A 115,343-nucleotide genomic window follows, 5' to 3' on the forward strand; every position below is an offset into this window, starting at 1 on the left:
TTCTCTAAACGTTCCGGCACCTTTTGATCACCTGCCTTTCATAAGATAGTCCATTATGCTATACAGGCAATCAGCAGGAATGTCCAGAACTTTTTTCGCTAATCCATCAAAAATCCATTAACAAACCGGTAATGCTCCCATACCCGTTGTCAGGCAGAGATCTTCAAAGGATGAGGACTTTAAACAAGGTCCGAAATCTACAAAGCCCTGCGGATTATCCAAAGAGACATTTTGACGTAGCGTCACGAAACGGCTGCCGCCGTCGGTATAAAAGGTGTTGCCCCCTGCAAGCGGTCGTTTGCCTGTCGCCACATTCCAGGCGATCAACTGGCCGTTTTCCATGGATGTCCCTTGAAAGCCCGTGGTATAAACGGCGCCGCCGTCCCATAACTTTTCTAAAAAGTATTGGATCTTGTTGTGGACGATCTTGTTCCCCTGTGCCGCCGAGGGCGTGCCGATGTAACCCCACTCGTAGGGTGTTGCGTGGGGCAGTCCTGCAAAGCCACCCGGATCGAGCAGGCCCCAACCCCAGCCGATGGCAATTCCGGCCCATGGGACATGGCTGATCTCATTGTGTTCGACAAGGCTACGGGTGGTAAAACCGATGAAAATCCCGGGGGCGTCGTAGAACTCCTGGCCTGAATATTCGATGAGGTTATTGGCGAGGCGATTGTCGCTCGTCAGCTGGGAGGGATGTTCAGGATGATGATCTTCCGCTGCAATACCGCCGATCTGAATGGCCGCTGCGGAAATATCACTGAAGAGGTTGTTCACGATCTCGTTATTTTGGCTGCCGGTTCCGAAGCTCAGTGCGATGGCGCCCATATGCGCAAACGAATTGCCTTCAATTGTAATGTTCTGCGCATAAACAAAACTCAAATTACCCGGGATGCCCACGGCTTTGGGATCGTGTCCAATCGTGTTGGCCTTATGGTCGGACCCCACCAAGTGAAAACCACTCTGATCGAGGGCGTAGCCATCGGAGCTGTTCGGCGCAAACCAAGTGGCATACATGAAGCTCAGGCCCCTAAAGCGTATGAAGCTCACAGTCTGTGAAACATCGCCGCTGGCATCCACTAATTTCTCAAGAACAGGCAGCTCCACGTCCGCGCTGTTCATATCTTCTCCGTCGTGGGGGATGTAATAAACGGTTTGTGTGCCCGGGTCAAGATACCACTCACCCGCTTCATCCATAAACTCATAGGCATTTTCCCACCAGCTGAGGAGATGAAAATTCCAGGGATAGGGGAACACATTGGCATTATTCCAGCAAGGATTCCCCATGATCACTTCACTATCGTCCCTGATCTCAGCAATGGGGCAACGCATCATTTTCCATTGTGTCACGGTTACGGCTTCGACGGCGGCTGGGTTGTTCCAGGTCGGCGGGATCTGCGGATCGACACCAAAAGTATACTCGTAAGTGTATCCTGAGGAATTGGGTGTGTAATAATTGGGATAGTCCGGTGTGCGAGCTCGAGTGGCGCGCTGACCATTGACATATAGTTGTCGCGGCATGGTTCCGGTATTCACTTGCGCTCGCCAGATGTTGAAACCGGCGTCGTGCAGAGTCCAGCCGCTAACTTTTAGAGCACCCGAGATCACGACGATTTCTCCTGGAGCGGCCTGATAAACCACCTCCGCATCGGGAGCGCCGGAGTCTCCGCCATTTAAAACCAGCGGGCTGCCGAGTCGATAAGTGCCTCCTCTTATGTTAACGTTTATGGTGTAAATTCCCCGATCGTGATTTGCACGGATCACATCCCGGGCGTGCTCTAAGGTTAGAAAGGGATTTTCCGAGTCACCACTGGCCTGGTCACTTCCATTGGTTGCCACCCAGTAGTTTATGGTGCGGGTTTCCGAAGGACCAGTATCCGAAGAACAGGCCGGAATAAAGAACAAAAGCAAGGCCGCGTTCAGATATTTGAACAAGCGATATGACGGACGTTGATTATTTGAAGTCATAGGCCTCCAATCTCACAAACACCGATCAGGGAGCAAGTCTCAGTGCTGACAGAAAAAATTGTTTTATGCAGGACACGATGATGAGCCTGTCTCCTGACCAATTTAGCACAGGGTGAGGGAGACTACAAACCTTATCCATGATAGTGCGTCGACCCAAATGATTTCCATGTCGTTTCTGATCGATGTCAGCGCTGGGAGAATCGTGATAGACCCGATCAACCTTCGTGTGCCACAGGAGCTGGTCCCAGTCGATCGCTGCCCGCTCCCGGCCATTCTTCTTGACGCTCAGACAAGATACATGTTCTCGGCTTCCCGCAGGAGGCGGTCCTTGAATTTGGGGTGTGCAAGGCTGATCACCGCCAACGCCCTCTCTCTGACGGACTTACCCTTAAGATTAACAATCCCGTATTCGGTGGCGAGATAATGCGTATCCATGCGCGGAACCGTAACCACGGCCCCTGATTCGAGACGCGGGACAATCCGGGAAATTTCACCATCGTGGGCGGTCGAGTAGAATGCTATGATTGATTTGCCTCCCTTTGAATTGAAGGCGCCGCGCACGAAGTCAAGCTGGCCCCCCGTACCTGAATACTGCATCCCGCCGATGCTCTCCGAATTGCACTGTCCAAGAAGGTCCACCTCTATGGTCGCGTTAACAGAGATGAAGGTGTCCTGCCTCGCGATGTTCAGCGGGTCGTTGATGTAAGATACAGGATAACTCTCGCAGCTCGGATTGTCATCAATGAAATCATAGAGTTCGCGATCCCCCAGGGCGTTGGTGAACAGGTGCTTCCTGGGATGAAAGCTTTTTCTGCGGCCCGTCGCCGCCCCTTTCTTAATCAGCTCGGCGATGCCCGGGCATAGAAGCTCACTGTGAATTCCCAGATCCTTCCGATCCCTCAGGTACTCGCACACCGCATTCGGAATCCCCCCGAAGCCCACCTGGATTGTAGCCCCGTCAGGCACTTCGGCCGCTACGATCTTTCCAATGACGGCCGCCTCCGGCTTCGGCTGAGTCGGGCTAACCTCCAAGAGCGGCACCTCATTTTCAACCAGCGCGTCCACCTCCGAGATATGGAGCAAGGAGTCTCCGAAAACACGAGGCATCCGTGGATTCACCTCCACGATGAGCTTTCTGCAACAACGGGCAGCAGTGGAGATGTAGTCGTTTATGGCGCCAAACGTAAAAAAACCGTTCTTGTCCATCGGCGAAACAGTGGTCAGCGCCACATCAATGTTCATCAATTCGCTGATGAACCGGGGTATTTGATGGAACAGATTGGGCACGAAATGGTTCAGACCGACTCGGACCATGTTGCGGTCAGCAGGCGAGACAAACCACGTGCAGGCGTTAACGCAGTCACTCAGATCGATAGCCAGGTAGCTCTTCAAGGCGTACTGACCGGGCAGGAGAGTGTAAATATTGACATTTCTGAGATCACCGGCCCGCAGTCGGGTCGCGATGGCCCCCAGTAGCGCAGGCGGCTCACCGCAGGCCATTCCATGGACAATCGTGCTGGAATCCCCTATGTCGGCCACTGCCTGTTCAGCCGTTGTCCTTTTCCTTGCATATAGATCGCTGTACATAAGTCTACTCCTTCCACGTCTCATTTATGCCGCAGCCTGCCGGGGTGCCCGTTAAAGAGCATATCAAGCAAAAAAAACACCTCACGTGAAAAAAAACTTCAAAAGCCTATCTACTTTGCCCCCAAGGCGGCCTGAAGGCCGCAACCAACGCATCAGGAAACTTTTTCCGGCACATTTCCTTCCATTTCTTCAAACAGGTTCCAGGGCACCGCAAAGGCCAGGATACTCTTAAATGTCTGCGCTACCTCCTCAGAAAATAGCCCGAAGGATAAATCCCTGTAGCAGATTACACTCCAATGTCGTATCCACGGATCACGTTTAGCACTTAATCATTTTTATATCAAATGGTTAAGCTATATTTAAGAATACTTGGCAAAAAATTTCCGTGAGAGTCATAAAAAGTTCTTGACATTATCTAACTGGCCGGTTAATTCTACTGATCAGTTAGTTACTTATGGGTACAGATATTCTTTATTAACAACCCTTTAGAAAGGCATAAAAATGGCAATATTGTTTAATGATAATGCAATTAAAGAGATAACCCGGCAGAAAAGTCAATGGCGAGAACAGGTTGACGAAAGCGAAGATAACGCCGAAAAGGTTTTTGAGACGCTTTCAGGCCTTCCCGTTGAGCCTATATACACCCCCGCAGACACAGCCCATATGGACTATCTTAATGATTTAGGGTTTCCCGGACAGGCGCCTTATGTTCGGGGTGTTCACCCGACCATGTACCGGGGACGGACCTGGACCTTGAGACAATTGGCGGGATTTGGTCCTCCTGAAGAGACAAATAAAAGGTACAGGTTCCTTCTCAGGGAAGGGGCGACCGGCATAAACGGTGTTTTTGATTACCCTACCCTCCGAGGATTTGATTCCACAGATCCTTTTGCCCGAGCCGATGTGGGGCGAGGTGGGGTAGCCATTGACACACTCGAGGATATGCGTATCCTTTTTGATGGCATATCCATAGATAAAATCAGCAGTTCTTTGGTTACCTGTCAACCCATCTGCAATATCACTGTTCAGTCAATGTATTTCGCAAATGCGCAGATGCGGAATATCCCACTTGATAAACTGACCGGCACTAGCCAAAACGACTTTTTGATGGAGACGGCCATTACCATCTCACCCGAGCTCTTGCCCCCGAAGGTCTCTTTCAAACTGAGCTGTGATGCCATTGAGTATTGCACCAAGTACGTTCCTCGGTGGAATCCCATAAGCTTTGCCGGCTATAACTATCGAGAAGCCGGATGCTCAGCACCCCAGGAAGTTGCTTTTGTCATTGCCAATGCAATCGCCTGCTCCGAGGAATTGATCCGAAGAGGCCTCTCAATAGACAGCTTTGCGCCCAGGCTAAGCTTTTTCCTCTCTGCACACAATGATTTTTTTGAGGAGGTTGCCAAGTATCGTGCTGCCAGACGAATTTGGTTTCACATAATGAAGGAGCGTTTCGGCGCAAAAAATCCTCGATCCTTGACCTTGCGGTTTCACGTCCAGACTGCAGGCGTCGCTTTAACTGCTCAACAGCCTCTGAATAATATTGCGAGGGCCGCCTACCATGCTTTGTCGGCGGTATTGGGTGGCGCTCAGTCGATTCACATCGATGGATATGATGAAGCCCTGTGCACACCAACCGAGCTTTCGTCCCTAACAGCCCTGAGAACGAACCAAATCCTGCAATTGGAGACAAGAGTCACGAACACAATCGATCCATTAGGTGGATCGTACTTTGTAGAGACCCTAACCAACAAAATGGAGGAGCAGACGCTCAGTCTACTTGGCAAAATTGATGAAATGGGAGGAATAGTCAATGCAACCGAGACTGGCTGGATACATCAAGAAATTTCCAATTCAGCATATAAATACCAACAGGCAATTGAGTCAGGCGACATGAAAATCGTCGGGATCAATTGTTACTGTATGGAAGATGAAAGGCTTCCTGTAGAGCTTTTTGAAAGTCCGGAAACTCTAAACATCCAGGAACAAAAGCTTGTGAAAATTAAGAGTGAGCGAAACAAGCCAGGTGTGACAGAGGCCCTTGATGATATAACGCGATGCTGTGAGGAAGACAGGAATCTCATGGAGGTCATTGTAAATTCAGTAAAAGCCAAGGTTACACAAGGTGAAATTTCAAATACCCTCAAGAAATTTTACGGCACCTGGAATTCTCCCATTTTCTAAACCTATTGCCAATTAAGGAGAGATCATTTTATGAAAAGAAATCTCAGGGTAGTCATCGCACGCCTTGGAATGGATGCGCACTGGCGAGGGAGTATTGTTGTGGCGCGTGCCCTTCGCGATGCAGGAATGGAAGTTATTTATTTGGGTAATCAATTGCCTGAAACCATAGTTGACGCAGCTATGCAAGAAGCCGCTGATATTATTGGCTTAAGCACCCTTTCCGGTAATCATATGGCATTGGCTCCAGAGGTGATCAGGCTTCTCAGAGAAAAGGGCATGTCCGGCACTCCGGTAATTATTGGGGGCACCATACCTCCCGACCACATCCCTAAGCTCAAAGAGGCCGGTATCTCAGAGGTGTTCGGCCCCGGTACGCCGCTTAAAAAAATAATCGACTTTGCTTTTAGCTGTAATTGAGCCACGCTTTACAACATAAGTTGACCTCAACGCATTAAAATTGTTGAAGCCAGGATAAAGGGAATATGAAGACCGAGCAACATTGGTCCCTATTGAGAATAAATAAACTTCAAGAATCAATTTTGGCCGCTGGTATAGATGCTGTTTTTCTTACCTATTCGAGATCCACCCTCTACTATGCAGGCACAACGCAACCATCAGCGCTTATTATCCTGCCCGATGCTTATTTTCTGCTTGTCTTCAGAGGCCTTGATATTGTTTTGGAAGAGACATTCCTTGATATAGACAGAATCCATTCGAGCAGCAGCTACGAAGACGCTAAAGAAATGCTGAAAAGCTACTCAATCACAAAAGGTTCTTTGGGTATGGAGCTGGATATACTTCCCGCGCTTCAATACCTTAAATTTGAACGGCTATTCCAAGACTTCGAAATTGTGGACATATCCCATCTTATCTTAAAACAGCGCCAAATCAAAGACGCTAATGAGATCGAATACATTAAGAATGCATGCAAAATCCTTCATCGTGGTCATGTAAAACTTATGGAGGTACTTATAGAAGGGACAACCGAACTGGACTTGTCTGCAGAAATCGAAGATGCTCAGAGAAGGGCGGGGCATGAAGGCTTGTATTTTATGAGGCCTGTTGATTTTTTTATGGGCCGTGGGCCCCTTGCGTCTGGAGGCAATCTGTCAAAGATCGCAGGCAAGATTCAATCAGTCTCCGGCGTGGGATTAAGCTCATCCATTCCAATGGGCGCCTCGAAAAAGACTATTAAAAAAGCTGAAATGATCGTGGTCGACATTCCCACGCACTATCGCGGCTATCATGCTGATCAAAGTCGAACTTATGTTTTGGGAACACCTCCGCAAATTTGCAAAACCATGTATAGTGCAATTAAGGAAATTGCCGACCGGATTTTAGAGAAGCTGATGCCCGGAATTAGATGTGACGCTTTATATGAGATGGCCATGTCTATTGCTCACGATCTTGGAATGGGCAATTGTTTCATGTGCTTAGGAAGTGACTCAAAAAGGGTTCCTTTTATCGGGCACGGCGTAGGTCTCGAACTCAATGAACCCCCTTTGATTGGTAGCGATAATCAACAGGTTCTTGAAGAGGGCATGGTCATAGCCCTTGAACTTGAAATGAGTGCATCTATTGGCGAAGTGGTTAAGCTCGAGGATACCATCTTGATTGCAGCTGACGGCGTGGAAGTTTTGACCATATCGCCAAGGCAGCTTCACCAGATATGATCAAAACCCCCATTTTCTGAGAAGCAGGATACCTTCAAAACGGGTGATCACCAAATATGTCTACGATACTGAGTGTCAACAATATAGAGGTTATCTATAAGGACGTTATTCTTGTTTTAAAAGGCATGTCCTTGGCAGTAAATGAAGGCCAAATTGTGACCATACTGGGCAATAATGGGGCCGGAAAGACCACTACATTGAAGGCGATCTCAGGCATCCTGAAGACTGAGAATGGTGAAGTGACTGATGGCACAATTGAATTCTATGGCGACCGAATAGATAAACAACCTGCGGAATCAATCGTTCGCAGGGGTATATTCCAGGTAATGGAGGGGAGACGCGTTGTAGAAGACATGACTGTCGAAGAGAACCTTTTTGCCGGAGCTCATACTCAGAAAAATAGAAAGAATAGAAAAACGGACATACAGATGGTTTATGACTATTTCCCTGCTCTGGTCCCCAGGAAGAAAATATTAGCAGGCTATATCAGTGGAGGGGAACAACAAATGCTTGTGGTTGGCAGGGCGATGATGTCTCGGCCAAAATTACTGTTACTCGATGAGCCATCAATGGGACTGAGTCCACTTCTTGTATCGGAGATTTTCAAAATTATCCAGAAAATCAATAAGGAACAAAAAACCTCCATTCTCTTGGTGGAGCAAAATGCCAGATTGGCTTTGTCCATTGCTTCTCACGGGTACGTTATGGAAAATGGCCGCGTAGTGCTGGATGATACGGTTGAAAAGCTATTAGAGAATGAGGATGTAAAGGAATTCTATCTCGGTTTTAGTGAGGTTGGTGTAAAAAAAAGCTATCGAGATGTCAAGCACTACAAAAGAAGGAAACGATGGCTAACCTGAAAGACACCTCTTGCAGCGAGGAATAGCATGCCAGAAAATATGGCCTTTTTTTCTCAGTTGATCGTAACCGGATTGGTTCTAGGAAGCGTCTATTCATTAGTTGCCTTAGGATTTGTTCTTATTTACAAATCAACCAGTGTTCTAAACTTTGCTCAGGGCGAACTGTTGATGTTTGGAGCCTATATATGTCTGGTACTAACAGTCCAATTCCATATCCCGTTTATCTGGTCCTTCTTGTTGACCCTGGTTTTTTCATTCGTTTTAGGTCTTTTGATGGAAAGGGCTCTGCTCCGTCCGATGCTCGGTGAATCCATTATTTCGATCATCATGATAACTATTGCCCTCTCTACGTTGATGAGGAGCTTGATTCAAATTGTTTGGGGTACACAAACTAAAGTCTTCCCTTCAATTTTTTCGGACAAACCCATATATATTTTCGGACTGTTCGTAGCAGAGGTACATCTTTACAGCCTAGGTATCGCAATGATCTGCGTAGCGATGTTTGGACTGTTTTTTAAATTTAGTTCCGCAGGCCTGGCAATGCGTGTCACAGCTTTCAACCAGCAGGTAGCGCAGACAATGGGAATAAACATCAAGAGAATTTTTGCGCTGGCATGGGCAATCTCTGCCGTTGTTTCTTCAATCGGCGGCATCATTCTTGGCAATATTAACGGTATAAACAATGCGTTGGCCATAATGGGTCTCAAGGTTTTTCCCTGCGTAATTCTGGGAGGCCTGGATAGCATTCTTGGCGCGATTGTTGGCAGCCTAATAATGGGTATACTTGAAAATATTGCTGGAGGCTATCTGGACCCTATACTCGGAGGAGGTGTAAAGGAGGTGGCGCCTTTTGTATTTCTGGTAATAATTCTGATGATCAGGCCTTACGGCCTATTTGGAAAAAAACTCGTAGAAAGGCTATAGCATTCATTTAAAACGCATAAAGTCAGTCATCCACGACTAATGTAATTGCAAAGGACATTAATATTATGCCTTGTGGATTGTTTCATACCCGGTATAGAACAGATGAACGTATCTTTAAAACCCTCTGGGTAAGATCCTGGGTAGCAGCCCTAAGCTTGGCCGTCCTGTTACTCCCCCTTTTTGTTACGAGTTACATCCTTTATGTATGCAACACGATATTTATCTTCATTGTTGGGGCTATCGGACTCAACATCTTAACGGGTTTTACTGGCCAGATTTCCATAGGTCACGGCGCATTTGTCGCCATAGGGGCCTATAGCTCGGCGATCATAGCAACCAAGCTTAATTTGCCTTTCTGGATCGCATTGCCTGTAGGTGGATTAACAGCTGTCTTGGTTGGCATACTTTTTGGCCTACCTTCTTTAAGAGTCAAGGGGCTCTACCTGGCCATTGCTACATTGGCCGCACAGTTCATCACGGACTATACAATAGTTCACTGGGAAAGCATGACCAACGGTATCACAGGCATGTATGTGCCGAGTCCCCATTTGTTTGGATTTACATTCGACAGTGACGGCAAATTTTTCTATCTTCTTCTGGCTTTTGCCGTTGCTGCCGTCATGACTGGAAGAAACCTGTTCAGGACAAAGATCGGCAGGGCACTGATTGCTGTGAGGGACAGAGACATTGCAGCCAATCTCATTGGGATAAGTTTGTTCAAATATAAGCTTTTAGCTTTCTCTTTGAGTTCTTTTTATGCCGGTATTGCAGGCAGTTTATGGGGCTATTATACGAATATTATTACGCCTGAGCACTTCACTATCGTATTATCAATCGATTATCTGGCCATGATCATCATAGGCGGCCTGGGAAGTATTTTGGGAACGGTTTTTGGAGTTATTTTTATGACCCTACTTCCTGAATTACTAACGACAGCAAGTATTTTACTTAAGGATACATTTGGTCAAGTGACAACGTTGCTTTCCGCAATAAAGGGTTTGGTTTTTGCACTTGCCATTATTCTGTTTTTGCTTTTTGAGCCTGAGGGTCTTGCGGAAATATGGAGGAGGGTTAAGGTGTACTGGAAACTGTGGCCGTTTTCCTACTAAATTCATAATTCAGTGCTAGGAGACTCAACTGGACGAAAGGGGGGGTGATACATACATAAAACGGGTCGGTTCGCCACGCTGCATTTGATAAAATATTTCGCAGAGGTTGTGAAGGAGGGGAAAATGGGAAAGAACAGAATTTTTGCATTTATTCTCGTTACATTAGTTATTGGCTTCACTGTGATTCTATTTACAGCAACCAGTTCCATCGCAAAGGAGAAAATCAAGATAGGAGGCATTGTAGATCTTACTGGACCAACAAATGACATAGGCGTCCCTTACGCAGAAGGAGTTTCCGATTATTTTGATAAAGTCAATAAAGGCGGAGGGATAAACGGAAGAATGATCGATTATTATGCAATTGACTTCCAATATAAACTCCCCCAGGCCATGGCGGCTTATAAGAGGCTGGTTAGCCAGCAGGGCGTCATTGCCGTTGTAGGATGGGGGACAGGAGACTGCAAGGCCAGGATCCCACTTGTAAATAGGGATAAAGTCGTTCAGGTCACTACATTTTCCCTTGATCAGACGGAACCGCATACCGATTACAATTTTTGTCATTTGATAAGCTATACCCATCAGGTAATTGGCATGCTACAGTACGCCAAAGACCATCCAAAGGAAGAGGGGCGGAAAGTTCGAGTGGCCCTTGTATATTCTGATGCGGAATATGGTAGAGCCCCGGTCAGGAATATAGAAAGCCGAGGCGTTATAGAAAAGATTGGGGTTGAAATCGTCGACAAAGAAATAATAAGCCAAACAGCTACAGAGGCTGTGTCTCAATGTTTGAAACTGCAACAGACCAAGCCCGATTATACGATTGTCATCTTAACGCCAAAGCCCGCGGCCGTTTTCTTAAAAGACGCCAAAAAGGCGGGCTTGGATACCACATTTATGGGATTTTCCTTTCTGGGTGATTACAGTCTGCTAAAATTGCTTGGCGACGCCGGAGAAGGTCTAATCGTCGCAGCTCCCTCTTCCTACGGGCACGAGAAAGACATCCCGGGGATCCAGAAGATATGGGAATACAATCAAAAGTATCACCCTGATAGAAAGGTTATCGAATTGCAGTACGTTTACGGATGGCTTTATGGCATGTTGATCGAAGAAGCTCTAAAAAAAGCCGGTGACAACATCACAGGAGAAGGGCTCAAAAACGCACTTGAAACAATAACCAATTTCAATTCAGAAGGAATCGCTCCTCCCATCACCTTCAACTCCAAGAATCATCGAGGCAGCTATATGTTCAAGCTGTCCCGGGCCAATCCCGAAAAAGGCACTTTCGAATCCTTTACCGATTGGATAGAAGTAAAAGAATAACCCCACAAGAAAACCAACCCCCTGTCCGTGCCCTTTTGGTGGGCAGGGGGACATTAACTGCAATTAGCCTCAGTTTTGGTTATATGCCGTCTCACTTCGAAGGAGAGCCAATAGTGCGTGAAAGGGAATACCAGCTTGTAATTGACAGCATAGCGCTATCATTTCAAGGCGTTAAAGCCCTGCATGATGTTAGCCTCAAGGTCAAAAAGGGCACCATTTTTTCTATTATTGGACCAAATGGCGCAGGTAAAACCTGTGTGCTCAACTCCATTAATCGTTTTTATAAAGTGAATAGGGGAGAAATCTCTTTTGAGGGGCGCGAACTCACCAAACTGCCCTCCCATATGATTGCAGAACTTGGTATTGCCAGAACCTTTCAGGGAACAGAACTATTTCATGGATTGACCGTCTTGGATAATATCAAGTTGGGCGCCCATGTCCGACTCAAGACAGGTGTTTTTTCTGCGTTGTCTTACTTCGGCAAGGCTCACCTTGAAGAGATGAAACTCAGAAAGGAAGTAGAGGAAACGATCGTTGATCTTCTTGAAATCGAATCAATCAGAAAAAAGGTGGTGGGGACACTCCCATATGGTTTGCAAAAACGTGTCGAATTGGGCAGAGCCTTGGCAATGAAACCAAAATTATTGCTGCTTGATGAACCCATGGCTGGGATGAACTTGGAAGAGACTGAAGATATGGCGCGTTTCATACTTGACGTCAATGAAGAGTGGGGAACCACTATTGTTTTAATTGAGCATGATATGGGTGTGGTTATGGATGTTTCTGATACGATATGTGTCCTTGATTTTGGCGTAAAAATTGCCGAGGGGAACCCTAAAGACATCAGGGAAAATCCCAAAGTTGTCAGCGCCTATTTAGGCGAAGAAGAAGTATCCTATTCGAGGCTTGGGGCTTAACTCTTGACAAACGACATCCTGCTTATTCTTTTGATACAAAATTATCGAATGGTCCCATTTTCTCTTTGAAAATGCCGGTATCATAAGGACTGTCTGACGAAAAGGATATTGTTTACCGTTGACTCTGGAGGATTGATTTATGCGCTCAACCACCTTGCCGGGCCTATTAGTTGATAACAGGAATAAATTCGGCGACAAGAAAATAGCGCTTCGCGAAAAGGAATATGGGATCTGGCAGGAATACACGTGGAAAGATTACTACGAGCATGTTAAGAACTTTGCCATGGGAATCCACAGCTTAGGATTCAAGAGTGGGGAAAAATTGGCCATCATCGGGGATAACCGCCCTGAGTGGGTGTGGGCCGAATTGGCTGCTCAGTCTCTTGGAGGGATCCCTCTGGGTATTTACCAGGACTCCATACTCAATGAAGTTGTTTATATCATAAATCATTCCGAATCTACCATAGTCGTGGCAGAAGACCAGGAACAATGTGATAAAATATTGTCTCTAAAGAAAAAAATCCCAAATGTCATAAAGCTTGTTTATACGGATCCCAAGGGAATGAGGGGCTATGATGACGACCTGTTAATAAGTTTTGAAAAAGTAGAAGATTTGGGCAAAGAGATGGCCCTGTTGGACCCGTCCTTTTATGATAGCGCGGTAACGAATCTTGATGAAGATGCCATTGCTATAATTGCCTACACGTCAGGCACAACCGGGTTTCCCAAGGGGTCTCTTTTGACTCACAAAAACATGCTATCCATGGCTAAGAATCTCAATAAAGTCGATCCGAAATATGAAGATGATGAGTTCGTTTCCTTTTTGCCTTTACCGTGGGTGGGAGAGCAAATGATAGGGGTTTCTTCTTCTCTTTATATTGGATTTACAGTTAATTTTCCCGAGGAACCTGAGACCGCCACAGAAGATCTCTATGAAATAGGGCCAAATCTCATGTTTTCTCCCCCTAGGGTTTGGGAGCAAATGTCTCGATCCATTATGGTCAAGATCTTGGACGCCTCCTATTTGAAACGCTTTATTTATGAGCTCTGCCTGCCCATTGGGTACAGATGGGCTGATTTTAAGTTCGAAAAGAAAGTGCCTCCAAGGCTCTGGAGGCTAATTTATGCCTTGGCCTATTTGGCAGTTTTCCGTTCGCTTAAAGATCGGTTAGGATTCTCAAAGCTTCGATCCGCAACCACTGGCGGGGCTTTACTGGGTCCGGATGTATTCAGATTTTTTCATGCCCTTGGTATAAATCTGAAGCAGATATACGGACAGACAGAAATCTCAGGTATTTCAACTATACATCACAAAGGGGATGTAAAATTCGACACGGTGGGCATCCCAATTCCGGAAACGGAAATAAGGATATCTGAGGAGGGCGAAATCATTTCCAGGAGTCCATCTCTGTTTCAGGGGTATTGGAAAAACCCTGAAGCCACGGAGGAAACTCTCAAGAATGGATGGCTACACTCAGGTGATGCTGGCTATTTTACAGAAGATGGGCACTTGGTCTGTATCGACCGAGTCAAGGATCTTATGGAACTCAACAATGGAACGAGGTTCTCTCCACTCTTTATTGAGAACAAGTTGAAATTTTGCCCTTATATTGTAGAGGCCGTAATCGTAGGCCACAAAAGGGACTTTATTGCTGGTATTGTTTGTATTGATTTCAAGCATGTTGGAAAATGGGCAGAAGATCATAATATTCCTTACACAACATATTCTGATCTTGCCTCAAGAAAGGAGATTTATCAATTAATCGAGAATGAAGTTTATCGAGTGAATAGGACTTTGCCCAAAGAGATGAGAGTTCACAGATTTTTTCTATTGTATAAGGAACTGGATCCCGACGACGAGGAATTAACAAGGACAAGAAAGGTAAGACGTGGCTTCATAAACGAGAAATATGCAAATGAAATTGGGGCGCTATATAGTAATGTTGAAATACTGCCAGTCGAGACCAAAATCAAGTATCAAGATGGGAGAACAGCTACGATTAAAACGGAACTATTCTTCTGTACCATGAAGCATGATGGCTATTACGAAAAAATGGTTCGGAAAAAGAAATGGTGGCAAAGAGAAAAAGGATAGCCAAAAATGCGGTAATGTCACCTGATCATTGCCAATCTTGACGAATCATTGTTAAACTAAATTATATCCATCGATAACGATTTTACGATAATGTTCGTTGACAGGATTCTTGACAAGAGGTGTATTGGGGAATATTGTACCCTGGATTTTCTTCAGAGAAATTGTTCCTTTTTCTCGCAGGCGGTTTTTTTGGATCCCATAAAAAGCCGTTCGAAACATTTGTGTAGGCTGGGTGTGAATAAATGGTCAAACCTGGGAGTCATGGACGGCGATGGGATCTGCAAGAAACTCACCCATATGTGTTCCATCTGCTCAATCATCCTTCTGTATTCGCACTTCCTTCGGAGGTTGTTATCGGAGAGCTATAGTTTCCTTAAACCTTTTCTCAATCGTTATGATGTCCAAGGTGTCGTCAGCAACCTCATTTAGGTCACGTGTTTTTCATGCCAAAAAAAATCTCCAGCAAAAAATGCCCTTTGCCCATCAAAATATTATCTGCGGTAGATGGAAGCGATCTGAATAAGGGGTGACCATGGCTACAAGAAACGGAAAATCCAATTTTAGAGGATTGGATAAAAGCCTAAAAATTCAAAAGATTATTGATACTGCCGCGGAGATCTTTCATAAGAAAGGTTACAGATCAACGACCCTCGATGATGTGTCACGGGAATTGGGGATTACCAAGGCTGCGTTATACCATTACGTGTCCAGTAAAGAAAAACTCCTTTCTAAAATCTATATTCAGGCATTGGAGAATATTTTTAAAAATACCTATAAAATTGCCGGAAAAAATTTGCCCCCTGATATGAAGTTAAAGCTTATCATACAAAATCATATTAAAAGCATTATCATTGGCTCTATTTCTATGTTCTCTGTTTTTTTTACTGAGGAGAATCAACTTCCCGAGGAAGAAGTCAGGAAAATCAGGAAAGAAAAAACGAAATATAATCAAATTGTTGAAGAAATTCTCGAGGAAGGTATGTCTCAAGGCCTGTTTAGGCGGGCTGATCCAAAGCTGCAAGCATTCGCCATAACAGGGATGTGTAACTGGGTATACAAATGGTATAAACCCGGGAATTCCTTTTTCACTCCTGATCAAATCGCTGACCATTTTACACGCCTACTTGAGAGAGGGTATCTAATAGTTGACAAAGAACCGGTCGAAGACTTAGCCGAAACACAGAGAGGGACCAAGAAGATCCCAGAGGCTAAAAAGGATCAGTTTAAAAAGGTCAAAGACCAGTGCATGGGTTTGATAGAACTTATCAATGAGATAGAGAATTTAAGCTGAAGAGTAATCCCTGACCCGGAAAAATTCATATCAGGTTCTTTAGGCAACCGCCCGCCTTTGCCGGGTGACTCATCAGGATTTTAACCTTACGGAAAAGAACTGAAATCTCTCCGTATATGACGCGTTCAAGGACATTCATGAAAGGTCAAATTAAATCGCACAAGATGGGGACTTAAATGCACATGCCATTGGGCTCAGGCGCATAAATTCCTGAGGCGGCCTAACAGCCGCAACCAAAAAGGTACTGGTGCAAATCCCGGAAATTTTCCGAACGCGCGTGGGGGTCTCTTTCTCCCGCCCAAGGCCGGGACATTAAAATGGGACCATAACGCTCGCCCTATTTCTCCAATTCATGCCTAATGGCAAGTCCCATCTTTTCCAACATATAGGGCTTTTTAATGTATTTTCCGGCCCCCAAATCCTGCGCGGCATCCACTTCCCTGGTCTTGGCAAATCCGCTGGCAATGATGGCCTTCTGGCCTGGCCTGACCTGTATTATCTCCTGATAAGTTTCTCGTCCGTTGATTCCCTTGGGCATAATCATATCAAGGACGATCAGATCCACAGGGTGTTCTTTCACATACGCAATCGCTTCTTCACCGCTGGATACCGCTTCAGGGTTGTACCCCAACTTTATTAGCATCCCACAGGCAATCTCTCTTTGCCTCTCCTCGTCATCAACCACCAGGATTTTTTCCCCGTGCCCCAGGTAGTCTTTCAAATCAACCGGTTCCTCCGCCTCAGCAATTTCCTCTCTGGTAACAGGAAAATATAGTTCAAAGAGCGTTCCCTTCTCATTGCTCTTCACATTAATGTAGCCATTATGGTCCTGGACTGTGTTCCACACAACCGCCAGACCCAGACCCGTGCCACTCCTGCCCATGACTTTCTTGGTGTAGAACGGTTCAAAGATCCTCTCAATGTCTTCAGTAGAAATACCGGAACCATCGTCCGACACACTCAGTACGGCATATTCCCCCTGACGTACATTCTCATAACCCCTAATCGGTTCATCCAGATATCGATTCCTGGTCGAGATGGTGACAGTGCCACTTCTTTCAATGGCCTCTGTTGCGTTGATAACCAGATTCATCAAGAGTTTTTTCATGTGAATGGAGGAGCCGTTCATGTTCAAGAGTTCCGAGTCCAATTGGGCCTTGAAATCAACAAATGCGTGCGCCTTTTCCAGCTTTTTAAATTCAGCAGAGGTCAGATATTCCCTTACAATGGTATTGAAATTCAATGCTTCTTTTCCGGTTGCCACACCTCTCGCAATGGTCAGGAGGTCTGCGACAACATCGGCGGCCCGAATTCCGGATTCCTGTATGTTTTTTATCGGTTTCTTGAGGGGACTGTCTTCAGGTAAATCCATCAGAAGTAACTCGGGATAGCTTACGACCCCCGACAGTATGTTATTCAGATCATGGGCGACACCACCGGCCAGCAGTCCCATGGCTTCCATCTTCTGGGCTCGGTAGAGTTGGTCTCGCAGATTTCTTTGATTTTCTTCTCCCACCTTCCGTTCAGTGAGATCCCTAATCAACCCGATGAACCCAATGATAGCCCCTTTGTCGTCTTTCAAATAAAATACATTGGTCTCTCCAGGAAAAACTTCTCCAGATTTCTTCCGGTACTGTACGTTAAAGAGAAAATTCGGGTTGTCGATATTCGATTTCAGCGTCTCCCCAAGCCTTTTGAACTCTTCCTCGCTCGCGTAGACGGTAAGCGTCTCTTGGCCTTTGATCTCTTCCAGAGCATACCCAAACAGCGCAGAGAAGGCCGGATTACAGTCTATGATTCTTCTTTCCGTATCCGCGACTAGAATGGCATCCCTGATGCTGTTGTAAAGGGAACGGTACTTCTGTTCACCCTTCCGCAAGGACTTCTCGGCCCGCTTACGTTCGTCAACTTCAAACTCTAATCTTTTTTTTGCCTCTATCAGCTGTATCCTCTCTTGCTCCAAACTTTTGGACAAAAAATGTTCCTTTTTATGACTTGAGACAAGCCCTTTAACCAGCGCTGATACAGACATGGCGGCTATCACGTTCAATACGAGAAAATTTGCACCAGCAGATATGATCCCTTGGGATGTGATACCAAATTGAAATGTTTCTCCAAATTGCCCACGCCAAAAGAGTAAAGCAAAAATCGTCAATGCGGCCCCGTTCAGGGCTATTGCCACAATGGCAGATCTTGACCCCAGAAGAACTCCGACAAGAACTGCGAAGGTGAAAAGCCACAGCGGGCCGCCGCTAAAGGGTCCGACATAACTAATTACAACTAAGCCAACGATATAGAACATCAGCAGGGTAACTGATGCACGGATTTCATAGCTTAACCGTTTTGAAAACAAAAGAAAAATGCAAACCAAGTAGCCAAGGACATCAAAGATCGCCAAGCCCCATAATTGTTCTTTCATCACCAGAAGAATCGCGGCTGCTATGGCAAATGTGCAAAATATTAGCGCAGTGAAGAGTACTGCGAAGAGGACCCTCACACGCCAGAAAGCGAGGTCATCCTTCTCTATGACGGAGGTCGTCATCCTATTCACAGTGAAGGCCTGAAACCTTCTGAAAGAATTCAATAAATTATCAAACAAAACCATTTTAAACTCTTTCGTATAACTCCCGCTGCTCAGGCGACATGGTTGCCAGACGATCTATTGCCTCTTCAGGGGAAACCGCTTCCAATGATCCACCAGACCGCTGAGTCATTTTATCCATTACCGACATCCCCCCAGACCTTACCTGTCTTCATCTCGCATAATTTCCACAAAGTCGCCTCGACTCTCTTCCCGAGCTGACTCCCCGAAACCCTTTGCAAAGTGCTTGTATGACACCTCATCATTTTCCTGGGGCTTATCCCAAAGAGCAACCTGGGCTCAAGTTGCTCGATGGGAAAAGACCTGGTTGGAGTATTCGCCTCGGGTTAGTCAGACTGGGGATGGTTCCTGATTGAAACCAAGTAGGAATTGGTTCCCATATACAAACTGCCATCCCGGTTGAAATAGATGCCGCCGAATTCATGGCAATATTCCCACCCGCGGCCCAGAGGGATTTTCCAGATCGTGCGACCATCCCATGAATCGATGGCGGAGATAAAATACGTACCGCCCTCCGTTGCTGAAATGTCGTCATCCCATTCTCCGGTATGCGCAAATATGATGCCGCTTTCCCGTGCCAGCATGGACATGGCAAAAAAACTGGTATGATCATTTTCCCACACCGTTCCGGCCCAAGGCTGGACACTGGTGGTGTCGAGTTGGATCAAGGCCAGCCCCGGCTCATTGGCGACCCACTGGGACCACGGCACATCCGTGGTATGGCCGAAATTGTTTTCCACCATGATAGAGCGGTTGACCCCGATCACCGACGCCTCAGCGGTACCGCGCATATCCGGAAAAACCGGAACCTGGGCAACCGGGGCGCCCGAATGGCTTACCGCCACCACATTGATCTGCGGGTAATCATTGTCGACGATGGCAATCAGTTTATTCCCGGCCGCATCCTCCATGATGGTCGGCGTGGTGCCGGAACCGATATTTTTGGAACCGGATTTCAAAAACCCGCTATTGCGATAAGGATAACGCCAGCGCGTCTCAATGTTGCCGGTTTGATCATCAAAAGCCACCGCATACAAATATCCCTGGTTGCACACCCCCTGTTCGTCCAGGCCGTTGGTAACAAAATATGCGCCCTGCTCATCGACGGCAAAGGTATTGTTGTTCCACTGCCCGGGCAGCGACAGTCTGTCCAGCAGCACGGTCCGACAGCCTTTGAGTTTGGTCGCATCCGGCACGATTTCCACCACGGCCATATAGGCGGGTGATGTGAGTGTGTTGTTGTCCGTGCTGTAATGCCCCGCCAGCAGGCACCAGTATACATTGGGCCTTTCCGAATTCCAAACGGGCAAGGTTGCATACAAACTATTGGGAGCCTCCGATTGCGTCACCAATTGAACGATATCGTCACTGACCCATATGGGCGTCAGTTCATACACGCTGTCTTTTTTCTCAACATCGGCCGTTGGAAAGCACTTAATCCTGTTGTCGCCGACCACAACCGAATGGTCGTCCTTATCCATGAAAAAATAGCCCCCGCCAAAAGAATTGGCAACAAAATCAGCCGTTTTAGTAGCGGAAAGGATACGCAGATCCTTGTCAAACACGATCAATCGATATGCCTGGTCGGCATATGAAAAAGCAACGCCGGTTATCTGATTGTTTTTGTTGCAGGCCATAATCGGCGTAAAACCATAGGGATTGAATTGGGTGATCACCTCAAGCTTTTTATCGGTCGGTCCGGACAGACCGACGCTGTCGGAACAATAACTGTCCTGATGACCGCCATTGAAATTGTTTTCCGCCATGCCGGGATTTTGGGGAATAGCAATACCTTGGAACAGATTATTCGTACTGACAGCGGGCATGACCATGAAGGTCTCCGTGGTGCGAAGCCCCTCCTGAGAGACCAACTCAATTTCCGTAAAACCGAAATCACCAATGAAATCCAGCGTACCCGGCTGTGTCAATGCAATGAAAATCATATATGTACCGGGCTCCGTAAATGGAATGGTGTTCGCCCTAATGGGGATGGAAAAAAGCTCGAATAACGGAAACCCGCCCGACGGCACGGTAAAGCTGACAACTCCCGGCGTAAGGGTTGTGTTCCAGTCCGGCCATTCATAGATCGGCTCGCCACCGGGCGCAATGATGCCGATATGAACATCCGCGGTCACCGGCTCAGCCAGATTGGCCACGGATACCGACAGTGTCAGGAGATCCCCCCATGAACGGTAAACCGTTTTGTCGGTCATCACATCAATACGAACCGCATCTCCGGATCCATGGCAAACGCCGACAAAAATACCGATGGACAAGGCGATATACATGAATGTGAATATTTTTTTCATTTTTTCCTCCTTCGCTGATGGGATTAAAAAAATAAACAGCAGAAGCCAGGCTACGGCTTCTACCTTATCTGCCAATCCTTCCGGCGGGTGTCAAAGTGGCGGTCACCTGAAAATGCATTTTTGCGCTGCTTGTTTCGTGTCCATCTTTTTTGTCTTCTGAGTTTTTTCGGGATTACGTATGACCTCCTGTATCAGGTTCCAGTTTGTGGGTTTTCCTAACCCATCGGATCGGGAAACGACACCCGGCTTCCCTATGCATCCTTTGCCTTTTTTCCAAGAGATGTGCCCTTCGACCGTAGTGCCGATCGCTCGGGTTTACAAAGCGGATTGAACAGTATAAATGCTTTTCGTTATACCACTGAACGAAAAGATCAGGCCAAGTCTGCAGAATATGTTGCACGTGGTGGAAGCATGTGATGGACGAGACATTCAGATAAAGGGCCTGGCTCAAGTAAATTGTGAGCACCCTACCATGGAACACGTTTGCATGCAATATAACATACGATATTCTCTGAAGTATTTCTTTAATGAAAGGGAACCATGTTCACCTTGTTCTGCATGATCCGGGCTTTATTCTTATTATAGTTGGGTTTCAAGAATGAGGCTGGTTCCGATCTTTATCCCTATCCCGCTGCGACCAAAAAATTTTCGAAACATCGTTTTTTTCTTGACAGGAAATCGAAACAATGTTTTTATCTTGACCTGAGACAGGAAGATCCCTGATTCGAGGGTACAGAAGATGGAACTCAGCTCTTCCATTGTGGGTACATGCCTGGCGCCGTATCATGCAGAGGTATCGTGGCGCCATCTCATGAACTATGCGGCGGCCATCCACGATGACAATCCCATTTACTTTGACGACCAGACCCGGGAGGGCATTATCGGGCACCCTCTATCATGCGCTGCCATTACATGGCCTGTCATGGGAAACCTCTCCGAATACCTCGAAGCCAAGATATTTCCCCGTAAAGTCCTTGATACCCAAGTCCACTATAGTGAATACCTGCACCTCCTCCGGTCCCTCCGCCCGGGTGACCATCTGACAATTAACGGAAAGATCGCGGCCGTCTTGCCGCACAGGTCCGGGACCACCCTGTTCGTGCGACTGGATGCCACCGATGCATCGGGTCAACCGGTTTTTACTGAGATTGCAGGGGCGCTTCTCAGAGGGGTTCGGTGTGAAGATAAGGGGAACGTCGTCGATCTTCTGCCCTCCATCCCTGAAAATCCGCATCATCCCAGGACTCTTTGGCAGGAGCGGGTTTTCATCGACCCTATGCATACCTATATCTATGATGGCTGCAGCAATATTTTCTTTCCCATCCATACGTCACGAGAGTTTGCGACAGGAGTCGGCCTTCCCGGGATTATCGTACAGGGAACAGCCGTACTCGCTCACGCGGTGAAGGTACTGATCAACAGGGAAGTCGGAGGAGATTCTTTCAGGCTCAAGATCCTCTACGGTCGATTTTCCCACATGGTCTTTCCCGGAACGGTAATTATTGTTCAACTCCAGGGCGTCGTGGATCAGGAAAACGGCAGGGCTCTCCATTTTGATGTGCTCAACGATCGGGGACAAAAGGCCCTGAGCGATGGGTACGCTTTTGTGAAAAACTGATCGAAGTGTCTCAGCCGGGTTTCAAAACAGCACGTTTTGGATCCAACCTTGGTGTCAGCGACAGGAGAGGCCATGCTCTCTGTAAAAAACATCGAAGTTGTCTACAATGACGTCATCAAGGTGGTCCGGGGCGTCTCCTTTGAGGTCCCCGACCGGGCTATCGTGGCGCTTTTGGGCTCTAACGGGGCCGGCAAGAGCACGGTGCTCAAGGCTATCAGTCATATCCTTGAACTGGAGGATGGGGAACTTACCGAAGGAAAAATTGAATTTGATGGTCAAGACATCGCCGGTGTGGCGCCTGAGCGGGTTGTTTCCATGGGCATCGTCCAGATCCCTGAAGGGAGGGGCATTTTCGATGACCTCACTGTTGCGGAGAACCTTCGCGTAGGCGCCCATACGCGTTCGGACGGGACCCGGGTGAAGCAGGACACGGAAAAGATCTTGGACTATTTCCCGGTCCTTCGCGGGCGGATGTCGCAGATGGCCGGATATCTAAGCGGTGGGGAACAGCAGATGCTGGCTATTGGCAGGGCATTGATGACCCGGTGCGGCCTCCTCATGTCGGACGAACCATCTCTGGGCCTGGCTCCTCAGATTGCAGTTGAGATCTTCCGCATCCTGCAAAGGATCACCGCAGAGGAAGAGGCCTCCATTCTCCTTGTGGAGCAGAATGCGCACATGGCGCTGACCATCGCCAGCTACGGTTATATCATGGAAAGCGGAAAGATTGTACTGGACGGTCCCAGTGAAAAACTGATTCAAAACGAAGATGTGAAGGAATTCTACCTGGGGCTCACCGAGGTAGGCGCCAAGAAGAGCTACCGCCAGGTGAAACACTACAAGAAAAGGAAGAGGTGGCTTTCATGACTCCTCCGCCGAAACTGGCAGTGACGGACCTTTCCATGTGCTTTGGCGGGGTAAGTGCCATAATGAACCTCTCCTTTGAACTGGAAGAAGGAGAGATTTTTGCCCTCATCGGTCCGAACGGAGCGGGAAAGAGTACGGTATTCAACTGTATCAGCGGAATCTACAGACCGAACCGGGGTCGGATTTATTTTGAAGGGGAGGAGATCACACATCTGAGGCCCCACAAGGTTGCCCGGAAGGGTATTGCCCGTACATTTCAAAACATCGCATTGTTTCGCAATATGACTGTTTTGGATAATCTTTTGCTGGGCCGGAACCCCTCCCTCAAGGCCGGCGTCATTCGGGGAGGGATCTTCTGGGGTAAGGCCGTCCGGGAAGAACTGGCATCCCGTTTGGCGGTGGAAAAACTGATTGATTTCCTCGAGATTGAAAGCGTTCGGAAGAAGCTCGTAGGCACCCTCCCTTTTGGGATTCAGCGGCGGGTGGAACTGGGACGCGCCCTTGCACTGGAACCCCGCCTGCTCCTCTTGGATGAACCGGTTTCTGGAATGAATATAGAGGAAACCGAGGACATGGCACGATTTATCCTGGATATCAACGAGACGTTCGGGATGACGATCCTCCTTGTAGAGCATGATATGGGGGTGGTCATGGATATCTCCGATCGCATTCTGGTCATCAATTTCGGAGAGAAAATTGCCGAGGGAAATCCGGAAACCATCGGCAGGGACTCTGAGGTCATCAAGGCCTATCTCGGTGAAGAGGCAGATGGAATCAAACCGGAACAGCATTAATACGTACGATACCCTCCCCCGTCTCTTGGCCCGCAACCGTCGGTACTACGGAAACCGGGTGGGGCTGAGGGAAAAGGACCTGGGTGTCTGGCAGGAAGTCTCCTGGGATCAGTACTACGAGCATGTGAAGCTTTTCTGCCTTGGAGCCCTATCCCTTGGGCTTCAGCGGAACGACAAACTGGCCATTCTTGGGGATAACTGCAGGGAGTGGCTCTATGCAGACCTGGGAACCCAGGCCGCCGGGGCCGTGACCGTGGGCATTTACGCCACCAACCCACCCAGGCAGGTGCTGTATGTGCTGGATCATTCCGATTCGGTGATGGTGGTGGTCAAAGACCAGGAGCAGGCGGACAAGGTTTTGGAGGTGGGGGAATCCCTCCCCCTGTTGAAAAAGATCATCGTCATCGATATGAAGGGCCTTCGACACTATGATGACCCCCGTGTCCTCTCTTTTCAACAGGTGGAAGATCTGGGTAAAGCCATGGCCTCGGAAAAACCGGGATACTTCGAGGAACTTGTCTCCCAAACCCGGGCCCGGGATGTGGCCCTCATGGTCTATACCTCGGGCACTACCGGTCCGCCCAAGGGCGCCATGCTCACCCACAGAAACCTTCTCTCCCTGGCAGCCGCTTTTTCACAAGAGACACCTATTTCCAGTGAGGACGAGGCTGTCTCCTATCTTCCGTTGTGCCACATCGCTGAGAGGCTCATGTCGGTAGTCCTGGCACTTTATGCCGCATACACCGTCAATTTTGCGGAGAGTCTTGAGACCATTCAGGAAAACCTCTATGAAATCGCCCCCACCATCTTTGTGGGGGTTCCAAGGATCTGGGAGAAGATGCATTCGGCCATTCAGATTCGCATGAAGGATGCCTCATGGTTCAAGCGACGGGCCTACGCATTCTGGATTCCCATCGGTCGGAACATCGTGGAGCAAGAGATCCAAAAGGGGAGGTATTCCCTGCTGCAAAGGATGCTTTATAGACTCGGTCACCTGTGTATGTATCGGTATCTTCTGGACAAGATGGGACTTCTTCGGGTCCGGCTGGCCCTCAGCGGATCCGCCCCCATCTCCCCTGAAATTCTCAAATTCTACCGAGCCCTGGGGCTCAGGATCACTGAAGTCTACGGGCAGACGGAAGGCTCGGGCGTATCCCATATCCACCACGGCCGTGACAGAAAAGTCGGGTCGGTGGGAAAACCCCTGCCGGGTGTCGATTTCAAACTGGCAGAAGACGGGGAGATCCTGTTCCGGGGCGATACGCTCTTCAACGGTTATTATAAGGAACCCGAATCCACCGAAGCGGTCATGAGTGATGGATGGATGCGAACCGGGGATGTAGGCATTCTGGACGGGGAAGGTTATCTCTATATCACCGATAGAAAAAAGGACATCATCATCACGGCCGGCGGAAAGAACATCGCCCCTTCGGAAATCGAGAACCGCCTCAAATGCAGCCCCTATATTAATCAGGCCATTGTGGTGGGGGACGCAAAACCCTACCTCTCCGCCATCATTCAAATCGAACTGGACACCGTCAGCAAGTGGGCCATGGACCATAAGATCGCCTATACCACCTTTAGGAGCCTGGCTGGGCACAGGGACGTATTTGAACTCATTAAACAGGAAGTAGAGGAAGCCAATAAGGAATTCGCCCGCGTGGAGGGCATTAAGAAATTTGTCCTTCTTGAAAAAGAACTGGATCATGATGACGATGAATTAACCGCCACCATGAAGATTCGACGCAAAAGTGTTGAGAGAAAGTTCAGCGATCTCATCAATGCCATGTATGGGAGGTGATAAGAGAAGCGATGAATGGTTTTTTTCGGTCAATAGATCGGTCGATCCAAATCGTAATCTGAAAAGGAGGGGATATTATGAAAGGAATCGCAAAAGGGTTTTGTGTCCTGCTGACCATTGTTGCAGTCTTCTGGAGCGCGGGAATCCACGCCGAGGTTGGGGTGACCGACGATGCCATCAAGATCGGTGTGGTAAGTGACTTGACGGGCCCTACCGCCATTGGCGGCGTGGGCATGGCGGATGGGATCGTTTCCTTTTTCAATGACCTGAATGAAAAGGGGGGTATTCACGGACGAAAGGTGGAGGTCATTGTGGAAGACTGTGCCTACAGCCCGGCAAAGGCCGTGGCCGCTGCAAAGAAACTCATGGCCAAAGACGGGATCTTCGCGTTTGTCTCTCCATGGGGTACGGCGCCCAGCACGGCCCTTTTTCCCATTGCCAAAAAGGATAAGATCCCCATTGCCCCGGCCTGCGCCCTTGCCACCAGCATGTATGATCCCTTGAAAAAGTACGTTTTTGCCGTCGGGACCAACTATGTGGATCAGTCGCTTTTTGTGGTGGACTATGTTCGAAACAAGATGGGCATGGAGAAACCGAAAATCGCGCTGTTCTGCCAGGATGATGACTGGGGAAGAGACCATCTGAAGGGTCTGGAGATGGCGCGGAAAAAATACGATCTCCCGCCCATTGCCGTGGAGACCTACAAATACGATGCCGTTGATTTCAAGAGCCAGGCCATCAATCTTAAAAAGGCCGATCCTGATGTGGTACTGGTGGCCTCGGCTATTAAATCGGGCGCCATGTTCTTGAAGGAAGCCCATAAGCTCGGCTGGAAACCGACATTTATCGGATCCAACACCCTAGGCATTATCATCACGCTTCAACTGGCAGGGGAATACGGGAAAGACCTGCTGGTGGTGAACATCTTTGCCATGCCCGGAGAGGATATCCCAGGCATGAAGCGTCTGGAAGCGGCATCTAAAAAATATTTCGGAGACAAGTGGATGCCCGCGGAAGCCAAGATTCATCCCTATTATGTATATGGCTGGATCAATGCCATGGTCTTTGCCGAGGGTGCTAAGCGGGCCGGGAAAGACCTGACCCGGGACGGCCTGGTGAAGGCACTGGAGTCGTTGAAGAACTTTGATCCGGAAGGCCTGATGGGCCCCATTACCTACTCGGCCACCTCCCACGGATCGCCCGGATTCGCCCGAATGACAAAGGGAGACCTGGAAAAGAAATGTTTTGTCCCCCTGAGCGATTGGACGGCCGTCAAGGAGTAATTAAGTGTTCGGGGCCTGGCATGTTTCTGTCGGCCCCGAAGCCATATGAACCAAGGCAGTACACAGCCTGTCAACCCAAAGATAACCGAGGACCTGGTTTTTGGACGCCGGCAGGGACTTCCGGGTGGGGATGAGAACCTATGAACGGTGGAGAACTTCAGATTTTTTTTCAATTGATTTTGAGCGGCCTGATTGTCGGGAGCATCTATGGCCTTGTGGCCCTCGGTTTTGTACTGATCTACAAGGCAACCAATGTGGTGAATTTTGCCCAGGGCGAGCTGATGATGCTGGGGGCCTATTTCTGCTACTATCTGGTTTCGAGCTATCAGATTCCCTTTGTTCCGGCCTTCCTGATCACTCTGGTATTTTCATCCCTCCTGGGCATTTTGATCGAGGTGGCCATTCTCAGACCCCTGGTGGGAGAAACGGTTTTCAGCGTGATTATGGTCACGGTGGGGCTTTCCACCCTTCTTCGAAGTGTGGTGGGGCTGATCTGGGGGCACGATCAATATGTCTTTCCATCACCCTTTTCGCAGCAGACGTTCCGCTTCTTCGAGCTTGTGATCTTGCCTGTAGAACTCACCACCATCGTAACGGTCATGGGACTCTTTGCCATGTGCTACCTCTTTTTCAAATACAGCAAGATCGGGGTTGCCATGCGGGCCACGGCCTTTAATCAGAAGTACGCCTTTCTCATGGGCATCAGTGTTCGAAAGGTTTTTTCACTCTCATGGGTCATGGCATCGGTGGTGGCCTCCATCGGAGGGATCCTCTTCGCCAGCATGTCAAATCTGGATACCAATATGAGCCTTATCGGGCTCAAGGTCTTCCCTGCCGTGGTCCTGGGAGGTATCGACAGCATCGGGGGAGCCATTCTGGGGGGGCTTATTGTTGGCTTGACCGAAAACCTGGCCGGAGGCTATCTCTCCCAGATTTTTGGATCGGGGGTTAAGGAGCTCTCGGCCTTTTTTGTACTGCTTATGACGCTCATGATTCGGCCATACGGCCTCTTCGGCAAAAAAGAGATTATTCGCGTGTAAACCATCGAGGGCAAGAGGATATATGGGAAGCGGGCAGTTCAAGACGTGTTATCGTGACGACATAAAGATTTTCCAGACAGGCTTTATTCAATTCTGGTTGTGCCTGCTGGGGGTCTGTCTGCTTGTTTTGCCTTTTGTCGTAGAGCAGTATTTTCTCTATATCGTTAATTTGTGCGGCATTGCCGTCATTGGGGCGCTGGGCCTTAATATCCTGTCCGGCTATACAGGTCAAATCTCGCTGGGACACTCAGCGTTTATCGCCATCGGAGCCTACACCTCCACCATCCTTTCAGTGAAGTGGGGATTTCCGTTCTGGCTCTCTTTTCCCATTGCCGGTCTGGTAAGTGCCCTGAGCGGTCTGGTGATTGCCATCCCCTGTCTGCGGCTGAGAGGCCTCTATCTGGCTATTGCCACATTCGCCTTTTACTTTATTGTGGAATACGCCATTATTCACTGGGACAGCATGACCAACGGCACCGGCGGCATAACGGTTCCGGAGGCCTCTTTTTTTGGATTTGCGTTTGACTCGGATCGAAAGATCTACTTTCTTATCCTCTTCCTGGCAGTCTGTGCCACGACCTTTGCGAGAAATCTGTTTCGCACAGAGGCGGGACGGGCGTTCATTGCCATCCGGGACAACGATATCGCCGCAGAAATTATCGGTGTTGATGTGGTCAGGTACAAGATTCTCTCATTCATGGTCTGTTCCTTCTATGCGGGTATTGCAGGCAGTCTGTATGCCGTGACCCTCTCCTTTATCGGGCCTGAACATTTTACCTTTCTCATGACCATAGAATACCTGGCCATGTGTCTGGTAGGCGGCGTGGGCACCATCATCGGCACCATTTATGGCGCCATCTTTATCACCCTGCTTCCGGAAGGCATACGCCTGCTCAGAGATGCCCTGAGTCAGGATTACCCCTCGCTTGTCACGCGAATGGCAGACCTCCAGGCCAGTTGTTACGGCCTGGTGATTATTCTGTTTCTGATTTTTGAACCGACCGGTCTTTTCGGCATCTGGTTACGGATCAAAAAGTATTGGAAAGCCTGGCCCTATACCTATTGAAAAAAGGGTTTATTAGCCAATAGGAGTCAAAGGGAAATCCGTGAGCCAATCAAAGGACCATTCAGAAAAAAGCCCGCTACCCCAACTGCCAGACAAACTGCGGGACCGGCTTTATCCCGCGGTTCTGGATCTCTTTTCCCGAAACGATTTTCACCAGGTTAATATGAGGGAAATATGTAAAATCTCCGGATTGAGCCTCAGCACGGTCTACAAATACTTTCCCTCCAAAGAGACCCTCCTGTTCACCATATTGGATCAGAAGATTAGCGAGGTAGGCGAACTTATGAAGATGCATCTGGAGGGCCTCGAGAACACGAAGGAACTTTTTAGAAAGGTCTTCTGGGTGACCATGGACTATTATGACAAAAATCCTGGAGTCGCTATTACGGCATTTATCACTGTGCCGATGCGGACTTGGATGAGAGAGGCCTCTTACCGTCGGAATGACGCACACGATATCATGACCAGGATCACCCGGCATGGTCATGACCGCAGGGAGATCGCGTCGCATATTAAACCCGGCCAGATAATGGATCTCTATTTCATGTTCTGCCATCGCCAGATACAGCTCTGGTATTACCATGGGATGAAATGGAGCCTGGTGAGCACCATCCCCGGCTTCTTCAATCTGTTCTGGAAGTCTGTGTCCCCGGAATAACAGAAAAGTATAGAAAACCCATAAATGCATCCGTGGAGAACAAAATGGTTCCTTACGAGACAGTCCAATGCGAGCAAATTGGTGAAATTCTGACCGTGACCCTCAACCGGCCCGAGATGAATCTCTTCAATCAAAAGATGGTAGATGAACTCATTAAAATATGGCACGGCCTCAGGAGCAATCGGCACGTGCGTTTCGTCATCCTGACCGGACAAGGACGCCATTTCACAGCAGGGGTCGATCTCAAGGAGTACGGGGACCGGGACATCGACCCGGAAGAAGCGCGTATACAGCAGTTGGCCGGCCACGAACTGATGCGTAGTCTGGAAAACCTGGAGCAGGTCACGGTGGCGGCCCTGCGAGGGATCGTCTGCGGGGCCGGGATGGCGGTGGCCCAGGCCTGCGACTTCCGGATTATGACAGAGGACAGCTACTTCGTTGTTCCAGAGACCAATATCGGGACTTATTACACCTGGGGTTGTACTCCAAGACTCGTCAGAATGGTAGGAGCGTCCAAGGCAATGGAAATCATCATGACGTGCGAGCCTGTTCCGGCACCGGAAGCTTACCGACTCCACCTGGCAAACAGAATAGTCCCGAATGATTCCTTGATGGAAGCCACCCATGCGTTTGTCAGCAAAATCGCTTCCAAGAGTCCAACCAGTATTAGGATCACCAAGAAGATCGCCCTGGCCGCTTCCATGGAAGGATTCGGGAACCTGTTTGTCTGCGAGCCTGAACTTATGAAGGGATTGGTGTACACAGGAGAAACAAGAGAAGGCATAGTCTCCTTTTTAAACAAGAAAGCACCTGTCTTCGGTCCCAAAAAGGATCAGCATCCCCATCTGCCGTCTTCCTGATCATCCGGCCATCTTTGAGGAGAAGTCTTGCAGACTGAACATCTAAGAATATGGAAGGTCGGATATCAGCAGGGAACAAATTGGATAATAATTAGGATGGGTTTGCCATGTCAAGTTTCTTCATGTTTTGGCTTGATCCTTTCGAAATGAGCCTACATACGACCCATTTTCCTGATGGCGCATTGGCCGATCATATTTCAGTAATTGGCGCAGCTGGGGATGGAGACTATTCAAGCCTCCACCCTTTCTCATTATGTTACGCATAGATGTTCTCGATCCACCTCATGGCCTCAGTGTCAGGCACCTTTCCCAAGTAAATTTGAGTAGTTGACAGGTTGGCATGCCGTAAGATGACTTTTTACACGATCTCGATGGGCACACCTGAGCGGCTCGCATATGTCGCAGCATGTCTCCTGAGATCATGGGGCCTGAGCCGAATCCCGACCCTTTCGCCTGCCTTTTTCACCATGCTCCGTGTGGCCTCGTAGGACAAGGGAAAAATTCTCTGGCCCGGCTGAATCCCGTTGTCCCTGATGTATTCCTTGAGGCGGTCAGCCACTTTCTGTGGGATGAAAATATACTCCCGTTCCTTGCCGCTTTTCGGGTCCCTCAGCGTCAGTTTCCGGTCATGGACGTCAATTGCCCTCAGCTTCAGGACCTCACCCTATAATTCTCTCAAGAATCAATTCTTGAGCTGCATTATCAAGGATTGTCCTTCCAATAGCATCCCATTTCATGGCATTGGAAAACAATCCAACTCTGTTTTCCGTCCCACCCTGGGATAAGATGGCAACATTTGGCAAATTGAAGGAGCCCGCATCCATTATCCTGCCTTCCCTTGCATTTTTACCTTGACAATAGCCGTCAATCTATATACGCTGCAATATATGCTACAATATATTACGAAATATATTTAGGTAATTAACTACTTTATGAGCACTTTACGTCAACACGCCTATAAACTAATAAAAGAAAAAATAGTCTGCCTAAAACTGAAACCGGGCGAGAGACTGTTCGAGGCAGATCTCGCGAAAGACTTAGAAATAGGCAGAACGCCAGTGCGAGAAGCTATATTAATGCTACAAAATGAGAAGTTAGTCATATGTGACGAGAAACTGGGCTACATAGTGCGCAAACTCTCTAGAGAGGAAGCTTATGACTACTTCTCTATTCGACAGGTTATAGAGGATTTTGCCATCCCTCTTGTCCTCAAAGGCCTTACAGATAATACCATCGCAGAGCTAGAGCAAAACATAGAAAGCGCTCAGAATTGGATTAAAAAAAACGATTTTCCGAATATCATTCGCTATGAGACGGAGTTTCACGAAATTCTATACCGAACCACTAATTCAAAAGTGTTTATTGAAGTTATTTCAGGAATTGTAGACAAATTCCAGTGGCTAAGAGCAATAGGCCTTAGTGCACCAGGGGGTGCTCAAGAATCAGTAGCTGGCCACATGAAAATTCTTTTAGCTTACAAATCTGGGGATGTTTCGGAAATAAGGAGATTGACAGAACTGCATATCAACCAGGCAAGAGACAATTTTGCAAAGATAGAGCACATCATCTTCTAATGCAACCAACTAATTGATCAAAGTCAATTAGCTGATTTTATAATCAACCAAGAATACAAACAGAAAAAGCATTTTGCGGAGGTTGCCATGAGAAAGAAAGGAAACTTATTTGGTATCGGGAGTATTGTGTCATTTGCATTTATTATTGCCCTGGCTTCGATTGCCAGCCCAACTTTCGCATCAGACAAACCAATCGAGTTGAGTATCACTCATCTTTTTCCAGAGGGATCATGGTTCAATCAAAATGCAGTAGTGCCATGGAAGAAGCTGATTGAAGAAAAAAGCAACGGGAGACTAATCATCAATATCTACCCAAGTGGAGCTCTGGCAAAACCGGGAACAATGTACGATGCCGTTAAGGCTGGGACGGTGGACATTGCGTGGGATCCAGGCCCTTACTACATAGGGCGTTTCCCATTGAGTGAAGCAACGCAGCTTCCCTTTCTTGGAGCCGAATCTTCATGGGCCGCAAGTCGTGCGTGGATGGATCTCTATGCGGAATTCCCGGAACTGAGGAAGGAGTATGATGATGTGCATTTCCTATTCATGTTTTCCCAAGGCCCAGGTCAAATTTACACAAGAAAACCAGTTAGGAACCTCGAAGACCTAAAGGGGTTAATTGTAAGAGCTCCAGGCGGCATCGGAGATATAGTAAAGGCCTTAGGCGGCTCTCCTGTCACACTGACAGCTCCTGAGACCTACCTCGCCTTATCCAAGGGAACGATAGATGCCACTGTGTTTGATCTTGAAGCTACCAAATTGTTTAAACTCTATGAGGTGACAAAGTATATTACTGTAGCGAATATGTATGTACAATGGTTTTGGGCAGCCATGAATAAGGCCAAATACAATAGTCTGCCCAAGGACCTTCAAAAAGTAATCGATGAGTGCAGCGGAACAGTTGGAACTGATATCGTAGGTAAGGCCTGGAATGAAGCTGACATAGTGGGCAGAGAACTAGCAAAACAGAAAGGTTTGGAGCTGATTTACCTTAGCCCTGAGGAGCGCAAGCGTTGGGGGGAGCAATCTGCATCGGTTACCAACGACTGGCTGAAGGCTATGGAAGCGAAAGGATATCCTGCAAAAGAGTTTTTGGAAGCGGCAAAGAAAGCCATCCAAAAATATAATCAGAAGTTTTCGATTGAAACTAAATGATACGGTTCGACTAGCAGGCCCACAGCTCTGACAAAAAAATAGGCATTGGGTTTCCGCCAGGAGCCGTTCTCATAAAGCCGCCTCCTGGCGGGACCAATCACCTTTTCAGAAAGGACGATTATCATCAATTCCACAACAACGGTAGTCTCACTTTATCGCCATCAAAGAGCATATTGACAGATAAGTGAGCAAACTTTAGTACACCTTAATCTTTCAATTTCCTTTATTTTGACACTCATTTTGGCGTGAGACTTAAAGAAGGCTCTATTTATTCCAGCCAGCGATGCTGGAGTTCTCATTATGAACCAAAACTGCTGGAATCCCAAATACCATTACGCATTAATTGACCTCACCAACAGAAAGAATGTATTTACGCCCATGTATCAATCAAAAATATAACTGATCCCAAAGAAATTCAATAAAATGAAGCTATCAGAGCACTTCTTAAAAATAGAGCAAGTGGTTAACGCGATAGGCCGAATACTTAATTATGGTGGTGTCGCGTTCCTATTCGTATTAATGCTTCTTGTGGTAGTCCACGTGATTGGGCGCTATTTTTTTTCATTGCCTATACTTGGTTCAGTTGAACTAATAGAGTTTTTAATGGTTTTGGTTGTATTTCTCGGCTTGGCCGAATGTGCCAGTAAGCGAGGCAATGTAGCCGTCGAAATCCTCGTCGATCTCATGCCAAAAAGAGTCCAAGTGGTCATAGACACGGTTACAAGTTTCCTGAGTGTTATCATTGTATCACTCATAACGTGGCAGAGTGTCATTCAGGTCACCAGCTTTTTGGAATCAGGACATGTGTCCGGAGTACATCACATTCCTTATTACCCATTTGCAATTTTGATGGTGCTAGGCTGGGCAGCATTTGATCTTGTTCTAATTGTGCATTTCTTTGGATTCCTGGGGAGAGCTTTGAGAAAATGAGCCTTTTTACGGCTAGTCTAATCTTCATTGTCATGCTCCTTATATTGTTACTACTGCGCATGTCTGTTGGACTTGCCATGGCTCTTATCGGATTTATTGGTTTTGCCTACATAACGAATATGGGAGGCGCATACGGTCAGCTAAGGATTGTTCCAATTAGTCTTACAGCGAATTATGACTACTGCGTGATCCCGCTCTTTATGCTTATGGGTTCACTCGGATATCACTGTGGGTTAAGCCAGGATCTCTATTATGGTGCACACAAATGGGTTGGCGATTTGCCTGGGGGACTCGCCATAGCAACTGTACTAGGATGCTGCGGTTTTGCCGCAGTATGTGGATCGACGCTGGCAACAGCGGCAACAATGGGGATGGTAGCGTTGCCGGAAATGAAAAAGTACAATTATGATCCCGCACTTGCAACTGGTGTTGTAGCGTCCGGGGGATCCCTTGGCATCCTGATACCACCCAGTTCTATTTTTATAATCTATGGGTTGCTTACCGAACAATCGATTGGCAGCCTCTTCATAGCAGGTATTCTTCCAGGACTTCTACTCGCTGGTTTGTTCATTGTTGTAATTTATATAATGGTGAAGGTGAATCCTACGCTCGGTCCTCCGACAGAGAGAATACCGTTAAAAGAAAAGGTGGCTTCAATCAAGCATATGTGGCCGGTCCTGGGCCTATTCTTAGTGATTATGGGTGGGCTTTACATGGGTCTTTTTACACCAACGGAGGCAGCAGGGGTTGGTGCATTTGGGGCACTTCTAACCGGCCTCATAAAGAAAAGATTAACCTGGCAGAAACTGATTGCATCTTTGTTGGAAGCAATACAATCAACCGCCATGATTTTCGTTATAATCATTGGCGCCATGATTTTTGGATATTTTTTAACGGCAAGCCGGTTTACTGCCGGTCTAGCTGACTTTGTCGCCGGCTTTGAGGCATCACGCTATGTAATTTTGCTGGGGGTTACATTGGTCTACATAGTTCTAGGCTTGCTCATGGACACTTTGTCGATGGTCATCCTCACTGTGCCAATTTTTTTCCCGCTAATAATCAAACTGGGATTCGATCCCCTGTGGTTTGGTGTAATAATGGTGCTGATATCGGAAATGAGCGTTATTACACCGCCTGTCGGCATGAATGTTTACGTACTTCGCGGAATTGCAAAAGATGTTCCTATGTTCACTATATTCCGGGGTACGCTGCCGTTTTTTGCCGTAATGGTTTTATGCATTATAATAATTACCATTTTTCCCCAAATCGCGCTTTTCCTGCCCAACATTATGGGAAATTGATTAGCGGGATTTGTAATGACAAATGGGGGAAGTTGAGAAGGAGGTAAAATGATGAGCATAACTAGAGATCTTGTACGCTACGTTATAGGAGCACGTTTCGACGACATTCCCCGGGAGGCTGTTGACAGAACGAAGAAATTCATTTTGGACGAGATCGGAAATGCGCTCGGCGGATCTGTTTTGAAATCCGGCAAAATAATTATAGAGTGGGCTAAGCAGATGGGAGGTTCGCCCGAATCTACGATACTTTCGGACGGTACAAAGGTTCCGGTAGGGATTGCCTCAGGCGTCAATACGCAGCTATGTATGGGTCTAGAACTGATGGAGACCTACAAAAACAAGAGTCATCCTGGATCAGGAATGGTGATGACAGCCCTGGGACTTGGGGAGAGGAACCAAATTAGCGGCAAGGATATTTTGACTGCGGTATGTACGTCATATGATGTGACAGGACGAATCATAGATGCAACTTTTCCGTCTCCTGAGCATAAACAGAAAGTATGGAACCAAAACTGGCAAGGATGCGGGTCTTTAGTTGTAGCGCTAAAACTTTTGGGGTTGACTGAAGAACAGGGGATGAATGCATTTGGTATGGGCCTAGGCCAAGGACCTACAATGAACGTTCACAACATCCTTTATGTCCCTGGTTCGATGTCGAAGCTGGGTAATCAATTTCACAGCTTTGTTGCCATAAACGGAGCCATTCTCGCTAAATTGGGTTACACCGGCTTTCACGAAATCCTTGATGACCCATATCCGTACTGGACAACCATATCAGACAGGAACGATTGGGAGACTTACACAAAAGGCTTGGGTGAAGACTTCTTGATTACGAGTGCGATGGCATTCAAACCATGGCCGACATGTAGGTGGGCACAGCCTGGAATTCAATCTCTGTTAGAAATCATGGCCTCTGAAGGCTTAACACCATCCGATATTCAAGAGGTAACATTCCACGCACATGACAAGATTACAAGCTACCCATATGACAATATCAATCCGATTAATCCGGAAGACGCTTACTGGAGTGTACCTTGGGCATTCGCAAATGCTGCGATCGGCTACAAGATTGGACCTGCTTGGTATATAGAGGAACGTTTCAGCGATATCGAAATGCCTGAGTTCATGCGCAAGGTTAAGATCAAGACATTGCCCGATGCAGTGGAGGCTTTTGCAAAAGAGCCTGAGAAATCGATCACCTTGCTAGAGATCAAAACTGACCAGGGTAAAACCTTTACGAAAAGGACAACGTACTGCAAGGGAGATCCGCAACAACCGATGACGGACGATGAAATTGTCGAAAAATTTCTCTCTCAAACGACGGATGTCATTTCTGAAGATCAGTCGCGCCAAATAATCAAACTGGTCGAACAATTAGAAAACCTACCGGATATTACAGAGATTATGAGATTGGTTTATCAGTCGCTGAACAGTGAATAAGGGGCCAATAGAATGCAAAGCATCTATGACAAAGTAAAGGACATAGTTGGCGAGAAGAACATATCTGAGAATTATTTTGAGTTAATTAATAATACTCTTGACGCGTTTCCGTATGAGTTGGATCTTGAAGCCCATGAGAAGCTTCCGATTATTGTCGCAAAGCCCAAGGATGAGACCGAGGTGAGCGAGATTTTCAAGCTGGCGAATAGGGAAAATGTCCCTGTTTACCCTCGAGGATCAGGCACAAGCTTCACAGGCTCAGCAAGGGCAGCTGAACCAGGGATCATATTAAGCACTGGGAAAATGAACTTCATTGACGTTCATACGGATTTTGGATACTTCGAATGCGGTCCAGGAGCTACTGTAAATTCGGTTGATATGTCATTGGCAGAGAGAGGTTATTTTTTGCCTGTCTACCCAGGGAGCAAGATTGTCGCAACTATGGGTGGAATGATGGCGGGTAATACCAGCGGTCATATAATAGATGCAAGTATCGGGAAGCCAGGAGACTATGTCTTGGGTCTGACAGTTGTTCTCCCTACAGGTGAAATACTCGAAACCGGTACAAAGGCATTAAGAAAGCCTTCTGGAACTGATCTCACCAAATTCTTTGTGGGAAATGATGGATTGACGGGAATTGTCACGCGTATAAGGATGAGATTGGTTCCAGCAAAGGAAAAGGCATTCGGGATTGCATATTTCGAAAAAGCAGAATCCGTCGCGCGAGCTGTTGTAAGGATGTATAAGGAAAATGCTCCGGCACCGCTATTTATGGAGTTCATGGATAAACCAAGCACCACTATCGGCTTTGAACATGCTGGGCTTCCAATTCCTCCCGGGTGTTCGATATTTTTTGCCTCGCTGGGGTCGTCTAAAGAAGAGGCTTCTCACAATGCTCAAGAATTATTGCACGTGATGAGAAAGGAAGGCCCCATAAAGGCAGAAGAAATTCAAGATATGGCTGAATGGGCCAAGATATGGAGCGCAAGAGAGGTCATTATTGCATCGCTGATGCAGAAGCATAATGGTCAGTTTACTGGTCCTGAAATCGTTTCTACTCTTGCAAATGTTGTTGAATGCATTAAGGAACTGGAGCATTACACGGAAAAGAAACCTGTGTTCAGAGATATTCCTCTATACCTATTCGGCCATATTGGAGCCCTGACATTTCATCCAACCCTTATTGTGCCAAAGGATTTGGACAATGAGACAAAGAGAAAAATAGTTGACGCAGAATTCGAAATCGAAACTGAGATGAATTTGAGGTTTGGAACATGCGGAGGCGAGTGGGGCCAATTTGGAAAGCGTAATTCATTTTACAGGCGAAGATATGGCGACAAGGCTTATGAACTTGTGAAACAAATAAAGGCTGTCTTTGATCCAAATGATATTCTCAATCGTGGGTTTTTGGCCAATTAGGGAGCGCATAAGATAGATCACTTGCAGCCGGATTTTTGTGTGCATCTATGAAAATACTCTTAAGGGACTATGATGAAAGACATATATGAAAGCCGCAATGCTTTAGAAAACAGTATCCTCGAAGCTGTATCCAAATGTGTCAAGTGCCGTTTCTGTTTTACAAAGTGTCCGGTCTATGAAGTATCAGACGGCTGGGTAACTCAAGGAGGCTCTGGGATTACCCAGTCTCTTTATTATGGAGTAAAGTTCGGTACGATAAACAAGGATTTAAGAGATATCTTGATGAGATGTACCACTTGCCGAAGCTGTGAAATTATCTGTGAAAGGCTGATGTCGGGAGTCGGTTTGGTGGATGCTATCAAGAAAGGACGTCAGCTCCTTTTCGAAGAAGAGATCATTCCAATACGGGAGCAGCAGAAGGCCTTGGAATCCCTCCAGACTGTGGGGAACCCCTATCTCAAGCCGCCCTCAAAAAGAACAGCCTGGGCTCATGGGTTGGATGTGAAACGCCTTGACCAAAATCCGGACAGTACTGCCATCCTGTATTTTGTGGGGTGCACACCCGCCTACGATGAGCGGGTGCAGAAAGTAGCCCGGAGCATTGCGGGTATTCTGAAACAGGCTGGCGTTTCATTCGGTATCTTGGAACGGGAGAGGTGCTCAGGAGATACCGCCTTGGTAATGGGGGAAAAGGGGCTTTTTGAGGAGATGGCGGCAGAGAACTTGAAACTCATCGAGAAGGCGAAGGTGAGCACGATCATCACAACCTCCCCACATGATTTCAATTCATTCCTGAAGGACTATCCCAACGAGATTCGAAAGATCAATATCATGCACTATACTCAGTTTTTGGCAGAGCTTTTGCAGCGCGGAGACCTCTCTTTCAAAAGGCAATTCAACAGAAAAGTGACCTACCATGATCCCTGCTACTTGGGAAAACACAACAATATCTATATGTATCCTCGCGAGTTGATTAGAACGGTGCCAGGTCTTAAGCTTGTGGAGATGGAAAGAAATATGGAAAATAGCCTTTGTTGTGGGGGTGGTGGTGGCCGAATGTGGGTGGATTTCGACGAGACTGTCCGGCTTTCTGAGATGCGGGTTCAAGAGGCGCTGGATACCGGAAGTCAGGTGTTAGTCACAGCCTGTCCTTTTTGTCTCATTAACTTCGAGGATGCCTTGAAGGTTATGGACAAGGAAAACCAATTGGTGGTGAAGGACGTCGCCGAGATTCTATTCGAATCTCTCGAACTTTGACAGCAAGGCTGACAGCTTTCTGCAGATATCTTAATCTGACTATGAATTATGGGGGTAATAGGAAGAAATATGATTCCGAATAAGTTAGGCGAAGATGGATGGAAAGAGCGTTCAGCGGGAAAGCCCAGCATTCCTATCTACAGGCACCGAGTCTACAAACTTGAAAAAAACATCGAGTGGAAATCCCATCCAATGAACCATCGGCTCATGATGGGCCTCCTCCTTACAAACAACGAAGATGGGGTTGGGTTCACTTTAATCCGAGGCCACATCCCTAGCGGTGAAACCGTGGCAGAGCACACCCATGATTTCCATGACATCCTTTACCCGCTTTCCGGCAAAGGAAAAATCTGGGTTGAGGGTGTCGGTGATCTAGAGCTCACTAAGGGCGTATTGGTCAACGTGCCGCCAGGCACCTCTCACAAGCTCTACGATGTTACAGAGGATCTCGAATTGTTGGATATCTTCACCGGCCCTGTTATCTGATGCCCTGTCCGGAGTTAGATTACTCTGGTGGCATTTTGCGGACAGGCTTCTGTGAAAAGACAAAATGATTGCATGGATAAATGTAGACGAAAAGGAGGTCTAGATTCATGATGCTTAAAGAGGACCGCATGACCGGCCGGGAAAGAATAGATGCGCTGCTTGCACACAGAATGCCTGACCGAGTTCCTATCAATATGATTACAGTTGGTTTTCCCTGCAAAAATGCGGGTCTTCCGATAGCTGTGGGATATTCAGAATTGGAGAAGTACTTTCAGGCTTTTCTTTGGACTGCTGAACAGTATGGATGGGACCTATTTCCCCAATGTTGTTCTCATATAGTTCTGGCGGCTGCAGATTTTGGAGGTGAGTTTCGTCTCCCGAAAGGGGAGTTCGAAGGGGCTCCGGTGGTTACTTCATTCCCTGTGAATACAGAAAAGGATGCCGAAGATCTTAAATTGCCAGACCCAAGATCTAGCGATCGGATAAACAAGGCCATGAAATTGTCGAAGATGCAGGTTGAACATGATATTCTAGCAACCTTCGTTACCCGCTCCCCTTTCACAGTGGCCGCAAACCTTTGCGGGCTCGACAAGTTCTCCCGATGGATGATGAAAAAGCCTGAACTCTGCGATAGGTTGTTAGATTTGGCAATCAATCACATTTTCAATGTGCTGGACTGGTGGGTAGAAACCTTTGGTCCTGATCGTATTTTCGCCTTTTTGACCTCTCCAAGCGAGTCAAACCAGGTAATCTCTCCAAAAATGTTCAAGCGGTTTGCACTTCCTTATCATCTGGAATACCACAGGCGGTTGCGGGATCTTGGTATCAATCGTTTTTTGTTCCATATTTGTGGGGATCAGAATTTCAATCTTCCCCTGCTCGCCGAAGCTGCGCTGTGGCCCCACCCGAGTCTTCTAAGTTTTGGTCACGAGGTTGATTTAGAAAAGGCAGCTGAGTATTTTCCGGAAGATATTATCTACGGGAACATAGATACCACCATAATTCAGATGGGAAGCCCTCGGGAGGTTTACGATTGTGCGGTTGGGATAATTGAAAAAGGTCGAAGAGCACCAGGCGGATTTGTGCTGTCTGCAGGATGTGAGCTACCACCCATGGTTCCACCTGCCAATGTCTTTGCCATCACTAAAGCGGTTGACGATTTTGGGTGGTATGTCTAGGAGGACGCTTATATGATGCACTTTCGATAAGACCATTACGCGAAATCTATTTCAACGCATTCCTTTTCACTTGGAGATGCTTTTGTCTCTTTTTTTAATGAGGAAAGCACAATTGAAAATGGAATAGAACCTTAATATTGGTAGCCTCTTGAGATAGGAATAAGGGCACCAAGCATTTGCAGTTTGTTGGACGGCTGACAAAGAGGCAAGCAATCTGTTTTCCCTGATGCTTCCAGCTTCTTGAAATGTCTACCAGAACTTATATTTTTTCGTTATTTTTCAAACGCTCTCTAAAAAGGCTTTTGGACCTCCCAAGATTTGGGTTGTGTTTGAATCCCACCAATAACTAAAGTAAGAAAGGTTTTGAAACTATATGGAAGAAGTTAAAGGATTGTTTTTTGACGTAGGTGGGACTGTTTTCGACTGGAAAAATACAGTCCGGTATGAAATTGAGAAACTAGCAAATGAAAAGAACCAGTTCATTGACGGCAACTCATTCGCGAATGATTGGCGATCAGAAATGTTCACAATTCATACCCAGGTCCGATACGGAAACTTGCCTTGGATGAATTCAGACGATATGCATTTAGGTGCGCTCAAAAAGCTGGCAACTAAATACCCAATATTAGGCATCGTCGATCTTAAAAGCCTTTTGGAATCGACTTGGCATCATCTCAAAGCGTTTCCCGGTTCTCGTGAGGCGATCAATCGTTTACGAGGCCGATACACGGTAGTGGTTTTGACCATCTTGAACTGGAACAGCATAGTTAGCAGTTCAAAAGCTGCGGGCTTGCAATGGGATGGCATCTTGTCGTGTGAATTTCTAGGCTATTATAAACCCTCTCTGCAGGCCTATTTGAAAGCAACTAGTTTTCTAGGGCTCGAACCAAAAGAAGGACTGATGGTAGCTGCTCACAAAGATGATTTGGCAGCCGCAAAGGCTGCTGGAATGCATACCGCCTATGTGAATGTTCCTGAAAAAGACAGTACGTTTCAAAATGTTGATCGATCGAGTGAGATTCCTTTTGATATTGAGGCAAGAGATTTTTTGGACTTGTGCGAAAAACTTCAAGTATAATTTCAGTCACCCCACCTCCGGCACAGCCGGAGGCTTGAAATATGTGAACCGCTCAAAGCGGTGGAAAAACCACGGGCCACCTCAAAGGTGGCGGCCAGTTACTTGAAGAAGTTTAGCTGATCGATTCTTCGATCTTCTCTTTCTTGTTCTTTGATATATTTCCGGATTGCCTCTTCGTCTCTGCCCACTGTAGACACATGGTATCCTCTGGCCCAAAAATGCTGCCCAGTAAAATTCTTCTTGCGTCCAGAGTATTCTCTTGCGATGTGTATTGCGCTTTTCCCCTTGATGAAGCCGACCACTTGAGAAACCGCATACTTGGGTGGAATTGAGATCAACACATGGGCATGATCTGGCATGAGATGCCCTTCCAGTATCTCACATTCTCGTCTTTGGGCCAAGTCCCTCAACACTTCCCGCAAATACCTTCGCAAGTCGCCATACAGCTCCTTTTTCCGATATTTGGGTATCCATGTTAGATGATATTTGCATTTCCACTTCGTATGACTTAAACTCTGTTCATTATTCATCTTAAAGCCTCTCTTTCTGTGAATTTTGAGCGGTTCACTCTAAGAGGGGCTTTCACATAATCCCGGAAATGTCAAACTTTAGGAGTCCTCCGGCACAGCCGAAGGTTTACCCTGGATTAATCAACCCGCCTGCAAACGACTAACTTGGTACGGCTAATCAGTGGGCTATCAGTAAATCTTTTGGCGATTGCATGGAGTGAAATTGTATAACATGCATTCATGCTCTTTCAAGGTTAGATCTGTCTATCAAATAGGGTTTTTTCATCCTCTCCCTTCCCCGAAGTCCCATTTCAATTCTCGCTTTTTTTTACGGTCTTTTGGACAGCGCTTATTTCATACAGTTAGAAAATTCATATGCTAATAGGGAATAGTAGGACATGACAGTTCTTAGGGCAAGTATAGTCCGAAATGTTGACAATTTGCGCGGCGACTTTCTATCTTGTTTTGAGATGCGAAGTTTGTGTCCTGACTCACAGGGCTTACCACCTGGATATGTCAAGAACTCAGTGGCCTCGGAACGTGAGATAACTGCCATCAAATGAAGCCTTTTGTGTCAACTTGGTTTGGCAGTCTTTCCATGCCTCCCGGGTGTCCGGCCCTTGATCGCCAATCCCGTATACTTTCATTCCTGTTGCGGTTTATGGATGCAATTGTTCTCAATCCATGCCTTCAGGGCGCGGCACTGCTTAAAGACCGGCGGTTCCGGATGGCCCGGATCCGATCCAGGACAGGGGGATGGCTGTAGCTCAAAAAGACCTTGAGGGGGTGGGGTGTCAGGTTGGAGAGGGCGTCGACGCTCAGTTTTTTAAGGGCCGAGATCATGGACTCGGGCTTTTGGTAGGTATCCACGGCAAAGGCATCGGCCTCGTATTCATGCCTGCGGGAGAGGATATTCCCGAACACGGAAAGGACCATCTCAATGGGGGCATACAGGAACCCGAAAAAAAAGAGACTCGCATAGATGGAGACATGGTCCATGCGGAATGCCGCAAACAACGCTTGGTTGTTGATGAAAAGGGAGAGGATGTAGAACATCACCCCGCTGGTCAGGATGGATATGGCCACGGACTTGAGAATGTGTCCCATTTTGTAATGCCCCATTTCATGGGCAAGTACCGATACCAGTTCCTCCAGGGTCTGCTTTTCAATCAGGGTATCAAAAAGGACGATCCTTCTGAATCTGCCGAAACCGGTGAAAAACGCATTTGACTTGGTCGAGCGTCTGGAGCCGTCCATGGTGAATACGCCCTTGAGCTTGAAATTCTGCGTTTTTGCATAGTCTTCGATGGCCGCCTTTAGCTCACCCTCGGGAAGAGGGATGAATTTGTTGAAGATCGGCATGATGATCACCGGAGCGACAAACATGAGACATATCTGAAAGAGGGTCAACGCCATCCAGCACCATAGCCACGCCCACGGCCCGGCCTTTTCAAAAAACCAGAGCACGCCCGAAAACAGGAGGCCGCCGATCACGGCAGCCAGGATCCACGTCTTGAGGATATCCAGGACAAAGGTCTTCGGGGTGGTCTTGTTAAACCCGTATTTTTCTTCAATGACAAAGGTGCTGTAGATGGAAAACGGGATGGACACCCCTTGAGAGATCAGCATGAGGACGCCGGCAAAGATGAGGCCGGTCGGGATACTGCCCAGATGAAAGCCCCGGGCGAAATGATCAACATGGTTGAATCCCCCCAGGAGGATGAAGGCGATGATCAGCGGGGTGGCGATGGAATCGGCAACAAACCCGAATCGGGTTGTTTCTTTCAGGTATTCCTGCGATTTTCCATATTTTTCCCTGTCATAATACCCCGCGAACTCCTCGGGGAGCTCCGTACGTAAATAGCGCAAATTCAGAGTATCGACCACCAGGTCCAACAGGTAGTCGCCCACCAGAATTGCGAGAATAATGATGAGAAAAGGATTCATTCAGCCCCCCGGGGATGGGCTTCCCGCCCGATCCTATTACTGCGGAGTTCTGCCGGTACTTTTGTCCGGCACCCTCTCTAATGGATTGCCCTTCCAAAGTCAACACCCCCTGATCCTCGCCAGGCCGGATTATCTTATGATATGCCATTCATTGCCTCCCGTCCATATCCCTCCTGAAATGGACCCTCCAACCCCGTTGCCGCTGGAAATTCGTGAACCCTTACCTTTTCCCAGGGACGTCATGATTGAAGGGTTGCGATTTCTGAGAAATCCGCGTAAGCTCCGGCTCGAACGGAGGCGAGGATGTTGCGATGATCAGGGTGGAGAATCTCTTTTACCGGTATGAGACAAAGAATGACCAGGTTCTCAACGGCATTTCCATGGAAATTGAACAGGGGAAACACATCGGCGTCATCGGGCCGAACGGGTGCGGGAAAACCACGTTGGTCCGGCATCTCAACGGCCTCCTGGCCCCGACATCCGGGGAGATATGGGTCGATGGCATGGATACCAGGGACCCTGTGGACGTCCAGAAGATTCGTCATCGGGTGGGGATGGTGTTTCAGAATCCGGACAGCCAGATCGTCGGCATGAGCGTGGAGGAAGACGTCTCTTTCGGCCCGGGCAACCTGCGACTCCCTCCCCTTGAAATACAAAAGAGGGTGGAGGAGTCCCTTGCCACGGTGGGGATGGAAGGCTTTGCCCGAAGGCCGCCCCACACCCTTTCGAACGGGGAAAAGCAACTGGTGGCCATTGCAGGGGTTCTGGCCATGGAACCGAGGCATATCATCTTCGACGAACCCACGACCTATCTGGATCCATCCGCCCGGGAAAGGGTCCTGCAGGTCATCACCGGATTGAATGAACAGGGGATTACGATCGTGCATGTGACCCACGACATGGATGCGATCGCTAAGGCGGATGAGATAATTGTAGTCCATGAGGGGAGGATAGCCCTGCGGGCAAGACCGGCGGAGGTGTTTGCCCGTGTGGAATGGCTCAGAGATCTTGGTATCGGCATCCCAAGGGTTACGGAAGTAATGTGGCGCTTAAGACAGAAGGGGGTGAATGTGCGTACCGATATCTTCTCCGTAGAGGACGCCTGTTCGGAACTGGCCGCCTTGATCAGGCCTCAGACCGGTTAGACCGTACAGCTTCGAATCTTTCACATGCCCCACTCCATATTTTAGGCACCGGACGCATTTTCCATGCATATAGGACAGTATATTCCCGGCGATTCATTGATCCATCGATTGGATCCGAGGGTTAAAATCGCTTCGACCATCGCCTTAAGTATATTGATCTTGAGGGGGGGGGTGCCTACGGCGGCCTTGGTGAGCACATTTTTAATCGTCCTGGTTGCGTTATCCCGTCTCGGGATCACCGCTGTGGCCAAGGCCTTCAGGCCGGTCCTGGCCTTCTTTGCGCTCCTCTTCTTTGTTCATCTTTTTTTCACGGAAGGAACCCCGATTCCCCCGTTTCCTCCGTGGGCAGTGACTCCGACGTACGAAGGTCTTTACAGGGGAATCATCACCACGTGGCAGTTCGCCCTCCTTATATTAAGCGCATCTCTCCTTACCCTGGCCACATTGCCGACGGAACTGGTCAGCGGCATCGAAAGACTCCTCCGGCCTCTCCAGCGGCTGGGGGTCCCCTCCCACGATCTGGCCATGATGGTATCCATCGCGTTGAGATTTGTGCCCACATTTCTTGAGGAGATCGACAGGATCAAAACGGCACAGATGGCCAGGGGGGCCAGTTTCGGGTCCGGTCCAGTTCTTCGCAGGGCCCTGGCCGCCCTATCCCTGTTGCTGCCCCTGGTGTTGAGCGCTTTTCGCAGGGCGGACGAACTCGTGACGGCCATGGAGGCACGGGGGTACCGAAGGGGCCCTCGCACCTATATGAGGGGACTGACCATGCGCAGGGCGGATTATGTGGCCGTGATGGTGATGATGGGAATGATATGTCTTCATTTCGTCAGCGTGTGAACGTATCATTTGAGACGACGCCCGGATGTCGAATGCTCAGTGAGCAAGACCCACCCCCGCATCCTTAAGAGACATCGGGGATCTTCCAATACGGCCTTAGCACCTTATTCCGAGGTTTTCTGTAACAAAAAACAAGCAGATGATTGTGGGACGGTGACGTCTTTAATTTGGAATAATGGAAGTATGGAATGATGGAATAATGGGTTTAAGGAAAAAAACCTTTCCTGGGTGATCCAGGTTCCTTTCCCAACCTTCCATTATTCCAGTATTCCAACATTCCAGATGTCTGGCAACATCGAACCCCCTTGATAATAAAAAGTCGCTCGAGAGCCGCTTTGGTTGCGGTTACCCGCTTTAGACATCTTTGATGGTCGTTTCTCTGCACCATGGGGAGGGGAGAAGTTGGTGCCTTACCGTAAGCGCGTGGGGGTGACCCTGGATCGCTTACCCGTTGTGCCGTTAAAAGCAGGACGAATCGATGTCGGGGGTTAATCCACGGCCTTGAATTTCTGTTTTACCGCGCCGCAGACAGGGCAGTTCTCCGGGGCCTCGTCCTCGCTGACATATCCACAGACCTGACAGACATAATAGACGGTGTGTCGTTCCGCCAGCATGTCGGTCATGGCCTTTTTGTAAAGGTCGGCATGGCGGCTTTCCACGTCGCGGGACTGGGAGAAGGCATTCGATACGCTCTCCTTCCCTTCATCCGATGCATCCTTGATGAGTTTGGGGTATTCTTCCACATTGGCCTTGATCTCGTTCTGAAAAGCGGTTTCGATATTCTCTTCGGTAGAGCCGATCTTGCCGCGCATCAGCCGCAGGTACCTGCGGGCGTGGACCGATTCCGCGTCGGATACGGCCCGAAAGAGACGTGCAATCTGGGGGTAGCCGTCCTCCTCGGCCTTCTTGGCAAAGGCGTCGTTTCGCACCGCGGCCTTGGACTCGGCGGCAAACGCATAGGCGAGATTTTTTTCCGTATTTTCAGACATATTTCCGGGCTCCTTGGTGAAACCTGAGGCTGGATACTCGATACTGGAAACCGGCGACACGCGGGACCTGACCCCCCTGATTAAATTCCGGGTCAGGGTTCAAAGGGTTAACGATCTTGATTCAGCATTCGATGTTGGATGTTCAAAATATGGAGCTTCGGCATGTCCAACGATGCCCCGCAGTCTCCCAATGGACCAAAGCTGCCTAATCTCCCATCTCGGCCATGTGATCGTCGTAGAGTGTTTCGAGGGCCAGCTTGTGTTTGGCCTCCTCCTGGCGCAATAGCTTCAATACCTTGAGCAGTTCCGCATTATCTGTCTTTTCGGACAGATCTCTATAGAGTTGAAGGGATTTTTCTTCCCGTTTCATGGCAAGTCTCAGAATATCAGGATAGCCCATCCCCTTTTCGTATTTCATATCCTCGATATAATTGCTTCGCTTGATATCGGTAATCCATTCAAATTTATACTCGGACAACTTGGTTTCACCTGTGAGCAGACCTTCCAACAGGGACTTGTGTTTCCGTTCCTCTTTGGCGAAATCCTCAAAGGCTTGCTTGGCCCCTGAATAGCTTTCCTGGCTGCTGGCATCTTCGTAAAAATCGATAGCCTCCTGCTCTTTGTCGATGGCAAAGCGAACAATTTCTTCAACGGATTGAAAGCTCATGATTTTCTCCTTGCTAAGGTTGTCGTTAATGGCCATATTATAAGAAAATTTGTAGGATGTCAAAAAAATAGGCTACGGAAACAGACACATCACCCCCAAAAGGAGCGCAATACCGATGACCGATTATCTGATTGTGGGAAATGGCGTTGCCGGGACCACTGCCGCGGAAACCATTCGAAAGCAGGATAAAAACGGGTCTATCCTTACCCTAACGGATGAGGACCTCCCCTTCTATTACAGGATCCGGCTGAGCGAGTTCCTGACAGGGGACCTGTCCGATCAGAATCTGGTGGCGAAAGAGGAATCGTGGTACCAGGATCAGGAAATCAAGCTGAGGCTGAACGCCCGGGTGGTGAACGCAGAACCACGAGAAAAGACAGTCATCCTGAAGAACGGGGAGAGGATTTCCTATGACTCGCTCTTAGTCGCCACAGGTAGTCATTCCTTTATTCCGCCCATTAAGGGTGCGGACAAAAAGGGGGTGTTTACCCTCCGTTCCATTCAGGATGCGCGCGACATCTTGGACTATGGCAAAGAGATCGGGGAGGTGGTCCTGATCGGGGGCGGCCTTCTCGGTCTAGAGGCAGGAAATGCCCTTCGGAAAGGGGGGAAAAGGGTGAAGGTCATAGAGTTCTTCCCCCGGCTCCTCCCAAGGCAACTGGACGTGGAAGGGGCGAACAGGCTCCGGAAGATGTTGGAGGGGATGGGGTTTTCTTTCAAGCTGGGGGCCAAGACGGAGGAAATCATTGGAGAAGATCGCGTGGATGGCGTTCTCCTGGAAGGCGGCGAAAAATTGTCGGCAGAGATGATAATCATTTCCGCAGGCGTGCGTCCTAACCTGGAGTTGGCTGAATCACTGGGTCTCGACCGGGATAAGGGTATCCGGGTAAATGAACGGATGGAGACGAGCCAATCCGGAGTCTATGCGGCAGGCGACGTGGCTGAATTCAACGGAATCCCCTACGGCATATGGCCGGCGGCAGCGGAGCAGGGAAAGATAGCCGGAGGGAACATGGCAGGAGGAGATATGATATATAAAGGGACCACCATGGTCAACACCCTTAAGGTGGCCGGAGTGGATCTGGCCTCTGCCGGCAATATCGATGCCGACAATGCACTGGAGGCCCGGGTTATCACGGGTGAAGGGGTTTACAAAAAAATCGTCATGGATAACGGGCGGATTGTCGGCTGCATCATGCTGGGGGATACAAAGGGGTTTACAAAGATCACCCGGGCGATTGCGGATAAGCTGAACCTTTCTCAGATAGACGATCCAGCGGTGGTAAAAGGATTTCAATGAGTCTCCCTGAAAAAAGATGAAAAGGCGGCTGGAAAAACCCCGTGTGAACGTCCCTCTCGGCGTCACGCGCCGCTTCCGGTCCCGGGGCTTTCAGACCATGCCGCGCTTCCCGAGAGCGACATGGATTTTCCCTGCGCTTTAATGCGTCTCCCTGTTGAATCCCATATGAACGCACGCTTACCCCAAGACAGAAGTGTTATGACGTGACAAATAAGCAGCTCCAGCATTTTCAAAAGGCACTGACCGGATGGTACGCGACCAACAAGAGGGAATTGCCGTGGCGAAACACAACAGACCCTTATGGCATCTGGGTTTCCGAGGTTATGCTGCAACAGACCCAGGTCAACACGGTGTTGCCGTTTTATGAAGTCTTTTTGCGGCGTTTCCCAGACATTCACGCCTTGGCCGGAGCGACTCAACAGGAGGTCCTGAAGTCCTGGGAAGGACTGGGGTATTATGCCCGTGCCCGCAATCTCTTCAAGGCCGCAGGGAAGGTCGTCCGGCAATACAAAGGAATGGTTCCGGAAGACTGGGAAGACTTTCGGAAACTGCCCGGCGTAGGGGATTACATTGCAGCAGCCGTACTCAGTATGGCCTTTGAAAAATCATATCCGGTGGTGGACGGCAATGTGAAGCGCGTCCTTTCCCGTCTCCTCCTCATGGAAGACCCGGTAAATCAGCCGGCGTCTGATAAGCACTTCCGCCTGGCCGCCCTAAAGATCCTGGACTGCCGGAAACCGGGAACCTTCAACCAGGCCATGATGGAGCTGGGGGCCATGGTCTGCAGACCGCGGCAGGCACTGTGCACCAGGTGCCCGGTGCATGATCTCTGTCTCGCATATCAGGGGGGTCGCGTCACGGAATTTCCAAAGAGGGTGAAAAAAGGACCGATACCCCTGCATGCGGTTGCGGTAGGTGTCGTATTCAAAAATGGGCGGGTACTCATCACCCGCCGAAAATCGGAAGGATTGCTGGGGGGGCTGTGGGAATTTCCAGGGGGAAAAATCCGAGAGGGAGAAATGCCCGAGACTGCCTGTGTGAGAGAGCTCAAAGAGGAGGCCAATCTGACCATCAAAGTGGATTCCCCCCTCTGCAGCATCAGGCACGCATACACCCATTTCAGGATCGTGATGGACGTCTTCTGCTGTTCGCATGTCTCCGGAAGGGTCCGGCTGAACGGTCCGGTGGATCATCGCTGGATCTCCCTCCGCAGGCTGGAGGATTATCCCTTTCCCAGGGCCAATCATAAATTCATGCCTCGTTTGCAGGAATATGCCCGTCATAAGGCGAGATAAACCCAGGGGAGGGAAACATGTCAATGGATTCGCATGAAAACTGGCTGGAAACCGCCACCTTTGCAGGGGGGTGTTTCTGGTGCATGGAAGCGGATTTCAAGAAAGTGGAAGGCGTCATTACGGTTGTTTCCGGTTACACCGGAGGGCACACTGAAAATCCCACCTACGGAGAGGTTTGCCATGGCGACACCGGTCATGTGGAGGCCGTACAGGTGCATTACGATCCCAAAAAAATCTCCTATGAGAAGTTGCTGGATATCTTCTGGAGGCATGTGGACCCGACGGATGCGCGCGGTCAGTTTGTGGACAGGGGGACTCAATACCGGACTGCCGTCTTCTATCACAATGATCGGCAGAGAGAACTTGCAGAGATCTCAAAACAGTCTCTCGACCGTTCCGGGAAATTTGACAGCCCGATCGTCACAGACATCCTGCCGCTGGCCACATTTTACCCGGCCGAAGATTACCATCAGGATTACCACAAGAAAGATCCGATGCAGTATCGGCAATATCGACTGGGATCGGGGAGGGATAGGTTCATTCAAAAGATATGGGACACACCAGAAAAGGGGGCTGAAAAAGGCCGGTAGGGATGGCGAAACAGACCGGGGTGGGGGGAAGGCGCACGGCTATATCAGCCGCCGCCTTCCTTTTTTTAGGTGGGTGTAGAAAAGAGGTTGGGTAAGGGTCTACTCGACGGGATATCCGGCCTTTTCCCAGGCCGCCCATCCGCCCCCGAGGTTTCTAACATTCTTGTAGCCCATACGGCACAGGGTACAAGCCGTGAGGCATCCGCGGCCGCCGACCTTGCAGTAGACAAGAATCTTCGCATTTTTGTCGGGGATTTTCTTGTCCGCGCTGAATTCAATCACACCTCTGGGGATATTGATGGCGCCGGGCACGTGGCCCATCTTGTATTCCTTTGGCTCCCGGCAATCCAGAAAGACCCAGCCGCCCTTATCGAGCATCTCTTTTGCCTCGGAAACGGATACTTCGCAGACGTCCTTTTTTGCCTCAGCGACAAAATCATCCGCGGTCATGTCCTTTGCCATGGACGGGGGAGCGCCAACGACAAGGAAACTCATCAACATTGCCGCGAATACCAGAAAACCAAATCTTCTCATAAATCTTCCTCCCTTTGTGAAATAAAGTTTTGCCATTATATGGAAGCTTGCTCTTCAGCAATGCATTCCGCTAGTCGGCCCTCTTTTCCGGGATGAGTTCATCGGGGACGATCACAACCTTGTTCGCCTTCAGTTCTTTTGGATCTACCATCTTTTCAGTGAGAAACAATTCCGGGTTTCCATGACAGTTGTTGCAGGCCTCGTTCTGCGGGGTTTTCCGCCGGATATTGTGAGGCGTCGCGAACTTCCAGTTGGGGAGGGCATCAAAGTTTGCCAATCCATTCTTTACATAGAAGTCAAAGGTCCCATGATCCACCGGAACGTGCCGGAGCGTAACAAACTTCTCGGGCCGCTTCTCCGACCGCAGGGGGTTCAAGCCCACCTTGAAGTCAATGGTGGATGGCCTGGTCTTGAAGTAGCCGAGCCCCTCCTTGTCTTTGCCCACATGGCAGCTGAAGCAGTTCTTGTAGGGCATGGAGTGGCATACCTGGCAACTCACCTGGTCTTTATGGATCCAGTGGTTTTTCGGGTTGGCCGATTTGGCATCATAGATATCCTTGTGGCACTGAAGGCATTTGGGGCCGTTTTTCACGTCATACCGATTGGCGGGATCTGTTCCATCGCCGTGCATTTCATCGGCCGTATGGCACTTGTTGCACTTGAAGTATTTCTCTTTGTGAATGTCAGGCGGGATCCCCTTGTTTTTTCCGAAATACTCATTTTCAATGCGACTGCCATGGCATGCCGTACAGACCGTCTGCATGGGCGGCCGTTTCTGAAAAAGATGTCCTTCCAGCAAACCCCCCTCAACAGCATCAGGACGACTGATGTGGCACTGCCCGCAACTGCTGTGGCAGGAGGTGCAGTGTCCTTGTCGCGCGGCATTTACTTTCGCATGAATCGCCTTATCCGAACTGGCCCGCTTGTCAATCATCTTCTTAAAAGGCGAGAGGCTCACGTGAAGACTTTTCGTATAGTTTTCGGCAATCCTGTCATGGCAGGCACCGCAGGTATTGGACGCATCCGGGTATGTCGGATCTTTGACCACCCCTTCATGGGCGGTCTTCCAGTTGGGATCATTCGGGTTGCCGCCATGACATTCATGGCACCCCAGCTCACCGTGGTTTTCATCTTCGGCCAATGCGCTGTCCACCCAGATCTTTTCGTGCGGAGCCAACGGCTCCACAGCGCCGCCTCACCCCTCACCTTCGCTTTCAGAGGATACCGCCTTTTTCCCCTTGTTGGCCTCGGCAATTTGCCGGGTAATCTTGATGAGCTTTCCCGCGTTGGTGTGACAGGTAAAGCAGTGGTTTTCCTTTTCAGCCGATTGCGCTGTTTTCTGATTCCCATACAACAGGGCAAGAGAAACAGCGCAGGCCATGAATGTGACGATTCCAATTCGGACCGATTTCATGATTTCAACTCCTGCTATTTTGTTGCGGGAAGGTTAGAAGAAGGCATTTTCTTTGAGGTCAGCAAGTTTTATACCAGAGAGACGTAAAGGTGCCAATCGATGATAAGCTATGGTTTACAAAGGGAAAAATATCTTCTCCTTTTTTATTGGGTGCGAGGCCTCTTAAAATGGAAACAAAATGCACTGTTAGTTCAGAAAGAATGGGAACAAAATGCACCCTTGCTGCGATTTCCCCTTGACGAGACAGCTCTCTATTTGTTAGCTTCTTTTTTCCATCTTTGGCATTCACCTCCCATTCTTCACAACATAGTTGCAGTTCGTACGCTCGGATCTTTATGCAAGCCTCCGATGTGGAAGCTTGTGTGGATCCGATATATGGGCTTATATAAAGACGCTTTCCTTGAGGACAGCTCGTGGAATCGGTCAAAAAACATTACCAAACCATATTGGACAGTATCGCCGACGGCGTCTTTACGGTGGATTTGAACTGGCGGATCACCTCCTTCAACAAGGCAGCGGAGACAATAACCGGCATTTCAAGAGAAGAGGCGGTCGGCAGGCCCTGTTCCGACGTTTTCAGGGCCGATGTCTGCAAGACCGACTGCACCCTCAGCCACACTATCCGTACGCAGATGCCGGTAAGAAATATGCCCGTTCATATTGTCCGGGCCGATCAAAAGATACTCCCCATCAGCGTCAACACGAACCTGCTGAAGAACGATTCGGGAGAGGTGATCGGCGGCGTTGAAACCTTCCGCGATCTGACCGTGGTGAATCGACTTCGCAGGGAACTCCTTAAGCAGCACTCATTTGAAGATATCGTCAGCAAAAACGGAAAGATGCTACGGGTCTTTTCCGTCCTTCCCCAGATCGCTGCAAGCAATTCCACTATTCTCATTCAAGGCGCCAGCGGTACCGGAAAAGAACTTATTGCCCGGGCCATACACAATAACAGCCCGAAAAAAAACGGCCCTTTTATCGCGGTCAACTGCGGCGCCCTGCCGGAAACCCTATGTGAATCCGAACTCTTCGGGTATATGGCCGGCGCGTTTACGGATGCCAAGAAGGACAAGCCGGGAAGATTCGCCCTGGCCCAGAACGGCACGATCCTATTGGATGAGATCGGCGACATATCGCCGGCGGTTCAGGTCCGCCTTCTGAGGGTTTTGGAAGAAAAGATGTTTGAACCGTTAGGGTCTACAAAGACCGTTGAGACCAACGCCCGGGTGATCGCCGCAACCCATCGAAACCTGGAAGAATTGACAAGGGAGGGCCGGTTTCGGCAGGATCTGTATTACCGCATCAACGTGATCAGGGTCCATTTGCCGGAATTGCGTGAGCGGAAGGAAGACATCCCGATCCTGGTGGATCATTTCATTGAGCGGTTCAACCAGTTGAATGGCAAAAAGATTCTGGGGTTAAGCCAGGAGGCGATGGCAGCCCTGATGCTTTACGACTGGCCGGGAAATATCCGAGAGCTGGAAAATGCCATCGAACATGCCTTTGTGCTTTCTCAGGGGGACATGATTCTTCTGCAGCACCTCCCCGAGGAGCTGATTCCGCAGAACCACTCCATACTGGCACCCACAGGCTTCACCCTTCAGGAGATTGAGAAGCGAACCATTGAACAGACCCTTCAAAGAAATCAGTGGAAAAAGATGGCCACCGCCCGGGAACTGGGAATCGACAAAAACACCTTGAGACGAAAGATTCAGCGCCACGGGATCATGGAGTAAATGGGTACGAAGCCCCAAGGCGGCCTAACAGCCGCAACCAAAAAAGGTATTGATGCAGATCCCGGCAATTTTTGAGCCCCCTTTTACCCTTTAGCTGTCAAGGCGACGCCGTCTCTGTGTGCCATCGGTGTAAGGGTCGCCGTCAGCATGAGGGCTGCAAGGCTTGTTCCGGCAAGGGCCAGAAAAACCACCCGGTAGGTATTGGTGACATCAAAAAGGTATCCGGCCAGAAATGGGCCCAAGGCGCCGCCGATAGTGGTGCTGAAGATGACCGATCCTAAAAGGATCCCGTGGGACTTCGTCCCGAAGAACTCCGCCACCGTTGGTGATATAAGGGCGTAAAATCCGCCGTGGCCAAGGCCCTGGAGGACAGCGAACCCATAGAACATCCACAATGTCCTGGCCCAGGGGAGATAGCACATGGCTGCAAAGATGAAAGAAACAGAGATCATCAGGGCCCATTTAGTCCCGATCCTGTCCGCGGCCGCCCCCATAACCAGGCGGCCTGCCATGCTCACTCCCCCCAGGACCGCGATGACCGTAGCGGCCTTTGGGCTCGGAATCCCCATATCGATCACATGGGGAACGATATGCATCAGGATAGTGTAGGTACAGGAAACCACAAGGACGGAGATGAGGCAGAGGGACCAGAACTGCCGGGCGCCCAGGGCTTTTGAAAATGAGATCCCCTGCTCAGGCGGCCGGGTACCGACCGGTTCGGCCGGTTCTGTATTGTCCGGATACTGTTTCTTGAGGGCGGGATCCCGTACGAGCAGCTGGGCCAGAAGCACATATGAGATGAGGATGATCGCGCCCAGGATGAAAAAACAGGTGCGCCATGGAAACGCCTTCATGATCCATACGATGAAAAGGGGAGCGATCACCATGCCGAGACCTGTTCCGACCTTGATGATTCCGCTCATGATGCCCCGCATGGTGTAGAACCACCGTGCCGCGGTGGAAAGGAGCACCACATCGGTTCCGCTCAACCCCATTCCAATGATGAGGCCGTAAAACAGATAGATCTCCCAGAGACGATCCAGCCCGGACATCAACATATACCCCGACCCCATGAGGAGACCGCAGCCGGTCATGATGAGCCGCGGTCCGACCCGGTCGTTCAGGCCTCCGAGAAAAATCCCTCCGATGCCGTGAACAAGCAGACTCATGGACGCCGCGCCGGCCACCCAGGCCCTGGTCCAGCCGAATTCCTGAACAAGGGGCGTAAAAAAAATGCCGTAGCTGTTGTGGATGCCCCACCCGATCACCTGGATCATAAAACATGTGGCGACCACCACATATCCGTAGAAATATCGGGATGGGAAGGACTCCTCCGATCCATCCAAGGGGTTGGCTTTTCGCACAGGCCGCTCCTCCATACGCATGCCCCAGGCTCGCCCGGAGCAACGGTTCGCTCTTCCTCAGCAGGGCCTCCGCCTCTGTATAGGGTGCCGCCTTCTGATCGGCCACGGCCTGCACCTTGATTCCGGAATAGCAGTTGGTTCCGACACCCGGTGGACCCGCTCCCGATGCCTCGCCACACAGGTAATCGGACTCTTGTCCACTGCCAGGGCCGATCCGGTGTCAATACTCTCATTTTTACTAAAGAATTAGCATACCCCTCATAAGGGGTCAAGATGGGGATACAGCTATGGAATTCCTTTCCATATCAATCCTAATTTCCGACCGGTTGAATTCCCTCCGCGTCGCCCGCAACCGCCCTGTCACAGAGGGGAATGTCATACCGCAAAATCACCTGGTTCCGTCTCAGCGGGTGAACACTCCAACGACAAACAAAGCTTGAAAAAATCCCCCAAACTCTATATAAAACCAGTATTACGCCTGTCACCTAGCATCCTGTATACAATAAGTCCTGGAGGTTCCCGGATGGTCGACCAACTTACATATGAGCAGCTTGCGCAAGAGGTCCGGAGATTAGAAATAGAACTTGCCAGGCAAAAAAAGACCGAGACAGCGCTTAGGGAGAGCAGGGAACGGTTGTCCCAAATTCTTCAGGAGACATCGATCCCCACCTTTGTAATCGACAGCGACCACCGGGTCACCCATGTCAACAAATCTTTCGAGACCCTGACCGGCATTTCCGCGGAAGATATTATCGGCACCCGGGACCATTGGAAGGCTTTCTATCCCACCCAAAGACCCACCATGGCCGACCTGATCGTGGACGATGTCTCTGAACAGGAAATAGCCAGATACTATAAGGGCCGATATCAGAAATCCGCCTTTGTGAAGGGCGCCTATCAATCCGAACGACAGTTTCGCCACCTTAAGGAGGGGAGCAGATGGCTCTTCTTTACTGCGTCGCCGTTGAAGGATGCCTCGGGGAACCTTATCGGGGCCATTGAGACGCTTCAGGATATCACCGAGCAAAAAAAGACGGAACTGGCCCTTCAAAAATCTGAGCGGCGAATGAGGACGCTCATGGATTTCGTCCCATACCCGATCGTCGTATTTACCCTGACGGGCCGGGTATACTACCTGAACCCTGCGTTTACCGAAATATTCGGCTGGACCCTGGATGAATTGGAAGGAAAGACCATCCCCTATACGCCCCCCGGTCTTGAAGAAGAAACAGGTAAGGCGATAAAAGAGCTTTTGGAAAAGAAGGTCATTCTTCGTCACGAAACCAAGCGGCTTACAAAAGACGGTCGGGTCCTGGACGTGGTCATGAGAGCGGCCGTCTATTCCGAAGACAGGAGTGAACCCGCAGGGGAGCTTGTCCTGTTAAGGGATATCACCCGTGAGAAGAAAATTGCCCGCATGAACCAGACCATCCTCAGGTTCAGCACGTCCCTCCATGAATATCCTGACATGGAGGAACTCCTGGATTATATCAGCGCCGAGATCAAACAACTGTTGGGCACTGAAGGGGGATTGGTCGTACTCCTGGATGAAGAAAATCAGGAACTTTTCTACAAGGGCGCTGCCTATGATGACAGCATGACCCAGGAAAAGATAAAAGACATCCGATTCCCTGCTGACAGAAGCGTGGCCGGCAGGGTGATTCGAACCGGCCAGCCGGTCATTGTTCCGGATACCTCCAAGGAACCCGATTTCTTTCCGGGAATAGACAAGGAGCTTGGCTATAAGACCCGGAATCTGATCGAGGCGCCCTTGAGAAGCGGGGACCGGATTATCGGGGCCTTGTGCGCACGCAATAAAAAAGAAGGCGATTTCGACGAAACAGACCTCGAGCTGTTGAGCATGATGGCCGGGACCGTTGCACTGGCCATTGAAAATGCCAGGTTTTCCGAAGAAATCATCGAGGCCTACAGGACCAATGAGTCTCTGCTCAGGATCAGCAGGGCACTCCCGGCATATCCTGAACTGGAAGGACTCCAGGATTACATCAGCCAGGAAGTCAAACGACTTCTGGATTCCGAGGGCGCCCTTGTCATCCTGCTGGATGAAGAAAATCAGGAACTCTACTTTATCGGCGCGGCCTATGACGACACCGCCACTCAGAAACGGATCAAGGAGATCCGGTTTCCCATTGAGGAGCTTGTGGCGGGAAAGGTGATCAGGACCGGCGAGCCCGTCATTGTTTCCGACACATCCACGGATCGAGAACTCCACGGTGAGAGAGACAAGAAGCTGGGCTATCATACAAGGAATCTTCTTTTGGTTCCCCTGAAGAGCAAAGACCGGATTATCGGGGTGTTATGCGCCATCAACAAGAAGGGGGAGGAGCCCTTTGACCAGGCAAATGTAGAGTTGCTGAGCATGATCGCCGGGACCGTGGCCCTTTCCATAGACAACGCCCGTTTTGCTGAAGAATTGAAGCGCGCGTACATAGAGGTCACGAGCATGAACCGGGCCAAGGACAAGGTGATTAACCACCTCTCCCATGAGTTGAAGACCCCGGTCTCTGTCCTCTCCGGCTCCCTCAATATCCTGGAGAAAAACCTGACACAACTCCCTGAAGACAAGTGGAAGAATACGATTATCCGAAGCAAGAGAAACCTGGACCGCATCATAGAGATCCAGAGCCAGGTGGAAGACATCATGCGGGAACGCCAATACCGGTCCTATGGACTCTTGACCCAGATGCTTGCGGAGTGTACGGATGAACTGGAAACCCTGTTCGCAGAGGAGGTGGGAGAGGGGCGGCTGGTGGAAACAATTCGAAAAAAGATCGATACGCTGTTTGGCCCCAAGAAACTCGAGCCCAAGGAGGTGGCCCTGGACCGATACGTCGGGGAGAGAATCGCAGCCCTCGAGCCCCTGTTTTCACACCGCCAGGTCGATATCATACGCCGGCTCGAATCTGCGCCACCGGTCTGCATGCCCCTCGATCCTTTGCAGAAGACCATCGACGGCCTCATCAAGAACGCCGTTGAAAACACCCCGGACCAAGGACAAATAGAGGTCATGGTCAGGAAAAGGGACGGGGGTACCGAATTGGTGGTGCGTGACTGCGGCGTCGGCATCATAGAAGAGGATCAACAAAGGATCTTCGAAGGATTTTTTGCCACTCAGGACACCATGGCCTATTCATCCAAGCGGGCCTTTGACTTCAATGCCGGCGGAAAAGGGGCTGATCTGTTGCGCATGAAGATCTTCTCCGAGCGGTACGGTTTTGAGATCCACATGGAGTCCACCAGATGCAAATTCATACCGGAAAATACGGATGTATGTCCCGGGCGGATCAGCGAATGCGCTCATTGCACCAATGAAGAGGATTGCCGTCAAACAGGGGGAAGCACATTCTCTATTTATTTTCCTGAAAAAGGGAAAGCCCGGGCCGTCGCCCGCATTCCGCAATATCCGGGTTCACCGGATTGACCGTAAACCGTTGACCCCCTGAATCCGTGTATGCAAAGATATCGAGACTTTAATACCTACCTGAAAGAAATATTCGGTGAAAGGGTCCAGAAAATATCTCTGGATGTCGGCCTCGGCTGTCCCAATCGCGACGGGACCATCTCCCGGGAGGGGTGCCTTTTCTGCGACCGCAGAGGATCCGGCACCGGTGCCTTCATTGAGGAAGGCCTCTCCATCGACGATCAGATTATCCGGGCGAAAGAGGTCATTCAAAAGCGCTACAAGGCCCGGAAATTCATCGCCTATTTTCAGTCTTTCTCCAACACCTATGCCCCTCCCCCCCGTCTGAAATTCCTCTATGACCAGGCATTGACCCACAAGGGGATGGTGGGGCTGTCCGTGGCCACGCGACCCGACTGCGTGACTCGTGAGATCCTGGCCCTCATCCGATCTTATCAGAGGGATTACCTGGTCTGGCTCGAATACGGTCTCCAATCGTCACACGATATAACCCTGAAGCGGATCCATCGAGGGCATGATGTCTCCTGTTTTGAAACAAGCGTTCGCATGGCCGCCGACCAGGCCATCAACGTGTGCGCCCACATCATCCTGGGACTCCCGGGCGAAGACCGGGACATGATGCTCGAGACCGCCCGGTACCTGGCCCGGCTTCCTGTCCAGGGTGTGAAAATTCACCTCCTGTATGTGGTTAAGGGGACCCCCCTGGCCGAACTCTATGGCAAAACCGCCTTCAGATGCCTGGGCAGAGACGAATACGCCGACCTTGTCGTGGACGTCCTGGAGATGCTCCCCCCGGACATGGTGATCCATCGGCTCACCGGCGATCCTCCATCTTCGGAACTGATAGCCCCGGCATGGGCCGGGGAAAAGCAGATAAATTTAGGCGTTATTCAAGATACGCTTCAAAGGAGAGACACATGGCAGGGAAGACATTTCCAGACCTCTACTGCTCGCAAATAAAGCTGGATCGTTTGACCGTATACCTGGCATCTACAGGGAAAGGGGCGTTTCGGGTCGGACTGGGGCTGAACCGGACCAGCCGTTCCGTGCTGTTTTTCAGGCGTCTGTTTCCGACCGCGCGTCTCACAGAGGACCACCGTCTGAATCGCCCTCTTGCCGAGGCCGTGGAGGCTGCCTTTCGAAATACCCCCACTGAAACCCCCCTCGCCATGGATGTCTCGTTCACTCCGTTTCAACGGGCGGTATTGGAGGCGGTGGCCGCCATCCCCTTTGGCCGGACACGGACATATGGAGCGGTGGCCTCAATAATAGGAAAGCCCCTGGCCGCCAGGGCCGTGGGTCAGGTCATGGGGAGAAATCCCATCCCTCTGATCTATCCGTGACATAGGGTAGTGGCTGCCGGGGGGCCCGGCGGTTTTGGAAGCGGGCTGGAGGTGAAACAATATCTGTTGGACTACGAAGCCGACGAATAGATGCCCATCCGCACTATCGCTGCGGTTCCCCCAGTTTCTCTCGGAGGAGCTGATCCATGGCGATCTTGTACTCGGCAGACCCGGGCGTCAGCGTCTTTTTCTGGTCCAGCTGGGCAATAATGTCTTTCTCCACCTTTTCGAACTGATTACGGCTCTGGCTGATGATCCGGTCAATGGCATGGTAGATATCCTCATCCGTTCCGTAGATGTCGATCACGTCCGGGTCATTGATAAGGATCTCCATCAGATATTGGGTCATATACAAAGAATAGGGATTCGGATGCGAGACGAGATTGCGGATGGGTGAAACAAAATATTTGAAATCAAATTCCGAGCTATTAAGGGCCATTTTCAGGCCTTTGAGGATCGAATCTGAAACAGCCGTGGCATTATCGGTTTCAATAATCTTTTCCTCTAACAGGGTCTGCCGCAGCTTGTTATGAATTTCAGGGAGTTTGAACCTGAAGAATCTTCCCTGCTGAAAGGCCCTCTGCTTCTCCTGCCTCTCAAGTTTATTAATCAATTTATCCTGAACTCTGCCCGAATCTCTTGTATACATGGAGAACCTTTTCGGCCTAATCCTTGGCTTTGGAAGGCGCCGGAGCTTCCTTCTTATTCTTGGTGTCTGTCGCCGATGCGGTCTCTGATTTTTTTTCTCCGTCAGAACTCTTTTCCGGGCTCTTGGCGCAGGTGGCCCCTGACTTGGAGGCATAATCAGTTACGTACCAGCCTGTCCCTTTCAGATGAAAGGTGCTTTGAGAAATAACTTTCTTGACTTTGTGAGAATGACACATCTCGCACTCGGTCAGCGGCGGATCTGAAAACTTCTGCAAGACTTCCATATGACGTCCGCATGCGTCACATTCATATTCGTAAATCGGCATTCCTAGTTTCCTCCTTCATGTCACTCCTGATTTGACAGATCCTGTGGCCCTGGTAAGAATCCAGAACATAATCCAGGTGGGCCAGGGAAAATTTTTTCAATATGTCAAAGGTCAGCGAGTGCACGACCTCCTCTTCCTCGGCCCGCTCTCTATCCGTCACATCGAATCTCTGAAAAAACTTACAGAATCTGACGATATGGACCAGTTCGTGGGTGAAGATATATACCAGAAACGGCAGAAGCGCCAGATCTCTATCCCTTCTCAGTGCCCTTAGGATGAGATGGTCTTGCAGGCAAATGAAATAAAAATCGCGTGTCTTGGTCCTGGGTTCAAAATCCTTCAATACCCTTATCCCCTTACTCAGCACGGCAAGGGCAACGCTGCTGATCTCCCTTTGGTTCAAAGAGGAGAGGGTTTTTACATCATACCCATATCTCTTGGATTGCCCGATCGACGTCTTGAAGAAATTTCCTGTTGCATCTTCTGCAATGTCGAGGGCATCGCTTACTGTAATAAGTTCATTCCGCCTGAAATGGGCCATCTTGAAAGGCTCATGGATTGCATATAAGTCACGCAGAAAATAAGCCCTACCCCGCATTTGTCAATATCTGATCGGGATTTTTATTGGTGGCGGTGACTGGATTTGAACCAGTGACTCTACGGATATGAGCCGTATGCTCTGACCAACTGAGCTACACCGCCTCTATATACCATAAACTTCTAATTTATCGAAATTTCATTTTTTGTCAATCAAATAATGACAGCGGGCTTATCTGGTGCTGGAAGGGAATTGAATGGGATAGGATCTGGGGATTGAGGCAATACCCTCAATCCCCAGATCCTTACTTTACATGTACTTCTTGACCTCTTCCGTCAGGGCCGGAACCACATCAAAAAGGTCGCCGACCACCCCGTAATCGGCCTTCTGAAATATGGGGGCGTCCTCATCCTTATTAATGGCCACGATTACCTTTGAGGTGCTCATGCCCGCCAAATGCTGAATCGCCCCGGATATGCCGCACGCCACATAAAGGTTCGGCGACACCACCTTTCCAGTCTGCCCCACCTGGTCTGCATGGGGCCGCCAGCCCGCGTCCACCGCCGACCGGGAAGCACCGACGCTGGCACCGATAATAGCGGCCAATGCCTCTAAAATAGTGTAATTTTCAGGTCCCTTCATGCCGCGGCCGCCTGAGACGATCTTGTCTGCCTCTGTCAGGTCCACCTTGCCGCTTTCATCCTTAACCACATCAACGACCTTTGTCTTGAGCTCGGCATCATCAAGCGTAAAAGACGCATCCACCACCTCCGCGGATCTGGAAGGATCGGGCTCACGAATGCTCATTACCTTTGGTCTGGCAGTGGCCATCTGGGGCCAACTGTTTTCAAAGGTCACCTTTGCGTAGGCCTTGCCCGCATAGATGGGGCGGGTGGCCACCAGATTCCCGTCTTCAACGGCGAAAGCCGTGCAGTCCTGGGCCATGGCCACGTCTAACCTGGCGGCCAATCTGCCGGCCAGATCCTTTCCCTCGACAGACGCACCCAAAAGCAATATGCCGGGTTCATTGGCCTTCACCAGCTGGGAAATAACAGAGACATACGCATCCGTTGTATAGGGGGAAAGCCTTGAATCGTCAGCCACCAGGACCTTGTCCGCTCCGTAGGGGCCGAATTCCGCGGCTTTTTCTTTGACATTGGAGCCGAGCAGCACCACTGTCAGATCCTGACCCAAGGCATCGGCCAGACGCCTCCCTTCACTGACCAGTTCGTAACTAATTTTCCGGATTTCTCCGTCCCTTTGCTCAGCAATTATCCAGACTCCCTGTGCCATTTTTATCTCCTTACCTGTCTGTATTGTTCCACATTCACACATCACGCCGCAGCGACACCATGCCTCCGGTGGAAGGCTTAGAGGACCTTCGCCTCTTCGTGGAGTAATTTCGCCAATTGTGCAGCCTTTTCCTGCGGTGTCTCCCCTTCGATAATCTTACCCGCCTGCCTGCCGGGAGGCGGCGTCAGCTCCAGGATTTTCAGCTTTCTTGCCCCTGTTCCGAAATCGGCACTGTCCAGCCCCAGATCCGCAAGAGATTTTTCAGCGAGGGGTTTTTTCTTCGCCTTCATAATCCCGGGCAATGACGCATAACGCGGTTCGTTTAAGCCTTTTTGGGCCGTGATCAGGGCCGGAAGCGTCGATGTGATGATCAGCGTTTCCCCTTCGATGGGCCGTTCCACCTTTACCGACTTGCCGTCCTCCGCCACTTCCACCTTGACAATCAGGGAAAGCTGCGGAATGCCCAACAACTCCGCCACGGTGGCGCCGACAATGCCCAAATCGTCATCTACCGCCCGCTGTCCGGTGAAGATGAGATCGTATTCAGTGTCTTTGACGGCCGCGGCGAGCGCCTTTGCATGGGCAAGGGAATCACTTCCTTCCAATGCCTCGTCGCTGACGAGAATCCCCTTGTCAGCGCCCATGGCCAGTGCTGTGCGTATGGATTCGGTGACCCTTTTCGGGCCGAGCCCTATCACAGTGACCTCTCCCCCATGTTTTTCCTTCAAACGCAAAGCCTCTTCTACCCCAAATTCATCATAGGGATTCATGACCCATTTGATGTCATCGGTCACAATGGACTTGCCGTCCGATCCGATCTTGATCTGGGTCTCTGTATCCGGCACCTGTTTCAGACAAACGATAATATTCACGTGATCCTCCTTTCTCAAACCCATTAACGAATTTTTAATTTGTCGACCATGGTGTGGGTCGACAATATGATAACCCATCTCCTTTTCGCCTACGCATCATGACGCCTGAAAAATCAGCATTGTTCCGGGCATCCGGGTATACATTCTACGGGAATGCCGGCCTATGCCCGGATACCCGTCGACCCGGGGCAAACGCTTATCCCGTCCAAGAAATATTCGCTGATCTGTCTGGCGACGGTTTTGATATCATATTGCCTGCGACTTGACAACACCCAACATCTGGACACCTCATCCAATGCCCCAAAAAATGCCCTCTTGGCCACATTGGGGACTATATTTTTCTTGAAAAGTCCCGATTTCTGACCTTCCACGACGATGTCTTCTATAATGTTCAGGTATTGAATGAATTTTTCATTTTTATATTCTTTCATGAACTTGCCGCTCTGGCGCAGTTCAACCTGAATGATCTCGGCCATGTCCTTATTATTATGGATAAGGCTCAGATGGGTCCATGCGAATTCTTCGAGCTTTTTCGCCGGATCGGTCAGGTTCACCAACCGGGAGGTCATATTATCCAGTACGGCCTGCATCTGCTCCTCGAACAGAGAGATGAGAATATCGTCCTTATTCTCAAAATAGATATAAATGGTGCCGTCCGCAACCCGGGCCTCTTTGGCAATCTCCGATATCTTGGACTGGTAGAAGCCCTTCCTGGCAAAAACCTTGGTGGCCGCTGCAATAATTCTCTGATATTTTTCGTTGTTTTTTCTCTTCGCCATGAGTTCACCGTTAATGAATGACTATTCATTCAGAAATCAGATACCATTGCCCGGCCGGGCTGTCAAGCCTTTTTCTCCATCTTCCTGCAAATGCAGTGAAAAACCAGCCGGATCAGGCGCCTCAAGAGCGACGGAAATTATGGGAACTTGGATGGCAATAACTTCTTGACAAGAAAATCATAGTTGAATTAGAGTGCCTGGATACATCATCTGGAGAACACATCAAGCTGGGCAAGGATATATCCGGAACAGCGATCTGGCGGCCCAACAGCGCTCTGTCTATAATTTATAATTCCAGAAAGAAAAGGAGGTGATCCGGTTTCGGCGTGAGGTTTTGTGGATGTAGTGAATAAACTCTTTAGTTGATAAAGGAGAGGCCCATGCGCAAATTACTGGTTTTGACGACTGTTTTTTTGGTTATTGCAGGATTGGTCGCAATCGGCATCCCAACTGGCGCTTTCGCAAAAGACATCAAGGCGGGGGCGGTTATTAACCTGACAGGCCCGGCATCCACGTGGGGTCAATTCCACGCCAAAGGACAACAAGACTATTTCCGGTATATCAATGAGGAGAAAGGGGGCATCGCCGGCAATAAGATCGACCTGACGGTGGTTGACCATGCCTATAAAGTCCCCGAAGCCCTTAAATTCGTAAAGAAATTCTGCACATCCGATAAAATGGATATGATTGCCACCTGGGATGCAGGTTCCGGGATCATGGCCAAACCGATCATTCAGAAGTATAAAGTCCCCAACATCAATTATTCCACCTATCAGGGCATCCTCAAGCCTCCTGTCGATTATGCGTACCTCCCCTTTGGTAGTTATGTAATGGACTCGTACGCGGTTCTCGGATACATCAAGGCCATCCACAAAGGGAATGCGGCGCCCAAGGTGGGACTTTTGACCTATAACAACGCCTACGGAAAATCGATTCACGAACCCAGCCAGGAGTATGCCTCCAAAAACAACATAGAAATCGTTGCCGTTGAGGAATTCCCGCCCAAGAGCCTGGATCTCAAGACCGAACTCCTGAGGCTGAAAGACAAAGGGGCGGAATATATCTTCATGCAGTGCCTCCCTTCCGCCATTATCATGGCGCTTCAGTCCGCAGACCGGGTGAGTTATGACGTCCCCTTTTTCGGCACCTGGACATCGACGGATCCCGATTTCTTCAAACGGGGAGCGGGCCTTATTCGAGACCGGATGCACATGCAATTCCCGGGATGTCTGCCAGGTGACGGCACGCCGGGCATTAAAATGATTGAAGACCTGATGGCGCGGTATAAGACCGTGGATAAATTTGACTGTTCCTACTGGGAGGGGATTGTTATCGGAGCTATCATGGCCAGGGCCTTCCAGAGGGCGCATGACAAATTGGGTAAGATAGACAGCGAGTCCATAAATGTGGCGCTGGAGACCTTCCAAAATGAAGATTTCGGCGGATTGATCCCCAACATCACCTACACCGCCACCGACCACAGCGGTTCTTTTTCCGCCCGAATTGTTAAAATTAATGAAGATCAGACATTCAAACCGCTAACCAACTTCTGGAACCCGGAAAAGGAAAAGGTAACGATCTTAAAATGAAAGCCTTTCGCGGTGAACCCAGTATCTTCACCTCAGCTCGGCCCGAGGAACGACGGGCCGAGCTGGAGGTGAAAGACCTGACCCTCAAGTTTGGCGGGATTACGGCGCTGACCAAGATTGATCTGAATGTCCGGAACGGCGAACTGGTATCCATTATCGGACCTAACGGCGCAGGCAAGACCAGCCTTTTAAACTGCATTACCGGCTATTACAAACCCCAGGAAGGCCATATTTCTTTTAACGGGCAGGATGTCACCCGCCTGTCCACGCATCATCTCACCCGGATCGGCATCGGTCGGACCTATCAGAACATCGAGCTTTTTCCCGGCATGACGGTGCTCTCCAACATGCTGCTGGCCAGGCACGTCCATTGCAATTATCATGTGGGAAAGGCCGCCCTCTTCCTGAAGAGCGTGCGAGAAGAAGAAGTTCGCCACCGGAAGATTCTGGAAGAACTCATCGATTTTTTGGAGATGCAGCCGATCCGGAAGCAGCTTGTCGGTTCTCTCCCGTATGGGCTGAGAAAGCGTGTTGAATTGGGCCGTGCATTGGCGCTGCAACCCAAGCTCCTGGTCCTGGATGAGCCCTTTGCAGGGATGACCCTGGAGGAAAAGGAGGACATGGTCCGGTTTCTGATCGAATTGAATGAGGCATGGAACCAGACCATGATACTGGTGGAACATGACATGTCCATCGTCATGAGTATCTCGAAGCGGGTGGCGGTATTTGATTTCGGGGTCAAAATAGCGGAGGGATCTCCGGATTTTGTTCAAAATCATCCCCAAGTCGTTAAGGCCTATCTCGGAGATACTTCCAAAATTGAATAGGCGCAGCCACATAAACACCTCACCGGAATTGCGAACTTATGGATCAAGTAATTCAGGGATCGAGGGATTAATGGTATCGGGAAAAGGATGTCTGTGAACAGCAACAATGGAATAGAGCGGATTGACCCGGAGACGCTGTCCTCTTTAGGGCAATTTACCTTGCCTCAGATCCTGCTGAGACAGTCGGAGCGTTTGGGGGCTGAACGGATCGCCCTGCGGGATAAGGCGTACGGCATATGGCAGACCTATCATTGGAAAGATTATTTCCGATATACAAAACTCATCGGAATGGGTCTGATCTCCCTCGGCCTCAAACGGGGTGAGAATGTCGGTCTGATCCTTGATAATGACCCGGAATGGCTCTTTGCAGAGCTGGGGGCACAGTCTGTGGGGGGAGTGGCCCTCCCCCTGTTTACATCGGCCGTGGCCAAGGAATTGGTCGGGGGCCTTAACCGGGCCGAAGCCGCCTATGTCTTTGCGCAGGACCAGGAACAGGTGGACAAACTCCTTGCCTGCAAGGGAGACCTGCCCCACACGAGACGCGTCATCTACACCGATCCCACCGGCATGCGGACTTACGAGGACAACCCCTGGCTGATCAGCTTCAGTCAGCTCCTGGATCTGGGGGAAGAACTGGACAAGGAACAGCCCGAGCTCTACAACAAAGAGCTATGGGAGGGAAAGCCCGAGGATGTGGCGCTCATGCTCATGACATCGGGGACCACCGGGTTCCCCAAATTGGTCATGTTAAGCCATGGCAATTTTACCGATATGGCCTCCAAGTGGCTCCAGACAGCCCCCATCGGCATTGAGGACAACTGGATTTCGATCACGCCGACCGCCTGGATCGTAGACCAGATGTGGGGCGTGGGCGTCACGCTCTGCGGCGGGATGGTCATGAATTTCCCGGAGACCTTTGAGACGGCAGTGGAGGACTTCCGGGAAATCGGACCGACGGTTATCGTCTCCTCTTCCAGGTTCTGGGAGGATCTCGCGTCCAAGATCCGGGTCAAGATCAATGATGCAGGATTCATCAAGCGGCGACTCTATGACATGTCGCAGAAAATCGGCAGGCAGATTGTTGACCTTGAATCAGAGAAGAAGGCGGTCCCCGGACGGCTGAGGCTGTCGCGGTGGCTGGGCACCCGAGTGGTTTCCAGACCCCTGATGGATCGCGTCGGGTGTCTCAACTTCCGCGCGGCCTACACGGGCGGACACCCCATCAGTCCGGATGTCATTCGGTTTTTCAGGGCCAACGGCCTCAACCTGAAACAATGTTACGGGCTGACGGAAACCTGCGGGATATTTCAGGTGCAGCCGGATGACGAGGTTAAACCGGAGACCGTGGGCAAACCCCTTCCCGGAACAGAGATCAGGATCACCGAAGACCAGGAGGTCCTGGTTCGCAGCAAATCCAACTTTGTCGGATACTTTCAGAACCCGGAGGCAACCGCCGAGTCCCTGAAAGACGGCTGGTTCTATACCGGGGATGCCGGCTACTATGACGACGACGGTCACCTTCTCATCATCGGTCGAAAGCAGGATATCATGCGAACCCGTGAAGGAGAGGCCTTCTCGCCCGACTTTATTGAAACCAGGCTCAAGTTCAGCCCGTACATCAAAGAGGCCGTCATCTGGGGAGAAGGACAGGAATTTCTCACGGCCTTCATCAACATCGACTTCGGAAACGTAGGAAACTGGGCCGAAGACAGAAAAATACCCTATACCACCTATACGGATTTGTCCCAACAGCCGGCTGTGGAGGAATTGATCCGGGGCGAGGTGGCCGAGGTCAATACCCAGTTGCCGGACCCGATGAGACTGGTCCGCATTATTCTATTGTATAAACTTCTGGACGCGGACGATGAAGAATTGACGCGAACGGGCAAGGTGAGGCGCAAATATGTCTTTGAGCAGTATAAGACCCTCATCGATGCCATGTATTCGGAAAAGACGGAACTGCCGATAAAGGGCCAAGTGCGATACAGGGACGGCACTATCGGGACCATCGAAACAACCGTAAAGATACTGACGGTGTGAGGGGGCATCTACGGGTATGGAATTTTTTCTTCAGCTTCTGGTAAGCGGGCTTTCATTAGGGTTTCTTTACGCCCTTTCGGCGCTCGGCTTTGTCATGATTTTTAAATCGAGCAGCGTCCTCAATTTTGCCCACGGCGAACTGATGGCCATCGGGGCGTTTCTCTTCCTTGCCCTCTCCGCCTGGGCGGATCTGCCCATTGTCCTGGCGTTTGCATTGACCCTGGCCGGAAGTTTCACCCTCGGCTTTATCCTGGAGAAATTTTTCCTTCGCCCACTGATTGGAGAGGCCCTTATCCAGGTCATCATGCTGACACTGGGACTGGCCCTGATGTTCAGGGGGTTGTTGCTCTTCATCTTCGGCGGAGACATTCACGACTATCCCGATTTCCTCCCCCAGGCCCTCTCCATGCAGTGGGGGGCCATCCAGATCCCCGCCGCCTATGTGGCAGCATTCATTATCGGCATCCTGTTTTTAATCCTGTTCGGGTTCTTTTTCAAATATTCATCCCAGGGGATCTACATGAGGTCTGTGGCCGACAATCAGCCCGCGGCCCTCTCCCTCGGCGTTCACGTGAGAAGGGTGTTTGCCCTCTCCTGGGCCATCGCCGCCCTGGTCTGCGCCATGAGCGGCATTGTCTTAGGCATCATCAACGGGATCAACGTTCACGAGCTGAGTTCCATCGGGCTCAAGGTGTTCCCTGTGGTGATCTTAGGCGGATTGGACAGCATCGGCGGCGCCATCCTGGGGGGCGTCATTATCGGCCTGCTGGAGACCTTTACCGGCGGGTACATCTCCACCTCGCTCAGGGAAATCATTCCCTACATTGTCCTGATTTTCATACTCATGGTAAAACCATACGGACTCTTCGGCCTGGTGGAAATCGAACGGGTTTAATAGATTGCAGGTTGGCCATTTTAGATTGTAGCCCTTAGGCCCTTATTCCCGGAACCCTGTCAGAAAAGTCATAGGACCACGTGTCATAGATATGATCCTCCTGATTTTGCGCAGAAATCAGAATACAGGAGACAGAAAAAACCTTTTTAACTCTGCGTCTTTGCGTCTTTGCGCGAGACATTCTCGGAATGAGGAAAAGACATAGACATGCGTAAACTCCAGTTTCATCCTTGCGGCAGCTTCAAGACCAGTTACCATCAAGATTTAAATATCTTCAGCACCGATTTCGGCCGGCTCTGGATGGGCATCGGCATCGTGCTCCTCTTTGGTGTCGTGCCGTTCATCAGCAGTTCTTATACGTTGTATATCCTCAACAGCGTAGGCATTTATGCCATTGCCGCGGTCGGCCTGAATCTCCTCATCGGGTTTACCGGCCAGATCTCACTGGGTCACGGGGCTTTTTTCGGCGTCGGGGCCTATGCCGGCGCCATCCTGGCCACCAGGGTGGGTCTTCCTTTTTTCGTTGCAGTGCCCCTTGCTGGGGTCATCGCCGCTGCCGTAGGCATGGTCTTTGGTCTTCCCTCGGCCCGGTTGAAACACCTCTACCTCTGTATCGCGACGCTGGCAGGACAGTTCATCATCGAATATGTCCTGGTCCAGTGGGAATCACTGACAGGGGGTGCCATGGGTATCGTCGTTCCGAGCGCCACCCTGTTCGGGATTGATTTAGGGAGCGATCGCGCCTTTTTCTATGTCATATTTTTCTTGTTTGTTCTGATGACATGGATCGCCGTCAACCTGATCCGCACCCGGATCGGCCGCGCCTTCATCGCCATTCGAGACAATGACCGGGCGGCCGAGGGGATGGGGATTCCGATATTTCCCTATAAGCTCCTCTCCTTCGCCATCAGCTCCTTTTATGCGGGGTTCGCCGGTGCCCTGTTTGCCTACTATACCATGAGCATCACGCCCGAGCCTTTTAATCTGTGGCTGTCCATCGAATATATCGCCATGATCATCATCGGAGGGATGGGGAGCATCCCGGGCTCTGTTTTCGGGACCATCTTCATTGTAACCCTCAATGAGGTGTTGAGTCACATTACGGAATATCTGATGAATGTGGGGGTTTCCACCGGGGTCGCCATCACCATCGCCCCGCTCCGGGAGTTCGTCTACGGACTGGCCATTGTCCTCTTTATCATCTTTGAACCCAAAGGGCTGGCCGAGGTATGGCGCATCGTGCGGTCAAACTTCAGGTTGTGGCCGTTTTCTTACTGAGAGGCTGTTTACACCATGCAGGATGATATCAGGCTACTGATCAATAATATCAGCGTTGTCTATTCGGATGTCATACAGGTCTTAAAGGGCGTTTCCCTTACCATTCGGGAAGGTCAGGTGGTCTCCCTTTTGGGGAGCAACGGGGCCGGAAAAACGACGACACTCAAGGCCATTTCCGGCCTGCTCAAACCTGAAAACGGCAAGGTAACCGAAGGTTCCATTGAATATGACGGCAAACCGGTTCAGAATTCCTCTCCCGAAGAGATCACGCGGAAAGGGATCATCCAGGTACTGGAGGGACGTCAGGAATTTAAATACCTGACCGTGGAAGAAAACCTGAGGGTCGGCACAGCCACTCGATGGGGAAAGCCCTACCAGAAAGATCTGGAGCTGGTTTACAACTACTTCCCCGCCCTCCTGGCAAGGAAAAAGTCGATGGCAGGCTACTGCAGCGGCGGAGAACTCCAGATGGTGGTCATCGGAAGGGCCCTGATGGCCCATCCGAAGTTGCTCCTCCTGGACGAACCCTCTCTGGGGCTTGCCCCGCTCCTGGTCAAGGAGATCTTCCAGATCATTCGGCGGATCAACCAGGAGCAGAAAACCACCCTCCTGGTGGTAGAACAGAACGCCAATATGGCACTTCAGATCGCCCATTATGGCTATGTCATGGAAAATGGGAAGATCGTCATGGAGAGCGGCGCTGAAGAGCTCAGGCAAAATCCCGATGTAAAGGAGTTTTATTTAGGCACGGCTGCCTCGGGTGCGCTCAAATCTTATAAGAATGTGAAGGCATATAAACGTCGCAAACGCTGGCTCTAATCCTCTTATCGGCAAGAACCCGGGCGTTTGAAAGGATGTTTTTGTTATCACGAAACAGCCTATGCGCGCATGAATATGGATGCGACTCTCCTTTACTGAGTTTCATACAGCCCGGACTCTCCATTGCGCCAATCCATCCACCACTGGAGATCGAAGCTACATGGGTTCCAGCAACCCCCTGCCGGAACAGAGCCTTTGGAAAGAAGGCCCTTTTCAATTCATCAATCCCGATGATTTTCCATCCTTAGGAATTGATCCCTCATCTGTCCCGTTAGGGACATTCGCCTCTTTCAAACACCCTTCCCAGCTTCGCAGCAGATTCGGCGGCAATGCCTACGGATTCGGCCTCTTTGAGGATTACGACCGTCTCAAGCCGAGCGAAATCGAACAGCTTCAGGCCATTGATCTTGATAGCGCCGACCATATTCAAGCCCATTATAAGGAACTGAATGAAATCTATCGCAAAATGGGTTTGCTGATCCGGTTTTCCAGCCGTGGAAAACGGTATTATCTCATCCCCGTCCACCTGATGTCCAACTCCCTCATCCATGTCACGGCCAAGGTGGATGAAATCAGCAAGACCGTCGGATACCACCGGAAGAAATTCCTTAAGGAGTATCACCGGATCGGCGTCTTCTGCCGGCCGGACGATCTGATTCTGCAGGAACTGACCTTCCGCCTCAAGGAACATCATTTCATTGTTCTGGATTCCTTTGAAAAATTGTCAAATCTGAACCGGACACTGGATCTTGTCATATTGCCCAGCGATATGTATGAGATTGTTCTGATGGAGAAATTCAGCCCCCTGGCCCGGGAGGCCCTTTCCAAAAGACGTCTCGACCAGTATTGCACCTATCTGCTTTGGAAAATCTATAATGTATTAAAGCCGGAGGAAGGCGAGATCTTTATCCTTGCAGACCATCTCACCGCCAGAACCCACCAAAACGTCGACATGACATTCCATACCGAGCATGAGGAAAAAAATTTCTTATTGTTCACCCATCTTTTCAGCACTCGAAAACGTTATCAGATCAAAGAACACAGGGTCAGGGTCAGCATCTTCGATCTTCAGAAGTATCTGAGCGCATCTTACGTGGAACAAGAAGGCATCACCCAGTTGCTTGGCGGGAAGTCTTTTGAAGAATTGTCGCTGGAGGAGATCCATGATCTTCCGTACCTGAATACCCCGTTTGAGGACTGGCCCTTTTTTATTGATCAGGAAAAGGCATGGTCCAAGCTCCTGGCACCATTTTTTGACAAGGTGTTGCTCAACCCCGTGGTACCCGATCCCGTGAGGAGAGAGTGGAACAAGCGATTTTCGTGCAGGGAGTACTCTCCCAAGTACATGCTCATCTACCTGGGCCAGAGAAGGCCGGTCAAAACTCCGGTGTCCGGCGTCAAGAAGGAGGTCGCCGATTCCAACCTGATGGGCTGTCCCATAGAACTGGTGGCGGATTACCGGAATTCATTTGAATACTTGATCCGAACCCTGAAAATTTTGAGGGGGAGACTCAAGAGAGAGGACTACCAGCCCCTTCCCCAGGTCTTTATCGACCGGTTGAGACTGCCGCTGGAGAGCAAGAGCCGGAGGTTCAGCGCCCTCAATGACGTCATCAAGCTCACCAAAAGAATCCACTCCCTCGATCGGATACAGGGTTACCTGAACCCTGGCGGGACCGAGGGACCCAGGACCAGACTCTTTGAAAATCTGGAGGCCCTGGCCCTCTTCGGGTTTTCCCACAACGAACTCAAGGAAATTATCCTCATCGCCCTGGGACACACCGCCATGGGTCGGATCATCTCAGGCAAGGTCACTGAGAAGGCTTTGAAACCGGTTTCCGATCTGGCCAAAACCTATGATTTGCAGCAGGCCCTCAATCTGCTCCGTTACTGCCGATTGATGACACTGGCCGAAACAGAGGCAGCCCGGGATACGGAGCTGACCCAAATACAGCTTCAACAGCTTTTTGAACTCTACGAATCCGCTGTCAGGGTCGTTGTCAACCGGGAACTGGATTGGAACCAGCTGCTGGACGAAAAGATCGCCGCCATGGGCGGCATTCATAACAGGATCGTCCAGAAAATACTCATGATGATGAATTATTTTGAGTTTCTCGACAATTGGGCCGAACTGAGGAAAAAGGGCCGGATGGAGAAGGAGTCTCTGGCGGATTATGATGAACAGCGGTTGGCAAGGATAGAAAAAGTCATTAACCTGGTAAATAAGATGGAACACTTCGAAGAGATGTACCTCAACTTCGATCCTCTTCACCTGGCCGTTTTCTACAGAAAATTTCTTGACCTGACATTCCACGGAACGTGGCATCTTTTTGAAAGAATGACCCCTGAAAATGTCTTTGTGCTTCTCTGGATCGCCGTCAATGTGGCTCAGGGGGAAATCGTCAATTTCAATCCGATTTTGGCTGATGTGGAGACCCTCGACATGGAAAACCGGGTGAAAAAGATCGAGCAGGACGCGCGGTCCATCAATATCGAGCACCTGAATCTCGCGGTTCTTAAGGAGTTCAGCGATCAACTGAAGCGCGAACACATCTCCTTTATTATGGGTACGGGATTTCAGCTGAAGGTATCTTCCCAAACCCAGGCGTTGGACATTTCCTACACGGATGTGGCCCGAGACATTGAACGCCTAAGCACCCTGGCACAGAGGGTCAAGGGCAGCCTCATTTCAGATATCCCCGTCACCCTTCTGAAACGGCTGGAGACCCTGTTTTCCAATCTGGAGGCGTTTTTTCAAGGTCACCTCAGGATCATTCATGAAGTAGACCCTGCACCGAGCATCCCTGCCAGGCAGAAGCAGTGGTTTCAGGAAGTGAAGGAATTAAGAGCCACCCTGAAATCCATCTTCATGACCGTGATGTTCCGTCCTGAATCCCTCTATTCGGATATGGAGGCCCTCTACCGCAATTCGCCCTCCCTGTTGAATTACCTGATCCCGGAATTTACGGCACTTCAGGATCTCGACCTTTCCGGGCATATCTACTTGACCGCCCCGGTAACAGATTACATCCTCACGGCAACCCGGAAATATCAGGCCTTGATCACCCACGACAAACAGAGCTACTACGATACGGAATTTCTGCACCGGCTGGCTCAGAAGGAATTCGGCCCGATGGCCGCAGGGATCGTGGGCGTCAGCGAATTGCAGCTGGAGACCCTCTGGAACATCCTGGAGAATCTCAAAAGCAATCCGGATCTGTCGGATGCACTCACCAAGTCATTCATCTTTCAGGATATCGGAAGGATTCCTCACCTCAGGGAAGCGTACAGAGAGGAGATTAACCCGTCGGATCTTGCCGACACCGGTGCGTTTCTGGTGGACAGGGAAAGGGTTGCAGAGAGATACAATCTCACCCAACAGGGAAAATCCTATCTCATTTTCTTAGTCAAACACCATGGGTTGCTTCACCATATGGTCCGCGGAGAGGTATCCTTTGCAGCACTCCAATCGGTCATCGTCCCCCTGGATAAGGAGCTCTTCGACGCCTTTCTGAGCTCTTCATTCATTATGCTTTCCGCGATCAGGGAAGATCTTATCCTTGAGGATCTGGCCATCCGCCTCTTCCAGATACGAACCATGTGCCATCAAATCATCGATGGCGCCACAACCCTTGATCAACAGATGAACACTATTTTTGAGGAAAGAGGCGCCCTCTACCATGTCCTGGAGACGTATCAGACCCAGGGACTCCCGGATGGGATTTCATTGGATGAGTGTCTGGAATCGACTCAATGGAACAAGGCCGAGCCCTCAATGGCCCTCGCGGCCGGAAGGATGATCTTTGCCACAGAGAGGCTCCTGAGGCTGAGAGGGATTCGGTATGTTGAATTTCAAGATCTGGTGAACATGATACTGAAGGTCCCCTTGAAATACATTCATAAAAAAAGAAGATTTCACAATGTGGGGTATGCCACTTTCGAGAAGGAGGTTTACGAGGCATTTCGCATCTACAAGACCCTCCAGGCCTTGTCAGAACCGGTGAGGCACTTCATCCTCGATCAGCTTATCGGAGACAGGGTGCGTATCTTCGGCTATGAGAAGGTCAGCGGTTTTCTGACCTACCAAAATCAGGTCAAACTCCTCCTGATAGGGCTGCTGGGCATCCGGGAGATCTCCTCCGCCAGTCTTCCCATTTCACTCAGCTTTCTGGAGATGATAAAGGAAATCGATAAACGCTACGAAGCAGTCAATGAATGCCTTAACAACCTTTCTATGCGGCAGATCTGGGAAGAAAGATCTCAGACAATCCGTCTCCTGAACGCCAAGAACGGCATCCTCCTCAGAAAAGATAAATTCCCCAACCTCCTTTCAGTGGAATTTCAGGACCTGATTTCCATCTCCCGGAAAATATCGTATCTCTCATCCATCAATGACCTGGAACAATTGAAAAACTATTTTCATTACAGCTTAAGATCCCTGAGAACCTATCCCTTCTATACGGATGATTATGAACGGCGCCTGGAGGAGGCGTTTGAAAAAAGGATGACCGAGGTAACCGATATGATTCTGAACCGTACGGAAAAGCAGATGGGCCTGGTCAAGGATTTCGAGGACCTGCACAACCTGGTCAGCGATCTCCTGGACCGGTCATGGGATATCGGGCTCTCCCCTGAGCAAAAGCACCGGCTGAACGACCTTTATGAGATGCGAAAGGATGCATTGAAGCGGGAAAAGCTCACCGAGATTCAAGGCGTCCTTGCAAACATTCAAGACATGGAGGAGCTGAAGGGCTACTGGCGGAGCATCAAATGGTATCTTCAGAAAAATCGTCGCTATTTTGGAAAGGAATTCGAGCACCTCATCGCTGAAAAATTTGATGCGAAGGACGCCGCCCTGGGGCCCGCCTGAAAACCTGCCTACCCGGCAACCCTTTCCAGCAATTCCTTGGTCTTCACCACATTCATGTTCAATCCCAGCTCTTTTCTGTCAAATCCCATGGCCAGTCCAAGGACCTGGGTCAAGTAGAGGACCGGAAGGTTATACGTCACATTGAATTCCGATTCAATGCTCTTCTGGTTTCCGTCGTACATGACCGAGCAGAAAGGGCACACCAGACAGAGCGCGTCCGCCCCCGCATCCGCAAGGCTGTCCAGCTTCTTCTTGGTGACGGACAGGGCCACCTTTTCATCCACAGGAAGTACGGGACCGCCGCAGCACATTTTCTTGCCCGAATACGCCACCACCTCGGCCCCGGTAAGGGCGACCAGTTCTTCGATGGATCCGGGGTCTTCCACATCGTCAAAACAATCGTGGATGGAGGACGGCTTGAGATAATGGCAGCCGTAGTGGACGGCGATTCTGAGGCCCTTCAGATCCCTTTTAAAAGAGTTTCTGATGGTTTCCGCCCCCACTTCTTCAAACAGGACCCGGGCAAAATGCCTTACCCTCGGGCCCTCTCTGTATGTCAGGCCCACTTCGGAAAGTCGCTCATTGACCCGGGCCTTTTCGTCGTCGTCCTGCGAGAGGTGGTGTACGGCCTCGGCCAGCTGGGAGGCGCAGGAACTGCACAGGGAGCATATATCCAGGCCTTTCTCCCGGGCCAGGGAAAGGTTGTAAGCGGCCATGAGAGTGGAAGCCTCCCTATCTGCGGCCTTTATGGGAAATCCGCAACACATAAACCTGTCCGTCTCTATCAGGTCAATCCCCAGGGTCTCTGCCACTCTTCTGGCGGAGAGCTCATAATTTCTGGCCCTGGCGGGAATGGTACAGCCCAAAAAAAATGCGTATTTCATTAATCCGTCCCTTGACGTTTTGTCGACTGATTGCACCTCAAAGGGTTCTTCCGTGCATGATACCGTCAAACCCGATCCCCATATTATTATTCATTATTCAGCAACGGTCTGTTTATGGAACAATTTCTCTATTTCCTTACATGCGGTAGGCAATACCGGCAGTCCCGCCTTTGTCCGCTTCTTGTTGTCAAAATCATCGATCGGATAGATCCGGCCGTCATTGGTGACCAGTTTCAGCTGGGCCCTTATTCCGGCGGGCGCAAACCCCTCCTTGATGGCCATGTTCTTCAGGAGGGTCATGAACTCCGTGATGTTCACGCCCTGGGGGCATCTCTCCTGACATGTATAACAGGTGGCGCAGAGCCATACGAAATCGCTTCTGAGGACCTCATCCTTGAGCCCGTAAATGGCCATTCGAATGATCTTGGCCGGGCTGAACTCCTTGTTGACGGCCGATATGGGACAGCCCGCCACGCAACTGCGACAGGTGAAACAGGCCTGTATCATTTCCCCTCCGGGCTGTCGGGCCACGTCCTTTAAAAAATCCGGATCGCTCCGATCCAGGTCTATGATTCCCATAATATCACCTTGATAGCATCCGTTGCGGAATTGATGGGGGTCCCTCCCTGCCGATCCCCAAATCCCGGCATTCTTTAATCCCTAAATTCCTGAATTCCTGAATTCCTGAATTCCTCAATTCTTTAATTCCCCAATTCCCAAATTAATCTATATCTCTTAATCTATATCTCATTGATCATGGCCATGATCTGATCTTCTCCAAAGCCCTTCAGGTTCAGCGCCCCGGATCGACATGAGGCCACACACAACCCGCATCCCTTGCACAGCGCGGGATTGATTTCCATTTTACCTGCAAAAGGTCCCTGCGTCACCACTGCAGGGGCTGAATACGGACAGATGGTCCCGCACACGCCGCAGCTGCTGCACGCGTAGGGATTTACACAGGCCACCGTCCCGGTCATTCGAACCGACTTTCGGGACAGAAGCGTCACCGCCCGGGATGACGCGGCCAGTGCCTGGGCAACGGATTCGTCTATCGGTTTGGGATAATGGCTCATCCCGCAGAGGAATACGCCGTCTGTGGCAAATTCGGAAGGCCCCAGCTTGGCATGGGCCTCCACAAAAAACCCATCTTCATTCATCGGCACCTTGAACAATTGCGCAAGCTTCTCGTCCCCATAGGGCACGATGGCTGCGGCCAGCACCACCAGATCAGGGGTGAAGGTGATTGTTTCCCCCAATACAGTGTCCCGCACCTCAAGTCTGAGACGGTCCTCATCCAAAAACACCCGGGGCTTCTGATCCACCGAGAACGGGACAAACACCACCCCTGCCAGGCGCGCGTCCCGATAAAGACGCTCCCGTTCCCCGTAGGTGCGGATATCCCGGTATAATATATAGACCTTCATATCCGGGTTCAGCGCCTTCAGCTGGAGCGCGCTCTCAATGGAATGGCTGCAGCAGACCCTGGAGCAATAGGGTCGCTCAGGCTCCCGGGATCCCACGCACTGAATAAATACGGCGGTCCTGATATTTTTGAGGGCCGGATCGCCGGCAATCATCTTTTGATCCAGTTCCAGGTGGGTGAGCACCCGGGGGTCCTCTCCATACATGTACTCTCGAGGCCTCGACTCCCTTGCGCCGGTAGCGATCACCGCAACACCGTGCTCGATCAGAGAATCCTCCCCGTTTGAGACGAGTCTTGTTTTGAAGTTTCCCACAAACCCTTCCACATCGTCCAGTTCCGTGTCGAGACATACGTCGATTTGAGGATCTTCCTGAACACATGTAATCAATTCAGCGAGATGCTTTTGAACGTCTTCTCCCTTCCAGGTCCTGAAAAGGGCTAAGGACTGACCGCCCAGGGAAGAAGACCGTTCCACAAGGCAGACCGGAAATCCCTGAGCAGAAAGACTTTTTGCCGCCGTCATCCCGGAGATCCCCCCCCCCACCACCAGGGCCTTCGGGCTGATCCCCAGTTCGGCCTCCATCAGAGGTTCCATCAGTGCGGCCTTGGCCACGGCCATTCGGACCAGGTCCTTGGCCTTTTCGGTCGCTGACCGGGGAGAATCCTTATGGACCCAGGAGTCCTGGTTCCGGATGTTGGTCATTTCAAAAAGATATTTATTCAGGCCCGCATCCACCAGTGTCTCCTGAAACAGGGGCTCATGGGTCTTAGGGGTGCAGGCCGCCACTACAATACGGTTAAGACCTTTATCCTTGATGATTCGGGCGATGATCTGCTGGGTATCTGTGGAACAGGTAAACAGGTTGTCCGTGGCATATTCCACGTAAGGGAGACCCCTGGCGTAATCTCGCACCCCGGGGACATCCACCACCCCCCCGATATTGATGCCGCAGTGGCAGATAAATACGCCGATGCGGGGTCTTTCCCCGGCGATCTGTCTCTCCTCCGGAACCTCGATATGCCTGGTCAGGGTGTTCCTTGCGCCGCTCAACCGGGCGCCCGCCTCTGCGGCTGCAGAACTGGCTTCGATGATGGACTGGGGGATATCCTTGGGTCCTTGAAATGCCCCGCACACGTACACGCCCGGTTTGGACGTGGATACCGGACAAAACGATTCTGTCTCGCAGAATCCCCCCTCGGTCAGGTCGACGTCGATCCGGTGCGCCAGTTCCAAAGCCTCAGGGGAGGTCTCCATGCCGACGGAAAGGACCACCATGTCAAAGGTCTCCTGGACCACGTCCCCGGCTTCGTTGACATAGGGGATCAGGAGGTCGCCCGAGTCTTTCAGGTCGATGGTGGGAACACGCGATCGTATGAAACGGACCCCGTGCTTTTCTCTTGCTTCCGTGTAGTACCGCTCGAAATCCTTTCCGTGGGTCCGCATGTCCATGTAAAAGATAGCGCAGTCCAGGCCGGCCCCAGCATGTTCCTTGGCGATAACCGCCTCCTTGATGGCGTACATACAGCAGACCGACGAGCAATACCCATGATCGCATCGGTGAACGTCCCTTGATCCGACACACTGGAGCCACGCGATTTTCTTGGGCGATGTTCCATCGGAAGGCCGCTGGAGATGCCCCTGATACGGTCCTGTGGCACTCAGGATCCGTTCAAATTCCACGCTTGTCACCACATTGGGGTACTTGCTGTATGCATAGGTGGTGTAAGGGCTGGGGTCGTAGGATCTGAATCCGGGGGCGAGGATAACGGCGCCCGCCCGGATGGTTTGTCTTTCCTCTTTTTGGTCAAAACAGATGGCCTTTGTGGGGCAGAATTTTTCGCAGGCCCGGCATTTTCCTTTTTGAAAATAGATGCAGTTGTCTTTGTCAATGACATATTTGAGAGGGACCGCCTGGGGATATTCCACATAGATGGCCTTGCGTTTAATGAGATTCCCGTTAAAGAGATCGTCCACCTTTTTCGGGCATTTCTCCGAGCAGGTGCCGCAGGCGATGCATTTGTCCATATCCACATACCGGGGGCGCCTCAGAACCTCCACCTCAAAATTTCCGGCCTCTCCGTGGACCGCGGCAATGTCGGCCAATGTGATCAGTTCGATATTCAGGTGCCGGTCGACCTCGACCAGTTTGGGGGAGATGATTCACATGGCGCAGTCATTGGTGGGAAAGGTCTTGTCCAGCCGGGCCATGGCCCCGCCGATGGCCGGCCCCTTTTCCAGAAGGTATACGTAGTATCCGGAACCGGCCAGATCAAGGGCGCATTGCATGCCGGCAATCCCTGCGCCTGCAACCACAACAGCTCCCGTTACACCATCAGACATGAGTTATCTCCTTGAATTTGAAATTTGGCGACCCTGAGCTTTTATAGTTGCATTGTAACTATATTATAGCCATTTTGCAACCGATAAAATCGCCCTGCCACGCCGCCCACCCCTTTGCCTCAGCCCCCATGCCCTCTATCTTTTTTCCTGACCCAGGAGATCAAAGGGGGTGGCGTATCCGGTCAGTTCCACGTATCCTGCGCCCTCCACGGCGCCACGGCCCTTCCGCCCCCTGATCGTCACGCACCCCTCCCAGTAGCTCACCCGCATGGAACGGGTCAGCCGCAGTTCCTGGTCCTCCATTCGAGGGGAGATTTCCAGATCGAGCTGCAACGGGAACACCCGGATCCGCCATTGGCAGGGGTAATCTCCCCCTGAATGGGGGCTCCGCCATCGGTCCATGACCTCCACACGAAAGTCATCCCTCGAAAGGTGTTGCGGCGCCCCTGTGGAAGGCACAAATGTCCCGCTGGAGGCAGGGTTCCACGAACCGTCTTTTTCCCGCAGGATGTAGAGCATCAGCTCGGTCTTGTCAGACAACTGAAGGCTGAACCAGTCCCACCCCGCGAGTGTCGGCTCCAGGGGGGCCGTGCTGTACTCGTGGTCCATCCAGGCCGACCCTTTCACTTTATAAGTCCTTCCATTCACGAAGAGATCTCCCGAGGCCTCAAGGCGGGTGAGGGAATAGTAGCAGCTGGCGCTTTCAGGCCCCAGGCCTTTTTGGCTGTATCCTCCCCTGCCGTGCGCCGTGGGGGCCTTGCGGGGCGTACATGTCAGGTCAAAAGAGAACGTGTCGGTCGTCGCTGTCAGATGATGTCCCGAGGGCGTCATCATGGACTTCCACCGGCCCAGGAAGACCTCGATCGCATCCCCTGTCTCGGCTACGCCGCCAAGTCCCACCGCCTCTCTGGCCACGTCCTCATCCCAGTAAAAGCGCCCGCCCTCCACGTCTGAAAGGGCGATATGGGCCAGGAAGAGATTCTTTGCGCGCCACGACGACGGATGGGACGGCCACCCTTTTTCAGCGCCTGGAGGGATGAGCTGCCGTCTGAAGATGGTCAGTTGAACCCCGAAGGGACGTCCGCCCTCTGCGTAAAGATTCCCCGTATAATACCACCACTCTGTCTGATACCCGGGATGGGCCCCGTGATCCGCGGGAAATGCAAAATCACAGGGCCCCTCAACAGAGAGATACTCCCCCCCGAATATTGTCCCGCTTCCCCAGAGAAAGACGGCACCCACCACCACATAGATGCAGATTAACCCGGCCGGTCGAAAATATCGTTTGATCACTGTCAGGCCTCCTTCAAGGCCTGCGCGGGCGATGCGCGCAGGATCAGACGGGCCGCGGGCAGCGCGGCGGCGAGGGCCGTAGCCAGTATCAGCGGGAGGGAGACCAGAAAGGTTCCGATGTCGATCCTGTAGAGGAACGTCCATCCGAAGGACTGCGGATTAATCACATAAATGAGGAAAGAGGAGAGGAAGAACCCGCATGCGAGCCCGATGAGTTCCCCTGCCGCCACCATGAGGGCCGCCTCCCAGAAGACCATGGCGCGGATCTGCCCGCGACTGGCGCCGATGGCCGCAAGGGTGTTCAATTGGCGGAACCGCTCCAGGACCAGGACGGTCAGCGTGGTTGCGATCCCCAGGGCGCTTACCACAAGCGCGATGAGCAGCAACACGGTGGTCACCGCAAAGGTCTCGTCAAAAATCCTCAGGACCTCCCTGCGCAGTTGGAGACCGGACGCCATTTCCAGGGGATGGTCCTGTGCGCAACACCGAAGAATCCGGTCTTCCAGGTCCCGGATCGCCGCCTTCAGGTCCCTCTCCCGGTCCTTGAAAAAAAATCGGACGCCCCCCCATGCAATGTCTCCGGTCATGGACTGATAAGCCGTCAAATCCATATAGACCGCACCGCCATTGGTGCGATAATCCCTGAAAACCCCGAGTATAGGGAGATCGAGGACGACCTCCCCGACCTGCGCACGATAACGATCCCCCGGGCTCAGACCGCTTCTGTTGGAGAACACCTCGGAGACCAGAACACCTTGGCCCCCGAAAAGATCGTCGCCGATCTTTTCCATGCGGCCCCGAAGGAGAATAAATCCGCCGTAATTCATGAGTTTGTTTAGGTTTACCGCCTCCAGCTCATAGGGCAACTTGTTGTGCCGAAGATGGAGACGACGATAGGGAAGGACATCCACGTCCGGCCCCATCCCCTGAATCGCTTGGACCACCTGGTCGGGGAGGGCATCACGGTACTTATTGAGTCCGGCCATGCTGGGCCGGAGAAGGTAATCGGCGGCCAGGGTCTGCTCGATCCAGAGCGATACGGTATATCGGAAGCTGTTCACCATGATCACCAGGGATACGAAGAGGGCCACGGCCGTGATCAAGGCACCCACGGAGATGGCTGTCCGGTTGCCTCCCTCCCGCACATAGCGTCCGGCCAAGAAGGCCGGCTCTCCCCCCAGGCGCCGAAGCGGACCGGCCAGTCGGGACCCGATGATCCTCAAGAGGGGTGGGGACAGGCAGGAAAACCCGACGATGAGAAGGCCGGCGGAAACATATCCGGCCAGGGGGAAGGAGCCCACCGGGGGCAACAACGCCAGGGGCCAGGAAAGGGCGATAAGGGAGAGCCCGACAGGAAAAAACACCCTTCCCGTGGAGGGGGGGGAACTTATCGACCCATGGATGGTCATGGCCTCTTTCGGGGCTATCCGGGTGGCATCCCAGGCCGGCTTGAAGGCCGCGATGAGGGACGTGCCGACGGTGATCACAAAAGAGAGGAGGATCTCCCAGGCATCCGGTCGCAATGCCACGGCCTGCACGCGGACAAAGAGGCTGTCGACGGTTCCGCTGACCGCAGTCAGGAGATATTGAACCAGCATGGATCCGATGGGAATCGCCACCAGCCATCCGAAGATCCCCAGGGCGATCCCCTCGGAGAGGATCAATAAAAAGATCAGACCGGTAGACCCTCCGAGCGCCTTCAGGACGGCCAGCTCATTCCGTCGCGCAGCAGCATTCAGGGAAACCAGGCTGTAGACCAGAAACATCCCCACAAAGAGGGATACGAGACTTAACACGGAAAGGTTGAGCTGATATCCCCGGATCATGGCCTCGCCTGTCTCCTTGGTCTCGGCGGAACGTTCCAGGCCGAATGCTTCGGGCAGGGCGCCTCGGATGCGCCGGAGGTCCGCCTCGCCCGCCCATGGCTTGAGCTTGAGGTCGATGCGGTCCACCCAGCCCTGACAGCCGATGAATTCCTGGATCGTGGCGATATCCGTAATGGCCATGGCGCCCCCTTCCACCCGGGCAAGACCCCGGGGTTTTAGAATGCCGAGGATGTGAAAGGGGGTGATCGTGTTCACATGGGAGAGCTGTATCAGGTCGCCGGGGGATCGCCGGAGGGTCTGTGCCAGGGTTCGGGTCATCAGGCAGGTGTTGGGCAATCGGATGAGATCCAGCCACAAGATCCCCTCCTCCTGATCCGGGGCGTCCTGTTGCCAGGTCCGCAGGGGATAATCCAGGATGGGATCGATGCCGATCAGGAGAAAAGGGGGAAGGTCTTTGCCGTGGACCTTGACATAGGTGGAGATAAAGGGGGATGCGGTTTCCACGGCGGTATCTGTTTTCAACCGGGCCACCAGGTGTTCCGGTACGCGGGTCCCCCGGCCCAGGACGGACCAGTCAGCCTTTCCGGAGAGCAGGTCCATGCTTTGGGTGAAGGCGTCCAGGGAGGCATCGACGGCAAGGCGCACGCTTGTGAAAACGGCCGCGCCGAGAGCGATTCCCAGGATGACGGCGACAAGACGCCACGGGTGCCTGCGGAGCTGTCGGGTATTGAACCAGATAAACAGACGGAGATAGGTCATCAAGGATTGCATGGGATCCTTTGGACGATCATCCCGTCTCTGAGGGTGATCTGCAGGGTTGCATAGGGGTCCGCCAGGGTACTGTGGGTGGCAACGATAACCGTGCGCCCCTGACGCCGGTTGAGATCCGCCAGGAGCTTCATGACGATCTCGCCGTTGCGGCTGTCCAGGTTTCCTGTGGGTTCGTCCGCCAGGATGATGGAAGGGTTGTTGATGAGGGCCCTGGCAATGGCCGTACGCTGCATCTCTCCGCCCGAGAGTTGAGCAGGATAGCGTCCCCCGAATTCCCTCAAGCCGAGTTCCTCCAGGTGTTCCAGGGCGCGGTCATGCGTCGTCTGATAGGGTCTTCCTGCCAGGAGTGCCGGCAGACAGACGTTCTCCAGGGCGGTCAGGGTAGGCAGGAGGTTAAAGGCCTGAAAAACCATGCCCACGATGGTCCGGCGGTAGTCGGTGAGTTCGCCTGCCGAGGCCTTGTCCAGATCCCTCCCTTCCACCACCAGGCGGCCCCGGGAAGGTCTGTCAAGCCCTCCCATGAGGGCCAGGAGGGTACTCTTTCCGGATCCGCTGTTTCCCTTGACCACCGCCATCTCACCCTTGCGGATGTCCAGATCAATATCGCGAATCCCGACAACGCCTCCGTTCTCCAGGGGATATATCCGGGTCAACGCATCGGCTTGGATGACAGGGGGATCACCGGGTTGGGCCATGGGGGCACTCTTTGAAAAAGGCGTAACCGTTCACGGGTTCTTAGATTCCGGGGATTGCATTTTCATCCTCTATCCTTTTTATAGTTTCCAGGATCTTTTGGTTCACCGGCGTCGGAATGTCGTATTGCTTTCCCAGTTCAATCACCTTCCCCGCCAGCATGTCCACTTCGGTCTTCCTCTTGGCCTCCACATCCTGGAGCATGGAGGTCTTTCCCTCAGGCGAGAGACCGGATAGAACCGAATACCAGTTTTCAATATCTTTCTCAGACAGATCCACCTTTGCTTCCCTGGCAATGGCCATGACCTCCTTCATGGCCGATTCCATGAGTTCTCTTGCCTCCTGCGATGTCTGGAACGCGGAATAGGGTGCACCAAGGACGGCCGACGCCTGATTTATTCCAACGTTGATCATGAACTTCCACCAAAGGATCCGGATCATGTCGACAGGTGTCTCATAGGCAATTCCGGCGCTGTCAAAGAGGGCCTGCACGTCTTTGACCCGCTCTGAGATGACGGGATTTTTTGCCTCGCCAAAAAACAGCTTCCCTTGAGTGGTATAGGTCAGACGGTTATCTTCCCTGAGCGCATCGATGCCGACAGCAACGGCGTACAATATCTTTTCCATCCCGTAAGCGGCCCCGAGCTGCTCCTCACTGTCGATACCATTCATCACGGACATTATAATGGTCTTCTCGCCGATCCTCCTTTTTATGTCGGTAACGGCCTTCGGTAAATGATGATGTTTTACAGCGACGATGACCAGGTCCGAAGGAGGGGTCGCATCATCCGGTCGAATCACCGGCAAGATATACTGCCTGTTATTGACGTAAAACCCCTTTTCCCTGAGACGTTCATAGCGTTCCCCATCTGCAATTAAAGATATGCAGTTCCGGTCCATATCAAAGAGCTTGCTGGCATAAAAAGAGCCCATGGCGCCGGTGCCTATCAACGAGATGTTTTGGATGGATGACATCATTCAACTCCTTCTTCTTCAACCTCTAATGAAGGTCAAAGGGACATGCGTGTTGCGATTTAAGCGATCGCCGGAGCATACCTTGTGGCGACGCTGCCATTTATTTAAAAATATACTTAAAAAGAGGAAAAAATGCAACTTCACAGGGGGCCTCTCGGCTTCCGGCCCTGATTTCAGCCCGGGGGGAGTGCTTCCAGCCCGGAGAAGACTGGGGCAGCGTTCCACGTATTACACGCTATTCCGCATTCCATCACTGCATTCTCAGGGTGCCCGGGCAAACCAGGCTCTGCGGATGAATCCCCACAAGAAAAACGTCGGCACAAGAGGGCTCGAAATAAACGGGAGTCTGTTCAAGGTCCTTGAAACCGTTACAGCAGATCCCATGTCTCCCACCCTCCCAAGGGGGCAGGCGTAAGTGAATGCATTGACTCCAAAGCGGTACACATACTATTGATCTCCATCTCAAATACCGTATTTCGCCTATGGTCTTTTGACAGCCATTTTCGGATGATCGCCTGAGCGGACACGATCCGGCTGGGAGTCCCCCAACAGGATTCCCGCAGCATTCCATTATAAGGAGGATTTCGAGAATGAAGACAGCCGACGTTCCACCCGGGTTCGAGGAAATGCTGGGGTTTGGTCTTCTGGAGGCCTTATTGGGCCGGAGATCGCGGCGCTTCTTCATGGGCGCAGAGATCCCGGACGGGGTATTTGCGTACAAATCGAGGCACACGCATTTTCCACTCTCCGAACTGGAAAAACTGATGGTGGTCGGGGCCTGCAGCAGCAACACAGGCTGGCATCACATGATCTATCGTGCCGAGGCCTATGCACCCCATCTCTCCAACTATGCGGGGGCGGCAGGCGGAAGGACCTTTCCATCCGCGGCCGGATTTCATACCAGCAACATATTTTTCACCGATGATGAAGGGGTCTATTATCTGGACAACAGGGATGCCCCGGCCTTTGCCGATCCACAGGAGGACGGCTCCCTTGATCCGGGCAGCGTCCTGGACGGATTGAAAGGCCGCATCCGGAAGATCCGGGAAGGACGGCTGTCTCTTCCGCCCGAGCCGCCCCATGTCGAGCCCCACAATACCTGGGTCGCCAATCATCCGGGGACGCTGCTGGTGACCCCTGTGGGCGATCTGGCGCAGCATGTCCTCCTGAACCTCTGCTACATGCTCCAGAACGGGCTGGTGCTGTTCGACGACATCAATAATCGCCGGATACCCGGACTGGCGCAGTTCGAATCCATTGTGGACGTGAACAAGACCTGGCCCATCACCTTTGTGGAGCAGTGGTCCATGTCTGAATTGTCAATCGAGATCGCATCCAGCTGCTATGCGGGTGTTCTCATGCTTCAGGCCATGGGCCTTGGGGGGTGGATGTTCAACGGCCTGGATCCGTTCAGTTTCATTGGCGCCGGAGAAGACCCGGGCGTTCCCGGTTTGGGATTCAGATACGATACCGACGACCGATGGCCCTACCCCAATCCCACAGGTCTGGAGGGGGTGATGGAGGGCTTCTGCCCCCCTCACTATTCCGACATGAGGGCCGCGGTGGAGGCGGTCTGTGAGCGCAAATTCGGTCCGGGCGGACCCTTTCATCCGGATACGCCCGGGCCGTGGAAGGATTCCGCAAAGGTGCGTTCTTCCGCCCAGGTGCACAGTGAGGAGTTCAAAAGGTGTGTAGCGCTCCAGGCCCGGTACGTACTGGAAACCTTCGGCAAATTCCCCGGCACCGTACCGTCCATCTTCTTGATCATGCATCTCCAGGCGCATCACCTGGATCTGGAGTTCTATGACCAGTTCTACAGGCCCGGCGCCTATCTGAGGACTCACAGAGACCATATGCGGTTGTGGCACGACCGGTAAGGGGGTTAAAAAAAATGAAAGAGGAGGTGAAATATGTTAGAATGCTGACTATTTTTTTGTCGTAACAATCTATGCCTGAATGGATCGGAAAGGAGCAAGGTGAAATGCCCACCCTAAATAATCCTTTGGAAATTCTCAAACTGCTCGAAAAATCCAACTGCCGGGAATGCGGGGAAAAAACCTGTCTGGCCTTCGCCGGTGCGGTCTTCCAGGGGCGGAAAATCCTGGGGGAGTGCCCCAGGCTGGATCCGAAAGTCGCTGAACGCGTCACAGGGGAATCCCAAAGGGTTAACGATGTCAAGGACAATCGCCAGGAGGCCCTCGAGATCCTGAAAGCCAAGGTTGCCAGGGTCGACCTTCCTTCCATTGCCGAGCGCATTGGCGGCCGGTTCTCGGACGGCAGGTTGACGGTCAAAATGCTGGGAAAAGACTTTTCAGTGGATGCCGAAGGGAACTTGTATGCCCAGATCCATATCAATCCGTGGGTGGCCGCCCCGTTTCTCGACTATGTAATCCGTGGCAAGGGCATTCCTCCGACCGGGAACTGGATATCCTTCCGGGAACTGAGCAACGGGCGGGCCCAGTACCCGCTTTTTCGGAAACGTTGCGAAGACCCGATGAAACAGATGGCCGACCGTTCTCCCGAGCTCTTCGATGACATGGTGCACGTCTTTGATGGAAAGCAGGTGGAACAACAATTCCAATCGGATGTTTCGGTCGTCCTTCACTTCCTCCCCAAGGTACCCGGCATGATCTGCTACTGGTCTCCGGAAGACGGCATGGCGTCCAGCCTCAATGTCTTCTTTGACGAGACAGCGGACCAAAATCTGTCCATCGGTTCCCTGTTTTCGCTGGGCGCCGGGTTTGCCCAGATGATTCAAAAGGCGGCCTTGCGCCATATGTAGGATTCCTTCAAAAAAATGCAGGGTAAATGGGACATCCCTTATGGGGGATCTCCGGATGAGGCCCGTGGGTTTTTCAAACCGCTCCCGGGCTGAGCCGATCTATCAGCGGCCATGGGTTCGGCCCGGTCCCCGCAAAACCGGCGTTGGCGGATGTTAGACCATAGAAAGGGTGTCACGGACATTGCTCATTCAGGTTGCCAAAAGATTGCGCCGATGGCGCCAAAAACTCAGTCGCGTGCGGTGGGTGGCCCGTTTGTTGCCTGTTGCCTTGCCCCAAGGCGAAACAGACGTGCCCGGGCTGATCATGATCCAGATCGACGGACTGGGCCGAACGCAGCTGGAGAAAGCCTTGAAGCGGGGCCGCCTCCCCTCTATCCGGAGGTTGTTGCGGAGTGAACGGGTCCGTCTGTACAGCCATTACTCCGGGGTGCCTTCCACAACACCGGCGGTGCAGGCGGAGCTTTTTTACGGTGTCAAGACCGGTGTGCCCGCCTTTTATTACCTTCACCGCAAAAGCGGACAGCTGTTCAGCATGCAATTCTCCCAGGCCGCCAAGGCGGTTGCCACGGAACTTGAATCCAGGACCGACCGCCCCCTGCTCCAGGGCGGTCACGCCTATGCCGACATTTTCACCGGCGGTGCCGAAGAAGCCCGCTTTTGCGCTGAAAGCATGGATCTGGAATCGCTCCTCCGTCGGATGCATCCGGTCAAATGGGTTCTGCTGCCGATACTGTATTCCTACAAAGTGGCGAGGGTCCTGGCCCTGGCACTTCTTGAAATCTTCCTGGCCCTGATCGATTTTGTCCGGGGGGTCTTCGACCGGAAGGATGTCTGGTACGAATTTCTATTCATCCTCTCCCGCATCGGGGTGGTGATTGTGCTGCGCGAAATTGTCCGGTTCATGGTGCGACTGGATATCGAGCGGGGGATCCCGGTAATCCACGCCAATTTTCTGGGCTATGACGAGCAGGCCCATCGCCGCGGCCCGGAGTCTTATTTCGCCCACTGGGCACTCAAGGGTATCGACGATGTGGTGAGGGACATCCTCCGCGCAATACGACGTTCGGATTACCGTGATTACGAGATGATCATTTACAGCGATCATGGCCAGGAGTCCTGCCGCATGTACGTGACGGAGCATGGTGTGAGCGTCCGTCAGGCGGTGCGCCGCACCCTGCACGCCTTGTGGAACGGCGGCACCCCCCCTGCCGCGGGGACGGACTGGGAGGCAGACAACGAAACAGGTCTGTTTACACGCGGGCTGTTGCGATCCAAACCGGCCCGGCCGCCGGTCCGGCCGCCGGATTTGGCCACGCGCGTTACCGTTACCGCCAAGGGCCCGCTCGGTCACGTCTATCTGCCGTTCATTCCGGACGAGGCCCAGAAACAGGCGGCCGCCCACGCCCTGGTGCACGAGGCCGGGATTCCCCTGGTGCTCTATACGCTTACCGACGGTGAGGTCCGGGCGGTGAATTCCAAAGGTCTGTTTCGACTGCCGCAGGACGCGGCGCCCCTGATCGGTCAGGACCATCCCTTTTTAACGACCGCTGCCGAGGATCTGGCGGCCACCTGCCGGCACCCTGATGCCGGAGACCTGGTGATCAGCGGCTGGGAACCGGGGGCCCGACCCTTGACCTTTCCGGTGGAAAACGGGGCGCATGGCGGCCCGGGCAAAGAGGAGACCCATGGCTTTGTGATGCTGCCGGAGACCATGCCATTGCCTGAGACCCTCCTCGGGAATACTCAAGATCAGGTGTCTTTTTTGCGTCCCCTGGATCTGCGGCGGGTCATCTTGGCATATTTGGAGCCGCTGGAGAAAGACCGGGGGACCAGGGTCAAGATTATGGACGGTCCCCGAATCGTGGCGTCGCACCGGGTCCGGCACCCCAGCGTCATGACCTATAATGTCCATAGCTGCATCGGGACCGACGGTAAGGTTCGACCTTTACGCATTGCCCGGCTGATCTCGCGTCTTCAGCCGGATATTGTGGCCGTACAGGAGTTGGATGTTGCGTGCCCACGTACCGGTTGCATCGACCAGGCGGCGATGATTGGCGCAGAGCTGGACATGGCGTATGTTTTTCTTCCGCTGATAGAAGGTGAGAAGGGCTGCTATGGGATCGCGATTTTTTCCAGATGGCCTTTCAGCACCGTACGGGCTGAAGCCTTCCACGCGCCCTCAACCAAGGGACGGGAGCCACGGGGCGCGGTCTGGATAAAGCTGGACCTGAACGGCGAAACCATACACATCATCAATACCCATCTGGGCCTCACCCGCCGGGAACGCCTGGCCCAGATACAGACCCTGCTCGGCCCAAATTGGCTGGGCGCAATAGAGAACAACCCACCGATAATCGTTTGCGGAGACTTTAACGCCAGGCCCGGATCGGCCGTCTACGGCCTTGTTCAGCGGGTATTTAAAGATGTCCAGACCGGCTGCGCCGGCCACATTCCGAAGGCCACCTTTGCCTCGTATCGGCCCTTTATGCGGATTGATCACATTTTTGTGAGCAATGCTTTTTCGGTCGAACGGGTGTGCGTGGCCGCAGGAGGAAATGCCTTGGTGGCATCGGATCACCTGCCGCTTAAGGCGGAGTTAAAATTTACGGCACAAGGGCAGAAACAGGGGGGTGGAACGCATGGCTGAATCCACCGGGGGGTGGACCAAACCGCTCATCGGCGCGGGCCTGCTGGTGGCTGTCGCCGTCGGGCTGAAACTCTATGGCCCGGAGTGGGATAAGGAGGCCCTGGTGGCCTATGCCGAGCAGCTGCCCGGCAGCCTGTTTATAGCCGGGTTTGTGGTGCTTCCGATGGTAGGGGGACCGGTCAGTCTTTTTCTGATTGCCGCCGGCCTAAAATTCGGCGTGATTGGAGGAATGCTCGTGGCCGCCGGCTGTATCGGTGTTCACAACCTTGTGGCCTACCGGTTAACCCACAGCTACTTCAAAACACCGGTTAAACGGTTCTTATTGCGCCGGGGTTATCCTATTCCCGATGTCCCCGAACGTCACCAGGCCTGGTTCACCGTGGCCTTTACCGGGGTGCCCAGCCTCCCCTACACCACCAAGCTGTACCTCCTGGCCTTCACCAATATCCCGTTCCGGATCTATTTCTGGTTAGGCTGGCCCACCTATGCCGTCAGCAGCATTGTGTTCGTCGGTCTGGGGGATGCAGCCGGGCGGCTGAACTGGAACTGGATTATCGTCCTGGCCTTGCTGGGCGCGGGATTGGTGGCGTTTTCCATCTATTTGAACAAAAAGATCAGGCAAAAAATCGGATTCTGAATCCTGGGCCTTCCTATGAAATAAAAAGGTTCTTTGTGGGGAAGCTCGGATCGCTGGTAAGATTGACCCCGAGGCGTCTTAAACCTGCTTCATCCCCCGGCGTCGGAATGTGCGTCATATGAACCTCACATCCGTGCAGCTCTCTTAACTGCTCCATGGCCAGTTGCGCGGCTGAGTTTGTCGCGGCACTCACACTTAAGGCGATAAGCGTCTCCTCGAGATCCATACTGATGGTTTTTTCGTGCAACATCTCTGTTTTAAGATTGCGGATTGAATCCGTTATATAGGAGGGAAGCAGCTTTATCTTGGCCGGGATGCCCGCCAGGTGTTTGATCGCATGCAGAACAAGGCTGGATGCCGCATGCATGAGTGTGGAATTCTCCCCCGTGATGATGGTTCCGTCTTTCAACGCTATGGCTGCGCCACAAAATATGCCTTCATTGCCTTTGTCTTTCTCCCGGGCATTGTCGGCGGCCCGGCGTGCCGGTCCCACGACATTTCTGTATTCCGGCGCCAGGTCGAAATTCTTGATAAAAAGTTCCACCCGCTGCACCGTATCCTTTCCAGTAAAGCCCATGGCATATTCACAGCGATAGCGAAAATACCGTCGGATTATTTCCTGCCTGGAGGCCTCCTGGGTAACCTCATCATCCGTTATTGCGAAGCCGCAGCGATTGACGCCCATATCCGTGGGAGATCGATAGAACGATTCGCCTCCGGTAATTTTTTCCAGTATTCTCTTGAGAACCGGAAAAGCCTCGGTATCGCGATTATAGTTGACGGCTTTGGCATCGTAAGCCTCCAGATGAAATGGATCGATGAGGTTAAAATCTTTGATATCCGCGGTCGCGGCCTCATATGCCACATTGACGGGATGTTTCAGCGGCATGCTCCAGATGGGAAATGTCTCAAACTTCGCATATCCCGCTTTCATCCCCCTCAGGTAATGATGATACAGTTGGGAGAGACACGTCGCCAGCTTGCCGCTTCCCGGACCGGGACCGGTAACGATAACAAGTGGCTTATGGGTCTCGATGTATTCGTTGGCGCCATAGCCTTCATCGCTCACGATAAGGTCGACATCGGTAGGATATCCTTTTGTATACTGATGGGTGTACACCTTAATGTTTCGTCTTTCCAGCATATTCTTGAATGCTGTCGCCGCCGGTTGATTTTCAAACCGTGTGATGACAACGCCCAGCACATTGATCTCCCACACCCTCAGATCATCGATCAGCTTAAGGGCATCCGAATCATAGGTGATGCCGAAATCGGCCCGGATTTTCTTCCGTTCGATATCTCCCGCGTAGATGCAGAGGAGGATATCCGCTTTATCCTTGAGCCCCTGAAGGAGTCTCATCTTCACGTTGGGATCGTATCCCGGAAGCACGCGGGCAGCATGGAAATCGAAAAGGAGCTTACCGCCGAACTCAAGGTATAATTTGTTGTCAAACCTTCGAACGCGCTCAAGGATTTCTTTTGTTTGTTCCCTAATGTATTTTTCGTTGTCAAAACCGATCTTTCTCATATGGGGCCGCTATCCTCTCTGCTGATTTTTAACGGTGGGAGTGTAGTCGTAAACAGCGGTGAAATCAAGGGTATTTCACAAACGCGCCGTGCAATGACAGGTTCGGTTTTTTTCTGCCTGGATGGTCTCCCCCCAGATGACCGGGGATGCTGCAGATATCAGACATGGAAAATAACGATGTGGGATGACGTTTGGTCGTTGCGTCGGGAAAGAGGCTGTCGTGGATGCAACCCGGGGGTGAAGACCGCCTTTCTGGCGGGCATCTCGTGCGCCGGGATCGTTCCCCGGCCTTCACCCGTCACAGCGGGGCATCAAGAATCCTTGAAATTATCTTCATCCCCCAGGGGAATGACATCTTCCGGACGTATGTCCCTGGAGGCGCTGCGGGGAGGGAGCTCTCTCCGGGACTGTGGCGTCACGGCCGGAGGGGACGGGTAACCGCGGGTTTCCTTTGACTCGGAAGCCCCGGTCCACCGGGCCCCACGATGTTTCCCGTTCTTCCCGCCTCGGCTCACCAGCTTGATCAGCTCATCTAAATATCCCTTCATGCTCTCGGCCTGGGCATTCATCTCCTCCGCGGCGCTGGCTGACTCCTGGGCGCTCGCCGCGTTATGCTGTGTCACTTCGTCCATGTCGGTCACGGCCTGACTCACCCTGTCTATGCCGTCGGCCTGTTCCCTGGATGCCTCTGCGATCTCATCCACCAGCGCTCCCACCTTGGAGGAAATCTCCATGTTTTCCTTGAATGACTCCTGCGTGGCCCTGGTGAACTGGCTCCCCTTGTCTACGGACGTTATGGTGTTGCCGATGAGAGTGGCCGTGTTTTTTGCCGCCTCTGCGGCCCGCAGTGCAAGATTCCTCACTTCGTCGGCCACCACCGCGAATCCGGCACCGGCCTCACCCGCCCGGGCCGCCTCCACCGCCGCGTTCAGGGCCAACAGATTGGTCTGGAAGGCGATCTCATCTATGGTTTTGACGATCTTATCCGTCGCCTGACTCGATTCGGAAATCTCTTTTATGGCTACGCTCATGTCTTTCATGTGGCGATCAACCTGATCCACGATGCCCTCAACCTCTTTCATCATCTCCTTGGCCTTGCCCGCATGCGCTGCATTTTGCTTCACCATGGCGGAGACTTCTTCCAGGGATGAGGAAGTCTCCTCAATGGACGCGGCCTGTCGGGAGGCCCCTTCGGCCAGGTCCTGGCTGGCACCGGCCACGTGCTCGGAGGAGGAGGCCACCTGCTCGGTCCCCTCCATGACCCCGCCGATGACGGCGTTGATCCTGCTGACGATCTTTTTTATGGAAACTGCGGCATAAAGTATGCCGATAAACAGGGCGGCGATGATGGTGCCGAAGATGATCCTGTTGGAAAGACCTGCCTGGGCCTGGAGCCTCTTTTCCGCCTCTGCCCCCAGTTTCTCGCAGGTGGTGAAGAGATCCTGTTGCGCCTGGTTCATGGAGGCCCTTAACCCGTCCTGGAGCATGACCTGCTCACGATATCCCTTTACCGAGGCCAGAAGCTCTTCGAAGGCCTGCTGTATCCTGCCCCCCTTCGCCGTCAGGCTGTCGCTGCTGGAGACCTTTTCCTGCCAGGCCGCCAGGGTTTTTTCGAATTTTTGGATGCCTTTCTCCTCCAAATCCTGCCAATTGGCCTCCGAGGATTTGTTAAAATAGGATGCCGCATAGTTAATCAATATCCTGCCGTCAAATAGGACGTCCTCTACCCACAGTTCTGCTTCTCCGATCTGCTTGATGAGGACTTCATGCTTTGCCCGGCCGTCCTGAACCAAACCGGCCTTATCGGCATTTGCTGAGATATAACTCTCGAAATTGGATCTGTAGTCACCCATGGCCGCTTTGGCCGAAGAAAGAACCTGTCTTTCCTGGGCGCTTACGCCGGGCACGGCCTCCAGGAGGCCTATGGTCTTTTCAGACTGCTCCAGAAGCCCAAGGGCCTCATCGCGGGCCGCTGCCTGCCCTTCTGCGTCCCCCCGCAATTCCGCGAGCATGTATCTGCTGGACGCATCTTTGAACGAGGCCACCTGCCTCTGAAGGGAATTCACCTGCCTGTAAAGCCCCATCACGTCTCCCACCTGGTTGAGGCCGTAATATCCGGCCCCACCCACGATCACCATCAAAATCAGCATCAGACCGATCCCTGAGGCGATCCTTTTTCCCAAAGTCATCTCTCGCAGCATTACCATCATCTCCTTAGTTCTGGTCTTTTTACATCGATGCTCGGAGATTTATGCAAAAAAAGGGCCATTCGCTCTTCTTTTCCCCCGTGTCAGATCCCGGCGCAATACCGGGAACATACGTCGCCGGGAACACCGTCGATCCGTGGCTCTCGATGATCTTCTGCGAGGATTGTCAAATTTGTGACAAGACGGCCGTCATTTATTTGCTGAGATGAACCCTTTTGGCATATCATGGGGAATTTCATAGATCCGTGCGTGCCCTGCCGAACCGGGAATCCGGACCCGTTTAGACTCTTTGACTGTAACTTCTACGCAACGTGCGGAGAAGTTTTGGTGAACCGCGAAGGCGCAAAGGACGCGAAGAGGTCTTGATGGGTCGTTCGTTATTCGGTAATGGCCTTTGGATAAAAGAGATCTTTGTGTCTTGGGTGCGGTGGTTAGACCGCGCTAGGGCATAGTCCTCAGAGTTTTTTATTTAATTGCCAGAATTCCTTAACTTTAGGTACTTTAGATCACTTTAGACATTTTAGTCACTTCTGGGTTGCGGGCACAGCCCGCATTAGGTTGGTGAGGTCTTTGAGGTAACGGGGATATGGAAGGATTGGAGAAATGCTGCGGATAGCGTCGATTTCAGGGAGTCACAAGAAGATATCGCATCCCATGAGTTTCCGGGCACAGTAAAAAGGGAAGTCCCTGCAGACTGAAGTTTTTTGAAGGAACCCTCATGTTGAACAAAATCGGCTGTTGGTTATCTGGATAATGCCGGCAATGGGATTTCACCAAAGTGCTGCCAATTGGCGCCGGGGTCGGTATCCTCGGCGCTCCAATATATCCCCCTAGCCTTCCGACCGTTCCAGGATCTGAATCCCCACTAAATAATGCCCCCTGAATCTACCCTTGTCCATCCGGGTAATATGCCGGATTTCCGTCTTCAGGCATTCCGCCTCATCCGACCCTTTAATTGGATTAAATTTCATCTCCAATGCATCTCCCACGGTTAACCGCTTCAGGACTTCGGAACTTTCATTGACCAGGATGCCGAGGCCCAGGGGCGACATATCCCGCACCCTGAACTGATGAACAGGGAGTTCACGGCTGAGGTTAAACTCTACGCTGTAGTAATCATCCACAATCTTTCGAGATTCGGATCTCCTCTCCGGGTCCTCCCCCTTCTGCTTCAGTGGATCCATATTGAAACCTCACCCGGGCTTTCAGCCCATCTTTCGGGTTTTGGCGGCGTCTGCCGCAGTCTCACATGTCACCCCATAACGGACGCATATCAGATATGGGTCCCTTGGCCGATACCGGGTACTTCGAATTTCCCGATTACAAGGGGGGGTTAGATGTTGTCGAACGTTTCTGGATTGGAGCCATACGCCCACCGGACGAAGGCCGATACCCACGCCCGGTCTTGCCTACTATCCACTCCAAAACTTCAAAAGTCAAGGATGCAGCGATTTCACACAGGTTGCCGTTCGACAGGTATGTTGGAAACCAGAATATATCAATAAACGAAGGGAGGCGTTTTGCCTGTTGTTGGAAGGGAGACATCCCTGTTCTTCCCAATATTTCATCGCTCCATCCTTTCATTATTCCAGGCGATTGTCCTCGCCGAAAACATAGAAGCCTTCCGGGTCCACGAACGGTTTAATGCGGGCGACAAATACTATTCCTGGTCCTGCCAGGGCCATCTACCGGTCAACTCCATTTCCCATGGCCCGCAAGACCGACGGGCTATGTTTCCAAATGCACGGCGACCGGCGCAGACTTCGTGATGGTATTGAAGACAGGCGAATACTTTTGGGCCATCTTGATCATCTCTTCCTTCTGCTCATCCGAAACATCCGCATCGATCTTGAAGTACACCCGGATTTCCTGATACCCCACAGGCACCTCCTCGGAAATCCCGAGAAACCCGCGGAGATCTATATCGCCCTCGTATCTCGACTGCACCCCTTTAATCTTAATCCCTTTGGCGGATGCGTGGGCCACCAGGCTTGTGGTGAGGCAACCCGAGAGGGCGACCAGGAGATATTCAACGGGATTTCTTCCATCGTTATTTCCCAGCAGCACGGGCGGTTCATCCATGTCATAAGTCACCGGGGGGCGGGAATCGTCCTCCTTCAGGGCCCCATAGAAATCTTTAATGGTGGCTTGACAATGGGTTCCGCTGACCCACGTATTGGTCGCCCGAAATTTGAACTTTGCAATGTCCGGTTCCTGTTTTACGGTATCTATGGTCTTGAATAATGCCTCCACATTTACCCCGTTTACCATCTGTTGTTCTCCCATTCTCTGGCACCTCCCTTTTCTTATTTTTTTCAGATTCTTACAGGAATTGAGCATCGATGGAATGGGGTCTATCATGTATTTTGGGGTTTTAGTTTGATAAAGAGAGGTGAAAAGGGAAGTAGAGGGGATGTTTCCCGATGTATTGGTTTTCCGGCGAATCCTGCAAAAGGCGGGGATGCCGTAGAGATGAGGCGGCGGGGTGAAGCGATAAACCGTTATTGCGAAGCCGGGATACCCTTCTCTGTGTCATTGCGTGTCATCACATGCTCCTGGAACGGCGCCCCATGCCACACGTCCATCTGTTGACGGATCCGCTGGATGTCTTCAGAGGTGGGGCGGAAGGGATAGTTGCGCATGTCCGGCCCCGGTCTGGAATTGGCAAAGGGGCGGTTGCAGGCCACCTCGCCGTCGTATCCTTCGCAGCCGCTGGTTCGAAAGGGCTCGCCGGAATCGATGATACGGTTCAAGACCGTCCGATCGATGCCGAAGTCCAGGATCTTTCCTTCGGGGGTGTAAGAAAACCGCCCTTTGGCAGAGAGCCGATGATCGATAAGGTGCCTGGCAAGCTGGATGCGGCGATACTGAGCCAGGGGCGGGGGCGGCACGTGGCCCAGGGCCGAGTCCGGCTCCGGAAAAAAAGAAAAGAGGTGGGTCCGGCCCCCCATGTCCCGCACCCCCTGAATGGCCCCGGCCATCTCCTCTTCTGTCTCGCCCATCCCCACCATAAAGTGAGATCCCGCATTCCACTCGCCGAATATTGCGATGGCGTCGGCCAGGCACTCCCGGTAGCGGTCCCATTGATGGGGTCCGTTCACCCCCCTCCCCCTGTATCGGTCGAACAGCTCGGGCGTGGCCAGATCGATGGCCACGCCGATCATATCCGCACCCGCATCCTTGAAATCAGTCAGGTCCTGCCGCTTCAGGACCGTGGGTGCAATGAGAAGGGAGACCGGGATATCCACGGCCGATCTGAGTCTTCGGCACACCTCGATGGTGTGGGCCACGGCGCGCTTCCGGGTGACCATGGAGATGCAGATCCGCTTGACACGGTCTTTTCTCTCCGCGATCCGGCGGATAATCTCCGTCAGGGGGTAGGTGGGCCAAGTGACCCGAATGAAGCTCTTTCCGTCGTAGGCACCGGGGCGTCTGCTGGAAAGTCCGCAATAGGCGCACCGGGCAAGGCACCCATCGGCATAGGTCAGGAGGAGGTTGATGCAATACAGTCTTGCGTCTCGATAAAACAGTCCCCGCTTGAACCCCAGGGTCATGGCCGCGGCCAGGCTCATCCGCAGATGGCCGGGGCTTTCCATGCCCCTTTCTTCTCCCTCTGTCACCTTTCTCCTCCTATAGCCGTTCAGCGATTCAGAAGTTAAGAGGTTAAGAGGCATCTGAACCTTAAACCTTAAACCTTAAACCCTGAACCTGTTAACCTTTGCCGTCTTCCTCACCAGTCCCTATGAGAAAAATCAGCGCCCACCGAACAGCAGGTGCGCTGATACCGGATCTCCAGGCCCAGGTCCCCGGCCCTTTGAATGACCGCATCCGAGGGGAGGGCCATCCGGTTGACGCCTCCCTCCAGGGCTAAAAGCTCTATCTCCTCATCCCCTCGCGTTCTGGCGCACCCGAGGCTCATGCGGACTCGAGGCATCAGGCGTCTGGCCTCAATCATCACCTCGGCCACCTCGTGGGCATGGGGCGTGGGGACCCCTTCAAAGGGGGTCCCCCGGATGGCCATGAGCGAGACGATCACCAGTTGCTCGATCCGGAAACGGGCGAGCATCTCGACGGCCTTGAGCTCGCTCTTCATCTTCCCCCGATGGAGACCGCAGATGACATGGGGCACGATGGGCAGTTCCGCCCCATTTAAGGCCTCAAGGGTGGAGAAGATGCGGGAGATGCCGAAATCCACATGACAGACCGTCTGGTAGGTCTCATCGTCGCCCACCACATCGATCAGGGCCTGATCCACGCCCGCATCTTTCAAGGCCATGGCCGTATCCCGGTCCAGAAGCCCGCAATGGATGGAGACATAGAGGCCGGTTTCCTGTTTCACCTTCCGGATGGCCGGGATAAACCGCGCCCAGGGAAGGCGCCCCTTGCTGTCGCACCCGCCGCTGATGAGGACCCCCAGGCAGCCCTTTTCCGCAACCCGCCTGCACACGTGGAGCAAGGCATCGGGTGACGCGGCAGCGGGCATGGGTTCCAGGATCTTGGCCTGGCAGTGATCGCACATGAGGGCGCAGTGGGCCCCGGTGACGGAGATCCCCGGGTAGGCCCCCCTGAGCCCGTTATAGGAGATCATCCCCGGCAGATAGAAGGTGATCTGTTTTCCGAAGTGCTTCCAGGAAAGCTCCCGGGCATTCCGGAGTCTCTGTTCAAGTGTTGTCATGGCAATTGCCCATCGCCTCTCTTTTTATGGCGAACCGGTCCGGGATCTCCTGAAAATACTCCCTGAAGGCGACCCAGCAGTACGGGAGGATCTCGGATAATCGGTCCCAATCTCTTTCCAGGAGCCGGCGGCGGTCGTTCCCGTGTTTCAGGATTTCCCCCAGTTCTTCTCTCAGTTCCCCTGCATATCCCTGAAGCGCCGACAGATCCCCTCTTCCGAGGGCCTCCACGGCCCATTTCCCGGCCAGCCGGCCGGCAAGGATGGCGTTGGCGATCCCGGCCCCGGTGATGGGGTGGGCGTGCCCTGCAGCGTCTCCTGCCAGCATCATATTCCCTTTGACAACGCGGTCAAGGGGCGCTGTCGGTATCCATCCGAACATCGATTTCCGAGGCAAGGCCCTGATCCTGCCGTCATGGACCAGCCGCCCCACAAACCCGTTGAGCGTGTTCCCGAGGGCCCCGGTCGAGAAATCGCCGCCGGCCAGGGCGATCCCCACATTGGCCTCTTCCCCCCTGGGAAAGAGCCATCCATAGGCCCCGAAGATTTTCGGATGAAAGTATACATCCGTATGCGCCATAGGGCCGATCAACGGCACGCGGACCTGGATGCCCGGAATCACGCGGCCACCGCCGAGGCCCATCCACCGCCCTACCATGGAATGGGGTCCGTCCGCGCCGATGATGACCCCGGGCCTGGTTCGCATTATCCCGCCGTTACACCGCTTCAGGACCACCTCCCCGTCTTCATTTGAAACGGCTCTTACTCCGGTACGGATCTCCGCACCGTGTTTGCGGGCACACTCGGCCAGCCGCTGGTCAAGGAGGTCGCGCCGGATGATGAGCCCGGGGGCCCTGGTTTCCTTGACGTCCCCGTCCGGCAGCACGGTCCTCATGGCCTTTACCGGCTGCACCACAAAGGCCCGATCCCTGAAGGGAAGCTCCCCTAAGAGGGCCCGTGGAATATACTCGGCGCACCGGACAGGGACGCCGATCACATCACGTCGCTCTGCCACCAGGACCTTTGCCCCTAAACCTGCAGCGGTCAGGGCGGCAGCACTCCCCGCGGGTCCGGCCCCTACAACCAGGATGTCGTAGTGTTTATTTTTCATGAAGTGCGTTAAAGTGGCTAACGTGGCCTAAAGTGACTAAAGTCTGGAGTTTGGAGTTGAAAGGTAAAATCGAAATTTTTCCTCTGTAACTTTAGGCACTTCAAACCCGTAATTTCAAACTTCGAGTATCCAGTATCCAGCATCCAGCATCAAGTATCCAGGTCCACATTCAACACCATGTTGAGGAGGTCCAGATTCACGTGGGTCTGGCTCTCAAACTGTCCCGCATAGGCCTCTTTTGCCTGGTCCAGCTCATAGCAGGTGGTATTGTCGATATCCAAAAGGATGCCGGGGAGTCCGGCCTTTTCAAAATCGTCCACATGCTTGGTAAAAAAGGGCTGGCAGCAGCACCCGATAAAGGCCGATACCCCCCTGGCTTTCATGCGGCCCAGTTCGTGGATCAAGTCCTCGAAACTGACCACACAGATCCGCTTCATGCGCCGCAACCTGCCGAGGGTCCAGGCCGCGCCGATGGAACACTTGCCGCACGCCCTGCACCCCTTTTTGTGTCTCAGGTTACAGCCCAGGTCCTTGGAGCAATAGGGTAGGAGGAGGACCGACGGGTGTCGTCTCAGCACCTCATCGAAAGAACCGTTGGTCACGGAGATCAGGTTGCAGTATTCCAAGGGGATGCCGTGCCGGGCGATGGCGATCTTCTGAAGCACCTGGTCCACCGGCTTCAGGAAGTCCTCGCAGGACATCCCCGGGACCCGGATCCGCCCCTCTTCAAAGAACCCCCGAATAATGCCGTCAAGCTCCCCTCTCTTCAGCCGCGCCCCCCGCAACCGGGCCTCCATGTCATAGAGTGCCCGGGTGGGAAAAGAGAGGAAGTCCCCGGTAATCAGGATGTCTTTGACGCGGTTTCTCTGAAGGTCCGCCGCAAAGGTGAACCGCACCAGCCCATCCTCGTTTTTGTAGGCCGACCGGACCACCTCATGGCGGGCCGCCGGGGTCCGCACCCGGTCGATCCATCGCCTGGACCGGTAATATGGGAGTTTTTGTCTGAAAAGCCGGTCTTCCTCTTGGGTCAACCCTCCCGGTTCCAGCCGGATCCCCAGATGCTCTGAAAAGCCGGTACGGATGGCCTCCTTCACCGCGTCCAGTTCCGGGACATAGCCCAGTTCCCATTTGAGACACGTCACCCGTTCCTTTACCGAATCGATCTCCTTGGCCTTCAATTTTTCCACAGGAATCCGCAGGCTCCTGAGCATGGCGTCCGCGTCAAAGTCGGTCAGCATGGTCCCCTGAAACAGAAAGGCGTCGTCGGATTCGGTCCCGCCGGTGCCGGAGATCTTTCTCCCGTTGATCTCGATATCATTGCGGGGCCTGAAAGACGATTCGAGGCCCAACCGCCTTAGGGCCGTGACCACGGGCTCGCACAGCCGCCTGAAAAGGCGGTTATTGGGCATCTTCACGTCAAAAAAGGCCTTGTCGCAGATCACCTCCCACCCGAGCTGGCTTTCATCAAACAATATGGCGCCCCCGCCCGTGACCCGGCGGTTGATGTCGATCCCGTGTTCCAGGCAGTGGTCCAGCCGGATCTCCTCTGATACGGATTGATGAAATCCCACCAGCACGGCCCGGGGGGAGAACTGGAGGAAGTGGAGGGTATTGGGGGTCCTTCCCTGACCCTTCAGCTCCACCAGGGTCTCATCCAGGGCCATATTTCCCGCGGCCGTCATGGGGGGGGTATCTAAGAGTCGCCAGGTTTCCATATCAAAAGAGGTTCAGGGTTCAGAGGTTCAAAGGTTCAGATGAGTTGACAGACAAGACGGTGTCGAGGGCCTCGGCTCCATGGCGTATCCCCCTATTTGTTAAAACTCTTGGCAAAGGGATTGTTGAACGGGGCCGGCGGCCGCTTCTTCGGGGCGTCGGCCTGGGTCCTTTTGCCCGGCGGCGTTGATTTTTTCCCTCCCTTTTCAGATGGCTGTACAGGTCCCTCCTTCATGGAAAGGCTGATCCGCTTTCTCTCCAGATCCACCTCCAGGACCCTGACCGTCACCTGCTGATGGACCTTCACCACCTCGTTGGGATCCCTGACAAACCGGTCCGCCAGTTGACTGATATGCACCAGCCCGTCCTGGTGAACCCCGATATCCACAAAGGCCCCGAACGCGGTCACATTGGTAACTACGCCGGGGAGGCGCATGCCCGGCTCCACTTCCTCGATCTTTTCCACCCCTTCCTTGAACGTAAAGATCTCGAATTGGCGGCGCGGGTCCCGCCCGGGTCTGGCCAGTTCGGCCAGGATATCGGTCAGCGTAGGGATTCCCACGGTATCCGTCACATACCGGTTCAAATCGATCCGCTCCCGAACGGCGTCCCTGGTCAGGAGATCCGCCACCCCGAGACCGAGGTCCATGGCCATGGCCTCCACAATGCCGTAGGATTCCGGGTGAACCGCACTGGCATCCAGCGGGTTTTCCCCGTCCCGAATTCGGAGAAACCCTGCGGACTGCTCAAATGCCTTGGGTCCCAGGCGGGAGACCTCCTTGAGCTTCTCCCTGGAGGAAAAGGCGCCGTTCTTATCGCGATGGGTGACGATATTTCGGGCCAGTTGGGGACCCAGGCCCGACACATAGGCAAGAAGCTGCTGGCTGGCCGTGTTAACCTCCACCCCCACCCCGTTGACGCAGCTCATGACCACGTCGTCCAGGCTCCGCTTGAGGGCCGGCTGGTTGACGTCGTGCTGGTACTGGCCCACCCCGATCGACTTGGGATCGATCTTTACCAGTTCGGCCAGAGGATCCATGAGCCGCCTTCCGATGGATACGGCCCCCCGGTAGGTCAGGTCCAGATCGGGGAATTCCTCTCTGGCCGCATCCGATGCCGAATAGATGGAGGCCCCGCTCTCATTGACGAGCACCACCGGGATATCGGCCGAAAGGGGGAGCGACCGGACAAAGGCTTCGGTCTCCCTTCCTGCGGTCCCGTTCCCGATGGCGATGGCCTCCACCCCATGGGCCTCCACCAGTCTCTGAACCGTCTTCCCGGCCTCTTGCTTGGCATTTTCAGACTTGAACAAGAATATGGTTTCTGTCTTCAGCAGTTTGCCCTGGCGATCGAGACAGACCGCCTTACAGCCGGTGCGGATCCCGGGATCGATGGCCATGACCCGCTTTTGCCCGAGGGGCGGGGCCAGGAGGAGTTCCCTCAGATTACCCGCAAACACCTTGATGGCGTCCTCGTCGGCCCGTTTCTTGGTCTCCAGCCGGGCCTCTGTTTCCATGGAAATGGAGAGGAGCCGCTTATACCCGTCATGCACCGCCTCTTTGACCTGTTGAGACGCCGCGCCCTCTCCCTTGACAAACATCTCCTCCAGAACGGCCAGGGCCTCCGCCTCAGGGGGCTCGATCCGCAGGTCGATCACGCCCTCCTTCTCCCCCCTGCGCATGGCCAGGATCCGGTGCGACGGCGCAGCCGGAACAGGCTCTTCCCAATCAAAGTAGTCTCTGAACTTGGCCCCTTCGGTCTCCTTTCCCGGAATCACCTTGCAGTGAAAAATCCCTTTCCGTCCATAGAGGGCCCGCATCCCCTCTCGGGCCGCCTGATCTTCGTTCACCCACTCGGCAATGATGTCGCGGCACCCGGCAAGGGCCTCCTCTGCGGTGGCCACCCCCTTTTCCGGGTCGATATACCCGGCCGCGGCCGCCACCGGGTCGGTCTCGTCCGATTGTTCGAAGATAAGGGTTGCCAGGGGCTCCAGTCCCTTTTCCCTGGCCACCGTGGCCCGGGTGCGACGTTTGGGCCTGTAGGGGAGATAGATGTCCTCCAGGGTAGTCAGGGTATCGGCAGAAACGATACTTTTTTCCAGCGCTTCCGTAAGGATTTCCCGCTCCCTGAGCGATTTCAGGATGGCGTCCCTCCGGTTGTCCAGGGCCTCCATCTGGGCCATGGTGTCGCGGATCGACGTGATGGCCACCTCGTCGAGGGAGCCGGTGACCTCTTTCCGGTACCGGGCAATGAAGGGGACCGTGTCCCCTGCGTCAAGCAGCCGGGCCGCGGCCTCCACCTGCCGGAGCGGCAGACTCAGCTGACCCGCAATCCTGTTGAGATGTTCCGCATTCATATCTCCTCCAAATGACGATAATTTTCCTCCCTGCCATGGCCGGGCCCGGAGAGCGGGCACTCAGCCTTACAGCGATGTCAGACCCGTGTGCTGAGGTGCTTGCGGTTTGCAAAGGTGGGATCAGTGGTCCCGTGGTGAAGCCGGCATGACAGCGGCAGGCGCCTGCAAGTCCTGCAGTTCACGATGCATCAGGGGTGCTGTTTCCATATCATACCGCATCTTTTTGTCAAGGGCGATACCCCTCCCGGAACATTCCCGACGCCCCCTAATCCACTTTACACGCTTTTCCAATGGGATTGGTCGGGTCCCCCCCGTTCAGCATCTGGCGCATGACCTCTCTTTCAGGTCCGCCGGGGAGATTTCCCTTTACCTCGGCCTCGATGACCACGGTGCCGTCCGAATGGGTGAATACCACCTCTGCCTCGCCAAACCCCCGGTCATTCATCTTTTTAATGGTCAGCTCACAGGTGACGGTATCGCCGATATATACGGGCTTTTTGAATTTGAAATTCATCTCCGTTGCCAGCCAGCCCACCTGCCCCCCGATCTCGGTCAGCAGGCTCCCGACCAGCAGTCCGTGGCAGATCCTTCCTCTGAAGTTCTTGATCGCTGTAAATCGCCTGTCAAAATGTACGGGATTGTAGTCCCGGGTTGTTTCTGCAAAGTCAATGACATCCCGTTCCGTGAAGGTCCGGGTCACACAGAACCGATCCCCGATCCGAATGCCCTTTACAGCCCTCATCCGCATGGATGCCATGGGTTACCCCCCTTTTCACAAGGTATTCTGCTGTATAATTGATGCAGCCCTGGATTTCAACGGAAATCAGGCCTGGTGGAGCTTCTGAGGGTTGTGCAAAAAGGGCCTGGCGTCTTCCATCGGGCTGCGAGGTTTTTATGGAAGTCACGGCGGGTATAAAAGAATGAGGGCTGAGGGAGCCATCGTTTTGATGGCAAAGCCCTCGAGCGCCACCAGATGCTCCGGTTTTACCACAGGTACGATCCGACTGCCCAGGACGAAGTTCTTGTTAGAGATGGACGATTTTAACCCCTCCCCATGTCTCTGCCAGGTGTTCGGCCACGAGGCGGCGATGGCAATGGTCGGGTTTGTCCTCACTGCAGAGGAGACAGGCATTGTCGAACAGGTCCCTTAAAAGGGTCTCTTCGGGCTTTCTTTGGCGTAACAGGGACCAAAACGCCTTTTCGTAAGCCGACCAGTCCCCCTTCTTTTTCTTGAAATTGTCCATGATCTCCTGGGTGGGGGCCAGCTCCGGCAGGTGAATATAGTCGATTCCACCGATGGCCTTCAGAAAATAGCGAAGGTCATCCCGCTTGGTAAAACCGGCGAGCTGCGACACATTGTTGAGGCGTATGTCGATGACCCGTTTCACCCCGGCCCTCTGCAGCCTGCCGAAAAACGCCTCGGCCGGTTTCCGGGTGAAGCCTATGGTGAACAGATTTATGGTACCCATCATGGTTCCCTTCCACTCTCGTGTGACGTCTTGTCGTTCTCCTGAACATACGCGATCCGGTCGCCCTGCATGTCATAGGCCCGCTCCACCATTTCTTCGGGAGACGTGAACAGGTCTTTTTCGCGTCCCTTTAGCGGTCTCATGGATTCCACGGGGTTTGCAGTAGTCCCGAATCATATCAAGGAACAAAGGTCCGTAGGTCTTCTGCTTGGCCGCGCCTACCCCGTGAATATCCATCAGCCGCATCTCGCTTTGTGGAAAAAAGGTAGCCATCTCCATCAGGGTCCGGTCAGGGAAGATTACGTAGGGGGGGACATTGGCGCTGTCGGCCAGACGCTTTCGCTCCTTTCGGAGGATATCGAACAAGGCCCTGTCATATGCCCCCGCCGCCTGCACCTCCGGATCCGGCCGGGGCTCCGCAAGCCGCCCCAGGACCTTTTCCCGGCCCTTCATGACCTTCCAGGCGTTTTCGGTCAAGCTGAGCCCCCCGAATTCCATATCCTGATTCAGGAGCTTTTTCTGGATGAACTGGCGGGAGAGATAGTACCACTCCTTCTTGGAATGTTCCGTCCCGATCCCGTAGGTGGAGAGCTGATGATGCCTGAGACCGAGGACCCTTTTGGCCTGGGATCCGCGCAGGACATCGATAATGTGGCCGGCCCCGAACCGTTCCCCGGTCCGCTTGACGCAGGACAAAAATTTCTGTGCGGCAATGGTGATATCCGTCAGGTCCTTTTCATCCGTCAGGCAGTTGTCGCACGCCCCGCAATTTTTTATGGGATACGCCTCCCCGAAATAATCCAGCAGAGGGATCCGCCGGCACGCCTCCGTCTCTATGAACCCCAAAAAGGCATTCAGATGGATATTGGCGATCCGCTGCTCATGGTCCGGTTTCTGGTCGATAAAGTGCTTGACCTTCTGGATATCGCCGTAGCTGAACAGGAGGAGACAGTGGGACAAAAGGCCGTCCCTGCCGGCCCTGCCGATCTCCTGGTAATAGCCCTCCATATTCTTGGGAAGGTCGTAGTGGACCACAAACCGCACATTGGGCTTGTCGATACCCATGCCGAAGGCGATGGTGGCCGCCATGATCTGGACATCATCCCGTATAAAGAGTTCCTGGTTTCTGTTCCGGTCGGCATCCGACATGCCCGCATGATAGGGCCGGACCGAGTACCCCCGGTGATGAAGGGCCGTGGAAAGGTCATCCACCTGCCGGCGGGAGAAACAGTAGATGATCCCGGACTGGTCCGGGAATTCTTGGATAAACGCCACGGTCTGCGCAAAAGGGTCAATTTTGTGGTCCACCCGGATGAAGAGGTTTTCGCGGTTGAAACTCCCCACAAATTCGTTTGCGTCCCTGAACCCGAGACTGGCCTTGATGTCTTCCCGGACCCGGGGCGTGGCCGTGGCCGTGAGGGCCGTACACACCGCACCGGGGAAGCGGCCCCTCACCCCGGCAAGCTGCCGGTATTCGGGCCGGAAGTCGTGCCCCCATTCCGAGATGCAGTGGGCCTCGTCAATGGTCAGACAGTCCACCCGAAGGGACGAAAGAAGGGTCAGCATGCCGGGTCGCAACAGGGCCTCGGGGGCCATGTAGAGGAGTTTGACGGTCCCCTCCTTCACGGCCTGCACATTGTGTCGGAATTGTCCGGTGGTCAATGAACTGTTCAGGAATGCGGCCGGGGCCCCGGCCTGGTCCAGCTGCTCCACCTGGTCTTTCATGAGGGAGATCAAAGGGGATACAACGATGGTCAGGCCCGGAAAGATCAGTGCAGGGATCTGATAACACAGCGACTTGCCACCGCCCGTGGGCATGATGACCAGGGTGTCGCGTCTGCTCAAGACGTTTTCGATAACCTCCGCCTGAAGCGGCCTGAATGCATCGTACCCGAACACTTCTTTGAGAATATGATGCGGCATATCCCCCATGATAACCGATCCCCTGACGTGTAGCAGTCAGCGTCTTATGATCATTTTCATCTTCTGTGTAAGTTTATACGAAAACCGTTTGTCTTCCCGCGTCATGGGACCAGGTTAGCCTGATCTTGTGGAGAACTTCGGCGGATAAGCAATTTGGAAAAGTCTGGAGACGCCGTTGTCAGGCCTTTGGACATCCGAGACACTGTCTCGGGCATGCTCTTTATAGGAAGAGATTTGTGCAGCCTCTGTCCATTCTGCTTTCAATTCAAATCCGGAGAATAAGGCCCAGATTGGTCACAAAACCGATCAAATCTTCAAAGCCGGTTGGCAGAACCGGATTCTATTTTCAAGCCCCAATGCTCCGGCTCGCCTTGATGGCCTCCCCCAGGGCCCTGCCGTTCTTCGGGATTTCGGGAAAGCCCGGCCGGCTGACCATGGCGATCGCATCCGACGGGCAGCCGGTGGCACATACGGCGCAACCGAAACAGCGGTCGCGATCCACCTGCGGGGGTCCTTCTTCTCCCAGAGAGAGGGCCTCCGCCGGGCACCGTTCCAGGCATGTCCCGCAGGCCACGCAGCGCTCGGCCTCGAAACGGGGTTCAAAGCCGGAATAAAAATAGAGGGCGGGTTTGGGCTTGGCCAGTGCCTGTTTTACCGACACGCAGTGCCACCGGTCGCAATTACAGATGAAGCCCACCTCTTCGGTGGTGTTCATGCTCATGTGAATCAGACCGGCCTCTTCCGATTGTTTCAAGACTTCCCGGGCCTCTTCCTTGGTTACCTTCCGCCCGCCTAACCGCTCGATGGCGAACCGGGCGCCCAGGCCGAACTGCATGCAGACATCCAGGGGCATCCCGTGAATGTCCTCGTCGCGCAGGACGGCCGCATGACGGCAGTAGCAGGTAGTCACCGCAATGGGGTCGTACTGGTCAATATAGGTCTCCACCTGGTCGTAGGTATGGACCTGATTCCCGGCGGCCACGGCCCGGTCCACGGTGATGACCCGGGTGGGCGGAAAGGTGACCGCCGTTGCGTCGGTTTTCTGGTCGCAGGCCTTTTTATAGGCGGCGATGAGCCGGGCGAGCTTCTTGTGCCGTTCGGTCGTCAATCCCGGCATAAATTGGAACTCCAGTATGCCGGGCATGAACCGGGCGCTCTGGTAAAACTGGATCCCGTTCATTTTGACGGCCACGCACAGTCCCTTGTCGGCCATGGACTCCAAGGTTTTTTCCAGTTCCGCTTCGTCCCGGCCCATCTCCCGAGCCAGGTCTTTGGCCGTAAAAGGCCCCCGCGGCATGGCATTGTTGACCTCAGCCTCTGCGGGCGTGAAGAGTTCTTCCGCCATGGCGTAGAATTCCGGAATATCCATTCCCGAGTAGCCGCCCCCGCGTTTTTTCATCACCGCCAGTAACTGTTGATACACCTCGTGGTGGGTCATGATGTTCTCCTTTCCGGGCCCCTCCGGCACTTCGAAATTTGATATAAGGTGAAAGGAAACGCCTCACCGCCTGGTCGGCGGGGACGCCCCTGCGACAGACCTGCTCATAACTGGGACTTGTGAGAAATTATTTGTTTTCGCAGGGCAGGCGGGACGCCTGCCTGTTCGGTATTTGGTAAGGTGGTCACAACTTCCTTTTCCGATTTCCGACTATAGGGAATTAGGCCTTGGGGATCAAGCAATATGTGACCGCAGCATACTGTGGTCGGAACAATGCGCCTCGCTATGCAGGTCTCAGTTCAGGATGGGACTTGATTTGGTGAACGTTGGGTAGGTTTGGGAGAAACCCGAGAGCTGCGGGACAACATCAGGGAATTGTCGCGGCTCGTCCCCATTATGCCGCTACATGCCCGGTGGGTTTACGGGTCAGCGTTTCCCGGCCACTCCGCTTTGCGTTCGGCTTGACAAACTGGTTTTTTTGCATATTGCGATTAAATTTAACATCCAACGGCATCGGGGTCGATGCCCGTCACCTCGCCCGAGTCCTTAACGCCAAGCAGAATTGTCACGCCGTGCCGGTTGAGGAAGGCACACACCGTCTCGTAGACATCCCGGGTGAGCTGGCCTCGGCACACTCCTTGAACTCCGTCGAGATGCCTTCCCCCTGACGGATCACCTCCCGCAACTGACGTTCATTTGCGTTCATGGCTGTCTCTGCTCCAATACGATGCTGATCTTGCGAGGCTCTTTGCCATCCTGGACCCCTTCATTCATTCATGCTCATGGCGGAACTACCATCACCTCAACCGGAAAAGCGAATTAAACGCTAATGCTCTCGATTCCCACACTCCCCACGCCCGTTCACTCACATAAGTTTACAAGTTGGCCGCGTCCCGCATGGCCCGTCCATTTTTTCCGGTCAGTCAACCCTGCCCCCGTCCCTTTGGCTTTCAATTCAATTCTGGAGAATAAGGCCCTGGCAAAACGCAACAAAAGTACCGGCGTCCCCCATTCTCTCGCAAACGGTGGGGACAAGTCGCTTCCTGAGTTTGGGAAGCGCCTTTTCTCCGAAATCCGGATTCGATCGGAGCCTTGTCAAAAAATTCTGAAAATTCACACCGAGTGCATTCCCCGTTGCTTGCGGCGGACCGCCCGAGGCGGATAAAGGTTAGCGAGCCCGGTTAAATCCTCCAGAGGAGGGCCGCAAAGCGGCATTTAACTGGGCGAGCGAACTTAAAATATAAAGGATTCTCCTTAAATTTGGGAGATTCCCCTCAGCTTGCTGCGGGGTTCTTCAATCACCTGCCTGCACGCAAGCATCGCTTCACCCACCTCGAAACGCCGTATGGCTAAACACAGCCCCCAGCCAACCTATTCCTGCCAGCATCCCGTCCCTTTGGACATCATGAGCCTCTTAGGGAACCTAACAACCTTACAGCGTTATATATCTAAAAAGCAAGGGGTTAGCTTCCCCAATCCCCCACACCCTCCAGTGGTCGTTGCACCCGCGCCCGTTATATGGCCTCTTCCAGCAACTGTCCGTTTTCTTTCAACCAAGCCTTTGCCTTTTCCATGGTCGGGGCCTGGGCGCGGATGATGTTCCAGAATCTGGTAGTGTGGTTGGCCTCGATGAGGTGGGCCAGCTCATGAATAATGGCGTAGTCAATGACAAACATGGGCGCTTTCATTAGGCGCCAGTTGAAATTTACATTGTTGTTCACGGTGCAGGAACCCCAGCGATAAAGGTTGTCGACTATTTTGACTTTTGAATAGGCCACACCGAGCACGCGGGCGTGATGTTTCACCCTGGGGATGATCTTGGCCTCGGCCCGCTGTATATACCATTCCCGCAAAACCTCCTGCCGTTTTCCGGCGTGGTCGGCAGGGATATAAAAGCGCTGGTTGAATCGAATCTCGGATAGCCCCGATTTGACCACTTCAATGCGGTAGTGTCGGCCAAGGTATAGGGCGGATTCACCGTTGACGATCTCCTTTCCCGGAGGATGGGGCAGATCCCGGTATTTCTGGGGGTGGCGCATTTTTTCGAAAATCCATTGGCGCTTTGCGTCCACCACCTGATGGATCTTTTCCCCCGATGTCGATTCCGGTGCATGTACG

The 115,343-nt window shown here is 52.0% G+C and carries 89 protein-coding genes, 1 tRNA gene and 2 pseudogenes (1 of these 92 running past the window's edge); 49 read left to right on the forward strand and 43 right to left on the reverse strand.

What is annotated here, in order from left to right; genetic code table 11:
* Positions 1 to 117: 117 nt before the first annotated feature.
* Positions 118 to 1,965 (reverse strand): right-handed parallel beta-helix repeat-containing protein, encoded by a 1,848-nt coding sequence (locus K9N21_05900; GenBank protein MCF8143436.1) that lies wholly within the window; start codon positions 1,963 to 1,965, stop codon positions 118 to 120.
* A 285-nt stretch (positions 1,966 to 2,250) separates the two neighbouring features.
* The gene (locus K9N21_05905) at positions 2,251 to 3,552 is read right to left on the reverse strand and encodes a 4-hydroxybutyrate--acetyl-CoA CoA transferase (protein MCF8143437.1); all 1,302 of its coding nucleotides are present in this window, start codon (positions 3,550 to 3,552) and stop codon (positions 2,251 to 2,253) included.
* Positions 3,553 to 4,053: 501 nt separating this feature from the next.
* Here K9N21_05905 and K9N21_05910 point away from each other — a divergent pair.
* From K9N21_05910 to K9N21_05955, 10 genes are all read left to right on the forward strand, one after another.
* Complete coding sequence (locus tag K9N21_05910) at positions 4,054 to 5,736, forward strand: methylmalonyl-CoA mutase (protein ID MCF8143438.1); 1,683 nt, start codon at positions 4,054 to 4,056, stop codon at positions 5,734 to 5,736.
* A 30-nt stretch (positions 5,737 to 5,766) separates the two neighbouring features.
* Positions 5,767 to 6,153 carry a cobalamin B12-binding domain-containing protein gene (locus K9N21_05915; GenBank protein ID MCF8143439.1) on the forward strand — a complete coding sequence of 129 codons (387 nt, stop codon included), beginning with the start codon at positions 5,767 to 5,769 and terminating at the stop codon, positions 6,151 to 6,153.
* Between the two features lie 65 nt (positions 6,154 to 6,218).
* A complete protein-coding gene (locus tag K9N21_05920; protein MCF8143440.1) occupies positions 6,219 to 7,409 on the forward strand; it encodes a Xaa-Pro peptidase family protein in 1,191 nt (396 codons plus the stop codon).
* Between the two features lie 65 nt (positions 7,410 to 7,474).
* Positions 7,475 to 8,269 carry an ABC transporter ATP-binding protein gene (locus K9N21_05925; GenBank protein ID MCF8143441.1) on the forward strand — a complete coding sequence of 265 codons (795 nt, stop codon included), beginning with the start codon at positions 7,475 to 7,477 and terminating at the stop codon, positions 8,267 to 8,269.
* A 39-nt stretch (positions 8,270 to 8,308) separates the two neighbouring features.
* The gene (locus K9N21_05930) at positions 8,309 to 9,193 is read left to right on the forward strand and encodes a branched-chain amino acid ABC transporter permease (protein MCF8143442.1); all 885 of its coding nucleotides are present in this window, start codon (positions 8,309 to 8,311) and stop codon (positions 9,191 to 9,193) included.
* Between the two features lie 65 nt (positions 9,194 to 9,258).
* Positions 9,259 to 10,302 (forward strand): branched-chain amino acid ABC transporter permease, encoded by a 1,044-nt coding sequence (locus K9N21_05935; GenBank protein MCF8143443.1) that lies wholly within the window; start codon positions 9,259 to 9,261, stop codon positions 10,300 to 10,302.
* A gap of 123 nt (positions 10,303 to 10,425) precedes the next feature.
* The gene (locus K9N21_05940) at positions 10,426 to 11,622 is read left to right on the forward strand and encodes an ABC transporter substrate-binding protein (GenBank protein ID MCF8143444.1); all 1,197 of its coding nucleotides are present in this window, start codon (positions 10,426 to 10,428) and stop codon (positions 11,620 to 11,622) included.
* A gap of 83 nt (positions 11,623 to 11,705) precedes the next feature.
* Positions 11,706 to 12,539 carry an ABC transporter ATP-binding protein gene (locus tag K9N21_05945; protein ID MCF8143445.1) on the forward strand — a complete coding sequence of 278 codons (834 nt, stop codon included), beginning with the start codon at positions 11,706 to 11,708 and terminating at the stop codon, positions 12,537 to 12,539.
* A 139-nt stretch (positions 12,540 to 12,678) separates the two neighbouring features.
* Positions 12,679 to 14,634: an AMP-binding protein gene (locus K9N21_05950; GenBank protein ID MCF8143446.1), complete on the forward strand. Its 1,956-nt coding sequence runs from the start codon at positions 12,679 to 12,681 to the stop codon at positions 14,632 to 14,634.
* Between the two features lie 532 nt (positions 14,635 to 15,166).
* Positions 15,167 to 15,925, forward strand: a complete 759-nt coding sequence (locus K9N21_05955) for a TetR/AcrR family transcriptional regulator (GenBank protein MCF8143447.1) — start codon at positions 15,167 to 15,169, stop codon at positions 15,923 to 15,925.
* A 337-nt stretch (positions 15,926 to 16,262) separates the two neighbouring features.
* Here K9N21_05955 and K9N21_05960 read toward each other — a convergent pair whose 3' ends face one another.
* Positions 16,263 to 18,530: a PAS domain S-box protein gene (locus K9N21_05960; GenBank protein ID MCF8143448.1), complete on the reverse strand. Its 2,268-nt coding sequence runs from the start codon at positions 18,528 to 18,530 to the stop codon at positions 16,263 to 16,265.
* A gap of 323 nt (positions 18,531 to 18,853) precedes the next feature.
* Positions 18,854 to 20,836 carry a hypothetical protein gene (locus K9N21_05965; GenBank protein MCF8143449.1) on the reverse strand — a complete coding sequence of 661 codons (1,983 nt, stop codon included), beginning with the start codon at positions 20,834 to 20,836 and terminating at the stop codon, positions 18,854 to 18,856.
* Positions 20,837 to 21,575: 739 nt separating this feature from the next.
* Between K9N21_05965 and K9N21_05970 the strand changes: the two genes are divergently transcribed.
* From K9N21_05970 to K9N21_06010, 9 genes are all read left to right on the forward strand, one after another.
* On the forward strand, positions 21,576 to 22,454 hold the full coding sequence (locus K9N21_05970; GenBank protein ID MCF8143450.1) for a MaoC family dehydratase N-terminal domain-containing protein: 879 nt from the start codon (positions 21,576 to 21,578) through the stop codon (positions 22,452 to 22,454).
* A 72-nt stretch (positions 22,455 to 22,526) separates the two neighbouring features.
* A complete protein-coding gene (locus tag K9N21_05975; protein MCF8143451.1) occupies positions 22,527 to 23,321 on the forward strand; it encodes an ABC transporter ATP-binding protein in 795 nt (264 codons plus the stop codon).
* Complete coding sequence (locus K9N21_05980) at positions 23,318 to 24,115, forward strand: ABC transporter ATP-binding protein (GenBank protein ID MCF8143452.1); 798 nt, start codon at positions 23,318 to 23,320, stop codon at positions 24,113 to 24,115. The genes K9N21_05975 and K9N21_05980 overlap by 4 nt, the downstream gene beginning before the upstream one ends.
* Complete coding sequence (locus tag K9N21_05985; protein MCF8143453.1) at positions 24,090 to 25,916, forward strand: AMP-binding protein; 1,827 nt, start codon at positions 24,090 to 24,092, stop codon at positions 25,914 to 25,916. The genes K9N21_05980 and K9N21_05985 overlap by 26 nt, the downstream gene beginning before the upstream one ends.
* 77 nt (positions 25,917 to 25,993) lie before the next feature.
* Positions 25,994 to 27,199 carry an ABC transporter substrate-binding protein gene (locus K9N21_05990; protein ID MCF8143454.1) on the forward strand — a complete coding sequence of 402 codons (1,206 nt, stop codon included), beginning with the start codon at positions 25,994 to 25,996 and terminating at the stop codon, positions 27,197 to 27,199.
* A gap of 140 nt (positions 27,200 to 27,339) precedes the next feature.
* Entirely contained in the window at positions 27,340 to 28,239 is a 900-nt protein-coding gene (locus K9N21_05995) for a branched-chain amino acid ABC transporter permease (protein MCF8143455.1), read from the forward strand.
* Between the two features lie 22 nt (positions 28,240 to 28,261).
* Positions 28,262 to 29,305 (forward strand): branched-chain amino acid ABC transporter permease, encoded by a 1,044-nt coding sequence (locus K9N21_06000; protein ID MCF8143456.1) that lies wholly within the window; start codon positions 28,262 to 28,264, stop codon positions 29,303 to 29,305.
* A gap of 40 nt (positions 29,306 to 29,345) precedes the next feature.
* On the forward strand, positions 29,346 to 29,963 hold the full coding sequence (locus tag K9N21_06005; GenBank protein ID MCF8143457.1) for a TetR/AcrR family transcriptional regulator: 618 nt from the start codon (positions 29,346 to 29,348) through the stop codon (positions 29,961 to 29,963).
* A 44-nt stretch (positions 29,964 to 30,007) separates the two neighbouring features.
* Complete coding sequence (locus K9N21_06010) at positions 30,008 to 30,823, forward strand: enoyl-CoA hydratase/isomerase family protein (GenBank protein ID MCF8143458.1); 816 nt, start codon at positions 30,008 to 30,010, stop codon at positions 30,821 to 30,823.
* Positions 30,824 to 31,079: 256 nt separating this feature from the next.
* Here K9N21_06010 and K9N21_06015 read toward each other — a convergent pair.
* Positions 31,080 to 31,478: pseudogene (locus K9N21_06015) on the reverse strand (site-specific integrase).
* Positions 31,479 to 31,755: 277 nt separating this feature from the next.
* Here K9N21_06015 and K9N21_06020 point away from each other — a divergent pair.
* From K9N21_06020 to K9N21_06065, 10 genes are all read left to right on the forward strand, one after another.
* Positions 31,756 to 32,397, forward strand: a complete 642-nt coding sequence (locus K9N21_06020; protein MCF8143459.1) for a GntR family transcriptional regulator — start codon at positions 31,756 to 31,758, stop codon at positions 32,395 to 32,397.
* 87 nt (positions 32,398 to 32,484) lie between these two features.
* Positions 32,485 to 33,552, forward strand: coding sequence for a TRAP transporter substrate-binding protein (locus K9N21_06025; protein MCF8143460.1), 1,068 nt, complete (start codon positions 32,485 to 32,487; stop codon positions 33,550 to 33,552).
* Positions 33,553 to 33,975: 423 nt separating this feature from the next.
* Entirely contained in the window at positions 33,976 to 34,482 is a 507-nt protein-coding gene (locus K9N21_06030) for a TRAP transporter small permease (GenBank protein ID MCF8143461.1), read from the forward strand.
* Entirely contained in the window at positions 34,479 to 35,783 is a 1,305-nt protein-coding gene (locus tag K9N21_06035; GenBank protein MCF8143462.1) for a TRAP transporter large permease, read from the forward strand. The genes K9N21_06030 and K9N21_06035 overlap by 4 nt, the downstream gene beginning before the upstream one ends.
* 48 nt (positions 35,784 to 35,831) lie before the next feature.
* A complete protein-coding gene (locus tag K9N21_06040; GenBank protein MCF8143463.1) occupies positions 35,832 to 37,223 on the forward strand; it encodes an MmgE/PrpD family protein in 1,392 nt (463 codons plus the stop codon).
* Between the two features lie 12 nt (positions 37,224 to 37,235).
* Positions 37,236 to 38,642, forward strand: a complete 1,407-nt coding sequence (locus tag K9N21_06045) for an FAD-binding oxidoreductase (protein ID MCF8143464.1) — start codon at positions 37,236 to 37,238, stop codon at positions 38,640 to 38,642.
* Positions 38,643 to 38,711: 69 nt separating this feature from the next.
* Positions 38,712 to 39,899 (forward strand): (Fe-S)-binding protein, encoded by a 1,188-nt coding sequence (locus K9N21_06050; GenBank protein MCF8143465.1) that lies wholly within the window; start codon positions 38,712 to 38,714, stop codon positions 39,897 to 39,899.
* A gap of 69 nt (positions 39,900 to 39,968) precedes the next feature.
* Positions 39,969 to 40,385, forward strand: a complete 417-nt coding sequence (locus tag K9N21_06055) for a cupin domain-containing protein (protein ID MCF8143466.1) — start codon at positions 39,969 to 39,971, stop codon at positions 40,383 to 40,385.
* Between the two features lie 107 nt (positions 40,386 to 40,492).
* On the forward strand, positions 40,493 to 41,563 hold the full coding sequence (locus tag K9N21_06060) for a hypothetical protein (protein MCF8143467.1): 1,071 nt from the start codon (positions 40,493 to 40,495) through the stop codon (positions 41,561 to 41,563).
* A gap of 373 nt (positions 41,564 to 41,936) precedes the next feature.
* A complete protein-coding gene (locus tag K9N21_06065; protein ID MCF8143468.1) occupies positions 41,937 to 42,641 on the forward strand; it encodes an HAD hydrolase-like protein in 705 nt (234 codons plus the stop codon).
* Positions 42,642 to 42,739: 98 nt separating this feature from the next.
* On the opposite strand, the gene tnpA is transcribed toward K9N21_06065, so the two are convergent.
* A complete protein-coding gene (gene tnpA / locus K9N21_06070) occupies positions 42,740 to 43,171 on the reverse strand; it encodes an IS200/IS605 family transposase (GenBank protein ID MCF8143469.1) in 432 nt (143 codons plus the stop codon).
* Positions 43,172 to 43,840: 669 nt separating this feature from the next.
* Entirely contained in the window at positions 43,841 to 45,097 is a 1,257-nt protein-coding gene (locus tag K9N21_06075; protein MCF8143470.1) for a M48 family metallopeptidase, read from the reverse strand.
* Positions 45,098 to 45,408: 311 nt separating this feature from the next.
* On the opposite strand from K9N21_06075, the gene K9N21_06080 reads away from it, so the two are divergent.
* Positions 45,409 to 46,242 (forward strand): energy-coupling factor transporter ATPase, encoded by an 834-nt coding sequence (locus K9N21_06080; protein ID MCF8143471.1) that lies wholly within the window; start codon positions 45,409 to 45,411, stop codon positions 46,240 to 46,242.
* Between the two features lie 63 nt (positions 46,243 to 46,305).
* The gene (locus K9N21_06085; protein ID MCF8143472.1) at positions 46,306 to 47,085 is read left to right on the forward strand and encodes an energy-coupling factor transporter transmembrane protein EcfT; all 780 of its coding nucleotides are present in this window, start codon (positions 46,306 to 46,308) and stop codon (positions 47,083 to 47,085) included.
* Positions 47,086 to 47,573: 488 nt separating this feature from the next.
* On the opposite strand, the gene K9N21_06090 is transcribed toward K9N21_06085, so the two are convergent.
* Both K9N21_06090 and K9N21_06095 read right to left on the reverse strand, forming a co-directional pair.
* Positions 47,574 to 48,074: a rubrerythrin family protein gene (locus K9N21_06090; protein MCF8143473.1), complete on the reverse strand. Its 501-nt coding sequence runs from the start codon at positions 48,072 to 48,074 to the stop codon at positions 47,574 to 47,576.
* 205 nt (positions 48,075 to 48,279) lie between these two features.
* Positions 48,280 to 48,741: a ferritin family protein gene (locus K9N21_06095; GenBank protein MCF8143474.1), complete on the reverse strand. Its 462-nt coding sequence runs from the start codon at positions 48,739 to 48,741 to the stop codon at positions 48,280 to 48,282.
* Between the two features lie 115 nt (positions 48,742 to 48,856).
* On the opposite strand from K9N21_06095, the gene K9N21_06100 reads away from it, so the two are divergent.
* The 3 genes from K9N21_06100 (at position 48,857) to msrA (ending at position 51,926) form a co-directional block, all read left to right on the forward strand.
* A complete protein-coding gene (locus tag K9N21_06100) occupies positions 48,857 to 50,041 on the forward strand; it encodes an FAD-dependent oxidoreductase (protein MCF8143475.1) in 1,185 nt (394 codons plus the stop codon).
* A gap of 203 nt (positions 50,042 to 50,244) precedes the next feature.
* Positions 50,245 to 51,336: an A/G-specific adenine glycosylase gene (gene mutY / locus K9N21_06105; protein MCF8143476.1), complete on the forward strand. Its 1,092-nt coding sequence runs from the start codon at positions 50,245 to 50,247 to the stop codon at positions 51,334 to 51,336.
* 23 nt (positions 51,337 to 51,359) lie between these two features.
* Positions 51,360 to 51,926 carry a peptide-methionine (S)-S-oxide reductase MsrA gene (gene msrA / locus K9N21_06110; protein MCF8143477.1) on the forward strand — a complete coding sequence of 189 codons (567 nt, stop codon included), beginning with the start codon at positions 51,360 to 51,362 and terminating at the stop codon, positions 51,924 to 51,926.
* 99 nt (positions 51,927 to 52,025) lie between these two features.
* Here the strand turns inward: msrA and K9N21_06115 are convergent, their stop codons facing one another.
* The 4 genes from K9N21_06115 to K9N21_06130 all read right to left on the reverse strand — a co-directional run bounded on the left by K9N21_06115 (position 52,026) and on the right by K9N21_06130 (position 54,163).
* On the reverse strand, positions 52,026 to 52,460 hold the full coding sequence (locus K9N21_06115; protein MCF8143478.1) for a hypothetical protein: 435 nt from the start codon (positions 52,458 to 52,460) through the stop codon (positions 52,026 to 52,028).
* Positions 52,461 to 52,530: 70 nt separating this feature from the next.
* Complete coding sequence (locus K9N21_06120) at positions 52,531 to 53,646, reverse strand: hypothetical protein (GenBank protein MCF8143479.1); 1,116 nt, start codon at positions 53,644 to 53,646, stop codon at positions 52,531 to 52,533.
* A gap of 9 nt (positions 53,647 to 53,655) precedes the next feature.
* Positions 53,656 to 53,874, reverse strand: a complete 219-nt coding sequence (locus K9N21_06125) for a hypothetical protein (protein MCF8143480.1) — start codon at positions 53,872 to 53,874, stop codon at positions 53,656 to 53,658.
* Between the two features lie 58 nt (positions 53,875 to 53,932).
* Complete coding sequence (locus K9N21_06130) at positions 53,933 to 54,163, reverse strand: hypothetical protein (GenBank protein ID MCF8143481.1); 231 nt, start codon at positions 54,161 to 54,163, stop codon at positions 53,933 to 53,935.
* Between the two features lie 124 nt (positions 54,164 to 54,287).
* Between K9N21_06130 and K9N21_06135 the strand changes: the two genes are divergently transcribed.
* Positions 54,288 to 55,610, forward strand: coding sequence for a sigma 54-interacting transcriptional regulator (locus tag K9N21_06135; protein MCF8143482.1), 1,323 nt, complete (start codon positions 54,288 to 54,290; stop codon positions 55,608 to 55,610).
* A gap of 83 nt (positions 55,611 to 55,693) precedes the next feature.
* Here the strand turns inward: K9N21_06135 and K9N21_06140 are convergent, their stop codons facing one another.
* Complete coding sequence (locus K9N21_06140; GenBank protein MCF8143483.1) at positions 55,694 to 56,974, reverse strand: MFS transporter; 1,281 nt, start codon at positions 56,972 to 56,974, stop codon at positions 55,694 to 55,696.
* A gap of 523 nt (positions 56,975 to 57,497) precedes the next feature.
* Here K9N21_06140 and K9N21_06145 point away from each other — a divergent pair.
* Genes K9N21_06145 through K9N21_06155 form a run of 3 tightly spaced genes read left to right on the forward strand, consistent with a single transcriptional unit; the run spans position 57,498 to position 61,759 of the window.
* The gene (locus tag K9N21_06145; protein MCF8143484.1) at positions 57,498 to 60,416 is read left to right on the forward strand and encodes a GAF domain-containing protein; all 2,919 of its coding nucleotides are present in this window, start codon (positions 57,498 to 57,500) and stop codon (positions 60,414 to 60,416) included.
* Positions 60,417 to 60,446: 30 nt separating this feature from the next.
* Complete coding sequence (locus K9N21_06150; protein MCF8143485.1) at positions 60,447 to 61,376, forward strand: TIGR01212 family radical SAM protein; 930 nt, start codon at positions 60,447 to 60,449, stop codon at positions 61,374 to 61,376.
* Positions 61,334 to 61,759, forward strand: a complete 426-nt coding sequence (locus tag K9N21_06155; GenBank protein MCF8143486.1) for a methylated-DNA--[protein]-cysteine S-methyltransferase — start codon at positions 61,334 to 61,336, stop codon at positions 61,757 to 61,759. The genes K9N21_06150 and K9N21_06155 overlap by 43 nt, the downstream gene beginning before the upstream one ends.
* 103 nt (positions 61,760 to 61,862) lie before the next feature.
* Here K9N21_06155 and K9N21_06160 read toward each other — a convergent pair whose 3' ends face one another.
* From K9N21_06160 to K9N21_06190, 7 genes are all read right to left on the reverse strand, one after another.
* Positions 61,863 to 62,372: a DUF507 family protein gene (locus K9N21_06160; GenBank protein MCF8143487.1), complete on the reverse strand. Its 510-nt coding sequence runs from the start codon at positions 62,370 to 62,372 to the stop codon at positions 61,863 to 61,865.
* A gap of 52 nt (positions 62,373 to 62,424) precedes the next feature.
* Complete coding sequence (locus K9N21_06165) at positions 62,425 to 62,733, reverse strand: zinc ribbon domain-containing protein (protein MCF8143488.1); 309 nt, start codon at positions 62,731 to 62,733, stop codon at positions 62,425 to 62,427.
* Positions 62,714 to 63,274: a hypothetical protein gene (locus K9N21_06170; GenBank protein MCF8143489.1), complete on the reverse strand. Its 561-nt coding sequence runs from the start codon at positions 63,272 to 63,274 to the stop codon at positions 62,714 to 62,716. The genes K9N21_06165 and K9N21_06170 overlap by 20 nt, the downstream gene beginning before the upstream one ends.
* Positions 63,275 to 63,358: 84 nt before the next feature.
* Positions 63,359 to 63,435: transfer RNA gene (locus K9N21_06175), tRNA-Met, on the reverse strand.
* A gap of 145 nt (positions 63,436 to 63,580) precedes the next feature.
* Positions 63,581 to 64,564 (reverse strand): electron transfer flavoprotein subunit alpha/FixB family protein, encoded by a 984-nt coding sequence (locus tag K9N21_06180; protein MCF8143490.1) that lies wholly within the window; start codon positions 64,562 to 64,564, stop codon positions 63,581 to 63,583.
* 77 nt (positions 64,565 to 64,641) lie between these two features.
* Positions 64,642 to 65,436, reverse strand: coding sequence for an electron transfer flavoprotein subunit beta/FixA family protein (locus K9N21_06185; protein MCF8143491.1), 795 nt, complete (start codon positions 65,434 to 65,436; stop codon positions 64,642 to 64,644).
* A gap of 161 nt (positions 65,437 to 65,597) precedes the next feature.
* Positions 65,598 to 66,215 (reverse strand): TetR family transcriptional regulator, encoded by a 618-nt coding sequence (locus K9N21_06190; protein ID MCF8143492.1) that lies wholly within the window; start codon positions 66,213 to 66,215, stop codon positions 65,598 to 65,600.
* 380 nt (positions 66,216 to 66,595) lie between these two features.
* On the opposite strand from K9N21_06190, the gene K9N21_06195 reads away from it, so the two are divergent.
* From K9N21_06195 to K9N21_06225, 7 genes are all read left to right on the forward strand, one after another.
* On the forward strand, positions 66,596 to 67,804 hold the full coding sequence (locus K9N21_06195; protein MCF8143493.1) for an ABC transporter substrate-binding protein: 1,209 nt from the start codon (positions 66,596 to 66,598) through the stop codon (positions 67,802 to 67,804).
* Positions 67,801 to 68,631 carry an ABC transporter ATP-binding protein gene (locus K9N21_06200; protein MCF8143494.1) on the forward strand — a complete coding sequence of 277 codons (831 nt, stop codon included), beginning with the start codon at positions 67,801 to 67,803 and terminating at the stop codon, positions 68,629 to 68,631. Before K9N21_06195 ends, K9N21_06200 begins: the two co-directional genes overlap by 4 nt.
* Before the next feature lie 93 nt (positions 68,632 to 68,724).
* Complete coding sequence (locus K9N21_06205; GenBank protein ID MCF8143495.1) at positions 68,725 to 70,671, forward strand: AMP-binding protein; 1,947 nt, start codon at positions 68,725 to 68,727, stop codon at positions 70,669 to 70,671.
* 16 nt (positions 70,672 to 70,687) lie between these two features.
* On the forward strand, positions 70,688 to 71,566 hold the full coding sequence (locus K9N21_06210; protein MCF8143496.1) for a branched-chain amino acid ABC transporter permease: 879 nt from the start codon (positions 70,688 to 70,690) through the stop codon (positions 71,564 to 71,566).
* 207 nt (positions 71,567 to 71,773) lie between these two features.
* Positions 71,774 to 72,844 carry a branched-chain amino acid ABC transporter permease gene (locus tag K9N21_06215; GenBank protein MCF8143497.1) on the forward strand — a complete coding sequence of 357 codons (1,071 nt, stop codon included), beginning with the start codon at positions 71,774 to 71,776 and terminating at the stop codon, positions 72,842 to 72,844.
* Positions 72,845 to 72,859: 15 nt separating this feature from the next.
* A complete protein-coding gene (locus tag K9N21_06220) occupies positions 72,860 to 73,663 on the forward strand; it encodes an ABC transporter ATP-binding protein (protein ID MCF8143498.1) in 804 nt (267 codons plus the stop codon).
* Between the two features lie 160 nt (positions 73,664 to 73,823).
* Positions 73,824 to 78,533 (forward strand): hypothetical protein, encoded by a 4,710-nt coding sequence (locus tag K9N21_06225; protein MCF8143499.1) that lies wholly within the window; start codon positions 73,824 to 73,826, stop codon positions 78,531 to 78,533.
* Between the two features lie 8 nt (positions 78,534 to 78,541).
* Here K9N21_06225 and K9N21_06230 read toward each other — a convergent pair whose 3' ends face one another.
* The 7 genes from K9N21_06230 to K9N21_06260 all read right to left on the reverse strand — a co-directional run bounded on the left by K9N21_06230 (position 78,542) and on the right by K9N21_06260 (position 88,742).
* The gene (locus K9N21_06230; protein MCF8143500.1) at positions 78,542 to 79,417 is read right to left on the reverse strand and encodes a CoB--CoM heterodisulfide reductase iron-sulfur subunit B family protein; all 876 of its coding nucleotides are present in this window, start codon (positions 79,415 to 79,417) and stop codon (positions 78,542 to 78,544) included.
* A gap of 93 nt (positions 79,418 to 79,510) precedes the next feature.
* Positions 79,511 to 79,996 carry a 4Fe-4S dicluster domain-containing protein gene (locus K9N21_06235; protein ID MCF8143501.1) on the reverse strand — a complete coding sequence of 162 codons (486 nt, stop codon included), beginning with the start codon at positions 79,994 to 79,996 and terminating at the stop codon, positions 79,511 to 79,513.
* A 161-nt stretch (positions 79,997 to 80,157) separates the two neighbouring features.
* Entirely contained in the window at positions 80,158 to 83,184 is a 3,027-nt protein-coding gene (locus K9N21_06240; protein ID MCF8143502.1) for an FAD-dependent oxidoreductase, read from the reverse strand.
* A 135-nt stretch (positions 83,185 to 83,319) separates the two neighbouring features.
* The gene (locus tag K9N21_06245) at positions 83,320 to 84,477 is read right to left on the reverse strand and encodes a carotenoid 1,2-hydratase (protein MCF8143503.1); all 1,158 of its coding nucleotides are present in this window, start codon (positions 84,475 to 84,477) and stop codon (positions 83,320 to 83,322) included.
* Positions 84,478 to 84,479: 2 nt separating this feature from the next.
* On the reverse strand, positions 84,480 to 87,062 hold the full coding sequence (locus K9N21_06250; protein MCF8143504.1) for an ABC transporter permease: 2,583 nt from the start codon (positions 87,060 to 87,062) through the stop codon (positions 84,480 to 84,482).
* Positions 87,062 to 87,769: an ABC transporter ATP-binding protein gene (locus K9N21_06255; GenBank protein MCF8143505.1), complete on the reverse strand. Its 708-nt coding sequence runs from the start codon at positions 87,767 to 87,769 to the stop codon at positions 87,062 to 87,064. Before K9N21_06255 ends, K9N21_06250 begins: the two co-directional genes overlap by 1 nt.
* A 40-nt stretch (positions 87,770 to 87,809) precedes the next feature.
* Positions 87,810 to 88,742, reverse strand: a complete 933-nt coding sequence (locus K9N21_06260) for a ketopantoate reductase family protein (protein ID MCF8143506.1) — start codon at positions 88,740 to 88,742, stop codon at positions 87,810 to 87,812.
* 590 nt (positions 88,743 to 89,332) lie between these two features.
* On the opposite strand from K9N21_06260, the gene K9N21_06265 reads away from it, so the two are divergent.
* The 4 genes from K9N21_06265 to K9N21_06280 all read left to right on the forward strand — a co-directional run bounded on the left by K9N21_06265 (position 89,333) and on the right by K9N21_06280 (position 94,808).
* The gene (locus K9N21_06265) at positions 89,333 to 90,619 is read left to right on the forward strand and encodes a hypothetical protein (GenBank protein MCF8143507.1); all 1,287 of its coding nucleotides are present in this window, start codon (positions 89,333 to 89,335) and stop codon (positions 90,617 to 90,619) included.
* Positions 90,620 to 90,723: 104 nt separating this feature from the next.
* Complete coding sequence (locus K9N21_06270) at positions 90,724 to 91,524, forward strand: DUF3786 domain-containing protein (GenBank protein ID MCF8143508.1); 801 nt, start codon at positions 90,724 to 90,726, stop codon at positions 91,522 to 91,524.
* Between the two features lie 289 nt (positions 91,525 to 91,813).
* The gene (locus K9N21_06275) at positions 91,814 to 94,171 is read left to right on the forward strand and encodes an endonuclease/exonuclease/phosphatase family protein (protein MCF8143509.1); all 2,358 of its coding nucleotides are present in this window, start codon (positions 91,814 to 91,816) and stop codon (positions 94,169 to 94,171) included.
* The gene (locus tag K9N21_06280; GenBank protein ID MCF8143510.1) at positions 94,164 to 94,808 is read left to right on the forward strand and encodes a VTT domain-containing protein; all 645 of its coding nucleotides are present in this window, start codon (positions 94,164 to 94,166) and stop codon (positions 94,806 to 94,808) included. The genes K9N21_06275 and K9N21_06280 overlap by 8 nt, the downstream gene beginning before the upstream one ends.
* 13 nt (positions 94,809 to 94,821) lie before the next feature.
* On the opposite strand, the gene K9N21_06285 is transcribed toward K9N21_06280, so the two are convergent.
* From K9N21_06285 to K9N21_06355, 15 genes and pseudogenes are all read right to left on the reverse strand, one after another.
* The gene (locus K9N21_06285) at positions 94,822 to 96,336 is read right to left on the reverse strand and encodes a DUF1846 domain-containing protein (protein MCF8143511.1); all 1,515 of its coding nucleotides are present in this window, start codon (positions 96,334 to 96,336) and stop codon (positions 94,822 to 94,824) included.
* Between the two features lie 311 nt (positions 96,337 to 96,647).
* Entirely contained in the window at positions 96,648 to 98,537 is a 1,890-nt protein-coding gene (locus K9N21_06290; GenBank protein ID MCF8143512.1) for a hypothetical protein, read from the reverse strand.
* A gap of 836 nt (positions 98,538 to 99,373) precedes the next feature.
* Positions 99,374 to 99,727: a PilZ domain-containing protein gene (locus K9N21_06295; protein MCF8143513.1), complete on the reverse strand. Its 354-nt coding sequence runs from the start codon at positions 99,725 to 99,727 to the stop codon at positions 99,374 to 99,376.
* Positions 99,728 to 100,271: 544 nt separating this feature from the next.
* On the reverse strand, positions 100,272 to 100,829 hold the full coding sequence (locus tag K9N21_06300) for an OsmC family protein (GenBank protein MCF8143514.1): 558 nt from the start codon (positions 100,827 to 100,829) through the stop codon (positions 100,272 to 100,274).
* A gap of 215 nt (positions 100,830 to 101,044) precedes the next feature.
* Positions 101,045 to 102,139, reverse strand: coding sequence for a radical SAM protein (locus K9N21_06305; GenBank protein MCF8143515.1), 1,095 nt, complete (start codon positions 102,137 to 102,139; stop codon positions 101,045 to 101,047).
* Between the two features lie 134 nt (positions 102,140 to 102,273).
* Positions 102,274 to 103,218, reverse strand: coding sequence for a radical SAM protein (locus tag K9N21_06310; protein MCF8143516.1), 945 nt, complete (start codon positions 103,216 to 103,218; stop codon positions 102,274 to 102,276).
* Entirely contained in the window at positions 103,205 to 104,326 is a 1,122-nt protein-coding gene (locus K9N21_06315) for an NAD(P)/FAD-dependent oxidoreductase (protein MCF8143517.1), read from the reverse strand. Before K9N21_06315 ends, K9N21_06310 begins: the two co-directional genes overlap by 14 nt.
* Positions 104,327 to 104,475: 149 nt before the next feature.
* A complete protein-coding gene (locus tag K9N21_06320) occupies positions 104,476 to 106,041 on the reverse strand; it encodes a lipoate--protein ligase family protein (GenBank protein MCF8143518.1) in 1,566 nt (521 codons plus the stop codon).
* A 92-nt stretch (positions 106,042 to 106,133) separates the two neighbouring features.
* Entirely contained in the window at positions 106,134 to 108,395 is a 2,262-nt protein-coding gene (locus K9N21_06325; GenBank protein ID MCF8143519.1) for an RNA-binding transcriptional accessory protein, read from the reverse strand.
* Between the two features lie 265 nt (positions 108,396 to 108,660).
* Positions 108,661 to 109,152: a MaoC family dehydratase gene (locus K9N21_06330; GenBank protein ID MCF8143520.1), complete on the reverse strand. Its 492-nt coding sequence runs from the start codon at positions 109,150 to 109,152 to the stop codon at positions 108,661 to 108,663.
* Between the two features lie 268 nt (positions 109,153 to 109,420).
* Positions 109,421 to 109,867: a DUF488 domain-containing protein gene (locus K9N21_06335; protein MCF8143521.1), complete on the reverse strand. Its 447-nt coding sequence runs from the start codon at positions 109,865 to 109,867 to the stop codon at positions 109,421 to 109,423.
* 69 nt (positions 109,868 to 109,936) lie between these two features.
* Positions 109,937 to 111,796 (reverse strand): DNA helicase RecQ, encoded by a 1,860-nt coding sequence (gene recQ / locus K9N21_06340; GenBank protein MCF8143522.1) that lies wholly within the window; start codon positions 111,794 to 111,796, stop codon positions 109,937 to 109,939.
* 337 nt (positions 111,797 to 112,133) lie between these two features.
* On the reverse strand, positions 112,134 to 113,225 hold the full coding sequence (locus tag K9N21_06345; protein ID MCF8143523.1) for a 4Fe-4S binding protein: 1,092 nt from the start codon (positions 113,223 to 113,225) through the stop codon (positions 112,134 to 112,136).
* A gap of 497 nt (positions 113,226 to 113,722) precedes the next feature.
* A pseudogene (locus K9N21_06350) lies at positions 113,723 to 113,931 on the reverse strand (ATP-binding protein).
* An 808-nt stretch (positions 113,932 to 114,739) separates the two neighbouring features.
* Positions 114,740 to 115,343, reverse strand: partial view of a M48 family metallopeptidase gene (locus tag K9N21_06355; GenBank protein MCF8143524.1) — the 3' portion only. The gene runs 80 nt beyond the window's last position; only the last 604 of its 684 coding nucleotides appear in the window; the start codon falls outside the window, past its right edge — the gene reads right to left on this strand; its stop codon occupies positions 114,740 to 114,742.

The organism is Deltaproteobacteria bacterium (genome assembly GCA_021737785.1).
In the GTDB taxonomy this organism is placed as follows: domain Bacteria; phylum Desulfobacterota; class DSM-4660; order Desulfatiglandales; family Desulfatiglandaceae; genus AUK324.

Coding starts and splice junctions, on each gene's coding strand:
- K9N21_06260 (MCF8143506.1), bottom strand. CDS start 88,742: ATGTCATCCATCCAAAACATCTCGTTGATAGGCACCGGCGCCATGGGC.
- K9N21_06330 (MCF8143520.1), bottom strand. CDS start 109,152: ATGGCATCCATGCGGATGAGGGCTGTAAAGGGCATTCGGATCGGGGAT.
- K9N21_06050 (MCF8143465.1), top strand. CDS start 38,712: ATGATGAAAGACATATATGAAAGCCGCAATGCTTTAGAAAACAGTATC.
- K9N21_06115 (MCF8143478.1), bottom strand. CDS start 52,460: ATGAGAAGATTTGGTTTTCTGGTATTCGCGGCAATGTTGATGAGTTTC.
- K9N21_06235 (MCF8143501.1), bottom strand. CDS start 79,996: ATGGGAATCATAGACCTGGATCGGAGCGATCCGGATTTTTTAAAGGAC.
- K9N21_06045 (MCF8143464.1), top strand. CDS start 37,236: ATGCAAAGCATCTATGACAAAGTAAAGGACATAGTTGGCGAGAAGAAC.
- K9N21_05980 (MCF8143452.1), top strand. CDS start 23,318: ATGACTCCTCCGCCGAAACTGGCAGTGACGGACCTTTCCATGTGCTTT.
- K9N21_06270 (MCF8143508.1), top strand. CDS start 90,724: ATGCCCACCCTAAATAATCCTTTGGAAATTCTCAAACTGCTCGAAAAA.
- K9N21_06215 (MCF8143497.1), top strand. CDS start 71,774: ATGCGTAAACTCCAGTTTCATCCTTGCGGCAGCTTCAAGACCAGTTAC.
- K9N21_06000 (MCF8143456.1), top strand. CDS start 28,262: ATGGGAAGCGGGCAGTTCAAGACGTGTTATCGTGACGACATAAAGATT.
- K9N21_06010 (MCF8143458.1), top strand. CDS start 30,008: ATGGTTCCTTACGAGACAGTCCAATGCGAGCAAATTGGTGAAATTCTG.
- K9N21_05930 (MCF8143442.1), top strand. CDS start 8,309: ATGGCCTTTTTTTCTCAGTTGATCGTAACCGGATTGGTTCTAGGAAGC.
- K9N21_06320 (MCF8143518.1), bottom strand. CDS start 106,041: ATGGAAACCTGGCGACTCTTAGATACCCCCCCCATGACGGCCGCGGGA.
- K9N21_06305 (MCF8143515.1), bottom strand. CDS start 102,139: ATGGAAAGCCCCGGCCATCTGCGGATGAGCCTGGCCGCGGCCATGACC.
- K9N21_06040 (MCF8143463.1), top strand. CDS start 35,832: ATGATGAGCATAACTAGAGATCTTGTACGCTACGTTATAGGAGCACGT.
- K9N21_05995 (MCF8143455.1), top strand. CDS start 27,340: ATGAACGGTGGAGAACTTCAGATTTTTTTTCAATTGATTTTGAGCGGC.
- K9N21_06315 (MCF8143517.1), bottom strand. CDS start 104,326: ATGAAAAATAAACACTACGACATCCTGGTTGTAGGGGCCGGACCCGCG.
- K9N21_05950 (MCF8143446.1), top strand. CDS start 12,679: ATGCGCTCAACCACCTTGCCGGGCCTATTAGTTGATAACAGGAATAAA.
- K9N21_06190 (MCF8143492.1), bottom strand. CDS start 66,215: ATGGCGAAGAGAAAAAACAACGAAAAATATCAGAGAATTATTGCAGCG.
- K9N21_06265 (MCF8143507.1), top strand. CDS start 89,333: ATGAAGACAGCCGACGTTCCACCCGGGTTCGAGGAAATGCTGGGGTTT.
- K9N21_06325 (MCF8143519.1), bottom strand. CDS start 108,395: ATGAATGCGGAACATCTCAACAGGATTGCGGGTCAGCTGAGTCTGCCG.
- K9N21_06230 (MCF8143500.1), bottom strand. CDS start 79,417: ATGAAATACGCATTTTTTTTGGGCTGTACCATTCCCGCCAGGGCCAGA.
- K9N21_06065 (MCF8143468.1), top strand. CDS start 41,937: ATGGAAGAAGTTAAAGGATTGTTTTTTGACGTAGGTGGGACTGTTTTC.
- K9N21_06035 (MCF8143462.1), top strand. CDS start 34,479: ATGAGCCTTTTTACGGCTAGTCTAATCTTCATTGTCATGCTCCTTATA.
- K9N21_06055 (MCF8143466.1), top strand. CDS start 39,969: ATGATTCCGAATAAGTTAGGCGAAGATGGATGGAAAGAGCGTTCAGCG.
- K9N21_06145 (MCF8143484.1), top strand. CDS start 57,498: ATGGTCGACCAACTTACATATGAGCAGCTTGCGCAAGAGGTCCGGAGA.
- K9N21_05910 (MCF8143438.1), top strand. CDS start 4,054: ATGGCAATATTGTTTAATGATAATGCAATTAAAGAGATAACCCGGCAG.
- K9N21_06310 (MCF8143516.1), bottom strand. CDS start 103,218: ATGACAACACTTGAACAGAGACTCCGGAATGCCCGGGAGCTTTCCTGG.
- K9N21_05945 (MCF8143445.1), top strand. CDS start 11,706: ATGCCGTCTCACTTCGAAGGAGAGCCAATAGTGCGTGAAAGGGAATAC.
- K9N21_06155 (MCF8143486.1), top strand. CDS start 61,334: ATGGCAGGGAAGACATTTCCAGACCTCTACTGCTCGCAAATAAAGCTG.
- K9N21_06335 (MCF8143521.1), bottom strand. CDS start 109,867: ATGATGGGTACCATAAATCTGTTCACCATAGGCTTCACCCGGAAACCG.
- K9N21_06085 (MCF8143472.1), top strand. CDS start 46,306: ATGCATATAGGACAGTATATTCCCGGCGATTCATTGATCCATCGATTG.
- K9N21_06080 (MCF8143471.1), top strand. CDS start 45,409: ATGATCAGGGTGGAGAATCTCTTTTACCGGTATGAGACAAAGAATGAC.
- K9N21_06250 (MCF8143504.1), bottom strand. CDS start 87,062: ATGACCTATCTCCGTCTGTTTATCTGGTTCAATACCCGACAGCTCCGC.
- K9N21_06195 (MCF8143493.1), top strand. CDS start 66,596: ATGCGCAAATTACTGGTTTTGACGACTGTTTTTTTGGTTATTGCAGGA.
- K9N21_05970 (MCF8143450.1), top strand. CDS start 21,576: ATGGAACTCAGCTCTTCCATTGTGGGTACATGCCTGGCGCCGTATCAT.
- K9N21_06030 (MCF8143461.1), top strand. CDS start 33,976: ATGAAGCTATCAGAGCACTTCTTAAAAATAGAGCAAGTGGTTAACGCG.
- K9N21_06125 (MCF8143480.1), bottom strand. CDS start 53,874: ATGAAATCGGTCCGAATTGGAATCGTCACATTCATGGCCTGCGCTGTT.
- K9N21_05940 (MCF8143444.1), top strand. CDS start 10,426: ATGGGAAAGAACAGAATTTTTGCATTTATTCTCGTTACATTAGTTATT.
- K9N21_06150 (MCF8143485.1), top strand. CDS start 60,447: ATGCAAAGATATCGAGACTTTAATACCTACCTGAAAGAAATATTCGGT.
- K9N21_05900 (MCF8143436.1), bottom strand. CDS start 1,965: ATGACTTCAAATAATCAACGTCCGTCATATCGCTTGTTCAAATATCTG.
- K9N21_06225 (MCF8143499.1), top strand. CDS start 73,824: ATGGGTTCCAGCAACCCCCTGCCGGAACAGAGCCTTTGGAAAGAAGGC.
- K9N21_05955 (MCF8143447.1), top strand. CDS start 15,167: ATGGCTACAAGAAACGGAAAATCCAATTTTAGAGGATTGGATAAAAGC.
- K9N21_06180 (MCF8143490.1), bottom strand. CDS start 64,564: ATGGCACAGGGAGTCTGGATAATTGCTGAGCAAAGGGACGGAGAAATC.
- K9N21_05985 (MCF8143453.1), top strand. CDS start 24,090: ATGGAATCAAACCGGAACAGCATTAATACGTACGATACCCTCCCCCGT.
- K9N21_06345 (MCF8143523.1), bottom strand. CDS start 113,225: ATGACCCACCACGAGGTGTATCAACAGTTACTGGCGGTGATGAAAAAA.
- K9N21_05960 (MCF8143448.1), bottom strand. CDS start 18,530: ATGGTTTTGTTTGATAATTTATTGAATTCTTTCAGAAGGTTTCAGGCC.
- K9N21_06090 (MCF8143473.1), bottom strand. CDS start 48,074: ATGTCTGAAAATACGGAAAAAAATCTCGCCTATGCGTTTGCCGCCGAG.
- K9N21_05935 (MCF8143443.1), top strand. CDS start 9,259: ATGCCTTGTGGATTGTTTCATACCCGGTATAGAACAGATGAACGTATC.
- recQ (MCF8143522.1), bottom strand. CDS start 111,796: ATGGGGGATATGCCGCATCATATTCTCAAAGAAGTGTTCGGGTACGAT.
- K9N21_06060 (MCF8143467.1), top strand. CDS start 40,493: ATGATGCTTAAAGAGGACCGCATGACCGGCCGGGAAAGAATAGATGCG.
- K9N21_06170 (MCF8143489.1), bottom strand. CDS start 63,274: ATGGCCCATTTCAGGCGGAATGAACTTATTACAGTAAGCGATGCCCTC.
- K9N21_06025 (MCF8143460.1), top strand. CDS start 32,485: ATGAGAAAGAAAGGAAACTTATTTGGTATCGGGAGTATTGTGTCATTT.
- K9N21_06255 (MCF8143505.1), bottom strand. CDS start 87,769: ATGGCCCAACCCGGTGATCCCCCTGTCATCCAAGCCGATGCGTTGACC.
- K9N21_05915 (MCF8143439.1), top strand. CDS start 5,767: ATGAAAAGAAATCTCAGGGTAGTCATCGCACGCCTTGGAATGGATGCG.
- K9N21_06020 (MCF8143459.1), top strand. CDS start 31,756: ATGAGCACTTTACGTCAACACGCCTATAAACTAATAAAAGAAAAAATA.
- K9N21_05905 (MCF8143437.1), bottom strand. CDS start 3,552: ATGTACAGCGATCTATATGCAAGGAAAAGGACAACGGCTGAACAGGCA.
- K9N21_06285 (MCF8143511.1), bottom strand. CDS start 96,336: ATGAGAAAGATCGGTTTTGACAACGAAAAATACATTAGGGAACAAACA.
- K9N21_05920 (MCF8143440.1), top strand. CDS start 6,219: ATGAAGACCGAGCAACATTGGTCCCTATTGAGAATAAATAAACTTCAA.
- K9N21_06200 (MCF8143494.1), top strand. CDS start 67,801: ATGAAAGCCTTTCGCGGTGAACCCAGTATCTTCACCTCAGCTCGGCCC.
- K9N21_06280 (MCF8143510.1), top strand. CDS start 94,164: ATGGCTGAATCCACCGGGGGGTGGACCAAACCGCTCATCGGCGCGGGC.
- K9N21_06100 (MCF8143475.1), top strand. CDS start 48,857: ATGACCGATTATCTGATTGTGGGAAATGGCGTTGCCGGGACCACTGCC.
- K9N21_06165 (MCF8143488.1), bottom strand. CDS start 62,733: ATGCCGATTTACGAATATGAATGTGACGCATGCGGACGTCATATGGAA.
- K9N21_06095 (MCF8143474.1), bottom strand. CDS start 48,741: ATGAGCTTTCAATCCGTTGAAGAAATTGTTCGCTTTGCCATCGACAAA.
- tnpA (MCF8143469.1), bottom strand. CDS start 43,171: ATGAATAATGAACAGAGTTTAAGTCATACGAAGTGGAAATGCAAATAT.
- msrA (MCF8143477.1), top strand. CDS start 51,360: ATGGATTCGCATGAAAACTGGCTGGAAACCGCCACCTTTGCAGGGGGG.
- K9N21_06220 (MCF8143498.1), top strand. CDS start 72,860: ATGCAGGATGATATCAGGCTACTGATCAATAATATCAGCGTTGTCTAT.
- K9N21_06290 (MCF8143512.1), bottom strand. CDS start 98,537: ATGCTGCGAGAGATGACTTTGGGAAAAAGGATCGCCTCAGGGATCGGT.
- K9N21_05975 (MCF8143451.1), top strand. CDS start 22,527: ATGCTCTCTGTAAAAAACATCGAAGTTGTCTACAATGACGTCATCAAG.
- K9N21_06295 (MCF8143513.1), bottom strand. CDS start 99,727: ATGGATCCACTGAAGCAGAAGGGGGAGGACCCGGAGAGGAGATCCGAA.
- K9N21_05965 (MCF8143449.1), bottom strand. CDS start 20,836: ATGAAAAAAATATTCACATTCATGTATATCGCCTTGTCCATCGGTATT.
- K9N21_05990 (MCF8143454.1), top strand. CDS start 25,994: ATGAAAGGAATCGCAAAAGGGTTTTGTGTCCTGCTGACCATTGTTGCA.
- K9N21_06300 (MCF8143514.1), bottom strand. CDS start 100,829: ATGGGAGAACAACAGATGGTAAACGGGGTAAATGTGGAGGCATTATTC.
- K9N21_06210 (MCF8143496.1), top strand. CDS start 70,688: ATGGAATTTTTTCTTCAGCTTCTGGTAAGCGGGCTTTCATTAGGGTTT.
- K9N21_06075 (MCF8143470.1), bottom strand. CDS start 45,097: ATGAATCCTTTTCTCATCATTATTCTCGCAATTCTGGTGGGCGACTAC.